Raw genomic sequence first — 113021 nt, 5'->3', positions numbered from 1 at the left:
TAACGTAGCTGATTTGGAAGGGTATTATGCCTTGTCCAACTCCATTACCGTAAACCGTAATGCTTTGAATGCCGGTACGCTTTCTGGAGGACCATTTACGTTTACTGTTGATGGAACACCTGATATGGTAAGTGGAATTACTTTGGATGAAACAGAACTCACAGGTGCCAATCAGACTTATGTAATTACTGATGATGCTAACAAAATACTTGGCTTACCACCAACCTTGGAGGCTGTTGAAGGCGTTGATTTTGATGGAGCAGGTACTGGAATTTGCTATATATGGCATCTAACTTATGAAGATGGAATTGTGAATCTGGAAATGGGTAAAAATGTTGCAGACCTTGAAGGGTTCTATGGACTATCCAATGGTATTAGAGTAACAAGAAACTAAATTGAAAAAGAAGATTAGAACGTTGGTTTAATTGTTTGTTATTCTGCACCCGGGTGAAAGCCCGGGTGTTTTTATAAAGTATAGAGTTAAATAGGTGGTCTAACTATTTCTTATGTATCCTATACTCATCAATCTGTAATTTTTTGGTATTTCCCATAAGGTAATGGTCACAGAGTTTAAGCCTCATATCTTCGATTAATTTAAGACTTTTGGTGTTACGTTTGTCCACAGGATATTTTATGTATTCTACATCCAGATTATTAATGCCCCAGTGCAGACCATAGCCCACCACTTTTTTGCCAATGCCCTTACCTTGCATTTCTTTTTTGACCCATAACCCAAAATGCGGTTGCTTACTGGGAATGGAATGAATGCCACAACAACCTGCAAAAACGTTGTCGTATAAAATGACCCAAACCAAATCATTGCCTCGTTGCATTTGTGTTACGGAATGCTCCACAAAAGCTTTGGTTTCCTCTATACGTGATGGAGGATTGTCTAAGGGTAAAAATTTAATGATATCTTCATTAAAACTGGCAAACATATCTTTTGCATAGTCCATGCTTATAGGAACTAAGGTGATATGTTCGTCAATGTAATGTTCCACCTCAAAGCTTGAATTTGAATGTTTTTATACCGCCACAACTCCTTTGATATGTGGGTGAGGGTCATAGTTTAAAAGCTCAAAATCTTCAAAGGTAAAATCAAAGATGTCTTTTACTTCGGGATTCAATCTCATGGTGGGCAACGGTCGGGGTTCCCGACTCAATTGCAGTTCCACCTGCTCCATATGATTGTTATAAATATGTGCATCACCAAAAGTGTGTACAAATTCCCCGGGCTGGTAACCGCAAACTTGGGCAATCATCATCGTAAACAACGCATAAGAAGCAATGTTAAAAGGTACGCCCAAAAAGATGTCGGCGCTACGCTGGTAGAGTTGGCAGGAAAGTTTGCCATCGGCCACATAAAATTGAAAGAAAGCATGGCAAGGGGGTAAGGCCGCTTTTCCGTTGGCCACATTTTCTGAAAAGGATACAGAAGTGTCTGGTAACACACTGGGGTTCCAAGCGGAGACTAAAAGTCTACGACTGTTGGGATTGTTTTTCAGGCTTTCTATCACTTCCTTGATTTGGTCAATACCTTCACTGTCCCAATTGCGCCATTGGTGTCCATATACCGGTCCTAAGTCTCCATTTTCATTGGCCCACTCGTTCCAGATACGCACCCCATTTTCCTGCAAATATTTTATATTGGTGTCTCCTTTTAAGAACCAAAGCAGTTCATAAATAATGGATTTGAGATGCAACTTTTTGGTGGTCACCATCGGAAAGCCCTCGGATAGGTCGAAGCGCATTTGGTAACCAAACACACTGAGTGTTCCTGTTCCCGTGCGATCACCTTTTTGGTTTCCTTGTTCCAGTACGTGTTTTAGTAAGTCGTGGTATTGTTTCATTCCTTTTTCAAATATCACTTGTCATTTCGAACGGGCTTAGTGAGGAGAAATCGTAAAGGACATCTCGACTGCGCTCGATGTGACAGAAAAATAATCCTTCTAAGATACTTCAAGCAGCAAAGTTTATGAAAATAGTATGGAGTGACTTATAAAGATTTTATCAACCAGACTATCCTAAAATCATCCCAGCAATAGTGGCGGAAAGCAGGGAAGCCAATGAACCGCCCAAAACGGCACGCATACCAAATTCTGAAAGTGTTTTGCGCTGTCCAGGAGCCAAGGAGCCAATACCCCCAATTTGGATACCAATGGAAGCGAAATTGGCAAATCCGCAAAGCATATAAGTGGCCATGATAACGGATTTGTTATAGGTGAAATGGAGATTACTTGTCATGGTTTTCAAATCGGCCAGTTGAATATATCCCACAAATTCACTAGCGGCCAATTTGATGCCTAAAAGCTGTCCCATGAGCATAACATCTTCACTATTGACCCCAATCAGCCACATTAATGGAGCAAAAACAGTTCCTAGAATGGCTTCCAAAGAAAAGGTTTCATACGGAGAATTTGCGGCAATCCAGTTGTTGAAGGTTGTCAAATCGCCAATCCAGCCCAAAATACCATTGATCATGGCAATAAAAGCCACAAAAACCAAGAGCATAGCTCCAACATTCATGGCTAATTTTAGTCCTTCTGTTGTACCGTTGGAAATAGCATCTAGAATATTGGCACCAATTTTTTCTGCTGAAACGTTAACGTCTGTATTGACCGCTTCGGTTTGTGGATACAGAATTTTAGAAACTACAATAGCGCCTGGAGCTGCCATCACAGATGCGGCGAGCAAGTGTTTGGCAAAAACAAGTCGAAGTGCAGGGTCATCGCCTCCCAAAAATCCAATGTATGCCGCCAGAACAGCACCAGCTACAGTAGCCATTCCGCCGATCATCACCAAAAGGATTTCGGATTTGTTCATTTTCTCCAGATATGCTTTGATCAATAGGGGGGCTTCGGTCTGACCCAAAAAAATGTTTCCTGCAACGGATAGGCTTTCCGCTCCTGATATTCCCAAGGTTTTGGACAATAGCCAAGCCATGGCCCGGACAACTCTTTGGATGATTCCCAAATAAAAAAGTACCGAGGTCAATGCAGAAAAGAAGATAATGGTAGGTAACACCTGAAAGGCGAAGATGAATCCAAAGGTATCCATGTCTACCACTAAACCTTCAAATAGAAATTTACTTCCAACCCGGGTAAAGTCCAATATGCTTACGAAAACTTGCCCAATTTTTTCAAAAATTAGTTGAACCAAGGGCACTTTTAAAACACCAATGGCAATCAATAATTGAAGGGTGAGTCCTATTCCTACGGTTTTCCAGTTGATGGCTTTTCTATTGGCACTGAACAAAAACGATATCAATATTAAAACAGCCATTCCCAAGGCCCCTCTCCAAAGTGTATTGAAGGAGAATCCTTGGTTGGGAATTAGTTGAGGTGTGTTTTCTTGAAGAGAAATATCATCGACAATGGTAGTGTCCACAATAGTGTTCACGGAATCTGTGATCAAACTATCTTGACCAAAAGTGGCGACACAAACAAATAATAATAGTGCAAGGAAACTTTTGGTTTTCTTCGGCATGTAGTTGGTTATTTACGCTTGGAAATTTCGTCCCGTAATTTGGCCGCCTTTTCGTAATCTTCATTGGCCACGGCCTTGTTCAATTCTTTATGAAGTTCTTCCAATGACATTTCACGGTAGCCATGGGCAGAAGCGCCAGATTCTATTTCAACAGCTTCCCCTTCTTGAAGAATTTCATCTACCACTATACTGTCATCTTCTTCATTTTCATCACTTTCTTTAGAAGAAAATTTAAGAAAAATCCCTGCTTTGTCCAAAATGGTCTTATAAGTGAAGATCGGTGCATCAAAACGCAAAGCCAGGGCAATGGCATCACTGGTACGTGCATCTATGATTTCTTCTACATTATCCCGTTCGCAAATGATACTGGAGTAAAAAACCCCATCTACCAGTTTATGTATAATGACCTGTTTGACCACGATTTGAAACCGATCTGCAAAATTCTTGAAAAGATCGTGGGTAAGCGGTCTTGGTGGTTTTATTTCTTTTTCAAGTGCAATGGCAATGGACTGGGCCTCAAAGGCTCCAATAACAATGGGAAGTTTTCGGTCCCCTTCAACCTCATTCAAAATAAGGGCGTATGCACCATTTTGGGTTTGGCTGTATGATATTCCCTTTATTTTTAATCGTACTAAGCTCATATTCTCCTCCTAAACCAAAAAAGGCTGTTCAAATAAGTGGCAACCAGTTATCTGAACAGCCCCCTTGCAAAGGGCAAATTAACAAAATTTAAGCGTTCTGGGCTTTAAATTCCTTTAATTTTTCGATGAGTTTGGGCACTACCTCAAAGGCATCACCAACAATTCCATAGTCCGCGGCCTTAAAGAAAGGAGCTTCAGGGTCGTTATTAATGACAACTTTGGTTTTGGATGCGCTTACTCCGGCCAAATGTTGAATGGCACCAGAAATACCAATGGCAATATATAGATTGCTGGCCACGGGTTTTCCAGTTTGACCTACGTGTTCTCCATGTGGTCTCCATCCTAGGTCGGAAACAGGCTTGGAGCAGGCTGTGGCTGCACCCAAGATGTCTGCCAACTCTTCGATCATGCCCCAATTTTCTGGACCTTTGAGACCACGACCGCCAGAAACCACAATATCAGCATCTGCGATAGTGGCTTTACCCACCACTTTATCAACCTCAATGGATTTTGTGGTAAAATCAGCATCCCCAAAAGAAGGTGAAAAATCTTCCACAGCAGCGCTTACATTATTTTCTACAATTCCATAGGCGTTATTGGAAACTCCAATGACTTTAACATCAGCGTTAATTTCAGTATGTGCAAAACCTTTATTACTGAAAGTTGTTCTTTTTACGATAAAAGGAGATGTGCTGTCAGGGGCAGCAACCACATTGGGGACATATCCTCCATTTAATTTTGTGGTAAGAATGGGTGCCAAAAACTTAGTGTCAGCGCTAGAGCTAACGATAATGGTTTTGGCTCCTTCGGCCTCTGCAGCTTGGGTCAAAGCATTGGCATAGGCCTTTGCAGTGAAATTGTCCAATTGCTCATTACTGATTTTTAAAACCTTGGATACCCCATATGCGCCCAAAGCCGCATCGTCTTCAGCATTAATGGTGACCGCAGTAACGGTTTCACCTAAGTCTTGAGCAACTTTGTAGGCGTATGAGGCCACTTCAAAGGCATTCTTTTTAAATTTTCCTTTATCAGATTCGGTATATACTAAAACTGGCATATTTTTTTCGATTCTAGTTTTTAAATCACTTTAGCTTCATTGTGCAATAAGTCGACCAATTCGCCAACATTCCCTGCATCAACCAATTTAATAGGGCCTTTAGCCGCTGGTTTTTCAAATTTTTGGTCTTGGGTAGGCTGTGGTGCATCAATTGGTTCCACAACGTTAAGGGCTTTTTTGCGAGCCATCATAATTCCTCGCATATTGGGAATGCGAAGGTCGCTTTCTTCAACCAATCCTTTTTGTCCTCCAATGACCAGGGGCAATGAAGTGCTGATGGTTTCTTTTCCTCCATCAATTTCTCGAGTAGCTGTGGCACTGTTTCCGTCAACTTCAAGACCAATGCAGGTGTTCACAAAATTCATATCTAAGAGGGTGGCCAGAATTCCAGGAACCATTCCGCCATTATAATCAATGGACTCTCTTCCAGCAATGATAAGGTCATAACCTCCATTTTTGATTACTTCTGCCAATTGCCTTGCCACATAAAAACCGTCCGTAGGTTCTGCATTGATTCTAATAGCTTCATCGGCACCAATGGCCAAAGCTTTTCTTATGGTAGGTTCGGTTTGTGGACCACCTACAGTAGCTACATGAACAGCAGCGCCCTGCTTTTCTTTGAACCACATTGCGCGGGTGAGACCGAACTCATCATTGGGATTTATCACAAATTGCACCCCATTTGTATCAAACTTGGTGTCCCCTTCCGTAAAATTGATTTTGGAAGTGGTATCCGGTACATTGCTAATGCAAACTAAAATTTTCATAGGTATATTTACATATTGTCGCATCAAATATAGCTATAAAATCCCAAATTTATTATGCATGCATAATAAATTTTGTTCTTTTTTTAGATTTGGATGAAGTATTGTTCTTTCAGTTTTTGCTATTTTTGCGTGCGTTTTTTAACACATAGAACACCAAAACTAAATCAGTTAGATTCAATGAAAACACTACAGTTTAGGGAAGCCATTGCAGAGGCCATGTCTGAAGAGATGAGAAGGGACGATACCATTTATTTAATGGGAGAAGAAGTTGCGGAGTACAATGGGGCCTATAAAGCTTCTAAAGGAATGTTGGATGAATTTGGCCCAGAGCGTGTTTTGGATACCCCCATTTCCGAACTTGGTTTTGCTGGAATCGGTGTTGGTTCTACCATGACAGGGAATCGTCCTATCATTGAGTTTATGACCTTTAACTTTTCTTTGGTCGGTATTGATCAGATTATAAATAATGCTGCTAAAATCAGACAAATGTCAGCAGGGCAGTTTAATTGTCCTATAGTTTTTAGAGGGCCAACAGCTTCTGCCGGTCAGTTGGCGGCAACACATTCCCAAGCTTTTGAAAGCTGGTATGCCAATTGTCCTGGACTTAAAGTGGTGGTTCCATCCAATCCTGCTGATGCCAAAGGATTGCTAAAATCAGCTATTCGCGATGATGACCCGGTTATTTTCATGGAATCTGAGCAGATGTATGGTGATAAAGGAGAAGTCCCAGAGGGAGAATACACCATCCCATTAGGAGTTGCCGATATCAAGCGAGAAGGAACAGATGTAACCATTGTTTCCTTCGGAAAAATCATTAAAGAAGCTTATAAGGCAGCTGATGAATTGGAAAAAGAAGGCATTAGCTGTGAAATCATAGATTTGCGTACTGTGCGCCCAATGGATCATGATGCTATTTTGAATTCTGTGAAGAAAACCAATCGCATGGTAATCTTGGAAGAAGCTTGGCCTTTTGGAAATGTGGCTACAGAAATCATTTATCATGTTCAGGACAAGGCATTCGATTATTTGGATGCTCCAATTGTAAAAATCAACACGGCAGACACTCCGGCACCTTATTCTCCAGTATTATTAGCAGAGTGGTTGCCCAATCACAAGGATGTTATTAAGGCTGTTAAGAAAGTGTTATATAAGTGACCAACTGGGATTTGTAAAGTATATTAGCCCCTTCAACTTAAAGCTGAAGGGGCTTTTTTTAAGGAACGATTTTTGATAAGAAAATACTTTTGAACCAAATTTTGACCCAATACCACAGAATAATCCACGTAAGATTGTTCTCGGTGTCCATATTTGAAAACATGAAGAGATTTCTTATTGTTTTTTACCTACTAGCATTTTCTACTGTTTTATCACAGACCAAGGTCGGGGGCATTATTTTAGATGACTCCGGGGAACCTATCGCTTTTGCTAATGTAATTTTTGAGGATTCCAGTGAAGGTACCATTACCAATGATAATGGTCGTTTTTATTTGGAATCTGATGAAACCTACGAAACCGTCATTTTCTCTTTTATAGGCTACGAAACCAAAGAAATTCAGTTGACCCAAAGAGTGAATTATGATTTGGAGATTGTTTTAAACGAGTCTGCAGAACAACTTAAAGAAGTGGTGGTATACACCGGAAAACAGTCCAAAAAGAACAACCCCGCTATAGAAATTCTCAAAAAAATATGGGAAAAGAAGCGTGAAAATGGTGTTCGCAAATTTAAACAGTACCAATACGATAAATACGAAAAAGTAGAGTTTGATCTCAATACCATTGATAGTTCGCTTATTAAAAGTAAGCTGTTCAAGGGGTTGGAGTTTATGTTTGACAATCTCGATACTTCACGTGTTACCGGTAAGACTTATTTGCCTTTCTTTTTGAATGAAAGTTTTTCCAGGGTGTACGGTGATAATCAATTGGAAAGGGAAAAAGAGGATGTTCTAGGTAATAAAAACTCAGGTTTTGAAGGTAATCAGGCCATTACTGCTTTTGTTGAGGATTTATATTCAGATTACGATATCTATGACAACTACCTTAAATTTTTCGACAAGAGTTTTACCAGCCCATTGTCCAAAACAGGGGTTGATACATATAATTATGTGCTTTCGGACAGCACCTATATAGATGATAAATGGTGCTATAACATCATCTATTATCCAAGAAGAAAAAACGAACTTACTTTTAAAGGAGATTTTTGGGTGAATGATAGCACCTATGCCATCAAGAAAATCAATATGCAGGTCACCAAAAGTGCCAATATCAATTGGGTAAAGGAGATTTATATTGAGCAAGATTTTGATGTGGTCAATGATTCCATCTTTTTGTTGAAGCGTGATTATATGTTGAGCGATTTCAGTTTTTCCAAAAAGGAAAAATCTCGAGGGGTTTATGGAAAACGTACAACAGTTTACGACAATTATGCCTTTGATATCAGCCGACCCGAGGAATTCTACAAAATTGAATCTGACCCCTATGACCCAAGAATATTTACTAGGGACACTACTTTCTGGAAAAATGCCCGACTGGAAAACTTGAATGATGATGAGTCAGGAATTTTTAAAATGTTGGATACGTTGAAAACGGTTCCCAAATTCCGCTCATATTACAATATCATTAGTGTTCTAAGCTCTGGTTATGTTGAAATTGATAAATGGAACATAGACATTGGAGATATTTATAGCACTTTTGGGTATAATGATGCGGAAGGAATACGATTAAGAGGCGGTGCACGAACCTACTTTGGACAAAATGATACCTGGCGTTTGGAAGGCTATATGGCCTACGGTTTTTCCGATAGAAAGTTTAAGCACGGTTTTTCAGGGAAGTTTTTGCTGGACCGTAAGACTAGATTGATTCTTTCCGGTGGTAACCGAAGGGATATAGAACAACTGGGATTGAGTTTGACCAGTACTACAGATGTTCTGGGTAGAAGTATTGCTTCTTCATCACTGGTAACAGTAGGGTCCAATGATAGATTAACGAACATCAACCTATCTACCCTTGGTCTTGAGATGGAACCTGTGAAGAACTTTAGAATTCGTTTTGGAAGTTCTTTCAGGACATTGAGTTCTGCATTGCCAGAAGCTTTTAGTTTGGATTATATAGACCCAGAATCCCCAGATGGAATTGCATCAGAAGTAAAACAGTTTGATTTAAATACTACTCTTATCTATACCCCAGGCAAAAGAACTATTGGGTATGGAGTGGAAAGACGGAATATTAATGACAATCATAGTACCATAGTCCTCAATTATACCAAAGGTGTAAGTGGTTTTTTAGAAAGTGATTTTGACTATGAACGCTTGCAGTTTTCATACCGCCAACCATGGCAAATAGGTGGTTTTGGTAGATTGACAAGCAGCTTGGAATTGGGAAAAACCTTTGGGGAGGTTCCTTTGGGGCTGTTGAGTGTGGTCCCAGGAAACCAAACTTTGTTTTCCTTATATAATGCGTTCCCCAATTTAGATTTTTATGAATTTGTGACCGATACCTATGCCACCCTTCATTTGGAACATAACTTTAATGGTAGGTTGTTTTCCAGGATTCCATTTTTAAGGAAATTCAATCTCCGGGAAATTGTTGGTCTAAGAGGAGCATGGGGAGACCTTTCCGATGAAAATATTGCACTTAGTGCACCAACTAATATTCCATTGATAGCTCCAAATGATAAAATCTATTGGGAGTATTCCTTTGGAGTGGGCAACATCTTTAAGATTTTACGAATTGATTTTAATTTTAGGGGTAATTATCTGGAAAATCCTGATGCTCGGGCATTTGGTATAACAGGAACCTTCGGATTTAATTTTTAATTAATGGAAAAGAAGCAATTTCTTTAAGCCAATCCACCTGTACTCCCTATTTTTGCAAAAATAAAACCCTACTAATGTCCAAAAAACAACAGGTTACCTTTGATGTATTGATTGAAATTCCAAAAGGCAGTAGAAACAAGTACGAATACGATTTTGCCCTTCATAAAATTAGATTTGATAGAACCCTATTCTCTTCCATGATGTATCCTGGGGACTATGGCTTTGTCCCTGAGACCCTAGCGTTGGATAAAGACCCGTTGGATGTACTGGTTTTGGGTACAGAGCCCACATATCCAATGGTTGTAATGGAGGTTAAGCCTATCGGGGTGTTTCATATGACAGATGAAAAGGGACCAGATGAAAAGATTATTTGTGTTCCTGTGAATGATCCAGTTTGGAACAAAAAAAATGATATAGGAGATATCAATCCGCACCGCCAAAAAGAAATTGAGCATTTCTTTAAGGTCTATAAGGATTTAGAAGAAAAGAAAGTTGATACCGGTGGTTGGGGAGATGCGAACGAAGCTGTGGAAATTTATCATCAGTGTATAAAACGGTATGATGAAAGTGAACATAAAAAGAAACGAACCTTTACCATATAGATGATATAAGTAAAGAATTAATGCGCTTTTCACATACAAAAGCGCATTTTTTTTATTACTTCGTATTTTACTACTTTTGCTGGCACTAAAAAATTCTTAAATAACTACAAACTATGGATTTAATCGTAAAATTTTTGCCCGTATTTGGTATCCTGGGCCTGTTGTACGTTTTCATTAAAAATGTATGGGTCACCAAGCAAGAGGTCGGGGATGAAAAGATGGCGAGAATTGCCAAAAATATTGCCGATGGTGCAATGTCCTTTCTAAAGGCGGAATACAAAATACTTAGCATTTTTGTCGTAGCAGTTGCTATTTTGTTGTTCTTCAAGGGAAATAATGAAGAAGGATCAAACGGAATGGTGGCCCTTTCCTTTATTGTTGGGGCTATCTGTTCTGCTTTGGCAGGTTTCATCGGAATGAAAGTTGCAACAAAAGCCAACGTAAGAACTACAAACGCAGCAAGAACATCTCTAGGTAAAGCTTTAGAAGTTGCTTTTGCTGGCGGTGCCGTTATGGGACTTGGAGTTGTTGGTCTTGGTGTTTTAGGGCTAAGTGGACTTTTCATGTTGTACAGTGGTCAAGGTTGGGCCATTGGTGAAGTGTTAAATGTACTTTCAGGATTCTCTTTGGGAGCGTCTTCCATTGCACTTTTTGCGCGTGTAGGAGGTGGAATCTATACTAAAGCTGCTGATGTTGGTGCTGACTTGGTAGGAAAGGTTGAAGCTGGTATTCCCGAAGATCACCCGTTGAACCCTGCTACAATTGCGGATAATGTTGGGGATAATGTAGGAGATGTTGCCGGTATGGGAGCTGACCTTTTCGAATCTTACGTAGGATCTATTATAGGAACCATGGTATTGGGTGCTGTCTTCGCTGGATTGCCAGAATTTCAAGCTGCATTTGATGGTCTTGGTGCAGTTTATTTACCTATGGCTTTGGCCGCAGTGGGAATCATAATGTCAATAATAGGAACTTTCTTTGTTCGAGTAAAAGATGGAGGGAACCCACAAACAGCTTTGAATATTGGTGAATTTGGTTCAGCTGGGTTAATGTTGATTGCATCTTACTTTTTAATCAATGGAATGCTACCTGAATCTTGGGTTGAAGGTGGAAAAGAATATTCGGCCATGGGAGTTTTTTGGGCAACCATTGCTGGACTTGTTGCAGGATTGGCCGTAGGGAAGGTTACGGAATATTATACTGGTACAGGAACTAAACCTGTAAACTCCATTGTACGTCAATCTGAAACTGGATCTGCTACAAATATCATTGCCGGTTTGGGTGTGGGAATGATGTCCACTGCCATTCCAATTATTTTGATTGCAGCTGCTATTTTGGTATCTCACCATTTTGCTGGATTGTATGGAATTGCTATCGCTGCTGTAGGAATGTTGGCCAATACAGGTATTCAGTTGGCTGTTGATGCCTACGGACCTATTTCAGATAATGCAGGTGGTATTGCAGAGATGGCTGAGTTGCCAAGCGAGGTTCGTGAGCGTACCGATAAATTGGATGCTGTTGGAAACACCACAGCTGCCATTGGTAAAGGATTTGCAATTGCTTCTGCTGCATTGACAGCCTTGGCTTTGTTTGCTGCTTTCATGAAAACAGCAGGCGTTAAATCCATTGATGTTTCCCAACCAGATATTATGGCTGGTCTTCTAATAGGGGGTATGCTTCCTTTTGTATTTTCCGCACTTTCCATGAATGCAGTGGGTAGAGCCGCAATGGCCATGATTGAAGAAGTACGTCGTCAATTTAGAGATATTCCAGCCTTGAAAGCCGCTTTAGAGGTCATGGTAAAATACGATTCGGATATTTCAAAAGCTTCCGCAGAAGACAGAAAAATATTTGACGCCGCCGATGGTGTGGCAGAGTACGATAAATGTGTTGCTATTTCAACCAAGGCATCCATCAAAGAAATGGTATTACCAGGATTATTGGCGATTGCTGTTCCTGTTGCAGTAGGTTTCATCGGTGGAGCCGAAATGTTAGGAGGATTATTGGCAGGTGTTACCACAGCTGGGGTACTTATGGCGATTTTCCAATCCAACGCTGGTGGGGCATGGGATAATGCTAAAAAGACCATCGAAAGTGAAGGTCGTAAGGGTAGCGATGCTCACAAGGCGGCTGTTGTAGGTGATACTGTAGGTGATCCTTTCAAGGATACTTCAGGTCCTTCGCTAAATATTTTATTAAAATTGATGTCCGTTGTGGCCTTGGTCATTGCACCTAGTTTGGTAAGCTTAACTCCTGCTGATGAAGTAAGCATGATGAAAGAAGACGGAACAAAAATTTCAATTACTACAGAAGGAATGAAAGAATCCACTCCGGTTGAAAAGAAGTTTCGTGTTGAAATGAGCAATACAACTGAAGGAGCATATAAAGCTGTTGTAACTTCTGTTATTGAAGCCAATGGAGAAAAATTGGAAGAAGTAAAAGAATTTGTGGGTGATACCAAAGAAGAGGTAGAGCAAATGGTAGAGGTTTATAAAAACGCCACCGCCATTGAGTAATGATAATTGTTTCTTGAAAAAGAAAACTAACTCAAGTAAAACCACGCCTTTGGCGTGGTTTTTTATTGCGCTAAAGCAAAGGCAATAATTTGATTTCCTTTGGGGGTATTCAATTTTTCGCCACCACAGGCCAAAGCAATGTATTGTTTCCCATTAATTTCATACATGGCTGGAGTGGCAAAAGCTGCTGCGGGGAGTTTATATTTCCAAAGAAGCTCTCCCGTTTTTTTGTCATAAGCTCTGAAATAACCGTCTTTGGTGGCTGCAATAAAAAGCAATCCGTTTTCAGTAATGATGGGACCGCCATAGTTTTCGGAACCTGTGACAGGTTGTCCCTCTTTTCTTAGTTCAGGAGTATCGCCAAAAGTGATGGACCAAATAAAATCACCCGTGTTTAAATCGATGGCATGCATGGTTCCCCATGGAGGAGAAATGGCTGGATATCCATTACTGTCCAAGAACCTTGCGTAGCCTGTAAACTTGTATGGAAGCGGATAACTGTCTGATGCAGTATTGGTAACAAGTTCAGTTTCCTCATCAAAAAGGAATTTCAGTAAAGCTTCTTTTTCATCCGCAGGAATATTCGGAAAACCGGTCATCATTCCTTTTCCAGTTTTGACCAATTGTGCCACCTCTTCTTTGGTCTTACTGTCCTTGATGTTCAATAAGGAAGGATAACCGCTAGCGGCGACACCTTTTTTATCTTTTCGATGGCATATAACACAATATTGGCTGTATACTTTTTCTCCCAAAGGAATTGTCTCAGTTACGTCTTCATTTTCTGCCATTTTGATCAACCATCCCATTTCATTGGAATTGACGTAAATAATACCCTCATCGGGGTCAGCACCTGTGCCTCCCCATTCGGCTGCGCCGTCCAATCCAGGAAGAATGAGCATTTGCTTCAGTCCGGGTGGTGCATATTCCCGCTTGTCCGATGTTTTTAGAATTTCTTTGAGTTCATCCTTGTTTTCGGCATACGGACTTATATCTTCCTCGGTAAGATTTTTACTCAAACGAGCAAATGGTTTTGGTTTTACGGGAATAGGTTGAGTAGGCCAAGTTTTTTCTCCTTCTAAAGTAGTGGCCGGAACAGGAACTTCCTCAATATCAAAAAGAGGCTTTCCTGTGGCTCTGTCAAAAACATAAACATAGCCTTGTTTGGTCACCTGGGCCACAGCTTTTATTTTCTTTCCGTTTCGCTCTACCGTGATGAGATTTGGAGGAGCTGGAATATCCCTGTCCCATAAATCGTGGTGAACAAACTGAAAATGCCAAATGCGTTCCCCGGTTGCCGCATCCAAAGCCAAAAGGCAGTTGGAAAACAAATTGGTGCCATTCCGTATTCCACCATAAAAATCAGGTGAAGCGGATCCCGTTGGGATATAGATAATTCCGGTTTCCTCATCAAGAGACATTCCAGACCAACTATTGGCGGCACCAACAATATCACTTTTGTAGGCATGTTTATTTTCCCAAGTGTCATAACCTTCTTCGCCAGGGTGTGGTATGGTGTGAAAAACCCATTCAACAGCTCCAGTGACCACGTTAAAAGCCATAATATTCCCTGGAGCCGAACCAATATCCTCTCCGAGCCTTATGGGCATCACAATAATATCTTTATAGATGGTGCCAGGTGTATTGGAAATCACAAATTTTTTCTGGGCAGAAGGCGGCATGCCAGACCGCAGGTCTATTTTTCCATTATTGCCAAAGGTGGGCACTGGTTTACCGGTTAAAGCATTAAGAGCGAATAAATTGGCCCCGGAAGTGTATAGGATTCTTTTGTCATTTCCTTTGGACCAGTAGGAAACTCCCCGACTAGTGGAGGTAAATTGTTTTATGGAATCTCCAAACCGCCATAATTCCCTTCCTGTTGCTGCATGTAAGGCCACCGCTCGAAGCGCTGCGGTCACTCCATAAAGTATGGTGTCTACTACAATGGGATTCATTTGCATTTGACCACTATCCGGTGCGGAGTAGGACCAAGCAATTTTCAGATTTTTTACATTTTCCTTGGTGATTTGGGACAAGGTTGAGTAATGATTTCGGTCTGGGCCACCTAAATAAGATGACCAAGTGGTATAATCTTTTGCAGACTCTTTTTCTGAAGATTCACAAGCAGCGAATACGATTAGAATTAAAAATAGAACAACAGGGGATAGTTTTTTACTGCTCATTTTTGGCGCAAGGTTGGTTTTTCCAAAAGGTAGGAAAAAATCCTCGTTTTTCACCGTGTTGTCTAGAAATCAAAAGAATAAGTGGATAAGCTGTATATTTTATAACAGGTAAAATTTGGGCATGAGTGGTACTGTTCATGCCCAAGATGTAATTTTTAATTTAGTTTGAAAGTAATTGGAATGGAAAAAGGAACCTTTACGGGGGTGCCTCTTTGTTTTCCTGGAGTCATTTTAGGAAGTTTGGAGATGATGCGTTCGGCCTCTTTTTCCAAAACTTCATGTGGACCTCGCATACGTACATCAGCTATGCTTCCATCTTTTTGAATGGTGAATACAATATGTACCCTTCCTTGTAAACCCATTTCTTGTGCCATTTCAGGATACTTAAAATGCCTTTGGATATGCTTCTGCATCATTTCCTGAAAACATGCCTTTTTTTCTTTTTCTTCAGCTAGAGTCTCGCAACCTGGAAAAGTCGGAGCGTTTTCTATTACCGAAAATGGAATAATTTCAGGTTCATCCACAGTAGCAACTTCAATATCGCTGATATCTGCCACTTCGGTATCCTGATTGGGTTCTGTGGATTCAATCAAGGTCTCAACGATTTTTTCATCATCAGGAGCGATTTCAATCACAGGCGGGGTCTGTATTGGCTTGGGTTTTGGAGGTTCAAATTTTGTCACAGGGACCATTTCATCTGGAAGTGTGTCAGGTTTATCCAAATTTGCACTCCATTCAGGTGTTTTTTCAAAAGTTTTCCATTCCAGTGCAACATAGGCCAATAATAAAACGGCAACAAGTCCTACGGAAAAGTAGAGGGCACTGTTTTTTTTCAATTCAAATTTTTGATGCTTTTTTGTTTCCATGATTTTTCAAGTTTTGTCCTTTGCCAATGAAAGGGTAGTTAATACCGGGGATTATCCCCAGTCTAAACTAGATTGAAAATCATGTTAAAAAAACCAAGAATGAGGGAATGGGTCTTTTGGTTGAGGGAACGCTATTTGTTTATTGAAATGTCTATCTAGAACAAACCGTGAATCTCAGCATCAATGCGGTTGATCACTTCACCCAAGTCTTCAGGGTCGGCAACGAAATCTAGGTTGTCCACATCAAAAATGAGCAATTTCCCCTTTTCATAAGTGTTGGCCCAAGCTTCGTAACGTTCATTCAATCGGCTTAGATAATCAATGGAAATTGAATTTTCATAATCCCGACCTCTTTTATGAATCTGATTGACCAAATTTGGAATGGAACTACGTAGGTAAATCAATAAATCTGGTGGCTGTACCAAGGTTTCCATCAATTCAAAAAGACTTCTATAGTTCTCAAAATCCCTATTGGTCATCAGGCCCATGGCATGTAAGTTCGGAGCAAAAATATGGGCATCTTCATAGATGGTCCGGTCTTGTATGACGTTCTTTCCACTTTCCCGAATCTTTAGAATTTGTCGGTATCTGCTGTTCAAGAAGTAAATCTGCAGGTTAAAGCTCCACCGTTCCATTTGTGTGTAGAAATCATCTAAATACGGATTGTCAACTACGTCTTCAAAATGGGCCTCCCACTTATAGTGTTTGGCCAAAAGGTTGGTTAGTGTGGTCTTTCCGGCGCCAATGTTGCCTGCTACCGCAATATGCATAGGGTGTTAGTGTTTTTAAGATTGGTGTTTGTTGAATCTGGGGAAACCCTTGGCGCAATATACAAAGTATATCCAGTTAACTGAAAAATTTATAAAAATAGTACCGATGTGATCAGCAGACCAACTTGTATCCGTAGCCTCTTACATTAATGATTTTAACAGACGGGTCTTTGGCCAATTTTTTTCGAAGTTTTGAAATAAATACATCCATGCTTCGGGCATTGAAAAAATCATCGTCTCCCCACAATTTTTTCAATATTTGGGAACGATCTAATATTTCATTGCGTTTTTGGGAGAGATGGTAGAGCAGTTCTGCTTCGCGATGGGTAAGATTTTGTTTTTCTTCCTCAAAAGTTAAAATCTGTTTGGTGTAATTGAAGGAATATTCCCCAATCATAATATTTTGGTTGGATTGTCTTGTTTTGGCTCGATCTAGCAAAGCATGAATCCTCACAATGAGTTCTTCCATGCTAAAGGGCTTTTTTAAGTAATCATTGCCACCCAATTGAAAACCGTTTACCACGTCTTGGGTCTGTGACTTTGCCGTTAAGAAGATAATGGGAATGTCTTTGTTCTCTTCCCTAATTTCTTGAGCAAGTGTAAAGCCATCTTTTTTGGGCATCATGACGTCTATAACCAACAGTTCTGGTTTCTCTTGCTGATAGCTTTTCATAGCTTGTATACCATCAGCACATAGAATCACTTCAAAATTTCTGGTCTCAAGGCTTTCCTTTACAATTTGCCCTAACGCAGGCTCATCTTCTGCCAATACTATTTTAATGGGTCTGCTCAAAGTCGAATTTTAAATATGGTATTTTGGGTATCTGGAACCAAAACCAAACTACCCGAATGTTTTTCCACAATTTTTTGGGCATAAAATAGGCCGATGCCAAACCCTTTCACATCATGTTGGTTACCTGAAGGAATCCGATAAAACTTGTCGAATATTTTTTCTCGTTGCGATTTTGCAATGCCGCCGCCATTATCCTCGATCGTAATTTCCAAACCTTTGGTTAAGCTTTTGAGAGTCACTTTTATCTGATGTCCTCCATATTTTATGGCATTGTCCAAAATATTGGAAATTACATTTTCAAAATGGAACACATCCACATCATGATGGAGCTCCTCAATGTTTGTGCTAAAAGTTAAGTTTTTATCAGTGACCATTTTAAATTGCTCTATTTGATTTTTCAAAAGAGCTATAATATCTGTGGACTCTGTGGTCAAAATCAATTTTTGACTGTCCAAAGTGGCAGTTTCCAAAAGTTTTTCAACCATAAGATGCAGTTTTTGCAATTGTTCTGTGGAAATGTCGAGGTATTTTTCCGTCTTTTCAACATCCTTTTGGTCATTGAAATTTTTAATACCCTCCAACGCCGTGGAAACTGTGGCAATGGGCGTCTTAAATTCATGGGTAATATTGCTGATGAGATCATTTTTAATTTCAGCAAGCTGTTTTTGTTTTTTGATGATGCTCAGCAAATAGAACAAACAGAGAATTACCCCCAATGAAAGCATGAATGACAGTAGTATTCCAGAAAGCCCTCTTTTGAGGATGGACAATGTAGGATTGGAAAATGAAAGTTTGATGTCTTGGAATCCGGTGAGGTAGGTGGATTTTGAGGTAGTGCTCAAAGGAAAACCAAGTCTTTCTTGGGCATTGAAGGAATTTATCAATGAATCATTCCTGTAATAGCTTAAGGAATGTTCCAATTCAATGTTTTTTCTGGCCAATTCATGATTCAGTAAGCCATCCATTGCAATTAGATTAATAGAATCGGTGGTTGCTGAAATGATCAGCCTATTGGCCAATTTTTTTAAAGACCCTTGTTGGTCCAACATTCTTTTGCGAAACAATGTCATCACCGGGGATCTTCGAGGTCTTTTTCTTAAGCTATCGGCTTCAGAAGAAACCGCAATAAATTCAATGGGTTGTTTTAAGGAATCTAACTTAATTTCCATTACAGTGTCCTGTCGTACTATCTTGAATCTATGATTGGGTCTTGGTGGAGGTGGTATACTATCATCAAGAAAGGCGTAAAAATCAGATTTTGCAAGATTGGCGTAGTACAGCTCAACACTATTGTCCAAACTTATCTGTACTTCATTGACCAAGCGCTGTTTGTTTATCTTATAATTTTGAACATTCCAGTACACCTGTATTGCTATGGTAGCCACAATGGTGAATACAATGATGTAAAGGAGCGCTTTGTATTTTCTGGTTTCCACAATCCAAAACTATTAAGAATTACCTATGAAATCGATATAAGTTAACACTGGTTAACACTGCTTAACCATAACCTTGCTCAAGTTGCTACAAATTTGTGAACGAGTAACATAAAAATCATCTCAATGAAAGCAGTACAATATATTATAGGGTTACTTGTGTTGACATGCGGAATACAATTTGTGGCGGCACAAGATTTTCAAGGAAAAGCCATTTACGAATCTAAAACAAGTATTCAGGCAGATTTTGGGCCTCGCGATATGCCTGAAGCCAGAAAACAAGAAATTAGGGAGCGGATGAAGAAGGCTATGGAACGTACTTATGAGCTGACTTTTGATAGAACATCAAGCACCTATCAACAAGAAGAAAAATTGGAAGCACCAAGCTCTGGCGGCGGTAGATTTCGAATGGCCATGTTTGGGGGAGGTGCAGGAGAATATTATAAGAATGTAAAAGATGTACAATATGCCAATCAAACTGAAGTGTTTGGGAAAGTATTCCTAATTCAGGATAGTCTGCCCAAATGGGATTGGCAATTAGGTTCTGAAACCAAAAAAATTGGCAGCTATACCTGCTATAAGGCAACAGCGACCCAACCTGCAGAGGCAGACCTTTTTAGAAGAATGATGCCACCACCACCGGGTAGAGAGGATAGACCTGAAAGGGATGAGATAGAAAAGGACAGTACCGATCAAAACTCATTATTTGCTCAAATTGATGAACCAGAAGAGCAGATCATCACAGTTTGGTACACTCCTGAAATTCCCGTGAGCCAAGGTCCTGGGCAATATTGGGGACTACCTGGACTTATTTTGGAGGTGAACGATGGCAGAACAGCTATTCTATGTTCAAAATTGATACTGAATCCAGAAGAAAAGATCTCTATTGAAGCTCCATCCAAAGGAAAAAAAGTAACACAGGAAGAGTTTGATGAGATTGTGGCCCAGAAAATGGAGGAAATGAGAAAGCGTTTTGAAGGTGAGCGAAGAAGAGGTGGTAACAGAATCATGGTAAGGGGCTAATGCGCAGTTTTTATCGAATTTTAGTGGTGGTCATTTTCATGGCCTGGTCATCTATTGCCCTTGGTCAGAAGTTGACCATTAGTGGAACGGTAAGGGATAGTCTTCAGAATCCTTTGGAGATGGCGAATGTTGTTGCCGTAAATCAGGCTGATCAGGCATTGGATGGATTTGGAATTACAAGTTCCAAGGGGCTGTACAGAATCAATGTCAAGGCCAATTCGGAATATGTGCTCAAAGTGAGCTATCTGGGATTTCAGACCAAAGAAATTCCTTTGACCACCCAAGAGGGGGATGTAGAGTTAGAAATTGTTTTGTACGAACAACCTGAGAGTTTGGATGAAGTTGAGGTGGTTTACGAAATTCCGGTGAGCATAAAAGGGGACACGATCGTTTACAATACGGATTCCTTTGTGACCGGAACAGAAAAGAAATTGGCAGATGTGCTTGAAAAATTACCTGGAATTGAAGTAAGCGATGACGGGGAGATTCAAGTTGAAGGAAAAACTGTGAACAAAGTGATGGTGGAGGGGGAAGATTTTTTTGATGGAGACTCTAAACTGGCATCAAAAAATATACCTGCCAATGCCTTGGACAAGGTTGAGGTACTTCGCAACTATTCTGAAGTTTCGCAGTTGGGCGGCGTGACCAACAATCAAGATAATGTGGCGCTCAACATCAAACTAAAAGAAGGAAAGAAAAAGTTTTGGTTTGGAGAGATTACTGGAGGATTGGGGCCGGATGAGCGTTATGTGGCGCATCCAAAACTGTTCTATTATTCGCCTAATTTTAGCGTTAATGTCTTAACGGATATGAACAATATTGGGGACGTCCCTTTTTCTTCAAGAGATTATTGGAATTTTACAGGTGGTTTCCAAAGTGCGATCCGGAACAATACGGGCAGTTCATTTACCACAAGTTCCAGCAGCCAGGGGTTGAACCTTATGCAGAACAATAGGGCAAAATCCATTAACACCAAATTTGGAGCTCTTAACTTTAGTTACAAACCTTCAGATGTTTGGAAATTGAGTGGTTATGGTATTTATTCCTATACAAACACTTTAATGCAGACCGATGCAAGTCGTACTTACATTTCAAGTGGTGAGGTAGAAACTACGGCAACGGATACCGATCAAACCTCAAAATTGGGGTTGTTAAAGTTTACTTCTTCGTATCAACCTACGGATAGATTGCAATGGGATTATGAAGTTATGGCACGGCTTTCAGATGAGGACCAACTGGAGCATACATTATCCGTTTCCGATGTGACCGATCAGATAGAGCAGAACAATACCCAAAAACCAACTACAGTTACGCAAAACACTAATTTGTACTATACTTTAAATGATAAAAACATATTTGCCTTTGAGGGGCAATATGAATATGCTGATGAGAATCCGTTTTATAATGCGATTAGGGAGCAGCAACCTTTTTCGGGGTTGGTTCCTTTGGATACGAATCAAGAAGCGTATAATATCAATCAAAATCAGTACACTCAAACCAATAGGCTAGATGCCAAGCTGGACTACTTTTGGGTTACAGGGGCAAAAAGTAATCTTAACCTAACGCTGGGTACTACGCAATCCAGTCAGCGGTTTAATTCGTCCATTTTTCAAATTTTAGACGATGGAAATTCATTGTCTTTTGATGAAGATGAATTGAACAATGAGGTGAAATTCACGTATTCTGATGTCTTCTTTGGAGTACATTACAAACTATTGTTGGGCAAATTGACGGTTAATCCAGGGTTTCATGTGCATAATTATGTGGCTACTAACGAGCAGTTGAATATCGAAGTGCAGGATAAATTGTTCAATATTGTGCCAGATGTATTTCTTAACTATCAGTTTAAACAATCAGAAAGTCTACGGTTAAACTACAATGTGACCCGTAATTTTACGGACATCAACAATTTGGCCCAAGGTTATATTTTCAATAATTATAACTCGGTGTATCAGGGCAATCGTGATTTGGAAAGTGCATTGTACCATAACCTGTCGCTTAATTTTTTCAGTTTCAATATGTTCAGTCAGCAGAATATCTTCGCTCGGCTTAATTATAGCAAACGAATAGACGCTTTTAAAGGCAATACTTCAATTGTGGGAATCAATCAGGTGCAGACCACGATCAATTCCAATTTAGAGGATGAAACGTTTAGCGGTTCTGGGAATTTTCAACGCACTTTTGGGAATATTAGGGTGAGGACGAATGCTTCGTTGTCATGGTCCAACACCTTTAACATCATAAATGATGCGCCGCAAAATTCAAAATCCTTTACGCAAGACTACACAGCTTCGTTGGGCAGTAGTTTTACGAATGCTCCCAACTTGGAATTGGGTTATCGTTATTCAGTAAATCAATATGATAATGGCAACACTACGTCCACTTTTTTTACGGACAGACCTTTCGCCAAATTTGATGCATCCTTCTTAAAGAGCTTTGTGTTCTTGGTTGATTACGATTACTATTTTTATCGGGATAAGGAAAACACCGTGAACAATAAATACGGTTTTTTAGAAGCCAGTCTCTCCTATCAAAAGCCAGACAGTAAGTGGGAATATAGTGTGGAAGCCACCAACATCACCAATAATAGATCATTGGACCAGAATTCTACAAACGATTTGTTTTTTACCACTTCAAACTATATGGTGCAGCCTAGATATGTAGTTTTTAAAATAAAATATGATTTATAAAACGTGATTTTGTGAAGTTGACCATTTGCCATACTTTTGCCTTCCATTATTGAGGATAGATTTGACTGATTGCAACCTCATAAAAATGCTAAAGCAGTTTATTCCAAGATAGGTTTTGGAATCTCTTTCGAGAGAATGTAAACTTCTTGGTTGCTTTCCGTCAAATTTTTCCAGTTTAAAATGATAGAATGGCATATTTGTTCACTTCAGAGTCCGTTAGTGAAGGACACCCAGATAAAGTTGCAGATCAAATAAGTGATGCGCTACTAGACCATTTTTTGGCTTTTGACCCCAACAGCAAGGTAGCGTGTGAAACTTTGGTGACCACCGGACAGGTGGTTTTGGCAGGCGAGGTGAAGAGTGATACTTACTTGGATGTTCAGCATATTGCCCGGGAAGTGATCAATAAAATTGGCTATACCAAAGGCGAATATCAATTTAGTGGTGATTCTTGCGGGGTCATTTCATTGATTCATGAACAATCCCAAGAAATCAATCAAGGAGTTGACCGTGGGAGCAAAGAAGAGCAAGGTGCTGGTGATCAAGGAATGATGTTCGGGTATGCTACCAAGGAAACCGAGAATTACATGCCATTGGCTTTGGATATTTCCCATAAAATCCTGCAGGTGTTGGCCCAATTGAGACGTGAGGAAAGCCAGATTCCTTATTTACGACCAGATGCCAAGGCTCAGGTTACCATTGAATATTCAGATGACAACGTACCACAGCGTATCGATACCATTGTGGTTTCAACCCAACATGATGAATTTGCTGAAGACGAGCAAATGTTGGCAAAAATCAAGGAAGATGTTATCCATATTTTAATTCCTGAAGTAAAAAAACTCCTTCCGGAGAACATTCAAGTGCTTTTTAATGATGATATCAAGTACCATATAAACCCGACCGGAAAATTTGTGATTGGTGGACCGCACGGAGATACCGGGTTAACAGGGCGAAAAATTATTGTGGACACTTATGGCGGTAAAGGGGCCCATGGAGGTGGAGCCTTTAGTGGAAAAGATCCAAGTAAAGTAGACCGAAGCGCTGCTTATGCAGCACGACATATTGCAAAGAATTTGGTGGCAGCAGGAGTTGCTGATGAGATTTTGGTACAGGTAAGCTATGCCATTGGAGTAGTGGAGCCTACATCCATTTTTGTAGATACCTATGGTACGGCCAATGTGGATTTAACCGATGGGGAAATTGCCCAAAAAGCTTCAGAACTATTTGATATGCGACCTTTTGCCATTGAAGAACGCTTGAAATTGAGAAACCCTATTTATTTGGAAACCGCAGCTTATGGTCATATGGGGAAACAGCCAGAGACAATAACCAAGGTTTTTGAATCACCTTACAATGGAAGAATAGAAAAAGAGGTGGAACTTTTCACTTGGGAAAAGCTGGATAAGGTGGATGAAGTGAAAAAAGCCTTCAATTTATAATTCAAGAATTCAAATTAGCTTTCTCGGTAACATCGATTTTGCCAACATCAATAATCAAACCACCATCTTCGCGTTTTACTGCGTAAACAAATTTTTCGCCCCATTTAATTTCATTGGCCTTATAAGATGATCGGGAATAGACGGTTTGGGAAGACGATTCGTCAAAAGCTTTAATGGCTATGATGAATTCAGCATCTTTTTGTAAAATTTCATCTTTACTCATGCCATACAACGGACTTTTATCAGAAATGGGGTGCACAATGGTCCACATATAAGGCATAAAAGCAACTGAGCTACGTTCCAGTTCTAGGGAGAAAAAATCCCGTAATTCAGAATTTTTACGCTGCATGGCCAAGTTGATTTGTACATCCATCTCCAACAACTGATTGCTTTGAGGATTGGTGATGCGGAACATAAAACCGTTAATATCCTGATAGGGTGCAATTACCGCTTGTTCACTATAGCGAATCTTAGAAGAAGGACGAGAGAATCGCCCGTATAACAATCCTGTTGCCAAGGCGAAACCCAGTAGGCCCAACATGGACTCTACGGCTGCCACAATATTCGCGGGATATCCCATGGGTGCCACTCGCCCATATCCCAAGGTGGTGATGGTTTGGGCGCTAAAAAAGAAACCTTCCATGAATTTATCAAAAGGAGTGTCAGCCTCTATTCCAGTGAGGTTTTCTACGCCAATCAATGTGTAGATTGATGCAAAAAGTGTGTTTATTATAAAGTAGCCCGCAAGAATAAATGCAAAAAATCGAGGCCAGGACATGGTGATCAGCGAATGGAAAAAATTCAAGCGCTCAAAAAATGGCACATTGATTTTTTTAACGTTGAACGAACCATCCTTGTTTAGGGCCCTGTAGCCACCAGTGTCATTTTTTGTGCCTAAACCAAAATCATTGAATTTTCTCTTTTGTTTTGCCATGCTCAAGAATTACCCTTTTTCTTATGGAAACGAAGTTAACCGAATTCAGGATAGTAAAAAAGAGGAGGGTATAGGCGATATTTTGTAGTTTTAGGTTTCAATCAAGAATAAATTTATGAGAATGCTCCTTCGCGTTTCAGTCCTGCTAATACTTTTATGGACAGTACAATCCTGTAAGAAAACCATCAAAAAAGAAATTGTAGCGGAAAATTATGTGGCCGAAAACTATACCAAACAAGAAGTGGCCATTGCAATGCGGGATGGGGTAAAATTGTATACCACTATTTATTCGCCAAAAGATACTTCCCAAGAGTATCCTATTTTAATGCAAAGAACCCCTTATAGTTCCAGACCCTACGGAGAGGACAATTTTAGAAAAAAAATAGGACCCAATGAACACTTGATGAAAGATGGGTACATTGTTGTTTATCAAGATGTACGTGGACGTTGGTTGAGTGAGGGACATTACGAAAATATGAGAGCTTATATTCCCAATAAAACATCTAACGATCAGGTTGATGAAAGTTCAGATACTTACGATACTATTGAATGGTTGGTGAATAATGTGGAAAACAACAATGGCAAAGTAGGGGTATGGGGAATCTCCTATCCAGGGTTTTACGCTACTTATGCCACTGTGGATGCACATCCGGCCTTAAAAGCTGCGTCCCCGCAAGCGTGTATTGGGGATTTCTTTTTTGATGATTTTCATCACAATGGGGCATATTTGTTGAGCTATTTTAGGGCTACTTCACTGTTTGGTACACCGCGGCCCAATAACGATCAACCCATTGACACCGCATGGTATGTTTTACCAGACATTCAAACAGAGGACCAATATCAATTCTTTTTGGATAATGGCCCTTTAAAAAACTTGAATTCCTTTTTCGAATATGAAACAGCGGACACTCCAACAATGAGACCTGAGGGTGTAACGGATGATTATTTTTGGAATGAACTTAAAGATCATCCCAATTATGATGAGCTTTGGCAGAGTAGGGGCATTATTCAACATTTAAAAAATGTGAAATCTCATGTAGCCACCATGATTGTAGGAGGGTGGTTTGATGCTGAGGATTTGTACGGCCCTTTGGAAACCTACAAAAACATTGAAAAATACAACAAGGACAATTACAATACCATGGTTTTTGGGCCATGGGATCATGGAGGTTGGGCCAGAAAAAAAGTTCGTAATGTTGTGGGCAACTATTACTTTGGAGATTCCATTTCCCTGTTTTACCAGAAAAATATAGAGACCAAGTTTTTTGACCACTTTTTAAAGGGTGATGGCGATAAAAACAGTGGCTTGCCAGAAGCTTATGTGTTTGATTCAGGGAAAAAAGAGTGGAGCATGTTGAATAGTTGGCCGCCCGATGGAGCCCAAAAGCAAACCATGTTTCTTTCTTCTGATCAAGAATTGACTTTAGATCAAAAAGAAGTGAAAGCACTGAAATTTATCAGTGATGTGAAAAAGCCAGTGCCTTATTCGGAGGATGTCAAATCGGTTTTTACACCCAGAAAATATATGACGGATGACCAACGGTTTGCTGCCCGCAGGTCTGATGTATTGGTTTTTGAAACTGAGGTAATGCAAGAAGACATGACCTTGGCAGGAGATATTTTGGCTAAATTGAAAGTAGCTACAACGGGTACAGCAGCTGACTGGGTCGTGAAGATAATTGATGTTCACCCTAATGAAAGCGAAACCAATGAGGAGATGCAGGATCATTTAAGAATGGCGAATTACCATTTAATGGTAAGAAGTGAGGTAATGAGAGGAAGGTTCAGAAATAGTTTTTCCAATCCAGAACCCTTTGTACCCAACCAAAAAACTGATGTGACCATAAAGTTACAGGATGTATTTCATACGATCAAGAAAGGGCATAAGCTTCAAGTGCAGGTACAAAGTACTTGGTTTCCATTGATTGACTTGAATCCGCAGACCTACGTGGAAAATATTTTTAAATCGGATGAATCCGATTTCAAGACCCAAACACATACTGTTTTTACAGATTCCAGTGTGGAGTTTTCGGTGATGAAATAGATTTTAAAATGTAGATTTCTCAATCATCTACCTTTGGTAGACTCATTTCGAAATGACAAGACGAGCTCAACTGTCATTTCGAACGGATGTGAGAAATCTAAAAGTGAGGAGTCAATCAGGAAATAATTTAAGTTCAAAATAGGGGTGCATCAATAATGAAAAATCTGGCCTCAAAAGCTAAAAAACCGTGGCCTACCAAAGCCGCTATGTCTCAAATTTATGAGCAAGGGCTTTGGGGTAAAAACACCTCACTTTTTTATTCCGGAAGCGGGTCTCATAATTCGGAGTTGGTTGAACCATACGTAAAAGCTGTACAATCTTTTTTGAAATCTTTTGAAAGCCCAATTTCCGTTGCAGATCTAGGCTGCGGTGATTTTAATGTTGGCAGGCAACTAATGACTTATGCTGAAAAGTACATTGCGGTTGATATTGTTAAGGAACTTATCGACTTTAATCAAAATAGTTTCCAATTACCAAATTTAGAATTTCAATGTTTGGATATTGCAACGGACCCATTGCCCAATGCTGATTGTGCTATCTTACGACAGGTGCTGCAGCATCTGTCCAATACCGAAGTAAAAAAAATCGTAGATAAACTTTATAAATATCAATATGTGATTTTGACGGAACATTTGCCTTTGGGTGATTTTGTTCCCAATAGGGATATTGTTTCCGGCCAAGGAACCCGTTTAAAAAAGAAAAGTGGTGTTGATGTGCATGCTGCCCCTTTTAATTTTAAAATTGAAAGAGAGCAGCAATTGTTGAGTCTTGCTGATGCAAAACATGGTGGGCTATTGGAGACAACTTTATATAAGGTGTTTTGATGTTGGCAAGACAAGTGGATAGGATTTTTTTTCAAAATCATTAGGATATTAGAATTTTCTAACCGTATCTTTGTGCCGCAAGTTCAAACACGTATTGAATAGTTATCAAGAAAGGTGGAGGGAATAGACCCTGTGAAGCCTTAGCAACCCTTGGATTCTTCCAATGCCTATTGGAACCAAGAAGGTGCTAAATTCTACCCGGCAAAATTCAAAAGTTGGGAAGGATAACAATGAAACAATCGATTCACTTCGACATTTCACTTTCTTATAACTTTTTGATTATGCTTTCCCTTTGGGGAGGGTTTCGTGTTTTTAAATCAATTTTTAATAAAAATTTAAAACCATGAGCGATCAAAATTTTTCAAAAGCAACAAATGCCTTACACGCAGGGCATGATGTAAGTCAAACTAGTGGAACCAGGGCCGTGCCCATCTTTCAGTCCACTTCCTATGTTTTTAACAACACAGACCATGCAGCCAATCTTTTTTCTTTGGCTGAACTGGGTTTTATTTACACCCGGTTGAACAATCCGACCAACCAAATTTTGCAAGAGCGTTTGGCGGCAATAGAAGGTGGGGTCGGGGCCGTTGTATTTGCTTCGGGCACTTCTGCTATTTCTACAGGTTTACTGACCTTGTTGAAGGCTGGCGACCATATCGTGGCGTCAAACAGCCTTTATGGAGGTACGTACAATCTATTGAATGTAACCTTGCCGCGTTTGGGCATTACCACAACTTTTGTTGACCCGTCAGACCCTGAAAACTTTGGAAAGGCAGTACAGGAAAACACCCGTGCTATTTTTGTGGAGTCTTTGGGGAATCCAAAATTGGACGTTTTGGATTTAAAAGGCATTTCAGAACAGGCAAAAGCTGCTAAAGTTCCTTTTATTGTTGATAATACCGTTGCCACACCTGGACTATTGAATCCAATAGAACATGGGGCCAATATTGTAATCCATTCTTTAACAAAATATATCAATGGAAATGGAACTGCGTTGGGGGGAGCCATTATCGATGCAGGAACTTTTGATTGGGCAAATGGAAAGTTCCCTGAGTTTACGGAACCATCTGCAGGGTATCACGGATTGGTGTATCACGAAGCTTTGGGAGCAGCAGCTTTTACTTTTAAGTTGATTTTGGAAGGGTTACGTGATTTAGGAGGAGCGCTGAGCCCCTTCAATGCCTTTCAAATTATTCAAGGACTCGAAACGTTGGATGTTAGAATCAAAAAGCATAGCGAAAACGCCTTGGCCTTGGCACAATGGTTGGAAGATAGGGATGAGGTGGCATGGGTGAATTACCCGGGATTGAAATCCAGCAAGTACAAAGCTTTGGCCGATGAATACCTTCCCAAGGGACAAAGCGGTTTGGTTACTTTCGGTGTAAAAGGGGGTTTTGAAGCGGCCAAACAATTAACAGATGCGACCAAAGTATTTTCTTTATTGGCGAACATTGGCGATACCAAATCGTTGATTATCCATCCGGCCAGTACCACACATCAACAACTGTCTGAAGAAGAACAACTGAGTACCGGGGTATCTCAAGACTTGATTCGCCTATCGGTGGGATTGGAGGACCTTTCCGATTTAAAAGCGGATTTAGAAGCTGCCTTTGCCTCCATAGATAAAATATAAGTAGTATTACATTGAGCGCAGTCGAAATGTCAACAAAAAGTTCTCGACTGCGCTTGAGCTGACATCATAAAATAATATATAGTGCTCCATAAAATTGAAATAGAAGAGTTTGCCACTTTGAGTGGACATCAGCAAAAACTTGAATTATCCTATCAGCTCTTTGGTAGGTCATTGCATTCAGCTCCTATTGTTTTAGTTAACCATGCACTCACAGGAAATTCCAACGTTTCTGGAGAACAAGGATGGTGGTCTGATTTGATTGGTGACGGAAAGTGTATCGATACGCAAAAGTATACTGTACTTTCCTTCAATATTCCAGGAAACGGATACGATGGATTTGTTATTGATGAATATAAAGATTTTGTGGCTGGGGATGTTGCCAAAATTTTTCTTTTGGGACTGCAGCAGTTAAAAGTTGAGCAATTGTTTGCCATAATCGGGGGTTCTCTTGGTGGAGGGGTGGCATGGGAGATGGCAGCCCAAAACCCAAAAATCACCCAACACTTAATTCCTGTGGCTTCAGATTGGAAGTCTACGGATTGGTTGATTGCCAATTGTCAAATTCAAGAGCAGTTTTTGGTGAACTCCAAACAGCCAGTTCATGATGCGCGGATGCATGCCATGTTGTGCTACAGAACTCCAGAATCCTTCAAGGAGCGATTTAAGAGAAGTACTAACGAGGAGCTTCAGGTTTTTAATGTGGAAAGCTGGTTGATGCATCATGGGAAGAAGCTTCAGGAACGTTTCCAGCTTTCAGCCTATAAGTTGATGAACCAATTGCTGAAGACCATCGATATTACCCGTGATGGAGAAGGGGCTTTTAAAACATTGCAGGATAGTGATACCCAAATACATATTATTGGTGTCAATTCCGATTTGTTCTTTACTGCTGAGGAGAATAAAGAGACCTTTAGAAGGTTGGCACAGGCCAATACCAATGTTACCTATGGTGAAGTACAATCGCTGCACGGTCACGATGCTTTTTTGATAGAATTTGAACAGTTGGAAAAACTATTGAAGCCGGTTTTTCACAAGAATGGAAAGCTGGACCGAATCAAAATTTTAAAATTCGGAGGAAAATCGTTGGCGAACGGAGAGGGAGTAGAAAGGGTTCAAGATATTATTGCTCAAAGAGTGGCAGAGAACGAACATTTTGCCGTTGTGGTTTCTGCTAGGGGCAAGGCTACTGACCAATTGGAAAGTATGCTGGAAAAAGCTTCAAAAGAACAAGATTTTGAAGAAGATTTACAAGGATTCTCCAAGTACCAAAAAAATGATTTTGAGAATGTGGATATTGAAGCTGATCTAAAAGCTATTCACAAAATCTTAAAAGGTGTTTCACTCACCGGAGATTATAGCTTAAAAACCAAGGATGAGCTTTTGTCCTATGGCGAATTGATTTCGGGTAAAGTGCTGACCACTTTATTAAATGCATCTGGTATAAATGCCCAATTGATAGATTCCAGAGAACTTATTAAAACCGATGATGCCCATAGTAATGCGGAAGTTGACCAAAGACTTTCCAAAGAGAATGTAATTCGATGTTTTCGTGAACTGGACTCACAGACGATTCCGGTAGTTACTGGTTTTATTGCTTCAACCAAACAAGGGGCAACAACTACTTTGGGAAGAAATGGGACCAATTACTCCGCGGCCTTATTGGCCAACTTTTTGGACGCATCGGAGTTGATCAATTATACCCATGTGGATGGAATTTTTACGGCAAATCCAGATTTGGTTCCAGATGCCAAACTCATTGATGTAATTTCCTATGACGAGGCCAATGAGTTGGCCAATTTTGGGGCCAATATTCTGCATGCCAAAACTATAATTCCACTTATTGAAAAAAATATTCCTTTACGGATTTGTAATACTTTCAATATTGATAATGAAGGTACTTTGATCGGCCCGAAGACAGAAAATGGTGGGATTAAGTCACTTTCTGTTTTGGATAATATGGCCTTGGTGAATTTAGAAGGACGTGGACTTTTGGGAAAAGTGGGGATTGATGCAAGAATCTTCAGGGCGATGAGTCTTAATGATATCAGTGTGGGAATTATTTCCCAAGGTTCATCTGAAAGAGGAATTGGATTGGTAGTTGATTCATCCAAAGCGGACAAGGCTAAAAAAGTACTAGATCAAGAATTTGAAACCGATTACTCGTCACAAGACGTGAACCAAATCACTTTGGAAAAAGATGTTTCGGTTATCTCAATAGTGGGGATGGATTTAAGCAGTTTTCACAAACCTTTCAATGCGTTGGTGAAAAATCAAGTGGTTCCGTTGCTGTTCAATAACACCGTTACAGGAAAAAATGTAAGCATGGTGGTGAAAAAAGAAGATTTGCATAAAGCCATCAATGTGGTGCACGGGCAAATTTTTGGAATTGCCAAAAAGGTGAACCTTGCATTTTTCGGTCATGGCAATGTGGGAGGAACTTTAATTGAGCAAATACTCGATTCGCATAAAAACATTGAGGAGCGAAAAGGTATTGATTTGAGAATATTTGCCGTTGCCAACTCTAAAAAAGTCTTGTTCAATCCCAAAGGGATTGATAAAAAGTGGAAAGAGAAACTGAAAAATGAGGGGAGAGCATATGGGATTGATGATATTGTTGCCTTTGCAAAAAATAATCATTTGGAAAACCTAATTGCTGTGGACAATACTGCAAACAAGGATTTTGTTGAAGATTATGGGGTGTTGATAAAAAATGGATTTGATTTGGTTTCTTCCAATAAAATTGCAAATACCCTAAGTTTTGAAAAGTACAAGTCCATTCGAAGAGACTTGGCAGAAAATCAAAAGCAATATTTATATGAAACCAATGTGGGTGCGGGTTTGCCATTAATCGACACCATAAAATTGCTTCATCTTTCAGGAGAGAACATTACCCGTATCAAAGGGGTGTTCTCAGGTTCATTGAGTTATATTTTCAATACCTTTTCAGAAAAGGACACCAAATTTTCGGACATAGTTAAAGAAGCTGTTGCCAACGGATATACAGAACCAGACCCTCGGGAAGATTTATCAGGAAATGATGTGGGAAGAAAGTTGTTGATTTTGGCAAGGGAACTGGACCTTAAAAATGAATTTTCTGATATTACTGTGGAAAATCTTATTCCTTCGGAATTACAGTCGGTAGGTTTTGATGAATTTATGGATAACCTTGGTTCTTTGGACATTAAGTTTGATGACATCAAGAAAAATCAAAAAGAAGGCTACGTCTTACGATACATTGGCGATTTACATGGAGATTTGCAAAAGGATAAAGGTATTTTGGATGTGAAATTAGTGAGTGTTCCCAAACAAAGTGCTTTGGGGCAAGTGAGTGGTTCAGACTCCATTATTGAAATTTATACCAAGTCCTATGGTGAAAACCCATTGGTGATACAAGGTGCAGGAGCAGGTGCCAAAGTAACGGCAAGGGGTGTATTTGGTGATATATTAAGAATAGCGGAAAAAATATGAGAGAGCATAAAAAACAGTTTGAAACAGAAGCAATTCGAACTCAAGTTGAGCGTTCCCAATTTTTGGAGCACTCCAGTCCTATGTATTTGACTTCTAGTTTTGTTTTTGAAGACGCTGAGGATATGAGAGCTTCTTTTGCAGAGGAAAAGGAAAGAAATATCTATTCCAGATACTCCAATCCAAATTCTTCAGAGCTTATTGATAAAGTATGCAAGATGGAAGGAGCAGAGGACGGATTTGCTTTTGCTTCTGGAATGGCTGCGGTATTTTCAACCTTTGCCTCCTTATTGGAGAGTGGAGATCATATTCTTTCTTCAAAAAGTATTTTTGGCTCAACTCATACATTATTTACCCAATTTTTACCAAAATGGGGCATTGAAACCAGTTATTTTGATGCAAATAACTTAGAAACCATTGAAGGGTTGATTACACCCAAAACCAAGATTTTGTATGCTGAATCGCCTACGAATCCAGGGGTAGATGTATTGGATTTGGAAGCCTTGGGCAATATTGCAAAAAAACATCAACTTATTTTTATAATCGATAATTGTTTTGCTTCTCCTTATTTGCAACAGCCCATTAAGTTTGGTGCTGACCTTGTTATCCATTCAGGAACCAAATTGATGGATGGTCAAGGAAGAGTTTTGTCGGGTATTACTGTTGGTAGCCGTGATTTAGTGGATAAAGTATATCGATTTTCACGGATAACGGGTCCGGCATTATCACCATTCAATGCGTGGGTACTGTCAAAAAGTTTGGAAACTTTGGCCATACGGGTTGACAGGCATTGTTCAAATGCTTTGGAATTGGCAACATATTTGGAAAACCATGAAAAAGTAGCATGGGTTAAGTATCCCTTTCTTAAATCGCATCCCAATTATGAGATAGCTAAAAAGCAAATGAAAGCAGGAGGATGCGTAGTGGCTTTTGAAGTAAAGGGAGGTCTTGAGGCAGGGCGTAAGTTTTTCGATAATATTCAATTGCTTTCACTTTCAGCTAATTTGGGAGATTCAAGAAGTATTGTAACCCACCCTGCATCCACAACACATAGTAAGCTTTCTGTTGAGGAGAGACAAGCGGTAGGTATTACAAATGGAATGGTTAGGGTATCCGTGGGATTGGAACATATTCAGGATATCATTGCAGATATAGAACAGGCTTTGGGATAAACCATATTAAAAGAATTCCAGTTTCTGGATAGCATTGGCAAATTTCCCTATATTCGTGAGATGCTCTCCAAGAAAACAAAATATGGTCTTAAAGCATTAACGTACCTTGCTTCCGTATCGAGCAGGGAGCCGGTTCAAATTGCAGAGATTGCAAAGCATGAAAATATCTCCCAAAAGTTTTTGGAGAGTATTTTGTTGACACTTAGGCGAAATGGTCTCTTAGGTTCCAAGAAAGGAAAAGGAGGAGGCTACTACCTTATTAAAGAGCCTAATGAAATTTTGATGACTTCTGTAATGCGTGTCCTAGAGGGGCCTATTGCCATGGTACCTTGTGTAAGCCTTAATTTTTATGAAAAATGTGATGACTGTCCGGATGAAAACAAATGCGCAGTCAACAAATTAATGCTTCAGGTAAGAGACAGTGCTTTAGAAGTTTATCGGAATAATACACTGGCCGACTTAATATAGGGGTACTAAATTTTCACTTCAGACAAAAATATAGTAAGAATTTTTTAAAAGGATTGATGAAACCCTATTAATCTATTAAAACTATAGGGTAAAAGTAATTTTATCTTGTTTTTAACGATTTGGTTCTAATATTAGTTCTATTTTTGAATTATCCTATTAAAGTTATAGAGAATATATTATGAGGTTAGATATAGATTTAGAATATTACAATAAACAGTTAAGGGGTATACCTCCAGAGGAAATTATAACTTGGGCACTGCAATTATCCAATAAAAGAATTATCACAACAAGTTTTGGAAAATATTCAGCGGTTTTATTAAATACATTTCAAGGCATAAATCCAGGTATTGATGTTGTTTGGTGTGATACAGGTTATAACCTGCCGGAAACTTATGAGCATGCCTCATATTTGACCAAAAGACTCAACCTTAAATTGAACACTTTTGTGCCTAAGGAAACTAAAGCTTATACGGAACATCGTTTGGGTTTCCCTTCTGTTGACCAACCTGAGCACGCAGAATTTTCTGATATTGTAAAGTTGGAGCCTTTTCGTAGAGCTTTGGCCGAACATCAACCAGACGTTTGGTTTACCAATATTAGAGTACGTCAAACGGCATTGAGAAGTTCTAAAGATATTTTAAGTTTCAGTAAGGATGGTATTTTAAAGGTAAGCCCTTTTTATTATTGGACCGATGATGACTTGGATGCCTATTTAGAGGAACATGACTTGCCAAAGAACAGCACCTATTTTGATCCAGTTAAGGCATTGGAAACTAGAGAGTGCGGAATTCATTTGCAATAGAATTTTATAGGAAAGTATAATCGCTTTAATTCTTTTAAGAGCAGTAGGAATAAATATTTTATAAATCTATTTAAAACATAGGATAAATAGGATATGAAAAGCTTCAGAACAGAAATAGAAAACCCTATAGTAGAGAAGGATATCATTGAACTCGAGAAAAAGATTCGTCTTTTTAAAGAAGGAAATATAGATGAGGAGAGATTCCGTAGTTTACGTTTGGCACGTGGAGTTTATGGACAGCGACAGCCTGGGGTTCAAATGGTGAGAATCAAATTGCCCTACGGAAAAGTGACCTCTAATCAGTTGTTGCGTATTTGTGATGTTTCTGATGAATATTCTAGAGGAAGACTCCATATAACCACTCGTCAAGACATTCAAATCCATTACGTGGATTTGGAAAGGACTCCTGAGTTGTGGGCGCAATTGGAAAAAGATGAGGTTACGCTCCGAGAAGCCTGCGGAAATACAGTCAGAAATGTAACTGCAAGTGAAACGGCCGGTATTGATATCAACGAGCCTTTTGATGTTTCTCCCTTTGCCCAAGCTGTGTTTGAATATTTTTTGAGGAATCCCATAGGTCAGGAAATGGGTAGAAAGTTTAAAGTTTCATTTTCATCCAGTGATGAGGACACAGGTTTGTCTTATATGCATGATTTGGGCTTTATCGCAAAAGTAAAGAATGGGGAAAGAGGTTTTAAGGTAATGCTTGGAGGCGGATTGGGTTCACAGCCCAGACATGCTGATGAATTGTATAATTTCTTGGCTACTGACCAAATCATACCTTTAATGGAAGGCGTTATCCGTGTTTTTGATAGACATGGTGAACGTAAGAGCAGGGCAAAAGCCAGAATGAAATTTCTGCTGAAAGATATTGGTTTGGACGGATTCAAAAAACTTTTGGAAGAAGAGCAGTTGGCAATTCCACATCAGACATATCCCATTGATTTTTTGAGCTATCCAGAGCCCAAAGTGGCAAATGTTGAAGTGCCTAACGTGGAGCTTGAAAACGTATCCGAATTTGAACAATGGAAATCCACAAATTTGGTGCCCCAAAAACAAGAAGGATTCGTTGCAATAGGAATCAAGGTGTTGCTTGGGGATTTTTATACGGATAAAGCCAGAAAATTGGCAAAATTGGTACAAGATTATGCGGCCGGAGAGATTCGTTTGTCGCTAAGGCAGAACATACTTATTCCATTTGTAAAAGAAGAATTGATTCCGTTTTTCTATTCAGAACTCAAGAAACTGGGATTTGCAGAGGCCGGATATAACAAAGCATTGGATATAACAGCATGTCCCGGCACGGATACATGTAATTTGGGAATTGCCAGTAGTACAGGAATTGCCGAAGAATTGGAACGTGTTATTAAATCTGATTACCCGCAGTACATCAATAACCCAGATGTGGTCATTAAAATAAGTGGTTGCATGAACGCTTGTGGCCAACACAATATGGCCAATATAGGATTTCAAGGAATGTCCATTCGTACTAAGGATAAATTGGTGGCTCCTGCCCTACAAGTGTTGTTGGGAGGAGGTAATTTTGGTGATGGTAAAGGGCAATTTGCTGATAAAGTGGTGAAAATTCCAAGTAAAAGGGGACCACAGGCGCTTAAGCTCATTTTGGATGATTACGACACCAATGGCAATGGAACATCTTATGCTGAATACTATCAGGAAAAAGGAGAACAATATTTCTACGAATTTTTGAAGCCATTAACGGATATCGATAACCTTACCCAAGATGATTTTATCGATTGGGGAAATGAAGAAAAATATAAAAAGGAAATAGGAATAGGAGAATGCGCTGGTGTAATTGTGGATTTGGTAGCTACACTTTTCTACGAAAGCCAAGAGAAAATTGAAAATGCTGAAGAAGCACTCAAAAATCAAAAATGGCCGGCAAGTATCTATTACTCCTACCAATCAATTGTCAACTCAGCCAAGGCGTTATTAACTGCCGAAAAAGTAAAGACCAATACCCACTCCAGTATAATAAGAGATTTCAATGAGTTATATGTGGAATCTGGAAAAATAGCATTTCCAGGAGGTTTTGAAAACTTGACGTTGCAGTTGAACAAAAATGAGCCTTCAAAAGAATTTGCCCAAAACTATTTGGAAGATGCAAAACAAGTTTTGGAACGCTTGGAAAACTACAGAAAACTAGAATTGGAACATGCTTAGAGGAAAGTTGACAGTAGTTGGAGCTGGTCCGGGAGATGTGGACTTGATTACCCTAAAAGGAATCAAGACTTTACATAAAGCTGATGTGGTGCTGTACGATGCTCTGGTAGATGCAGAGCTATTGAATTATGCTCCAGATGCGGAAAAAATATTTGTCGGTAAACGGAAAGGTTGTTATGCATACCAACAGCATCAAATCAATGATTTAATTGTTCAAAGAGCAGAACAGGGTTTGCATGTGGTTCGATTGAAAGGAGGAGATCCGTTTGTGTTTGGTAGGGGGTCAGAAGAAATGGAATTTGCGGCATCGCACGGATTGGATGCAGCTGTTGTTCCCGGGATTTCTTCATCAATTGCGGTACCAGCATCACAGCACATTCCTGTTACCAAAAGAGGTTCAGCCGAAAGTTTTTGGGTGATTACCGGAACAACCAAAGAACACAAATTATCCTCAGATGTTGCCCTTGCTGCCAAATCAAATGCTACTGTAATCATTTTAATGGGAATGTCAAAGTTGCCAGAGATAATGGAATTGTTCAAATCCGAAGGGAAAATGAACATTCCAGTGGCTATTATACAAAATGGAACAAAAGAAAACGAAAAAATAGGAATTGGTACTGTTGCTTCAATTGAGAACAAGGCAAAGGAGCAGCAGTTATCCAATCCTGCAATTATCATCATAGGAGATGTGGTCAATCATCGTCAGCATCTTTTAAAGATTCAAAGAGAGTTCAAAAACAAGGAAAAGGAATTATTGGATAGCAAGTAAAATATGGGCTCAACGTTTGGCCTAAAAAGAAGAGTTATGATAAAAACAGATATATTGATAGTTGGTGCAGGTCCAACGGGATTGTTCACAGTTTTTGAGGCAGGTTTGTTGAAGCTTAAATGTCATTTGATTGATGCTTTACCACAACCAGGTGGGCAATGTTCTGAAATCTACCCCAAAAAACCCATCTACGATATCCCGGCATATCCAGAGATTCTTGCAGGTGACTTGGTAGACAGGCTTATGGAACAGATAAAACCCTTTGAGCCGGGATTTACTTTAGGGGAGCGTGCCGACTCATTGGAAAAGCTGGAAGATGGTTCTTTTATCGTAACAACTAATAAAGGAACCCAACACCATGCACCTGTGGTGGTGATTGCGGGTGGACTTGGCTCTTTTGAACCCAGAAAACCACTCATTTCCAATTTGGGGGATTTTGAAGATAAGGGAGTCGCCTATATCATCAAGGATCCAGAGGTGTATCGCAATAAAAAAGTGGTCATTGCAGGAGGTGGTGACTCAGCCTTGGATTGGGCTATTTATTTGGCCGATGTAGCTTCGGAGGTTTCTTTGGTACATAGAAGAAATGAGTTTAGGGGAGCTTTGGATTCTGTGGAAAAAGCATCTGAATTGGCCAAGCTCGGCAAGATTCAGTTGTATACCGAAGCAGAGGTGAAAGAACTACATGGTGATGATGAATTGAAAGCGGTAGTGATAAAGCACAACGATGATGCTAAAGAGCCTACTTATTTAGAAACGGATCATTTCATTCCTCTATTTGGACTTTCTCCAAAATTGGGACCTATTGGAAACTGGGGTCTTGAAATAGAAAAGAACGCCATCAAGGTAAACAATGCCAAGGATTACCAGACCAATATTCCAGGAGTTTTCGCTATTGGAGATGTAAATACTTACCCCGGAAAACTTAAGTTGATATTGTCAGGTTTTCATGAAGCTGCAGTGATGTGCCAGTTTGCCTACCAGATTATCAATCCAGATAAACGCTTTGTAATGAAGTATACTACGGTAGGAGGAATCCAAGGTTTTGACGGCTCCAAAAAAGAAGCCAAAAAAGAAGTGGTACAAAGTATAGTCTAGTTTTATAGACAAATTCAATATATGAGACCTTCCTTTGTTTTTCACTTGGGAAGGTCTTAATGTTATAAAAAGGGAATTTAAGTTGCTTTTAAGGTCAAAGAGTGGTTATTTTGCACCTTAGTTCATTTATAAATTGAAAAGTTATCAAGAAAGGTGGAGGGATTGGACCCGATGAAACCTTAGCAACCCTCGACTTCGAGAAGGTGCTACATTCTACCCTATCCCAGATTTAATTTGGGATTTCATGGAGGATATTACCATCCGTGACTAGGGAAGGATAACAAGGACAACTACAGTTTGGCTGTATATCTTCTACTTTTCTTGATTACGATATTGCCCTTATAAAATGAGGGAGCTATGTTATGAAGATTAAAGATATTTTACAACAACGGATTTTAGTTTTGGACGGTGCCATGGGAACCATGTTGCAACGTTACAAATTTGAAGAAGAAGATTTTAGAGGAGAACGATTTAAGGATTGGGGACATCCGCTCAAAGGGAACAATGATTTATTATCCTTGACCCAACCTGAAGCCATTGCCGAAGTCCATCGAAAATATTTTGAAGCAGGTGCTGATATTGTAGAAACCAATACCTTTTCTGGAACCACTATTGCCATGGCTGATTACCACATGGAAGATCTGGTATATGAGCTCAATTATGAATCTGCCAAGATTGCCAAAAAAGTAGCAGAAGAGTTTACGGCAAAAGAACCAAATAAACCAAGATTTGTGGCGGGGAGTATTGGCCCAACCAATAAAACTGCAAGTATGTCCCCAGATGTGAATGACCCTGGATTTAGAGCAGTATCTTTTGATGAGTTACGAGTGGCGTACAAACAACAGGTAGAAGCCTTGTTGGATGGGGGCTCAGATTTGCTATTGGTAGAAACCATTTTTGATACGTTAAATGCCAAAGCCGCCCTGTTTGCCATTGAAGAAGTAAAAGAAGAAAGAAATATTGAGATTCCTGTCATGGTAAGTGGAACTATTACGGATGCTTCAGGCAGGACTTTGTCTGGTCAAACCGCGGAGGCGTTTTTAATTTCCATTTCTCATATTCCCATACTTTCCGTAGGCTTCAATTGTGCTTTAGGAGCAAAACAATTGGTGCCCCATTTGGAGGTTGTTTCTGCTAAAACTGGTTATGCAGTATCAGCTCACCCTAACGCGGGCTTACCAAATGCCTTTGGGGAATATGACGAAACCCCAGAACAGATGGCTTCCCAAATCAAGGAATATGTAGAAAAAGGCTTGGTAAATATTGTAGGCGGATGTTGCGGTACAACACCGGAACATATCAAAGAAATAGCCGATCTAGTAAAGAAATACCAACCTAGAAAAATGACCATCCTAGTATAATCAATGGCTAAAGAAGAAAGATATTTAAAGCTGAGTGGTCTAGAGCCCTTGGTCATTACCCCAGAAAGCAATTTTGTGAATGTCGGGGAACGGACCAACGTGGCCGGTTCCAAAAGATTTCTTCGTTTGATTAAAGAAGAGAAATACGAGGAGGCTTTGGAAGTTGCGAGGCATCAGGTTGAAGGTGGGGCCCAAATCATTGATATTAACATGGATGATGGGCTCATTGATGGAAAGCAGGCTATGGTCAGGTTTTTAAACCTTATCGTGGCCGAACCAGATATTGCCCGGGTGCCCATTATGGTTGATAGTTCCAAATGGGAAATCATTGAAGCTGCGCTTCAGGTAGTGCAGGGAAAATGTGTGGTAAACTCTATCAGCCTAAAAGAAGGGGAGGAGGAATTTATCCGTCAGGCCAAATTGATCAAACGTTATGGAGCAGCCGTAATTGTAATGGCTTTTGATGAGGTTGGACAAGCTGATAACTACCAAAGAAGGATTGAAATTGCGGAACGATCATACAATGTTTTGGTCAACAAAGTAAAGTTTGCCCCAGAAGATATCATTTTCGACCTGAATATTTTTCCAGTTGCCACGGGCATGGAGGAGCACCGAAAAAATGCCCTGGATTTTATAGAAGGTACCAGATGGGTTAGGGAGAACCTGCCGCATTGCAGCGTTAGTGGTGGGGTAAGTAATGTTTCTTTTTCTTTTAGGGGCAATAATCCAGTACGTGAAGCAATGCATTCCGTATTTCTTTACTATGCCATTAAGGCGGGGATGAATATGGGGATTGTAAACCCAGCTTTGCTGGAAGTTTATGATGATATTCCAAAGGATTTGTTGGAGCATGTGGAGGATGTTATTTTGGACAGACGGGATGATGCCACGGAGCGACTGTTGGAATTTGCAGAAACGGTCGTGGGCAAAGCCAAGGAAAGCAAAGTGGATTTGTCATGGCGAGAAGAACCACTTCAAAATCGCATAACAAGGGCACTAGTAAAAGGAATAGACCAGTATATTGTTGAGGATGTAGAAGAAGCACGTCAGCAGGCTTCCAAACCTTTGGAGGTTATTGAAGGCAATTTGATGACGGGGATGAATGTAGTAGGGGACTTGTTCGGTAGCGGGAAAATGTTTCTGCCACAGGTGGTAAAATCTGCCCGTGTTATGAAGAAAGCAGTAGCCTATCTTACCCCATATATTGAGGAATCTAAGGATACCAATACCTCAGCAGCGGGCAAAATATTAATGGCTACAGTAAAAGGAGATGTCCACGATATTGGAAAGAATATTGTAAGCGTGGTCTTGGCCTGTAATAATTACGAAATTGTGGATTTAGGTGTAATGGTCCCTCCGGAAATCATTATACAAAAAGCCAAGGAAGAACAAGTGGACATTATTGGCTTGAGTGGTTTGATAACACCTTCTTTAGATGAAATGGTCTTTTTGGCAAAAGAAATGGAACGCCAAAAATTTGATGTGCCCTTGTTAATAGGTGGCGCAACTACAAGTAAGGCCCATACCGCCGTAAAAATAGATCCCCAATACAGTCAATCTGTGGTTCATGTGAATGATGCTTCACGAGCTGTTACAGTTGTGGGCGATTTATTACAGAAAGAAACGTCTGGTGCATATAAAAAATCCATCAAATTGGATTACGAAAGCTTCAGGGACAAGTTTTTGAATAGAACCAAGCAAAAAGAATATTTGAGTTTGGAAGAGGCAAGGAGCAACAAGTTGAAAATTGAATGGGATGCTTCTGATATCAAAAAGCCAAATAGCTTGGGAATTCAGGTTTGTGATGATTTTGATTTGAAAAAACTGGTTGATTTCATTGATTGGACACCTTTCTTTAGAAGTTGGGACCTGCATGGTAAATACCCTAATATTTTGCAGGATGAAGTAGTGGGTGTTCAGGCCACCGAACTTTTTGAAGACGCCCAAGTGATGCTTCAAAAAATATTGAATGGAAAATTATTGAAAGCCAAGGGCATTTTTGGATTGTTTCCTGCCAATCAAGTGAATGATGATGATATTGAATTGTCAGTAAGACCTTTCGAATCGAATCTAGATGAGAATTCAAGTAAATCATTTGTCAGTTCGAGTGCAGTCGAGAACAATACGGATAAAGTTGTTTTCAGAACACTTCGGCAGCAACTAAAGAAGCGTGATGGTGTTCCAAATATTGCCCTTGCCGACTTTATTGCTCCAAAAGATTCAGGTATTCAAGATTATGTGGGGTGTTTTTGTGTAACAACTGGTTTTGGAACCCAAGAATTGGCTCAAAAGTATGAAGAGGAACATGACGATTACAACTCTATTATGGTGAAAGCATTGGCAGATCGTTTGGCAGAGGCCTTTGCAGAACATTTGCATAGAGAAGTTAGAACCATACACTGGGGATATGCCAAAAACGAGAATCTGGAAAACAACGACCTGATTGATGAAAAGTACAGAGGCATTAGACCTGCACCTGGTTACCCGGCATGTCCAGACCATTTGGAGAAATTGGCCATTTGGGAACTATTGCAAGTTGAAGAAAAAATAGGGGTAAAATTGACCGAAAGTTTGGCCATGTGGCCAGCCGCTAGTGTCAGCGGGTACTATTTTGCGCACCCCAAAGCAAAATATTTTGGATTGGGAAAAATACAGCAGGACCAAGTGAAGGATTTTGCCAAAAGAAAAGAAATTAAAGAGGAAGAAGCACAAAAGTGGTTGACTCCTGTATTGGTTCATAGTTGATGGTTTAGTGTTAATAGCATTAAGATGGGATACACAGATTTGGATGTTTGGAAAGAATCAAGAAGATTGGTTAAAATCACTTATGATTTGACCACTACTTTTCCAAAAGATGAAGTTTATGGTTTGACCAACCAGATGAGAAGAAGAGGCATTTCTATTCCTTCCAATATAGCCAAAGGTTGTGGACGAAGAACTTCAGTTGATACTATTAAATTTTCGCATATAACAAGAGGTTCTCTATATGAGTTGGAGACTCAGATTTTTTTGGCATTGGATCAATCTTATGTTTCTGACTCAGAATTTCAATTGATTATCGAACAGATTAAAAATTGTAAAAGGTTGCTGAATGGTTTTATCAAGTACGGTAGTTTGAAATAATTTGAGCTATCAACTAAAAACCATCAACAAACCTACTTAATTTAAAGAATGAAAGTTACCGAGCACATCAAAAAAGCAAAAGGAGAAACGCTATTCAGTTTTGAAATTATTCCCCCGGTAAAGGGAAAAAATATACAGGAACTCTATAATAATATTGACCCTTTAATGGAGTTCAACCCTCCATTTATTGATGTTACCACTTCTAGGGAAGAGTATGTGTATATTGATCGAGATGGTCTTTTGGACAAGAAATTAACCCGAATGCGTCCCGGTACTTTGGGAATTTGTGCCTCTATAAAACACAAATATGATGTAGATACCGTACCTCATGTACTGTGTGGTGGTTTTACCAAAGAGGAAACAGAGTACTTATTAGTGGACTGTCATTATCTGGGTATCAACAATGTGATGGCTTTACGTGGTGATGCCATGAAGGAGGAAAAATATTTTGCTCCAACAAAAGGAGGACACCAATATGCTTCGGATCTCGTGGCCCAGATAGAAGATTTGAACAAAGGTAATTATCTGCATGAGGTCATTGAAACAAATAATTGCCCCAATTTTTGTGTTGGAGTGGCCGGTTATCCAGAAAAGCACATGGAAGCTCCATCTCTTAAGTCAGATTTAAAACGATTAAAGCATAAGGTGGATTTGGGAGCTGATTATGTGGTGACCCAAATGTTCTTCAATAATCAAAAATTCTTTGAATTTGTAGATGAGGCACGTAAAATGGGTATTGATGTTCCTATTATACCAGGAATTAAACCTATAGCCGTAAAAAGGCATTTACAATTGTTACCTCAAGTTTTTAGAGTGGATATTCCCGAAGATTTGATAGATGCAGTGGAAGCTTGCAAGACCAACAAAGAGGTAAGGCAAGTGGGTGTAGAATGGTGCATTGAGCAATCCAAGGAACTTAAGGAAGCGGGAGTGCCCGTATTGCATTATTATTCTATGGGAAAATCAGATAATATTAAGGCCATAGTCCAAGAGGTTTTTTAATTTTCCTACTTTAGCGCCTCATGAAGCGCCTACTTTATTTGATGCTGCTAACCTATGGTGTTTTAGGATATTCCCAACAAAAGGATATTCCTAAAAAATATGTTCTGGATGCCAGTCAATTTTATGGTTCCATTCTTTTGCACAATACAGACATTTCCCATTTAATCAAAGGGCATCCGGGAGGGATTATTCTAGGATTTAACAGGAAACGTTTTGGCCATGAAGACTGGGAAGCGGATTTTGGATATCCAGATACTGGTCTTTCTTTTGTGTATCAGGATATGAAGAACCCTACCCTAGGAGAGCATTTTAGTCTTTATGCCCATTACAATTTCTATTTTTTCAAAAGAAACCTTCAATTTCGGTTGGGGCAAGGTGTTGCATACAATACAAACCCGTATGATAAAAACGAAAACTTCCGTAACAATGCCTACGGTAGCCATTTGTTGAGTTCTACGATGGTAATGTTGAACTATCAAAAGGAGAATTTGGTGGAGGGATTAGGCATAAAGGCCGGAATTTCACTGATACATTACTCCAACGCCAACTTTAAGGCTCCCAATACATCCACAAATACTATGGCTTTGAACGTGGGACTGACCTATGATTTGGATGGTGGAGAGACCTATGAATTCATAAAACCTGAAAAAGGTGAGAAAATCATTGAACCAATCCGAATCAATTTAGCACTTAGGGGAGGAATCAATGAAAGTGATATTATCAATTCAGGTCGCTATGGCTTTTGGATTGTTTCTGCGTATGCAGATAAACGTCTGGGAAGAAAAAGTGCGATTCAGTTGGGAACGGATATGTTCTTTTCCAACTTTTTAAAAGAATTGATTCGTTATCAGTCGACCTCCTTCCCTGAATTGAATGTAGATCCAGCTGCTGATTATAAGCGTGTCGGATTATTTGTTGGTCACGAACTTTTCATCAACAAAATGAGTATTGAGACCCAATTGGGCTATTATGTATATTATCCTTTTGATTTTGAAGGGCAGACGTATAATCGGATTGGTTTAAAACGCTATTTTGGTAACAAGCTCTTTGGAGCAGTTACCTTAAAATCACATGCTGCCAAGGCAGAGGCTGTTGAATTTGGAATAGGAATGCGCTTATGAAAAAGTGGACTACAATAGTATCAATGTTGCTTTTGGTTGCCTGTAATGGTGATAGTGTACCCGATTGTTTTCAGAATGCTGGAGATTTGGTTCGGGATGTTGTTACAGTTCCTGAGTTTACTACAATTACAGTTTTTGAAAATAGCAATCTAGTGGTGAAGCAGGGGGATGAGCAAATGGTAGAAGTGGAAACTGGAGAATTCCTCAGAAATGATGTGTCTGCTGAAGTTGAAGATGGTAGGCTGGTTCTTAGAAATGAAAACGGATGCAATTTTGTAAGGGATTATGGTTTGACCACTTTTTATGTGACTTCGCCCAATATTACCGAAATACGTAGCAGTACAGGCTTGTTGATTTCTAGCGATGGCGTACTGAGTTACCCAAGTTTGGCATTGATTTCTGAAAGTTTCAATAATCCAGAAACCGAAACTACAGATGGATCTTTTGATTTACAGGTTGATACCCAGTCTTTACGGATCGTGGTCAACGGAATTGCTTTTTTCAAGCTAAGAGGGAGTACAGAAGATTTTGTTGTAAGTGTTGCTTCAGGAGATTCTAGGATAGAGTCAGAAGAATTGTTAGCTGATAATGTGACCATCAATCATAGGGGTTCCAATGATGTTTTTGTAAATCCGCAGTTGCGCATCAGTGGTGTCATTCGAGGAACAGGGGATGTGGTCAGCAGCAACAGACCACCAGAGGTGGAAGTAGAGGAAATCTTTAATGGACGTTTGATTTTTAAGGACTAAATTTCAATCCGATAAGCCCTATTTCTTAGTACATTCGGAACTATAAACTTTTGCTGTTGAACTCCTTTTTTTTCTATATCAAGAATTTATTTGCTGCTCACCAAGAAGTGAAATCGATTGAAGGCTTAAAAGGTTTGGAAAGGGCAGAAGTTCAATTTCATAATCTGATTGCCTCAAAAAAAGTGCCTGGTATGGCAGTGACCATTTTGAAAAAAGGCAAAGTTGTGCTTCAAAAGGGTTATGGTTATGCGGATTTGGAAAAGAGATATAGAGTGCATCCAAGAAAAACTGTATTTAGGATTGCCAGCATTTCAAAATGTATTACTGGAATGGCCTTGGGTAAAATGGTAGATGAAGGTTTAGTGGATTTAGATACTTCTTTATACGACTACGTACCATACTTCCCCACAAAAAAACATGACTTTACTTTACGGCAACTCGCAAGTCATACTGCTGGAGTTCGTGGCTACCGTGGAAAGGAATTTGCGCTTAATCTACCCTATTCGATCAGGGATGGAATAAAAGTATTTCAAGAAGATCCTCTTCTTTTTGAGCCAGGAAAAGGCTATCTGTACAATAGTTTTGATTTTGTGTTGCTTTCCTTGGCCATGCAAGAGGCAAGTGGGGTGCCTTTTGGAGTTTATGTCAGAGAAAATATCCTTAATCCCTTGAATATGAACGGAACATTTGCTCCATCTAAAGATGAAAATAGCTTCAAAGGGTATTTGGCAAATTTTTATACAAGAATAAGAACGGGATTTAAAACAGCTATTGAGGTTGATAATTATTACAAGTTAGCTGGAGGGGGTTATTTGTCCACAAGCAATGATATTGCCAAGCTGGGGCAGGCTATTTTAGAGCGGAAATTGCTCAAAAAAGAGACCTATGATAAATTATTTACTTCACAACGCATCAATGGAAAGTCTACCTACTATGGTTTGGGATTTCAAGTAAGTCAGGATAAAGCAGCAAGACCTTTTGTGGGCCATGTGGGGAATAGTGTTGGTGCGTACACCAATTTTTTTGTCTACCCCGAAGAAGAAACAGTCGTTTCCATATTGATCAATTGCACAAAACCGAGAGTGCAGGAAATTCTGGATGAGATTTTAAATGCTATTTTGGATTTGTCTTCTTCCTGATTTTTATTGAAATTTATTCAAAACTAGAATTGTCTTGAGGTTACTTTACATCCACTTACTGTTGATTGCATTGTTTTTTACTGATAGTGCTGCCGCCAAGGAGAATGTCAGTTGGAAAAACTCCATAGTCCAAGATAGCCTTGCAGATGCATTAACCACTAAAGAGTGGAAAAAGTTCAAATATTTTGAAGCCCAATTACAGTCTTCCGAACTTTCCAAAACAGAAAAGGAATATCAGCTAAGAGGTTATGCTAGGGATTCACTTCAAATTTTAAAAGTGAAATTGGTAGCCATTAAGGTTTTGCAAGAACAAAATTTACTAAATCGTGATATTCAAGAAAACACAGAATATTACAATACACTCTTGGTAAAACTTCAGCAGAGTGATATTCCCTCTTTGGAATATCGATTCTTAGAAGAAAAATTGGCTTATTTAAGTCAGCAAACTATTGATCAGGAATTGGTGCGAAGCAGATGGTTGAATATTGGTCTAATTAGCGTTGTTGTGATTTTAGCTTATTGGGTTTTGAAGTTAAGTCGCAAAAAAAGAAAACACTCAATTCCTGAATTGAGCAAACAGGAAACCATGGTGCGCAATCTTATTTTACAAGGAAAAAGTAACAAAGAGATTGCAAGCGAACTTTTTATAAGCCTAAGTACCGTAAAGAGCCATATCACCAATATTTATGGCAAGCTTAATGTTTCCAATAGACAGGAGTTACTCAGAATTAGTACGGGTGCTAGTACCTAATTCAGACCCTTAAAACTTTTTGTAACCCCATTTCCCGACTTCTTTTGTTTCAAAAATAAATTTTGAAATATACACTATGGTTATTGCAGGTATGTTGTGTCTTTGTTTATGGACAGGAACAAATTAGGGTAGAAGGAAGAGTTCTTAACTCAAACGGTGAATCAGTTCCTATTGGTGATATACTTCTTTTAAATGAAGAAAAGAGCAATCTAATAGAGTACACCACTTTGGCGGATGGACACTTTGAGTTGGATGAAATTTCTAAAGGAAAGTATTGGTTAGAAGTATCGGCCTTGGGCTATGAAAGATATGTTCAAGAAGTAGATTTCCAAAAAGACGTTAAAATCTTGATTGAATTGCAAGAACAAGTTGCCCAACTGGAAAATGTTGAAGTAGTTGCTTTGCAAAATCCCATTACTACTACCAATGGAAATCTGAAAATCAATGTGAAGAACCCTATTTTTTCTTCTATGGCTGATCCAATGGAGGTGCTTTCAAAATTACCCAACATCCAAATTAGTCCAGATGGAGAGTCCATGTCGGTCATCAACAAAGGCAATCCTTTAATCTATTTGGGAAATCAAAGAATCACTTTAGAAGAATTTACGGGACTTTCGGTAGATGCCATTGAAAGTATAGAACTGATCAATAATCCATCATCAAAATATGAAGCAGAAGGGCGGGCGGTTATTTTGATCAAACTTGCAAAAAACACAAAGAAGGGAGCTTATTTAAGCATTAATGAAACCTTGTCTTTTAGACAGAACACGAATAATTATATCAGTTCCAATGGAAGTTTTTCTAATGAGAAATGGAATCTTCGGGCAAATCTCAATTATAATAACATCGGGCAATGGGAGAGTCATACGTTTAAGTTTGGTATGCCATCCCAAGATATATTTTCGGACTATTTGGTGATAGTGCTCAATAACATAAGAACTCAAATTCAGGGTGGACTGGGCGTATACGTTCCTTTAAATGATGAAGATTATGTGTCTTTCAACACAACATTAAAACTCCAAACCGATGATGCACCTATAGTAACGGATACTTTTCTTCAAAATGGGACTGAAACAGACCAAATTTTTACAGATACCAATAACGATAATAGCAAAGATTATTTTAGCGGCAATTTTAATTTCAACAAAAGACTTTCACCTAAGTTGATTTTTTTTACCGGGTTACAGTTTTCTTCTTTCATACAAAAACTCGATTCAGAAATTATGAATAACTACAACAATGAGGGATTTGTATTGGATCAGATCAGAAAACAAGAATATGAGATAGGTTCGTTGGCCATGCGTACTGATTTTGAATACGATTTGTCTGCTGCTTTAAAAAGTGAGTTTGGCGCAAGTTGGAATGAGGCCAATGCCACGGCCTACACCCGAATTGAAGAGCCAGCTTCTTTAAATGAAGCCATAACAGAGTTTGACTATAAAGAAAGTCTTTACGCGACTTATGTTGATTTCAAATCAAATATGGATGGATGGTTCAACTTTACTATTGGAGCAAGGGCTGAATACAATACTGTTGCGGGGACACTTAAAAATGATGGTTCAACTTTGGTGGATAGGCAGCATATGCGTTTTTTCCCTAAAACGGGATTAAATTTCGAACTTGATTCTACCAAAACAGTATCTTTTAATTATGCAAGATCGATCAGTAGGCCAAATTTTTCAAGGACGAGTACAATAACTGTGTTCATCAATCCTTTTTTGGAAGGTTCCAATAATAGAAACTTGCTGCCTACGGTAAACAATGAGGTTTCTACTAACATCAGCTTAAAGGATAAGAATATTACGATGGGCTTTTACCGAAACGAAAACCCTATTTACTACACGATCAGTTATACCCCACCAGATACCGTGGCTATCTTTTCTCCAACCAATTTTGAAAAAGAAACGGGTTTTTATTTAGGGATGACCTTGCCATTTTCACATAAAATATGGACATCCACAAATACGATAAATCTCAATTATAATAAAATAACGGACCCTTCAACTGCAATTGCCAAAGCTAAACCGTATCTGTATGCCTATTCAAACCATCAATTGAAGGTGGCCAAGGATACCATAGTTGCTGCTGGGGGTTGGTTGTTGACCAAAAGGCAGGAAGGTATTTATAAAAGAAATGCAATGGTGGTCTTGAATGCTTCCGTGACCAAAACTTTTTTTGAAAAACTACAATGCTCCTTAAGATTTAATGATATTACCAAGGCCATGAATTATGAAGAAAGTTACACGGTTAACGGAGTTGAGGCCAATGGTGTTTACTTTGCGGATGCCAGGGAGGTGGCCCTGTCCGTAAAATATAAATTTGGGGGAGACCGATCCATGAAGTTTAAGAACAAGGTCATTGATGAAAATCTGGATAGAATAAAATAGCGTTGTCCAATTTCAGTGCACTTGCAATTGCCGTTCCCATTCCAAAGCAAAGCTTTTGCAAAGTTTCAAAGTGTCGGTAACATCATCCATGGTTGTTCTTGGGTTGATGAGGCACATGCGCAGGACCACTTGGCCGTTCAAGACCGTAGTGACCAATAGGGCTTTTCGGGACGCCACCACTTTTTCAGAGATGTACTGGTTGATCTCATCCAGTTCCTTGTCACTGTATTTTTTCTGAATGGGGTGGTATCTAAAGTTGATGACCGCCAAAGTCGCCGGAAATATGACCTCCCAATTCTTGCTTTTTCGTAGAAGGGATTCCGCTTCCTCGGCAAGGTCGATTCCATGGGAAATGGCACTTCTAAATTCGCCGAGCCCAAAAGTCTTTATCGACATATAGAATTTAAGTGCCCTGAACCTTCGGGTCAACTGAATTCCGTGATCGTAAAAGTTGATTTCTGAGGGATTTCCTTCCACATCCCTTAAATATTCCGGTTTTTCGGTAAAGGTCTGGCTTAAATATTTGTGGTTCCTTACCAATAGGCAGCCCATTTCATAAGGTTGAAAGAGCCATTTGTGGGGATCCACCGTTAACGAGTCTGCCTTTTCAATGCCCTTCATCAATTTTTTTCCCTTGGGGGACAAAATGCCCGCCGCACCATAAGCACCGTCAATATGGAACCAGATATCTTCCTTTTTACAGATTTTTGCCAGTTCTGTCAACGGATCCACTGTGCCTGTATTGGTGGTGCCAGAGGTGGCAATGAGACAAAAAGGGAAACACCCCTCCAATCGGTCTTTGGCAATACAGTTTTTAAGCTTGTTGATGGAGAATTTAAATTCACTGTCCGTAGGGATAATACGAATCTGTTCTTTTTTGAAACCAAGGACCCTTATGGCCTTTATGTTGGATGAATGGGCTTGGTCTGAAAGATAGATGACCGCTTTTGAATAATCCTGCCCACATTTGATTCTTCTGGCCGTGGTAAGTGCGGTCAAATTGGCCATAGATCCACCACTGGTGAAGATTCCCCCACCTTTTTTTGCCGGAAACCCAAATATTTTGAGCAACCATTGAACAGTTATTATTTCCAGTTCGGCCGCTGCCGGGGAGACTGCCCATCCCCCAGAAAAAATATTATAGCCCGTTGCCAATGAATCTGCCATAACGCTAATATAGTTGCTGGGCCCTGGGACAAATGAAAAGGATTTGGGGTGGGAAAGATTGGCACTCTTGGTCATCACATTTTCAAGTACAAAATCCAAAACTTCAGAGGGTTCTGTTCCAAGCTCCGGGGCTTCTTCCAAAAAAATGGAATCCATTTCTGCCCTAGAGGCCAATGCTACCGGCAACTTCTCATTTTGGGTATGGTGATGTTCCACGATGGCATCCACAATTTGATAACCATAGGTTTTCATGGCTTCTTTTGATAATTCCAAGCGAGCGTGTCTTTTTTTCATTCGGTTGATTTAATCTGGACACAAAAATACCATATTTGAAACGGTCAGAAACTGACTTTTGATCAAACCGAAATAAAAGGTGGGGAAGATTTCAGCTTATGAAGTGAGCTCGGTGAACAGACTCTCCAGATTTTTGTTCTTTCTGCTCAATTGCAGGGTCTTCAGCTTATTGTCATGGGCAAAATCAAAAACTGCCGGCCTCATGTCTTTGGAAGTGTTAAAGGTGATTTCATAAACAAATCCGCCAGTATTTTTCACCTGTGAAGCATGGGAAAGTTTCTGTAATAATACCTCTTCCACACGATAATCAAACTCCACCTCAATGATTTGCTCTTCCGCTTCGCGCAAGTCTTCCAGTTTTTTATCAGCGACCAATTCCCCTTTGTTGATGATGATGACACGGTCGCAAACGGCTTCGACTTCTTTCATAATGTGGGTTGATAAAAGAATGGTTTTCTCTTTACCAATGTTCCGAATCAATTTTCTGATTTCCACCAATTGATTGGGATCCAAACCTGTAGTGGGTTCATCCAAAATTAGAACTTCTGGATTGTGCAACAAGGCAGCTGCAAGGCCCACTCGTTGTCTATACCCTTTGGAGAGTTGACCAATTTTTTTATGCATCTCTGGGGTAAGCCCAGTTTGTTCAATAATTTCAGGAATACGATTTTTGTTGACGTTGTATACTTCGGCATTAAAATTCAAATACTCCTTTACGTACATTTCCAAATAAAGGGGATTGTGTTCAGGAAGATACCCAATGCTAAGTTGTACTTCTCGTTCAGAATTTTTTACATCATGACCATTGACCGAAGCCTCACCCGAATCTGCTTTATAATAGGTGGTCAAAATGCGCATCATAGTCGATTTTCCAGCACCGTTCGGTCCTAAAAAGCCAACGATTTCTCCTTTTTCAATGGAAAAAGAAACATTATTGAGGGCTTTTTGTGTTCCAAAGGTCTTGGAGATATTTTGAACGGTAATGGACATTAGGTCAAATTTGAAATCAAAAATACAGTTTTAGACTTTCAAAGCACATCAACATAAAATTAATAACGAAAAAAGATTCTTAAAAAAAGTTCGTTTCCTTGAAATATTGTGTAACGAATCTAACTTTTTTGTCGAAAATCAAAAAAAAATATAAGATATGTTCCTGTTTTAATACGAATAACTATATTAGCCCTGATTTTATAGTGAAATGACAAAAACGTATTTCTTTAACAACTTCTTTTTTTACTTCTTTTACCAAGGAAGTAAGGGGCTGTTGTGAATACGATAAAAGTATATAAACATATAAAGTCCCGATAAAATCGGGGCTTTTTTTTTGCAATGGACTTAAAAGTAGCAATACAGGGAATCAAAGGATCTAACCATCACCAAGTTGCCAACGAATATTTTGGTGATGATATAGCTTTGGTGGAATGTCTTTCGTTTGATGAAATCATGGATAATCTGTGCAATGGCTCTGCGGATAAAGGGATCATGGCCATAGAAAATTCAATAGCAGGTTCCATTATTCCCAACTATAACTTAGTGTATCATAATAATATCCACATTATTGGAGAACACTATTTGAGTATTCATCACAATTTAATGGTACTTAAAGGAAGCACAATTGAAGATGTTAGAGAGGTGCATTCACACCCCATGGCCTTATTGCAGTGTAAAGAGTTTTTAAAGAAGCATCCACACATCAAATTAGTGGAAAGTGTGGATACTGCAGAAACGGCAAAACGTATTGAAGAAGGTCAGTTGACCAATATTGCTGCAATTGCTCCAAAAATGGCTGCAAATCTCTACAATTTAGATATCATTGCTGCTGAAATTCAGACGATAAAGAACAATGCGACCCGTTTTATAATTCTAAAGAAAAAGAACAAGGTTTTGCCTTTGAAAGAAATCAATAAAGCGTCTTTACGATTTATCACCGATCATAAACGAGGAAGCTTGGCCGCAGTCTTGAACGTTATGAGCGACTGTAACATGAACTTGACCAAGATACAATCGCTACCGGTTATTGAAACTCCTTGGAAATATGCCTTTTTTGTGGATGTCACTTTTGAAGCCTATGAAAATTTTGCCAAGGCAAAGTCACTATTGGAAATTATGTCTGAAGACTTTAGGGTCTTGGGCGAATATAAAAATGCATTGCTGAGATGATTACGGCAGATAGATTACAGAGCGTTCAAGAATATTATTTCTCTAAAAAGTTAAGAGAGGTAAGGGGACTTATTGATGAAGGTCGTCCCATTATCAATATGGGTATAGGAAGTCCTGATCTTGCGCCATCCCCAAAAGTTCTCAAAACGTTGCGGGATGCAATAATGGATTCTGGAGCACATCAATATCAAAGTTATCAAGGACTTCCACAGTTGCGCGATGCTATTGCTGCATTCTACCTGAACAAATTTAGGGTTAGTGTGGATCCCTTAAACGAGATTTTACCACTTATGGGATCTAAAGAAGGCATCATGCACATCAGTATGGCCTTTTTAAATGAAGGAGACAAAGTTTTGTTGCCCAATCCGGGTTATCCAACCTATACTTCCGTCACCAGATTGGTTGGTGGGGTGCCCCTATATTATGACCTCAAAGCTGAAAATGGATGGTTTCCAGATTTGGATGCCCTTTCCCAACTGGATTTGTCCAAGGTCAAGTTGATGTGGGTGAGCTACCCCCATATGCCTACAGGAGCTACGGCAACAGAAGAGCAACTTAAATCCTTGGTGAAGTTTGCCAAAGAAAATAACATTTTATTGGTCAATGATAATCCTTACAGTTTTGTGCTTTCCAATAATCCAACCAGCATTCTATCTATAGAAGGAGCAAAAGAATCTACGCTGGAACTCAATAGCCTTAGCAAAACATTTAATATGGCCGGATGGCGTGTTGGTATGTTGTTGGGAAACAAGGAATATATCAATGCTGTGCTCAAGGTAAAGAGTAACATGGACTCAGGAATGTTTTATGGTATTCAAAAAGGTGCCGTTGCTGCTTTACAAAGTGGACCAGAATGGTTTGAGGCTTTGGATGAGGTTTACAACACAAGAAGAGAACTTATGTTTCAATTGGTGGAAAAGCTGGGGTGTAGCTATGATAAAAATGCGGTTGGAATGTTTGTCTGGAGTAAACTTCCATTAAATTCTGCTCCATCAGAAGAATTTATTGATGAAGTACTTTATGATAAAAATATCTTTATTGCACCAGGGACCATTTTTGGGAGCAATGGAGAAGGGTATATCAGATTTTCACTTTGTGTGAAAGAAGAAAAAATAATAGAAGCCATTGAAAGATTTTAAGCAATGAATGTAGTTGTTGTTGGAATTGGATTGATAGGAGGTTCTTTTGCCAAGGATGTAAAACAATTATATCCAGACACCCATATTGTTGGGGTTGATAAAAATGAAGCTCACTTGGATGAGGCCTTGGAACTACATATTATTGACGAAAAGGGAAGCTATGAATCTTTGGCCAAGGCAGATGTAGTGTTTGTGAGTATTCCCGTGAATGCGCTTTTGATGGAATTGCCTAAAATTCTTGATGCTGTTGCGGATGAAACTGTTGTAATGGATGCTGGTTCTACAAAAAGTTTGATTTGTAAATCGGTCAGTGATCATCCCAAGCGCAGAAACTTTATGGCTTGTCATCCCATTGCGGGAACCGAATTTTCAGGACCATCAGCAGCTTTGGAGGGTTTGTACGCAGGCAAGACCAATATTATCTGTGAAGTGGAAAAAACCGCATTCAAACTTCAGCAAAGAGCTTTGGAAATATTTCAAAAAATGAAAATGAACATGCGTTATATGAATCCTGATGCGCATGACAAACATATAGCCTACGTATCCCATTTATCACATATCAGTTCATTTATGTTGGGAAAAACGGTAATTGAAAAAGAAAAAAATGAACGTGATATTTTTGACCTTGCGGGCAGTGGTTTTGAAAGTACGGTTCGTTTGGCAAAAAGCTCTCCTGAGATGTGGACTCCCATTTTTGAGCAAAATAGGGACAATGTTGTGGAGACTTTAGAGGAGTATATCCAAAACCTCGAAACATTTAAAAAATTACTAGTAGAAAAGGATTTTGAGAATGTGTATAAAGAAATGAACAATACCAATAGAATAAAACAAATATTAAAAGGAATACCACTTACAAAAAAGTAGAAGAGAACTATGGAAAACAATAAGGAAATGAGGAAATGGTTGGATGACATGAACCTAGCGCATCCATTGGTAATTGCAGGCCCTTGCAGTGCCGAAACCGAAGAACAGGTACTTAAAATTGCCCACGATTTAAAGGATACCGATGTAAATTACTACCGTGCAGGTATATGGAAACCCAGAACACGACCAGGTAATTTTGAAGGTGTAGGTGCTTTGGGACTTAAGTGGTTGCAAAAGGTGAAAGAGGAGACAGGTCTTAAGACAACCACCGAAGTAGCCAATGCCAATCACGTAAAACTAGCTTTGGAGCATGATGTGGATCTTCTATGGATTGGAGCTAGATCAACCGTAAGCCCGTTCATTATGCAAGAAATTGCAGATGCATTGGAAGGAACGGACAAAATTGTTTTGGTGAAGAACCCAGTCAACCCAGACCTTTCACTATGGTTGGGTGGAATAGAAAGGCTTTACAAAGCTGGAATCACAAAACTTGGAGCAATCCACAGGGGGTTTTCAACCTATAAGAAAACAAAATACCGTAACATTCCAGAATGGCAGTTGGCGATTGAATTTCAGAACAGATTTCCAGATATGCCATTGATTTGCGATCCTTCCCATATTTCAGGTAAGAGAGATTTGGTTTTTGATATTTCGCAAACAGCTTTGGATTTGAACTATGATGGTTTAATGATTGAAACCCATCACGATCCAGATAACGCATGGAGTGATGCTGCACAACAAGTAACCCCAGCGAGTTTGGTACAAATGATGAAAGATTTGAAGATTAGAAAGGAAACTGATGAGGCTAGTGAATACAACAAGAAAATAAGTGGTCTTCGTACTCAAATAGATGAGTTGGATAATGAACTTATTGATTTATTGGGCAACAGAATGCAAGTGTCCGATGCTATTGGCCAACTTAAAAAACAACGTAATGTGGCTGTATTGCAAAGCAATCGTTGGAATGAGATTTTGGGACGAATGATTCTGGAAGGAGAATCCAAAGGATTGAGTGAGGAATTTGTCTTGAGAATGTTTAAAGCCATTCACCAAGAATCTATAAACCACCAAGAGAAGATAATCAAGGCTTAAGCTATTTTCTAATACAAAAAGAAACCATTCTTGGATTCTGGAATTAAATTTCAGGTTTTTGAATGGTTTTTTTATGCCCGACTGTAACATTTTGGTAGAAGTATCCTCTTTATGTGCAAAGGCACACAATTATGAAAAAAATATACACACTAGGCATCCTTTTACTTCCACTTTTCATTTTTTCCCAAAGAATAATTGATACGGAGGTAGGAGATTTTGATAAAATCAAGGTTTTTGATTTGATAGAAGTAAACCTCATTCAATCTGATGAAAATAGAATTATGATCAAGGGTTGGAATGTTGATGATATTCAATGGACCAATAGAAATGGCATATTGAAATTACGGATGCAGCTGGATAAAAAATTTCAAGGGGAGAATACTTTAATTGAAGTTTATTATACCAATTTAAACGTAATAGATGCCAATGAGGGCGCGCAGGTTACCTGTAATGAAATGGTCCAGAAAAGCAAAATTGAGCTACGCGCACAAGAAGGAGCAAAAATCCATATAGGAATGGATGTGGATTATGCGGAATTTCGAGCAGTTACAGGAGGTATCATAGAAGCTTCTGGTTTGGCAAAAAATCAGTCCATTACCCTTAATACCGGTGGAATTTTTGCTGGCCGTGACCTAAGAACCGCCATTACAGATGTTAAGATTTCGGCAGGAGGAGAAGCTGATGTTTTTGCATCCGAACAGGTGGATATTAACCTAAGAGCTGGCGGAGATGTAACCGTTTATGGTAGGCCTAAACACATGAATAAAAGAACCTTTATTGGGGGACGTGTCCATATAGTGGACTAATATATTTGACAAGAAAAAGCCCTTTGACCGAGCAAAGGGCTTTTCAACCTGACACAACTTTACCTGCTACTTTTTAAAAATATAGCGGGTAATAAAAATTCCCTGACCATCACCCTTGCCACCTTCACTTTCAACGGCACTGCTCACAAAAACAAGTTCCCAGCCTTGGGATGACATGTCATTGAGCATGGATGTGATCAAAGCATCGTTGGCAGCAATGTTCTGAAAGCGGATACCACCCAAATTAAAGAAGTTCAATAATTTGGTTTCCTCGAAATTCTTCACTCTGATATCACCTCTTTTGGATTTATTCCTTGTGTTGTCTTCTTCGGTTTGAACGCTTGTATACTCTCTGTAGTCTTTGTCCTCTAGGGCATTTACAATTCTTGACCTACCCAGACCATTAGGAACAATGGACTCAACACTGGTGACCACTTTGTATTCTTGGGCGCTTAGGCCAAAACTTGCAAACAATGCAACTATTAAAATTTTCTTCATGATATTTCTTCTTTTATACCACAAAGACAATCTCAGCCAAGAAAGGGTTGCATAGAAATAAAAAAAAGGACTTTGATAACTCAAAGCCCCCTTTATTATTATAAAATCGTTAGATTTTATTTTTTGAATATGTATCGGGTAATAAAAATTCCTTGTCCATCACCTTTTCCACCTTCACTTTCTACAGCACTGCTTACGAAGACCAATTCCCAACCTTGGGAAGACATGTCGTTAAGCATGGATGTGATTAATGCATCATTGGCAGCAATATTCTGAAAACGGATTCCTCCCAAGTTGAAGAAGTTCAATAATTTGGTTTCTTCAAAATTCTTTACACGGATGTCAGCTCTTTTGGATTTGTTTCTTGTGTTGTCCTCCTCTGTTTGTACGCTTGTGTACTCTCTATAATCTTTGTCTTCCAAAGCATTTATAATTCGAGATCTACCCAAACCATTAGGAACAATGGACTCCACACTGGTTACAACTTTAAACTCTTGGGCATTGGTGGTAAGTGTTGCGGTTAATGCTAATACCGCAATGAAAATAATTTTTTTCATAATTGTTGATGTAATTGAATAATTAATACTATAACAAAGATAGACGCTCAAAAAGCAGGATTATTGTTTCTTTGCAGTGAAAATATGAACAATTAGTGCTAGGGACTGTTTATAAATCCACGGGGAGTTGGTATACCGTTAAATCGGATGAAGGAGACTTTTATGAATGTCGCATAAAAGGTAAATTTCGTATAAAGGGAATTAAAAGCACTAATCCCGTTGCTGTTGGAGATAGGGTTGTATTTGATTTGGAACAGAATGGAGATGAGTCTGTTGGGGTAATCAAGGAAATAGAGGAAAGAAAGAACTATATTATTAGAAAGTCGGTGAAACTTTCCAAGCAGACCCACATCATTGCTGCTAATTTGGATCAGGTATTTTTATTGATCACCCTAAACAATCCAACAACTTTCACAAGTTTTATTGATCGATTTTTGGTCACCGCTGAAGCCTATGATATTCCCGTGGTGCTTTTGTTCAATAAAATGGATATCTATGATGAGGATGAAATGGTGGAGGTCGACTATTTGGTGCATCTTTATAAAGAAATAGGCTACCATTGTATTGAAATTGCTGCCAAAGAAGGAAAAAATGTGGATTTGGTGAAAGAAATAATGGTAGGAAAGACCAGCATGTTTTCTGGGCATTCCGGTGTTGGAAAATCTACCTTGGTGAATGCATTGGAACCAGGTATGGCTCTAAAAACAGCAAAAATTTCTGAACAGCACCTACAGGGACAACATACCACTACATTTGCCGAAATGTACGACCTTTCTTTTGGGGCACAGATCATAGACACGCCCGGTATAAAAGGCTTTGGTATAGTGGATATGGAAAAAGATGAGATAGGAGACTATTTTCCAGAGTTTTTTGAATTAAAATCAGAATGTAAGTTCAACAACTGTTTGCATTTGGATGAACCCAAATGTGCCGTAAAAGAAGCTTTGGAGGAAAATAAGATAGCTTGGAGCAGGTATCGTAGTTATGTGCAAATGGTGACCGGCGATGAAGAAAATACTTATCGGGAAAGATAATGAAAGCAGTTATTCAAAGAGTATCTAGGGCAAGTGTAGCAGTAGAAGGCAAGATAGTATCAGCTATTGATCAAGGACTGTTGATTTTGTTGGGAATTGAAGATGCCGATGGTAAGGAAGATATGGAATGGCTTTCTAAAAAAGTTGTCAATCTTCGCATATTTAATGATGAAACTGGAGTTATGAACCGTTCCGTATTGGATGTGAAGGGGGATATCATTGTGGTAAGTCAGTTTACTTTACATGCGCTCACCAAAAAAGGGAATCGACCTTCTTATATTAAAGCTTCAAAACCAGAAATTGCTATTCCCATTTATGAAGAATTTGTACAAACCCTTGAAGATAGTCTTGGAAAGAAAGTGGGTACAGGAATCTTTGGAGCAGATATGAAGGTTGATTTATTGAATGACGGTCCAGTGACCATTCTAATTGATACCAAAAAAAGGGAATAAGCGCTTTTTGTCGAATTTGTTTTCTTCGTTTGTAAGAATTTGATCATTTTTAGCGTAACCTAACAAACCAACTTCCTTTAATGCGATTTTTTACAGTGCTCTTTTTTTTTCTGAGCTTACATTTTGCTTTTTCTCAGAATTACAGTTACAATACAATCCCTGAAGAACTTCTTAAAAATGCAGATGCTGTAGTAAGATTAGACCAGATGAATGTATTGGTTTCTGCTCAAAACCTTATGGTTGTATCTTCAAAAAGAGTGGTTACAGTTATGAATGAAAAGGGGGATAAATATGTCCATGCATATGCATTCTATGATAAGAAAAATAAAATAAACACCCTAGAGGCTAAGATTTTTGATAAACAAGGAAAGGAAATAAAAAAAATTAAAAAGAAGGGATTTTTCGACCAAAGTGCTGTCAGCGGTGGAACTTTATATTCAGATTCCCGTGTAATGTACATGAGATACACACCAACCGAGTATCCTTATACAGTAGAGTTTGTTAAAGAATACAGTACGCCAAACACAGCTTTTTCACCACCTTGGAATTTTTTTGATGGTTATAGGGTAAGTGTTGAAAAAAGTGAATATTCATTTACTGTTAAATGTGGAATTCCGTTCAGGCACAAAGAGTCTAATTTTGAGTCTTTTCCTATTGAAATGCAATTATCTTCTACAAAGGTCCAATACATAGGGACTCATCTTTTGGCCTTCAAAAATGAACCTCTATCGCCAAGCTTATCTGAATTTGCACCCAATGTTAAAATAGCTTTGGATAAATTTCATTTAGAGGGCATAGATGGTGCTGCAAAAAATTGGGAAGAATTTGGAAGATGGATATATGACAAACTAATAGTTGGTAGGGATCGACTAAATCCTGCAACGGTAGAAGAGGTAGGTGCTTTGGTAAAGGATGTCTCTGACCCTCTTGAAAAGATAAGGAAGGTTTATGAATATGTACAGGATAACACGCGCTATATAAGCGTGCAATTGGGGATTGGAGGGTGGATGCCGATAAGTGCCGATGAAGTGGATCGGGTTAAATATGGTGATTGCAAAGGATTGACAAACTATACTATGGCTTTGTTAAAATCTGTGGGAATACCTTCTTATTATACTGTTCTTTATGCTGGACGACAAAGAAGAGATATGGATGCAGATTTTACATCCATGCAGGGGAACCATGCTTTTTTGAATATTCCGATGGAAAGTGGGGATATATGGTTAGAATGTACCAGTCAGATAACCCCCGTAAACCATTTAGGAACATTTACAGATAATCGCAATGTGTTAAAAATCACACCGGATGGAGGAGAGTTAGTGAGAACCAAAAAGTATTCAGATCAAGAAAATTACCAACAGACTAAAGCAGATTTTTTTGTAGATGTTGATGGAAGTGCCAAGGGTAAGATTGTCATTTTATCCAAAGGCACCCAATACAATCAAAAATTCAGAATGCCTTCCAAGTCTACATTGGAGCAAGAGGAATTTTACAAGAACTACTGGGATTATGTCAATAATTTGTCTATAGGAGAGATTCAGTTCAAAAACGACAAAAGAAAAATAGAGTTTATTGAAGAAATTGAAGTTTCTGTAGAAAATTATTTGTCAATAACAGACGAAAAGTTGTTGTTTTCTCCAAACATTGCCAATAGAAATCTTGCAGTTCCAGATAGAAGTAGGAATAGACAGAGAGATTTGGAAATATCAAGAGGATATTTAGATGAGGATGAATTTATAATTCATCTACCACAAGACTACCAACCGGAAGCGTTGATTCAACCAATTCATATAGAAACAAAGTTTGGCAGTTATGATGTTGTATTGGAGCAACTGGAGCCAGGCATTCTTGTTTACAAAAGAAGTCTATTGGTTAAATCAGGAAGATACCCAAAAGAAGATTATGTTTCCTATAGGGATTTTAAGAGAAAAGTTGCAAAATATGACAATTCACGAATTATTCTAACCAAAATATAAATATGAAAATCAGTGTATTACTTTTTCTGTTCATTAGCATGCAAATGTGGTGCTATTCAAATCAAGTAAAATTTGGCAAGGTTTCTAAAGAGGAGATTGCCCAAACCCAACATCCTTTGGAAAACGATGCTGATGCAGCTATACTATACAAAAAGGAAAGAGTGTTTTATGATTTTAACTATGATAAGGGTTGGTTCATGACCAAAGAGGTTCATTATAGGGTTAAAATCTATAACAAGGAAGGGCTCAACTGGGCCACCATACAGGTTCCTTTGTATATATCAAATGGTGAGGAAGAAAAAATATCTGGGGTTAAGGGCATTACATTTAATTTGGAAAATGAAAAAATTACAGAGGAAAAACTGAAAAAGGATGGAATTTTTATAGAAAGCGTCAATAAATATAGAAACAAGGCATCTATTGCTATGCCAGGAGCTAAAGAAGGAAGCGTGCTTGATATTGAGTATAAGATTACGTCTCCACTTTATTGGCACATGGACGATTTTTGGTTCCAGTATAAAATTCCCGTGAACAATGTTGATATTCGCTTGGACATTCCTCAGTATTTTGTTTTTAAAAAATATAGTAGAGGTTTTTACCCAATTCAGATTAATGAGTATAAGGAGAATAGAAATATAAGCGTGTCATATAGAACAGAAGATCAAAGTGGTCAACTGGGAAGAACATCTCGTAGAAATGGTTCTATAGAGTTTTTTGAAAATGTATATGAAGTAAATGCAACAAATCTTCCATCTTTACAGGAGGAAGCTTTTACCAATAACATAGATAATTATCGAACCGCAATTAAGTTTGAGCTGGCTTCTACGCAGTTTCCCAACAGTGCTTATAAAAATTATAGCTTAACATGGGAGGGGGTTGCTAAGTCTATTTATGATTTTAGTGGTTTTGGCACTGAACTAAAAAAGACCAAGTATTTTGAAGAAGATATAGATAATTTGATTGCTGGAACTTCAGATAAAATGGAAAAAGCCATGTTGATTTTTGACCATGTAAAATCAAAAATGACATGGGATGATTTTTATGGTGTAACCTGTAGTGCGGATGGGGTTAAAAAGGCTTATAAAGAAGGAAGTGGAAACGTTGCAGAAATAAACCTGATGCTTACATCAATGTTCAGACATGCGGGATTAAATGCAAATCCAATACTGGTAAGTACAAGATCTCATGGCATACCTTTATTTCCTACTACGGATGGTTTCAACTACGTAATCTCAGGAATTGAAGTCCAAGACGATGTTATACTTTTTGATGCCACAGAGAAAAATAGCTATCCTGATGTTTTACCTAACAGGGCACTCAATTGGATGGGCAGATTGGTTCGTAAAGATGGCAGTTCTTCCCAAGTAAACCTTATCCCAAGCAAATTATCCAAGGAAATACATCATGTTACGGCAAAAATTAACCCTGACGGTTCCGTAAATGGTAAATCAAGGACGCAGTACTTTGACCAATTTGCACTTATGGTTAGAGATAGGTTGGACAATAAGGATGAAGAATCTTATTTAGATGATATTGAAAGTCAATATGGAGATATGGAAATTATCTCATATGATTTTAAGAATAAAAAGAAATTCTCAAAACCCTTAATAGAGACGTGCGAATTTAATAAGGATGACCAATGCGAAATAATTGGTGAAAAAATTTACTTTGAGCCCATGCTTTTTTTGGCCCAAGAACAAAATCCATTTAAGATGGATAACCGTGAGTATCCTGTAGACTTTACTTTTCCAAGACAGAAAAAATATATGATTGGTGTAACAATTCCAGAAGGATATCAAGTTGAAGTGTTGCCAGAAAGTGCTGTTGTACAAATGCCGGAAGGTATGGGGGGCTTTACATATAAGATTGCCGCTCAAGGCAATCAGATAAGCATAATGGTTTCTTCCATGTTAAAATCTGCAATATTCCCTTCAGAATATTATGGAATGCTAAAAGAATATTATAAGAATTTGGTGTCCAAAGAATCCGAAAAAGTGGTTTTATCCAAAATTTAAAAGAATACCATCCTAATGCAGAAGACTATTTTATTCCCTTTGCTTTTGTTTGGGCTGTTGTTGTCCGCGCAGCAAAAGGTGGAATTCGGGGTGCTGAATCATCAAGAAAAAGAATTTACTGCCTATTCAAAAGATACTACAGCCCATGCTGTATACTTGTATGAAAAGGGAGAAAACTATTTTGAAGTACGAAAGGATTATATATGGTTGATTACTAAATATCATGCCAAAAAGAAAATATTGGATAAACAAGGTTTTGACCATGCACAAATAGAAATTCCGTATTATCATTCTGATAAAAATAGAGAGAGGGTAAATAAAATAAAGGCTGTTACACATAATGGAAACATAAAGACCTATGTGAACAAGGAAAACATTTATAATGTTGATGTAAATGACAGGTGGTCTCAAAAGAAGTTTACCTTTCCTAATGTGCAGGAAGGGTCAATTTTGGAATACACTTATGAAATTCAATCTCCTTTTTTCTACAACCTTACAGGTTGGGAGTTTCAGGAAGATATACCAAAGTTATACTCGGAGTATCATGCTATGATTCCTGGGAACTATCGTTACAACCGTTCTTTAATAGGGGAGTTAAGTTTGGATGTAGATGAAGCTACCGTAAAAAGTAATTGTTTTCACATACCAGGCATCGTTAAAAGTGCAGATTGTGAAGTCTTGACTTATATTATGAAAGATATTCCCGCATTTGAGGAGGATGAAGACTTTATGTTGGCACCAAAGAATTATAGATCTAGACTGCAATTTGAACTTTCAGAGTATATGAGGTTGAATGGGTACTGGGATAAATTCACTAAAACATGGAAAGATGTTGACAAGGAATTTAGAACAGACAAGGATATTGGAGGACAGCTTCGAAAGAAGAATTTTTTTGAGAAGAATGTTTCATTGAATTTGCTCACAGCAGGTGATGATGATTTGTCCAAAGCAAAAAACATATTTCAATTTGTTAAAGGGCATTACACTTGGAACGGGAAATTTGGAATTTTCAGAAACAATAGAGTGAAAGAGGCCTTCGATGAGAAAAAAGGTAACGTTGCGGAAATCAATATTACGCTGATCAACCTTTTAAATGCTGCGGGACTAAAAACAGATTTGATGTTACTTTCCACAAGACAGCATGGACTTCCCAAGCGCAACCATCCAGTAATGTCTGATTTTAACTATGTTGTGGCCAAAACCAATATAGATGGGGTGGATTATCTTTTGGATGCCACGGAAAAAGAAATTCCTTTCGGGATACTACCATATCGCTGTCTTAATTACTATGGTAGGGTGATGGATTTGGACGGGGAAAGTTATTGGTACAAGATAACCCCCGAAAAGCAAAATAGTGTCACTGTTCGTCTTAGTCTTGATTTGAAAAATGAGACTGCCATTGGAAATTTTGATGAAGTTTCAATAGGTTATGATGGGTTGTTCAAAAAAAACGAAATTTCATCTGCCACTGAGGAAGAGTATCTTACAGCGATTGAAAACGAGATTGATGATGATTTTTTAATTGTCTCTTATAAGTTGGATAAAGAATTATCGGACGAAAAAAAAGTGGTGGAGCATTTTGGCTTTAAATTGGAAGATTTTGACTTTGACCAAACTGTTTACCTCAACCCTTTTTTGGTTCGGTTTTTCAAGAGCAATCCATTTAAGGTGGAAAAAAGATACTATCCCATTGATTTTGGTTACCTAAGGAGTTACAGGTACATGGCCAGTATAAAAATTCCTGAAAATTACAAGGTGAAGGAACTACCTAAGCCCATGCACATGGCCTTACCAGAAAAAAGTGGAATGCTAAGGTTTGAGTGTAAGGAGTTGGAGGGACAAGGTGTGATTACTGTTTTTTTTGATTTAAGATTATTGGCAACTCAGTATACCAGTGAGGGATATGGTTATGTTAAGGAATTTTTTGAAAATGTAGTGACGATTCAAAATAAAAATTACTTAGTGTTGGAGAAGATATAGGAATTGAACCAATGGTTCTTAAATTTGTATATAAAACTAGGTTTGACTCCTGAATAATTTATTAAAGTGGATATACAAAATGCCCAAGAAGCAGTTGACCAATGGATTAAAAACCATGGGGTCAGATATTTTAATGAACTTACCAATATGGCCCAGCTTACTGAAGAAGTGGGTGAAGTGGCAAGAATCATAGCCCGAAGGTATGGTGAACAAAGTGAAAAGGAATCGGATAAAAATAAGGACTTGGGAGAGGAACTTGCAGATGTGCTCTTTGTGGTGCTTTGTTTGGCCAATCAGACAGGAATTGATTTGCAAGAGGCCTTTGATAAAAAACTGGATTTAAAGGCAAAACGGGACCACGACCGCCATCAAAATAACAAAAAGCTGCAATAAAGTTGTCCTCTTAAGGGGACATTCGAGGTGTTTTTTCTAGTTTTGAACTTTCAAACAAACAAGGCACCATTTGATACTTCAACTTTCCGCTCCGCAAGAGAAAATTTTACAGAATTCGATTAAAATTACGGGCTCCAAAAGCGAAACGAACCGTTCGTTGTTGCTTCAGGCTCTTTTCCCTAATATTCAAATTCAAAATCTTTCCAATTCAGATGATGGTGAGGTAATGCAAAAAGGATTGGCAAAATTCTCTGGAGAGGTGGATATCCACCACGCTGGAACAGCCATGCGGTTTCTAACAGCCTTTTTTGCCTCCCAAGAAGGGAGGGAAGTTGTTCTAACAGGTTCCCAACGTATGCAAGAACGCCCTATCAAAGTTTTGGTTGATGCCCTGTGTGAACTTGGTGCTGAAATTCAATATGAGAAAAATGAAGGTTACCCACCTATAAAAATTAAGGGTGGTAAATTGACCAAAAGTGAAGTTTCCTTGCCTGCAAACATCAGTAGTCAGTACATTTCTGCCTTACTTTTAATTGCCCCTAGTTTGGTTAATGGAATTGAACTGGAACTTATTGGCAAAATCACCTCTGTTCCATACATTAAAATGACATTGGCACTGTTGGAGCAAATTGGAGTGGAAACTTCATTTGAAGGAAATCAAATTAAGGTGGAACCAAAGGAAAAAGTGCAGGAAACCATGCTGGTAGTGGAGTCTGACTGGAGTTCGGCCAGCTATTTTTATAGTATCGCAGCCCTTTGTGGAGTTGGAACCGAAATACAGTTGTCCTCCTACAAAGCAAATTCATTGCAGGGTGATAGTGTCTTGGCAGAAATTTATAAGGATTTTGGCGTTGAGACCATTTTCCAAGACAACCAGATAACATTGCAAAAAACAAGCGAAAATAAATCCCAATTTTTTGAATACGATTTATCCAATGCACCAGATACTGCCCAGACCATAGCTGTTACATGCATGGGATTGGGAATAGGCTGTCATCTTACAGGACTGCATACGCTTCCAATCAAGGAGACCGATCGTTTGGCTGCACTACAAACCGAGCTTGGTAAATTGGGAGCAGAAGTTGCTATTGATGCAGAGAGTCTCACGTTGCAGTCCGCTCCCGCAATTATTGAGAATGTGGCTGTTGATACCTATAATGACCACAGAATGGCAATGGCATTTGCGCCACTGGCATTAAAAACCGCAATTATCATTAATGATGCTGGGGTGGTTTCCAAGTCTTATCCAGATTTTTGGAACGATCTTAAAACCCTTGGTTTTAAGATTGCCAAAATGTAATTCGCATTTAATCACCAAATTACTTGACATCCCCTATACCGAGGTTGTATATTTGCCCACTTTCAAAAAAATGCAAAAAAAATCTACATGAAACTATCTAACTTCAACTTTGAATTACCAAAAGAGTTATTGGCAGAATATCCTGCAGAAAATCGGGATGAATCCAAACTTATGGTCATTCACAGGGAAACTGGAAAAATTGAACATAAAATGTTCAAAGACCTAATTGATTATTTTGATGAAGGAGATGTGATGGTTTTGAACAATACCAAAGTTTTTCCTGCAAGACTATACGGTAACAAGGAAAAAACCGGAGCAAGGATTGAGGTCTTTTTGTTGAGGGAATTGAACCAAGAGCAACGCCTTTGGGATGTTTTAGTAGACCCAGCCAGAAAAATCAGAATTGGAAACAAACTTTACTTTGGTGATGATGAAAGCTTGGTGGCAGAAGTAATAGACAATACTACATCAAGAGGTAGAACGCTTCGTTTTTTGTATGATGGTTCTTATACGGATTTTAGAAGGAAGCTGCGTGAATTGGGGGAGACTCCATTGCCAAAATATATAAAAAGAGGAGTTGAGCCAGAGGATGAAGAGCGTTACCAGACCATTTATGCCAAGCACGAGGGAGCTGTTGCTGCTCCAACAGCAGGGTTACATTTCTCCAAACACTTGTTGAAGCGCTTGGAAATTAAAGGAATTGACTTTGCTGAAGTAACGCTGCATGTTGGTTTGGGAACTTTTAACCCAGTTGAGGTGGAAGATCTTTCCAAGCACAAAATGGACAGTGAGGAGTTGGTGATAGATGAAAAAGCCACGGAAATTGTGAACAACGCCAAGCAACAAAAAAGAAAAGTGTGTGCAGTGGGTACAACTGTTATGCGAGGTTTGGAAAGTGCCGTCTCTTCCGGGCATACGTTAAATACTTTTGAAGGGTGGACCAATAAATTTATCTTTCCTCCCTATGATTTTAGTATTGCCAATTGTATGGTAACCAATTTTCACTTGCCAAAATCTACTCTTTTGATGATGATTTCGGCATTTGTGGGCCATGATTTGATGAAAAAAGCATATAAACAGGCCATTTTGGAAGGATACAGATTTTATTCCTATGGTGATGCTATGCTGATTCTATAAGAACAAAATTTTAAATGATAATAATCCCGTTGATTCATGAATTGACGGGATTTTTTCTTGATTATCTTTACCTCCAGTGGAAATCAAAAAGAAAGACATACGTGCATTGACCAAAGAACAGCTTCGTAGCTTCTTTGTGAACCAAGGCGATAAAGCCTTTCGTGGTAATCAAGTCTACGAATGGCTTTGGCAAAAGTCTGCCCATAGCTTTGAGGCCATGACCAATATTTCCAAGGAAACCCGAAAAATGCTGGAAGACAACTTTGTCATCAATCACATAAAGGTCGACCAAATGCAGCGCAGCAATGACGGAACCATAAAAAATGCTGTTAGGTTATATGATGATTTGGTGGTAGAATCTGTTTTGATTCCTACCGAAACCAGAACAACGGCTTGCGTGTCCAGTCAAGTGGGATGCAGTTTAGATTGCAGGTTTTGCGCCACAGCACGGATGAAGCGCATGCGAAACCTGAACGCGGATGAAATCTACGATCAGGTGGTGGTCATAGATAATGAGAGCCGATTGTATTATGGTCGGCCCTTGAGCAACATTGTATTTATGGGCATGGGCGAACCCCTGATGAACTACAATAATGTGCTAAAGGCCATAGACAAGATTACCTCCCCAGAAGGATTGGGAATGTCCCCAAAAAGAATTACGGTATCTACCTCTGGGGTCCCAAAAATGATTAAAAAGATGGCAGATGAGGAGGTAAAGTTTGGACTAGCAGTATCATTGCATTCTGCTATTGATGAAGTACGGACTTCTATTATGCCTTTCAATGCCACTTTTCCTCTAAAAGATTTGAGAGAAGCCTTGGAGTATTGGTACAAAAAGACCAAAAATAGAATTACCTACGAATATGTGGTATGGAAAGGCATCAATGATTCCAAGGAGGCAGTAGATGCCTTGGTCAAATTCTGCAGGTTTGCTCCTTCAAAGGTAAATTTGATTGAATACAATCCTATTGATGATGGAGAATTCCAACAGGCCTCGGATGAAGCTGTTGAGTTGTACAAAAGTGTTTTGGAGAAAAATGGGATAACGGTAACTGTACGTCGCTCCAGAGGCAAGGACATTGATGCTGCTTGCGGGCAATTGGCCAATAAAAGTTAATGGTCCAGATTGAATTTGTTCGTTATTTACCGAAGCTTTTCGCCATCAAACTTAAAACTGTGCTCATCGCATTACCAACTCTTCCATTTTCCCTACTTTTAGGCTTTAAATCAAAATAGCTATAACCCGTTTTGAAAATAGTTTCTCAGATTAGGGAGCCCATTGAAAAGGAAATGGAACTTTTTGAAGAGAAGTTCCACAAATCCATGTCTTCCAAAGTGGCCCTTTTCAATAGAATAACCTATTATATTGTCAATAGAAAGGGCAAGCAGATGCGGCCCATGTTCGTGTTTCTCACTGCCAAGCTGCTGAATGTGGAAGTAAACGAAAGAACGTATACTGGTGCGTCCATTATTGAATTGATACATACGGCCAGTTTGGTGCATGATGATGTAGTGGATGACAGCCATAAGCGCAGGGGCTTTTTTTCCATCAATGCGCTATGGAAGAACAAGATTGCGGTATTGGTAGGTGATTTTCTTTTCTCAAAAGGGGTTTTGGTGGCTCTGGAAAACAAGGATTATGACCTTTTGCACATTATTTCCAATGCGGTAAAGGACATGAGCGAGGGCGAACTCCTGCAAATTGAAAAAGCCCGTCTTTTAGATATAACAGAAGATGTGTATTACGATATCATCCGACAAAAAACGGCCACTTTAATTGCTGCCTGTTGCAGTATGGGAGCCTGCTCAGTAAAACCGGACTCCAAAGAAGTGGAAGCTTTCAGAAGGTTTGGCGAACTTTGTGGAATGGCCTTTCAGATTAAGGACGACCTTTTTGATTATGGAGCCGAGAAAATTGGTAAACCTACAGGAATTGATATCAAAGAGCAGAAAATGACGTTGCCATTGATCTATGCGCTAAATCAAAGTGACAAAGAGAAAAAACGCTGGTTGATCAATTCCATCAAAAACCACAATAAGAATAAGAAAAGGGTCAAGGAGGTTATCGCTTACGTAAAAGAAAAAGGGGGACTGGAATACGCCGTGACCAAAATGCTCGAATTTAAGGACGAGGCACTGGCCATTTTAGATGATTACCCAAATTCTGCATACAAAAACTCACTTATCCTGATGGTCAACTATGTGGTTGATCGGAAAAAGTAGACAGTTTTTTGGTAAATTTTCTTCATAAAAATGTTTCTAGGCAACGTTTCTCTCTCTGGAAGCGTCTATACTAATAGAAACATACCAAAGCACTTTTGAAAATTATACCGGTATACTATAACGAAAATGATTTGATCAAGAAGTCTGTTAGAGGCAATCAACAGGCGCAGAAAATGTTGTACGATAGGTTTTCGCCCAAGATGTTGAGCATTTGCAGACAGTATATCAGGGACGTTCAATTTGCAGAAGATGTTATGGTGAGTGCATTTGTCAAGGCTTTCAATAAATTGAATTCATTCAATCATAAAGGAAGTTTTGAGGGATGGTTAAGAACGATCATGGTACGGGAATGCATTTCATTTTTACGGAAAAAACAATTTGTGGTCTATGATGATGAGGTGTATGAATCTCAGCACAAGGAACAAAATGACCGGGAAAGTTTGTTGGATATGGAATATGCCCAATACTTGATAGATTCACTTCCTGAAGGATATAAAATGGTGTTTTTGCTCTATGCCATTGAAGGGTACAAGCACCATGAAATAGCCGACATGTTGAAAATATCAGAAGGTACATCAAAATCCCAGTTGTTCAAGGCCCGTAAAATGCTTAAGGAAAACCTAGAACTTAAAGGTATGTCTCCCAGGGTAAAATCAAGGGATTAAAATGTAGTAGTATGGAAAAGTTGGAAAAGCACATCAAAGAAAATTTGGAGAAAAGAGAGATCAAGCCTTCTGCTGACTCATGGGAAAAAGTGGCCGCTCAGCTAAATGTCAAAGACAACAACCCAAGAAAGAATAGGTATTTGTATGCGGTGGCTGCAGTTTTTGTTGGAGTGGTATTGGTTTCAGCCTTGTTTTTTAAAGAGGATAATCCTACAGAGGAAACTATTGAAGTTGTAAAAACCGAAGAACAACTGGAACAAACAGATACATTGAAAAAAGAGATTAAAAATGCTGAAATAAAGCTTTCTGAAAAAAATGCCGTAGCACAATCAAAAGAAGAATCGGATAAGAAAATAATTGAAGATGTAGGACTGGATGACAGTTTTGAAGACGTGCAAGTGGTCCAAGTTGAAACTGACCAAGACCACAATGAGCTTTTGCTTGAGGAATCAGATGACTTGATTGCCCAAAAAGTACAAGAGGTGGTGGCACAAGTACAGCTTTTGGAAAGCATAAACCCAGAAGTAAGTGATGCTGAGGTGGATTCTTTGCTTCGGGCTGCAGAACAACAGATTCTTTCAGAAAGGGTATTTGTCCAAAGTGGAAGTGTGGACGCCATGGCGTTGTTGACCGAAGTAGAGGATGAACTGGACGGGTCTTTTAGGAATCAGATTTTTGATGCGCTTAAAGAAGGCTACTTCAAACTGCGCACTGCGGTGGCTGACAGGAACAATTAAATTATTCATCAATCAAGAAACCCTTTTTAGCTTCTCCTCACCTTAATAGGTGAAGGAGAGGTTGGGAAGGTATAAAATCAAAACAATCATGAAAATAATTACAGTTTATCTTGCGGTATTAGTGGTTTTGCTTGTTTGTCAAAACAGTAATGCCCAAGAAGATTATGAAGGTCGGATAGCGGCGCTCCGCGTTCAAAAAGAAAGAATCATTGAACAGGAAAAAGAAGCTCTAAAACAAGAAATCAAAGATATCAATGAACGTTTACGAAAAGGTAACCTTTCTGCGAATGAAGCTCAGTTGTTGAAAGAGGAAGTGGCCAGAAAAAGGGCTTTGAACATTGAAAATAGGGTGGCCATTATAGATAATCAAATTGCCCTTTTGGAGAGAAATGAAGGCAATACCCTTTCACTTTCGGAAATGGACACTATTCCTGATGACCGAGTACGATTTGGAATTGATATAGATGGTAAACGAGCTTTTTCTTTCAATACAAGACGTTGGGATAGACCTATTGTTTATGATAGAAGGACGTATTCGGATATTGTTTTTGCAATAGGATTGAACAATGCCCTAATTGAAGGGCAGTCTTTAAGTGATTCTCCTTACAAAATAGGTGGAAGTAGATTTTTTGAAATGGGCTGGCAATGGAGAACCCGCGTTTTTAGAAATTCCAACTGGTTGCGTTTTCATTATGGCTTCTCATTTCAATTTAATGGGTTAAAACCGGAAAATAACCAATACTTCGTCCAAAATGGTAATCAGACCCAACTGGAGGAGTTTGAATTTGAACTGGATAAATCAAAATTGCGTATGGATAACTTAGTGTTTCCGATTTATTTTGAGTTTGGACCATCGCGCTATTGGGAAAATGAGAGAAGCATTCGGTATTCCATACGCAATCAATTTAGGTTAGGAATTGGAGGCTATGGGGGAGTCAATTTAGGTGCTAGACAGAAGTTGAAGTATTCGCGCAATGGTGAAAACATAAAGGATAAGCTCAAAAGAGATTATAATACTAGTGAACTTATTTATGGGTTAAGTGCCTATATGGGTTTTGACGAGATAGCGTTGTACATAAAATATGACCTTAATCCCATCTTTAAAGATGCAGCAATAGAACAAAACAATATTTCCGTGGGTCTTCGGTTCGATTTATAACGCGCGCTCCATTTCTGGGGTAAATTCCTCTTTATAATAAACCCGTTTGCAGTAAGAACATTCCGCATAGCTCACATTTTTAAGGGTGAAAACAGGAATCCAGAACACATGGGCATAATTGGGCTGGGAAACTGCTGTCATGGTATCTTTTTGATGACAATGTGGGCATGTTGCTCCAAGCAGTTTCTTGGTTTCCTTTTTACCGGGCCTTGTTCCAAAGAATAGAATCATAAAAATCAACTATAGTATAAAAATACTGGTTTGCATCATTTTTTCAGTAGAGTTTCCAATATATGTTTTTTTGAGGTGTCTCTCCAGCCTGCCATGTATTCTCGGTCTACAAAATATACTTTTAGGTCAGCTTGGTAGTCTCGATTCACAAAAAATACTTTAACTTCTGCCCTATATTCCTTATCAGTAAAATACCAAAGTCCAGTATTCCCATCCGCTCTATAATTTCTATTGACCATATACACCAAAAGATCAGCTTGGTAATCTCGATCTACCTTAAAGATTTTGATGTCAGCCCTGTACTCTGCATCAACAGGGAATATTTGTTGCGACATTATGGATTGCATAAACGCCAGTAGAATAAAAGTGAGGAGTAATTTTTTCATGATGTTTGAATTTACAACTGGCGAGGGTTTGTTGTTATTTTTCTTTTGAATTACAATAAAGATGCCAAATCTTAATGGTACTTATATTCGTTTCTTGACAAAATTTTGTTTTTATTTACCTTTAAAGGCTTAATGTTTTCTTGCATTGATTTCAAAAACTACCATAGACCAAGTATATGAAACCGCTCGTGTAGAGGAGGTTATTGGTGATTTTGTCCAGTTAAAAAAGTCGGGTTCCAATTTTAAAGGATTAAGCCCATTCAGTGATGAGCGTACCCCTAGCTTTATGGTATCTCCTGTAAAACAAATTTGGAAAGATTTTAGCAGCGGAAAAGGAGGTAATATTGTGGCTTTTTTGATGGAACATGAGCATTTTACATATCCCGAAGCCATAAGATATCTGGCAAAAAAATATAACATAGAAATAGAAGAAACCGAGCAGACCGATGAAGAGAAGGAGCAGGCCAATGAGCGGGAAAGTATGTATTTGGTTTCAGAGTATGCGCAAAAACATTTCTCAAATACGCTTTGGGAAACGGAACCGGGAAAAGCCATTGGTCTCACCTATTTTAAGGAACGTGGTTTTACCGATGATACCATTAAAAAGTTTGGACTCGGATATAGTTTAGATGAATGGGAAGCTTTTACCAAAGCTGCTCTGGACAATGGATATCAACTTGAGTTTCTGGAAAAAACGGGATTGACCATAGTAAAAGAACAAGCTGGAGGCGAGACCAGAAAGTTTGACCGATTTAAGGGACGTGTCATGTTCCCTATCCAATCTATGAGTGGACGTTTACTGGGTTTCGGAGGACGGATATTGACCAATGATAAAAAGGCGGCCAAATATCTAAATTCTCCAGAAAGTGACATTTACCACAAGAGCAAAGTGCTCTATGGAATCTATTTTGCCAAGCAGTCCATTGCCAAAGAAGATAACTGTTATCTGGTGGAAGGCTATACCGATGTCATCCAGATGTATCAGCGGGGAGTGGAAAATGTGGTTTCTTCTAGTGGTACGGCCCTAACACCAGAACAAATACGATTGATCAATAGGCTCACCAAAAACATTACCGTACTTTTTGATGGAGATGCAGCTGGTTTGCGGGCATCGCTTCGCGGAATCGACTTGATTCTGGAGCAAGGCATGAATGTCAAGGTTTGCACCTTTCCAGAAGGTGAGGATCCAGACAGTTTTGCCAAAAGCAACACCTATGAAGATCTGGTGCTTTATTTAGAGGAAAATGCAAAGGATTTCATTCAATTTAAAACTTCATTATTGGCTGAAGAGGCAGCCAATGACCCCATAAAACGGGCCGATACTATTCGGGATATAGTCAACAGCATCAGTAAAATTCCGGATCGGATCAAAAAGGAAGTGTACATTCAGGAATGTGCCAAGATCATGCAGATTTCAGAAGAGGTACTTTACAATACCTTAGCTCAAATCGATAAAAAACTGCTTACTGAAACTCAAAAAAAGCAAAAGCAAGAGCAGAAAGCTTTTGAAGTAGTAAAAAATGTACCGGTAGAGAAAATAGATGTTCAATATGTACTGGAAAGGAAAATCATTGAAATGTTGTTGTTATATGGTGACCAGAAACAAGAATTTGAAGATTTGGTCTTAAAAGAGAATGAAGAAGGGGAGTTGGTGCTGGAACCTGAAGTTGTAGAAGCCAAGGTTTATGAAAAAATATTTTTGGATCTACAAGAAGATGAGATTGAGCTTTCCAATGAGCAGTTTAGGACTATTTACTATAAACTTATTGAAGATTTAAATGAAAATGAGGAGTTTACGGTAAATACTTTTTTATCGGGTTTAGATCAAGAAATGGTGCCTGAAGTATCTTCCATTTTAATGGAAGATGAACAATACGAACTCCATGATTGGGAGCGAAAAGATATTTATCCAAAAGAAAAAGAGATTACCATAGCCCAATTGGTAGGCGAGACTATCTTGACGCTTCGTTGCAATTTGATTAAAAATCGAATTAAAAAATTACAAGAGGGAACCCAGGACAACAATGGGGACAACTCTGAAGTTCTTGAGGAAATTGTCAATTATCTTCAATTGAATAAACTGTTGAACGCCAAATTGAACAGGGTACTTTCCTAAAATAAAAAATCCCGGGAAACAGCCCAGGACTTTTTATAATGTGTAAGATATCTTAGTACAGTTCTAAAGCTTTTGCCTGTTGCAAAAGGTCTACCAAATTGTCAACGTTCAATTTTTTCATCAAACGAGCTTTGTAGGTGCTGACGGTTTTCTCATTAAGGTTTAGGCCTTCGGCAACCTCTTTATTTCTTTTTCCGCTGGCCAGAAGTTTCAATACTTCCACCTCTCGTGAGGAAAGCTTTCTAAAGAACCTTCTAGGTTTTTGAGTGCCTTCATCAAAGGCAAGTCGCTGAGCAAGTTCATTGGTGATGAACATGTTGCCTTCGCTAACCTTTTTTACAGCATTGACTACATAATCCAAATCGGCACTTTTGGACAAATATCCATATGCACCTGCACGTATTGTACTTAATGCATAGACATCTTCAGATTGTCCACTGTACATCAATGTTTTAACATTAGGGAATTCTTGTTTCAATTTTCTCAAAGTGGCTATCCCATTGATTTCTGGAATGTCCATTTCAAGAATTACCACGTCTGGTGAAACTTTTTCCAGAGCCTCAAATAGTTCAGAAGTAGTTGAGACATCTGCAATGATTTCAAGATTCGAACTGGATTCGAGCACATTTTTGATGCCAAGGCGAACTATGGGATGGTTGTCGGCTATTAATACTTTAATCATTAGGATTGAGTTTTGTTTAGTACTTAATTACTTACACAAGTAGCTGGCAAGATAACAAATTGATGACGTAAAACTCGATTTTTTTTCTTAAAACCACAGTTTTTTTGGGGTTTTTTTCGTTTTACACTGGGGTTTTTCGGTCAAAAGGTCATTTTAGGTGTGCGGGAATATCACAAATTGGTATAGGAATCATCTTATGCTTGTTGGCAGTATTAAACTTTTTATAGATATCAAAAACCTCTTTTTCCCTTCTTGAAAAGTCATCTGATGTCTTTCCTAGATTATCCATTTCCATGGCCCATTCCAATTCTGGATAGGATGCTCCTATTTGATCTTCATCTGTACGGCTATCTCCCCAAAGTCCATCTGTTGGAGCAGCATCCATAATATCTTGGTTCACTCCCAAAGCAGCACCAATTTCGTAAACCTCGGTTTTTAGCAAATCTGCAATGGGACTTAAATCAACGCCACCATCACCATATTTAGTATAAAAACCGATCCCGAAATCTTCAACTTTATTTCCAGTGCCAGCTACCAAATAGCCTTTAAGGGCAGCAAAGTAATAAAGTGTGGTCATCCGCAATCTGGCTCGGGTATTGGCAAGGGACATAAATCTATCCTCTTCATTGTCAACTTTTGGGAATGAAGCTACCAAGCTATCAAAAACAGATGTAAGGTTTACAGGTTGCCGGTTTACATTGGGAAAATTATCCATTAACCAATTAATATGCTTATCGGCGCGTGTTACCTGATTGTCTCCTTGGTGAATGGGCATTTCAACACATAATAAATCAAGACCAGTTTTGGCACAAAGGGTAGAGGTGACAGCAGAATCTATTCCACCAGAAACTCCAATTACAAAACCCTTGCATTTTGCATTGGTAGCATAATCTTTTAACCACTCAACAATATGTACTATTACCTTTTCTGTTTGCATACGTATCTTTTTAGATTCAATAAATTACCTTTGTGGTTTGTAAATTTAAATGCTGTTGCCTAAAAAATGAAGAGGTTGATAAAATACTTTCCTGTTCAAGTACTGGCTTTCCTAACTTTTTTGATGATGTTCATACACTCTGGATGCAAAAAGAGTGATAAAACAGCTGAACAAATCTCGAAAATACCTATTGATATGACCGTGGCTCGGTTTGATCGTGAATTCGCTGAGGCTGAACCTTACGATATCCCGAAATTAAAATCGGAATACCCTTATTTGTTTCCCGAGCAATTTGCAGATAGTATTTGGATAGCCAAGCTTACTGATACCATCCAATTGGAACTTTCAGAGGAGGTTGATAAGACTTTTGGGGATTTTGGTGAAGAATCGGAAGAGTTGAAATCCCTTTTTCAACATATCAAATATTATTTTCCAGGGATTACTGTGCCCAAAGTGGTTACCCTTACATCAGATGTCAGATATCAAGATAGGGTAATCCTTACCGATTCTTTGTTGCTATTGGGATTGGATAATTATTTAGGGAAAAATCATCATTTTTATCAAAGTATCCAGAGGTATATCGCGTTGGGATTAGATGAAAAGTATTTGACCTCAGATGTGGCCAGTGCATTTGCCAAGAAAGTACTTCGATATCCGAGGAACCGTACATTTTTGTCCCGAATGGTATTTTATGGCAAGGAACTTTACCTGAAGGATAAATTGCTTCCCAACATTTCCGATGCACAAAAAATTGGATATTCAGAAGGACAAATGGATTGGGCGATTGCCAGCGAGGAGCAGATATGGAGGTATTTTGTAGAACGGGAGCTTTTGTACAGTACAGATGCTCAACTCGATAGAAGATTTTTGGATCCCGCTCCTTTTTCCAAGTTTCAATTGGAGCTGGACAATGAATCTCCTGGAAGGCTGGGGAGGTATATGGGGTGGCAGATTGTAAGGGCATTTATGGAAAAGAACAAAGTTTCGTTGCATGAACTGTTAGATGTACCTGCTGATGAAATACTTAAAAAATCAAATTATAAACCAAAAAAATAGATGGCTGTAGCACATACTTCAGAGATAAAGTTAACAGTTGGACTTGATGAAAACAGAGTGCCCGAAGAATTGACATGGACGGCGCAGGATGGCGGAATTGAAAGTGAGGAGGCCAAGGCGATGATGCTATCAGTTTGGGATAGTAAGCATAAAGAATCTTTGAAAATTGACCTTTGGACCAAGGATATGCCCGTTGATGAAATGAAAATTTTCTTTCATCAGACTTTAGTGACGATGTCCGATACTTTTATGAAAGCCACTCAGGACGAAAAAATGACCGCTACCATGAAGGATTTCTGCGATTACTTCGCTGAAAAGCTGGAACTAAAATAGTTCTAACTATTCCAAAGGTTGGTTTAACCTATTGAATTGAGCTTTTTCTGCTCCTTGAAGATTCAAATTTCGTTCAATTCTATCCTTGGTGGGATATTGTAGTGCCAAATAGAGTATCAAAACAGATGCAATCAATAAATAGGCAAGGTTTTGGGTGCTATAAAATGCCACTGCCCCAAAAATTGCTGGGCCTTCCAATAATCCATACCTTATGATTGATGCAGACTGATAATGGAACAATTTTCGCCGTAGACTTTCCCTGCTCGGAATTTTTTTAACGAACTGCCTGAATATGAAATCACTCAAAAAGAGTCCTCCAATTGCTAAAACGGGCACCACCATTAAAAAAATATCTTCGGTATCATTAAAACTTAAACGAGTTTCCTCAACCAGAAAGTAAAATATACTTCCAATGATAATTGGACTTGATAAAAGTACCATGTGCAACATAGATAGTGTTTTGATAAATGCAGAAGGCGTGGTCTTTTTTGATTGTTCCATAAAATTTGATTAATGTACGCTGTATAAAGAAAAAGAAAAATTCGACAAATTGAATATTTAATTCAGCAAAGAAGTTCGTTCTTGCTTAAAATTTAAATGAAAGGAATGCGTACGGAGCCCATACAAAAACTAGTATTTGTTTACAATGCCGATTCTGGTACCCGAAATGCCATTCTGGACAGTGTGCACAAGATATTTAGTCCAAATACGTATCAATGCAATTTATGTGATATTACATACGGTCTGGTTTCAGAAAATAGAAAGTGGAAAAAGTTCAGAAAGGAAAGCAACCTTGCAATGGTATTTTTGCATAAGGATGAATTTCAAAAAGAATATGCCAGCAAGTTTGGTCATAAATTTACCTTTCCTATTGTCCTTTCAGAAAATATGTATGGGTTGGAGGTTTTGATTACAGCAGAAGAATTAAATTCAATGCAAACAACGAAGGAATTGATTAAGTTAATTAAGACGAGGATTTAAAAACTTCTTGGTTAATGCCATCAATATAATTTAAAAGCTCTTCACGACCTGTTCTATTTGAGGATGAAGTGACAAAATGGAGAGGGGCTTCTTCCCAAGCGTCATCCATTAATTTTTGAAGATAGTTTTGGGTATTTTTCTTAATAGCTTCTGGTTTTAGCTTATCAGATTTAGTGAAGATAATCGCAAAAGGAATTTGGTTCATGCCCAACCATTCCATAAACTCAAGATCAATGGGTTGGGGATCGTGGCGGATATCAACCAATACAAAACCGCAGACCAATTGTTTGCGTTTTTGAAAATACTCCTTGATGTATTTTTGAAAAGTTCTTTTTTCTTTTTTGGAAACCCTCGCATAACCATATCCGGGCAAATCCACCAAAAACCAGTTGTTATTAATTTTAAAGTGATTGATCAACTGTGTTTTTCCTGGTCGCCCCGAAGTTTTGGCCAAACCTTTGCGATCCACTAACATATTGATCAAAGAAGACTTTCCAACATTGGAACGTCCAATAAAAGCATATTCGGGCAGTGGCTCTTTTGGGCATTGGGCCACATTGGAATTGCTCATTACAAATTCCGCCGAAGTAATTTTCATAATTAGAAATTACGTTGCGCCAACCAAGCTTCCAAAATAACATTGAATTCCTCTGGGTGCTCCATCATTGGTGCATGCCCACATTTTGGAATCCAGAACAGATCAGCATCGGGCAACAATTCATGAAATTCTTTAGCAACATTGGGTGGGGTTACCGTATCATTTTCACCCCAGATTATGCATGTTGGAGTATTCATGTGGGGTAGGTCCTTGGACATATTATGTCTGATGGCGCTTTTGGCAATGGCGAGGGTCTTTACCAGTTTCATCCGGTCATTTACTGTGGCAAAAACCTCATCCACAATCTCTTTGGTGGCCACTTCAGGATCGTAGAATACATCTTGGGCTTTCTTTTTGATGAATTCATAGTCGCCTCGCTTAGGGTAGCCGTCTCCCATTGCACTTTCATAGAGCCCAGAACTTCCTGTTATGACCAAAGCTTTTACCTTTTCAGGATACATTTTGGTGTGTAGAAGGCCAATATGTCCGCCAAGCGAATTCCCTAAAAGAATGACATTTTCAAGTTCCTTGAATTCGATAAACTCTTCCAAGAATTTGGCAAAGTTTTTTACGGTGGTCTTGAGCATGGGCATATCATAAATTGGCAACTCTGGAATCAATACTCTATAGCCCTTGGATGGAAAGTATTCGGAAACTCCTTGGAAGTTGCTCAATCCTCCCATGAGACCATGTAAGATAATCATAGGTGTGCCTTCTCCTACCTCAATATAGCGGTATTTGCCTTCCTCAATAATATGCTCTTCCATCTAACAGTTAGTTGGTCTTGAGAGCGCAAATATAGGCAATTCAAATCACACGGATTTGGAGTTGTTTAACAGGAAAACCAAAGAATTTACAATGGAATGAATCTGTCCGATTGTCAGAGAACGGTGGAGGGGTGATGTTTTTATCTACTAAAAAGCCTTTTTCATCCAAAAAGTGGATTATTTATTAACAAAAGTGGAGTTAAGTGGATAAATGTGGAAATAAAATCTATATATTTGAGTTGTTATAAGTAACTAATTGATTTCTAGTGACCCATATCATAGGACAACATGATTGCAAAGCTGATACCAAAGGAAGGGTGATTTTGCCTATTTCCTTGAAGAATCAGTTGTTGCCTGTTTTGCAGGATGGGTTTGTGATTAAGAGATCGGTTTTTCAGCAATGTTTAGAGTTGTATCCCAAACAAGAGTTTGATGTGCTTATGCAGAAAGTCTTGAAGAAGAGCAGGATGAACCGAAAGTATGATGCTTTTGTGAGAAACTTTGTGGCGGGAATGAAGGAAGTGGCCATTGATGGGGATACTGGGAGATTGCAAATCCCAAAGAATTTAGTGGATTACGCAGGAATTGAAAAGGAGGTTGTGCTCAATGCCGTTTTTGATAAAATAGAGATTTGGAACAAGGACAAATATGAGAAAGTCCTATCTGAGAGTGAAAAAGATTATGCCGATTTAGCGGAAGAGATTTTTGCTGACGATGACTAGGCAGTATCATGATCCAGTACTGCTGAAAGAGTCGGTGGATGGGTTGGACATAAAGGAAAATGGTGTTTATGTGGATGTCACCTTTGGTGGGGGCGGACACTCCAAGGAAATATTAAGAAGGCTGGGTGGTGACGGAAAGTTATTTGCATTTGATCAAGATGAAGATGCTTTGGTCAATGCAATTGAGGATGATAGGTTTCAATTGATCAATCAGAACTTTCGGTACCTCAAACAATATTTAAAGTTCTATGGCATTCGGAAAGTTGATGGAATCTTGGCGGATTTTGGGGTTTCTTCCCATCAGTTTGATGAAGCGGAGCGTGGTTTTTCCATTCGTTTTGATGCGGATTTAGACATGCGGATGAACAGAAAGAGTGAATTGTCGGCCTATGAGGTGGTCAATTCATATTCCCAAGAAGACTTAGCGACAGTTTTGTTTCAATATGGCGAGTTGCGCAATGCAAGGGCCATGGCTAAAAAAATTGTGGAATCCCGATTAAATGCTCCTGTGAAAACTACCGAGGAGCTCAAAAAGGTGTTAGGTTCCTTTTTGCCCAAGATGAAGGAGAACAAAATTTTGGCGCAGATTTATCAAGCAATTAGAATTGAGGTCAATCAAGAAATTGAAGTGCTCAAAGAATTTTTGCAGCAAGTGCCAGAAGTTTTGAAAGAAGGAGGTCGATTAAGTCTGATCAGTTATCATTCGCTCGAGGACAGATTGGTAAAACGATTTATAAGGGCGGGAAAATTTGAAGGAGAGCCTGAAAAGGATTTTTACGGGAACATAAATGTTCCATTAAAGAGAGTAGGAGGTCTAATTGTGCCGTCAGCTGAGGAAATAGTCAAAAATAACAGAGCACGCAGTGCAAAACTCCGGATAGCGGAACGCATATAGAGAAAAAATGAAAAAAGGATTATTGGACATATTAAAAGGAAAGTTTTTGGTGAGTGGGGATGCTCCCAAAAACTGGATGTTTCTGCTTTTTGCTTCCTTTTTGGCCGCACTTATGATTTCAAGCAGCCACAATGCTGATAAAAAGGTGTTGGAGATTGCCGCTTTGAATGAAGAGGTGAGAAAGTTGCGCAGTGAATTTGTGGAAGGTCGTTCAACGGTTCAGCAAATGAAATTGGAATCTTCATTGCGACAATCCATAGCATCCCGTGGCCTAAGACCATCAGAGAATCCTCCTCAAAAAATTAAAGTTAAATCAAGTAAGTAGTGGCAATCACAGAAAAAAATATCATGAATAGACTATACCTCGTTGCAGGTGGTCTTTTTGTTTTTGCCGTTGCCGTGGTTGTCAAGTTGGTGAATATCCAAATGATAGAAGGAGAGGATTACAAGGCGCTTGCGCTGAACAAAACAGAAAAAATGTTCACCATTGAGCCCAATCGGGGTAATCTCTATTCTGATGATGGAAGCCTTTTGGCAGCTTCTGTACCTAAATATGAGATTCGATTTGATGCCAAAACCGTTTCCGAAGGAAACTTTCAAAATAATGTCGCTGCACTTTCAGATTCTTTAGGGGTTCTTTTCAATAAACCTTCAAGTTATTATAGAAAATTGTTTCGTATGGCCAGGGCCAACGGAAATCGATATAAACTGGTGGCCCGTGATGTGGATTATTTGGATTATGTGCGAATCAAACAGTTTCCCTTGTTTGAGTTGGGGCCATATAAAGGCGGTTTTATTGAAACCCATCGTGTGGTTCGTGAATATCCTTTAGGAAAAATGGCTGCGCGTAGTATTGGTTACGAACGTGTGGATGAAAATGGATACTACACTCGCGTGGGATTGGACGGTGCCTTCGGAGAGCCTTACTTAAGGGGTAAAGAAGGTAAGCGTTTGAAGCAAAAAATAGCCAAAGGTCAGTGGAAGCCTGTAGGATTGGACAATATTGTGGAGCCTCAAGATGGATTGGATGTGGTTTCTACTATTGATATCAACATTCAAGATATTGCCCACCATGAATTATTGGCTCAATTGGAGAAATATAAAGCTGATCATGGTTGTGTGGTTGTTATGGAGACCAAGACAGGAGAAATCAAGGCTATTTCCAATTTAGGAAGAACATCAGAAGGAAAATATTACGAAAAGCTGAACTATGCCGTTGGGGAGTCCCACGAGCCAGGTTCCACCTTTAAGTTGATGTCTTTGGTGGCAGCTTTAGAAGATAAAGTCATTGATACGAGTACCGTTGTGGATACAGGAAAGGGCAGGTATGGAATTTATGACAGGGTGGTAAAGGATTCCAAATGGGGTGGTTATGGCAAAATTTCTGTTACCGAAGCATTTGCTGTCTCTTCCAACACAGCTTTTGCTAAGATTATCCATGAAAACTACAAGGACAAACCTGAAAAGTATATCAATCGATTGATGAATATGGGGCTTCACAAAAAGTTGGATTTACCCATTATCGGTGAGGGAAAACCAGTTATTCGTTATCCAGGGGATGAAGGTTGGTCTGGTATTTCATTGGGATGGATGTCTCATGGATACGAAGTTTCCCTAACCCCGATGCAGACTTTGGCGTTTTATAATGCCATTGCCAATGACGGCGAGTTTTTAAAACCAAGATTGATCAAAGAAGTAAGGGAAGGCAGTAAAATCATCAAGAAGTTTGATAAGCAGGTATTGAACCCTTCTATCTGTTCCCAAGAAACCGTAAAGAAGGTGAGGCAACTCATGAAAGATGTGGTCGAGAAAAAATATGGAACAGGTCATGCCCTTTATTCCAAAAATTTCTCCATGGCTGGTAAAACTGGGACTTGCCAGAAAAACTATGTCCACAAAGACCCTGATAAATTAGCTTATATCTCCTCATTTGCTGGGTATTTCCCTGCAGATGATCCAAAATACTCTTGTATAGTGATCATTCATGAACCAGATAAAAGCGTAGGATATTATGGGGCTGATGTATCGGGGCCGGTTTTTAAATCCATGGCTCAGAAAATACATGCCATTTCACCTATGGTGGACGAGGTGGAAGAAAAAGATATAGATGAGGATACCTTGGAAAAAGATTTTCAAAAATATTATGCCCAAGTGCAGCAGAAATATGATACTGTCCCCAATGTAAAGGGAATGAGTGGTATGGATGCAGTTTCTCTTCTCGAAAATTTAGGGTTGCAAGTAGAAGTAAAGGGTAATGGAAAGGTGAAAAAACAATCCATCAAACAAGGAACGGATATCAATCAAGTTGAAAAAATAGTGTTGGAACTTTCATGAAACTGTTGAAGGATATTTTATATGGAGTTGGTTTGTCTGCTGTTAGCGGTGATACAAACGTTATGGTCAATCAAGTACATTTTGATTCTAGAAAAGTGCAGATGGATGATGTTTTTGTGGCTGTTCGGGGAACAATTACCGATGGGCATGAATATATTCAAAAAGCAGTTGAATCAGGAGCAAAGGCAATTGTTTGTGAAGAACTTCCGGAATTAATTGTAAATGGTGTGACCTATTTGAAGGTGGAGAACAGTAATTCCGCTTTGTCAATTATAGCTTCCAATTTTTATGACAATCCTTCCAAGAACTTAAAACTGATTGGAATAACTGGAACCAATGGGAAGACCACTGTAAGTACGTTGCTCTATAACCTGTTCAAGAAAGCTGGCTATAAGGTTGGATTGATTTCTACCATAAAAGTGATGGTAAATGATGCGGAATATAAAACTACGCATACCACCCCAGATGCAATGACGATAAACGGCCATCTTTCTCAAATGAATGATGATGGAGTGGAGTTCTGCTTTATGGAGGTGAGTTCGCATGGCATACATCAAAAAAGGTCTGAAGGATTGCACTTTACAGGAGCTATTTTCACCAATCTGTCGCATGATCATTTGGACTATCACAAAACATTTGCAGCCTATAGGGATACCAAGAAAAAGTTGTTTGATGATTTGCCCAAAACAGCCTTTGCATTGGTGAATATTGATGACAAAAATGGCTTGGTGATGTTGCAGAACACCAAAGCAAAAAAATATTCTTATGCACTTAAATCTTATGCGGATTATAGGGCGCAAATATTGGAAAAGCAGTTTAATGGACAACTTTTAAAGATTGAGGACAATGAAGTTTGGTCCAAACTCATAGGAGATTTTAACGCATACAACATGCTGGCCATTTATGCCACCGCTGACATTTTGGGATTGGAGAAAATGGAAATCCTTCGATTGATCAGCGAGTTGGAAACAGTGGATGGCAGATTTCAATATTTTATTTCGAAAGAGAAAATTACTGCTATTGTTGATTATGCCCATACGCCGGATGCACTTAAAAATGTATTGATTACGATCAATGCATTGAGGACTGGAAATGAAAACGTCATCACCGTTGTGGGGTGTGGTGGTGATCGTGACAAGTCGAAGCGTCCGGTTATGGGTCATATCGCATCAGAGATGAGCAATCAGGCCATTTTCACTTCGGATAACCCAAGAACGGAATCACCTGAGGCCATTATTGAGGAAATGGAAGCTGGGGTAGAGCCGCAAAACACCAAAAAAGTATTGTCCATAGAAAATAGGAAGCAAGCCATTAAGACGGCATGCAAACTGGCTTTGGCCAATGATATTATACTAGTGGCCGGAAAAGGGCACGAGACTTATCAGGAGACCAACGGGAAACGTGTGGATTTTGATGATTTTAAAGAAGTAAAGGAGGCTTTGTCCAACCTAAATAAATAGAAAGTAGACCAATGTTGTATTACTTATTTGAATTTTTAGAGAAACAATATCAACTGCCAGGGGCGTCACTGTTCCAATACCAGACTTTTAGGGCTGGAATGGCCGTATTGCTTTCTCTTTTGATTGCCATGGTCTACGGAAAGCGTATCATTCTTTTTCTCCAAAAGAAGCAAATAGGAGAAACCATTAGGGATTTGGGACTAGAAGGGCAGCAACAAAAAGCAGGAACGCCTACCATGGGAGGTTTGATCATTATTATGTCCACATTGCTCCCGGTAATTTTGTTTGCGGATATCAAGAACATTTATATCATCCTTTTGATCGTGACCATGATTTGGATGGGGATTATAGGTTTTGTGGATGACTACATCAAAATCTTCAAAAAAGATAAAAAGGGGCTTAAAGGAAGGTTTAAAATAATGGGCCAGGTCGTTTTAGGTTTGATTGTAGGGGCTGTTATCTATTTCCATCCAGAAGTAACCATCAAAGAAAAGGACTCGACTCGCATAAACGAAAACTTTAAGGTAGAAAAAGTCTTTGGACAGGAATCCAAAGCTGTGACCACCAATGTTCCCTTTTTTAAAGGAAATGAATTGGATTATTCGGATTTGATTGCATGGACGGGTGAAGGAATGCGTGATTATGCATGGATAATTTTTATACCTATTGTAATCCTCATTGTCACCGCGGTATCCAATGGTGCCAATCTTACCGATGGTATTGATGGTCTTGCGGCAGGTTCGTCAGCAATTATAGCCTTGACACTAGGGATTTTTGCCTTGGTGTCTGGAAATATTGAGTTTTCTGCCTATCTGGATATTTTTTACATCCCAAGGGTAGGAGAGTTGTTGGTTTTCATAGCAGCTTTTGTTGGGGCCTTGGTCGGATTCTTATGGTACAATGCTTACCCGGCCCAAGTTTTTATGGGAGATACCGGTAGTTTGACCATTGGCGGTGTAATCGCTGTAATTGCCATAATCGTAAGGAAAGAACTTTTGATTCCCTTTTTATGTGGAATCTTCTTTGCCGAAACGGTTTCCGTTATGCTGCAAGTGAGCTATTTCAAAAGGACCAAAAAGAAATATGGTGAAGGCAAAAGGTTGTTTTTAATGGCGCCTTTGCACCACCACTATCAAAAAAAATTATACCACGAAAGCAAAATAGTCACTCGGTTTTGGATCATTGGAATTTTACTGGCAATTATCAGTATTGTCACCCTAAAAATTCGATAGATGGGTCGGTTGGTCGTGCTTGGAGGAGGAGAAAGTGGTGTAGGAACAGCTGTTTTGGGACAGCAAAAGGGATTTGAAGTTTTTGTCTCGGACAAAGGAGAGATTAAAGAAGCATATAGAAAAGTTCTTGAACATTTTGAGATTGAATGGGAGTCTGGTGAACATTCAGAATCTAAGATTCTAAATGCAGATGTGGTCATGAAAAGCCCTGGTATTCCAGATAAGGTGCCGTTAGTTCAGAAATTAGTGGCAGAAGGAATTCCAGTGATTTCAGAGATTGAGTTTGCATCAAGATATACCGATGCAAAGCTAATTGGAATTACAGGTAGCAATGGTAAGACGACTACCACAATGCTTACCCACCATCTTTTTAAAGAAGGTGGATTGCACGTGGGAATGGCAGGGAATATAGGTGATAGTTATGCCAAAATGGTGGCTGAAAAGGATTATGATCAGTATGTTTTGGAAATCAGCAGTTTTCAGTTGGATGGCATAGTGGATTTTAAACCCAAAGTTGCAATCATCACCAACATAACACCAGATCATTTGGACCGATATGATTACAAGTTTGAAAATTATATCGCTTCAAAATTTCGCATAGCGATGAATCAAGATGAAAATGATTATCTGATTTATGATGCAGATGATAAAGTGATTCAGGATGGCTTAAAAAAACACCCAGTTCAATCCAAATTGATCCCCTTCTCTTTAAAAGAGAAGTTGAAAGAAGGAGCTTGGTTGGAAAATGGAACAATTAAAATGAATGTAGAACATAAAATCTTGGAAATGAGTACAGATATTTTGGCCTTGGAAGGTCAGCACAACGTAAAAAACACCATGGCAGCTGGTTTGGCGGCCTTATTGGTCAATGTTAGAAAAGAAGCTATCCGTCAGAGTATCCAGACCTTTCAAGGTGTTCCTCACAGATTGGAAAAAGTTTTGAAAATAAACCACGTGGAGTATATCAACGATTCTAAGGCAACCAATGTAAACGCTACGTATTATGCCTTGGATGGAGTTAAAAAACCCATAGTTTGGATAGCTGGTGGCGTGGACAAGGGCAATGATTATTCAGAATTGATGCCTTTGGTACGGGAAAAAGTCAAAGCCATTATTTGTTTGGGCATGGATAATTCCAAACTCAAGGATGCATTTGGCAACGTCATAGATCTTATGGTGGAAACCTATTCCATGGATGAAGCCATTAAAGTGGCCTATAAAATTTCAGAAAGGGGAGATTCGGTATTGCTTTCGCCAGCTTGTGCCAGTTTCGACCTTTTTGAAAACTATGAAGACAGGGGGAATCAATTCAAAGAAGCCATAAAAAGATTGTAGATCATGCGTGCGGTATTCAAAAATTTGAAAGGTGATAAAGCTATTTGGGGTGTAGTGGCCCTATTGGCACTTTTCTCATTTTTACCAGTATATAGTGCCAGTACCAATTTGGTGTACGTGAATGATGATGGTACTGCCTTAGGGCACTTGGTAAAGCATGCCGTGCTGTTATTTCTGGGTTTTGGAATCATCTATGCGGTACATCGCATTCCTACCCACTATTTTAAAGGGCTTTCCATTATTGCAATGCCCATTGTGTTGATTCTTTTGGCGTATACGCTTACGGTTGAAACAGAAATTGGAGGGGTAACGGCAAACAGATGGATAAAAATACCGTTTGTGGGAGTTAATTTTCAGACTTCAACATTGGCTTCTGTGGTTTTGATGATTTGGATTGCAAGGTATCTGACCAAAATAAAGGATGTAAAAATCACATTTAAGGAAAGTATTTTGCCATTATGGTTGCCATCGGCCTTGGTTGTTTTGCTGATATTGCCTGAGAACTTTTCCACAGCGGCTATTGTATCCTTTTTGGTCTTGGTAGTTTGCTTTTTGGGAGGGTATCCCTTAAAATATTTGTTTGCAATAGTGGCAACGGGTTTGGTACTGGCAAGTATGTTCCTTTTTGTGCTCTTTAAGGCCCCGGAGGTGTTGCCCCAACGCGCAGGTACATGGAAATCCAGAATCGAGACGTTTTGGAGTCCTGAAAAGGCGGACAAGGATGACTTGCATCAATTGACACTGGCGAAAATTGCGATTGCTGAAGGAGGAATTGTTGGAAAAGGAGCTGGAAAGAGTGTCATAAAGAATATGCTTTCGCAGAGTACGTCAGATTTTATTTTTGCAATCATTATTGAGGAATACGGTCTATTGGGAGGAGGGGCTTTACTGTTCTTTTATCTCCTGTTGTTGTTCCGGATTGTGGTGGTGGCCAACTCTGCCAAAACGATTTTTTCAAAATTATTGGTAATCGGGGTGGGATTGCCTATTGTTTTTCAGGCATTTATCAATATGGCTGTTGTGGTGCAGTTGTTTCCGGTAACCGGCCAGCCATTGCCATTGATAAGCATGGGGGGAACTTCCATTTGGATGACCTGTATGGCTATTGGAATTGTACTGAGCGCAAGCAATAAAAAAGAAAATTTGGAGGAGGAATCCTATGACATAGATGAAACCAATCCTTTAGAAGTATTAAGTGGGCAGATATAGGTTTATACTTTCTGGAGGAGGTACTGGGGGACATATTTATCCGGCCATTGCCATTGCCAACGAACTTAAAAGAAGGCATCCTGAAGCGGAGTTTTTGTTTGTTGGGGCAAAGGACAAAATGGAAATGGAAAAAGTACCGCAAGCTGGGTATCAAATAAAAGGTTTGTGGATAAGTGGTATACAACGGAAACTGACATTGAAAAATCTCATGTTTCCATTTAAACTAATAAGTAGTTTGTTCGAAGCACGTAAAATAGTAAAGCAATTTAAACCAGATGTGGCCATTGGTACAGGTGGTTTTGCTAGTGGCCCATTATTAAAAGTGGCTTCAAGGTCAGGAATCCCATGTGTTTTACAGGAGCAGAATTCTTTTGCGGGCATAACCAACAAATTACTAGCGGGCAAAGCCAAAAAAATATGTGTTGCCTATGACGGTATGGAACGGTTTTTTCCGAAAGATAAAATTGTAAAGACCGGTAATCCCATTCGGATGGATTTGGTGGATTTGAAGATTGATAAAAATGAAGCTATTGATTTTTTTGAACTGAATGCCCAGAAAAAAACGGTACTAGTTCTGGGAGGCAGTTTAGGAGCAAGAAGAGTCAATCAATTGATTGAAAAAGAACTTGGGTTCTTCGAAAAAATGAATTTACAAGTGTTGTGGCAATGTGGTAAGCTCTACCATGAAGAATACAAAAAGTACAATTCCGATTCGGTAAAGGTTTTGGCTTTTGTGAACAGGATGGATTTGGCCTATATCGCTGCCGATATGATTATTTCAAGAGCTGGAGCAGGTTCAGTTTCTGAATTGTGCTTGGTGGGCAAACCAGTACTTTTTATCCCATCGCCGAATGTTGCTGAGGATCATCAGACCCAGAATGCGAAGGCACTAACGGAAAAAGAAGCGGCATTGATGCTCAAGGAAAGCGAATTGGAAACAGCGTTTGAATCAACTTTCTCTGGATTGATGGCTTCAGAGGAAACTCAGAAAAAACTTGGGGAGAATATAAAGAAGTTGGCCATGCCAAAGGCCACAGTACATATAGTAAATGAAATTGAAAAGTTGTTAAAGTGAATTTGAAGGACATCCATAGGGTCTATTTTGTTGGAATCGGAGGTATTGGTATGTCTGCCTTGGCGCATTATTTTAAATATTTGGACAAGGAGGTTGCTGGGTACGATAGAACGGCAACTCCCATAACCAAAGGTTTGCAGGAAAAAGGTATTTCAATTCATTTTGAAGATGATGTGGAAAAAATCCCGACTTCTTTCTTGGCAAGGCAAGGAACTTTGGTGGTGTACACTCCCGCGGTGCCAGATTCGCATTCCGAGTTACAGTACTTTATAAATGATGCATATCCCATCAAAAAACGCTCAGAAGTTTTGGGAATCATCACTAGGGATACCTTTTGCTTTGCAGTAGCTGGGACGCATGGAAAAACAACTACTTCTTGCATTTTGGCACATTTGCTTAAAGAATGTAATGTCCCATTCACTGCGTTTTTAGGTGGGATTTCAGAAGATTTCAACAGTAATTTTGTGTTGGCAGGTACAAAGTATGCCGTGGTGGAGGCCGATGAGTTTGATCGTTCCTTTTTACAACTTTCACCAGACGTAGCTTGCATTACCTCAATGGATGCCGATCATCTGGATATCTACGGAACCAGCGATGAGTTGCAACGATCATTCAAAGATTTTACGAAAAAAATTAAGCCTAATGGGAAACTCTTTGTTAGAAAAGGATTGCCATTGGAGGGAGTGACCTTCGGAATAGAGGATGACTCTGATTATAGCATAGAAAATATTAAAATTGAACAAGGTACCTACATATTTGATCTCGTAACGCCTACGGAGGTGTTGAGGCAAGTTCGTTTCAACAAACCTGGAAGGCACAATTTGCTCAATGGATTAGCTGCTTTTGCGATGGCGGTGCAAACTGGTTCCCCACCACACCGCCTTGCCAAAGCTTTGGAAACCTTCAAAGGAGTGCAGCGAAGATTTTCATACCAGATCAAAGAAAAAGACTTTGTTTTTATAGATGATTATGCCCATCATCCAACAGAAATCAACGCTGTTTTTCAGGCTATAAAAGAAATGCATCCAAACGAAAAGATAACGGCAATTTTTCAGCCGCATTTGTTTTCGAGAACCAAGGATTTTGCAGATGATTTTGCTGCAAGTTTGTCTCAATTTGATATGATTTTATTGTTGGAAATCTATCCGGCAAGGGAAGAGCCCATAGAAGGAATCACATCAGCATGGTTGTTGGATAAAATTGAAAATAAAGAAAAGAAATTAATTTCTAAATCTGAACTTTTAAAAGAGTTAAGTAATTGTAATACAGGAGTTTTGGTAGCTATGGGGGCCGGAGATATAGGAATGGAGGTGCCAAAAATCAAAAAAGAATTGGCTTATGCGAGTTAACTGGGAGTATATAAAATTAACTTTTTTGTGCTTGGCCGTAATTGCTTTGTATGGTTTTGCGGATTATAGGAGCAAAAAGAAAATGGTGGGTGATTTTACTGTTAAGTTTATGGGAGACAATAACTTGTATTTGACTGAGGATGCAGTTAATAAATTGTTAATACAAAATTATGGCAGCGTAAAAAACACGCCCAAAGAACAATTAGTTTTGAATACCATAGAGGAGGTAATTCTGTCTGACGATATGGTAAAGAACGCCCAGGTCTATGTTACTGTAAACGGGGAACTTATCTCTAAGATTGTTCAGCGTAAACCAATTGGAAGAGTAGAGGGAGTCTCTAAATTTTATTTGGATGATTTAGGACAGCGCATGCCATTGTCCCAATATCATTCTGCAAGGGTGCCCATTATTACCGGTGAAATAACGGGAAAAACCTTGGAGGATGCTTATGTGATTTTGGATTATATCAACCAAGACGATTTTCTAAGGAAAAATGTCATTGGTATACATATTGAAGAAGAAGGTAAGTACCAGTTAAAGTTTCGAATGGAAAACTTTGTGGTGAATTTGGGAGGGGTTGATAACCTAAATGCCAAATTCAAAAATTTTATGGCCTTCTATATCAAAGCCGCCAAGGATAATTCTTTGGAGGATTATGGAATAGTAAGTTTAGAATTCAATAATCAAGTGGTTTGCACTAAAATATAAAGTATGGAACAGGGTAATTATTCAGTTGGTTTGGATATTGGAACTACCAAGATAGTGGCAATCATTGGTAGGGAAAATGAATATGGAAAAATAGAGATACTGGGCACTGGAAAATCCAAAAGTCTGGGTGTACATCGAGGAGTGGTCAACAACATAACGCAGACCATTTCATCCATCCAGCAAGCTGTAGAACAGGCAGAGGTCAATTCAGGTCTCAAAATAGGTTCTGTTGTAGTTGGTATAGCGGGGCAACATATTAGAAGTCTTCAGCATAGCGATTACATTACCAGAGCAAATTCTGAAGAGGTTATCAATGATGATGATTTGGATAAATTGTGCAACCAAGTGTACAAATTGGTCATGCTTCCGGGCGAAGAGATTATCCATGTATTACCACAAGAATACAAAGTTGACGGCCAATCTGAAATAAAAGAGCCAAAAGGTATGTATGGAGGCCGTTTGGAAGCCAATTTTCATGTAGTAGTAGGGCAGGTTTCATCCATCAAAAACATTGGTCGATGCATCAAAAGTGCCGGATTGGATTTAGGAAACATCACATTGGAGCCCTTGGCATCAGCAGAAGCTGTTTTAAGTCAAGAGGAAAAAGAAGCAGGGGTGGCATTGATTGATATAGGTGGTGGAACAACTGATTTGGCCATTTTTAAGGATGGAATCATCCGTCATACCTCCGTAATTCCTTTTGGAGGCAATGTTATTACAGATGATATCAAAGAAGGCTGCTCAATTATTGAAAAGCAGGCAGAATTGTTAAAGATAAAATTTGGCTCCGCATGGCCAGGGGAGAACAAGGACAATGAAATAGTGTCCATTCCTGGATTACGTGGGAGAGAACCTAAGGAAATCACTTTGAAAAACCTTTCCAAAATCATCCATGCAAGGGTGGTAGAGATAGTGGAACAGGTGTATGTGGAAATCAAGAATTACGGTCATGAAGAGCAAAAGAAAAAATTGATTGCTGGAATCGTCTTGACCGGTGGAGGAAGTCAACTCAAACATTTGAAACAATTGGTGGAATACATCACAGGTATGGATACCAGAATTGGCTACCCCAACGAACACTTAGCTGGAGATTCTGATGAGGAAATTGCAAGTCCATTATATGCCACTGCGGTTGGACTGTTGATGAATGCTTTGGAATCTGAAAGAAAGTATATGAATGTTGAGGAAGAAAAGATACTTGAAGAAGAGGTATTGGTAGGTCAAGAACAGATTGCCGGTTCTTCCCAAATGGTACAAAAAGAAAGAAAATCCATTTTTGATAAATGGTCCGAAAAGTTGAAGGACTTCTTGGACAATGCAGAGTAATACGATAACCCCTATAAAAACGAAACACGACTGTCATGAGTAAAAACGGAGAATTTGATAACATAGCTTTTGATTTGCCCAAGAACAAAAGCAACGTAATAAAAGTAATCGGTGTTGGCGGTGGTGGCGGAAACGCCATAAACCACATGTTCCAAGCAGGAATCAATGGAGTGGACTTTGTCATCTGCAATACAGATTCACAAGCATTGCAGAATAGTCCAGTTCCGAATAAAATTCAATTAGGGGTTTCGCTCACAGAAGGATTAGGGGCCGGAGCTAACCCAGAAATTGGAGAACAGGCAGCATTGGAAAGTATGGAGGATGTAAAGGGGATGTTGGAACATACTACAAAAATGGCCTTTATTACAGCAGGAATGGGTGGAGGTACCGGAACAGGAGCAGCTCCGGTTATTGCCAAGGTAGCTAGAGAAATGGATGTGCTTACCGTGGGTATTGTAACCATACCTTTTCAGTTTGAAGGAGCTATGCGAAACAAACAAGCGCAGGCGGGAATAGAAAAGCTACGTGCCAATGTGGATTCGTTGATTGTTATCAATAATAATAAGCTTAGGGAAGTTTATGGTAATCTTGGGTTTAAGGCCGGTTTTTCTAAGGCAGATGAAGTATTGGCCACTGCCGCTAGGGGTATTGCAGAGGTAATAACCCACCACTATACTCAGAATATTGACCTTAGGGATGCCAAGACAGTATTGTCCAATAGTGGAACGGCAATTATGGGGTCGGCTACAGCTTCAGGATCCTCCAGAGCCAATGAGGCCATTATGAAAGCTTTGGATTCACCATTATTGAACGACAATAAGATCAATGGGGCTAAAAACGTACTGTTGCTCATCGTTTCAGGTACGCAGGAAATCACAATTGATGAAATTGGGGAAATCAATGATTACATCCAAATTGAAGCAGGTCACGGAGCCAACATCATTATGGGTGTTGGTGAGGATAATGATTTAGGAGAAGCCATTGCCGTAACGGTTATTGCAACAGGATTCAATGTGGACCAACAGGACCATATTGTAAATACAGAAAGCAAAAAAGTGTTCTATACCTTGGAAGATGAACAAACCGCAGAGCAAGACTTGACCCCAGAGGCCACTTCGGTTCAAGAAGTTAAGATTGAAAAAGTGCCGGTTAAGTCAGAGCCAACAATGGTAAAGCACACTTTAGAAATGGAAGAAGAAGTGGAACAAGCTCCGCAAAAAGATTTGGATTTGATTCCAACTACCAGCTATATCAGAAACTTTAATGTTTTTTACGAAGAGGTAGTGCCAGAAAATGTAGAAGATGACTTTATCATTATCGAGGCTAAGAATATTCTAAATGATATAGAAGTGATTGATGCAGAAGTGGTTTCGCCAAAAGCTAAGGAAGAAGATCAATTTACATTGAGTTTTGATATGCCACTCAATCAAATTGAAGAAGATGAAGATGAAAGAGAGCACACCATTACCTTTAATCTAGATGAAGGTGTAAAAGATATTGATGTTAATGAATATGTAGAAGTAAAACCTGTCTTGGAATACAAAAAAGAAGGAGAGACCCGTTACAATTTGGAAGAATACATGGAGTTGGAAACCAAATTAACTGGTGCTCGTTCAGTGGCGGAGACCCATGAGCCAAAATTGGTAGAAGATGAATTGGTATTTGAGAAAAAGACATTGGAGACCAAAGCCGCTACAGGTGATGAAAAGTCATCAGGAGGCAATGATCCTTTCAATAGTTCCATCAGTGATTTGTTAAAAGAGCGTGCTGATGAGCGTAGAAAAAAGTTGAAAAACTTCAACTATAAGTTCCAGAACAATAGAAATAGTATTGACGAGATAGAAAAACAACCCGCCTACAAAAGGCAAGGAGTTGATTTGAACGATGTTCCAAAAGAGCAAAAGGTCTCTAGAACCACTTTAAGCGAAGACAGTAATGATGATCTTCAACTGCGTTCCAACAACTCTTTTTTACACGATAATGTTGATTAGTAGTGTTTAGATTGTGTTCCATTCTAAATGGAAAGCTTCAAACCCGAAAGTTAAGAGACTTTCGGGTTTATTTTTTATCTTCGCTGCCCAAAATACAGAGTAAATGAGTCTGCAGGAAAAGGTTATGACAGAAATGAAAGCTGCAATGAAAGCCAAGGATTCAGTTGCCTTGGAATCGTTGAGGGCAATTAAGTCGGCAATTTTATTGGCAAAAACAGATAAAGGGGCTGGCGGAGAACTTTCTGAAGAAGATGAGGTGAAACTTGTTCAAAAATTAGTTAAGCAACGTAAGGATAGTGCGGCTATTTTTAAAGAACAAGGGAGGGATGATTTAGCTGCTCCCGAATTAGCCCAGGTGGCAGTTATTGAGAAGTTTTTACCAGAACAGCTCACAGAAGAAGAAATAGAAAAAGTGGTGGTGCTTACCATTGAAGAAATTGGAGCAACAGGTATGCAAGATATGGGGAAAGTGATGGGGATGGTCACCAAAGAATTGGCAGGACAAGCAGATGGAAAGACGATTTCTGCAATTGTAAAAGCCAAATTAAGCTCATAAAATTAAGGCCGCGTAGTTCAACTGGATAGAATATCAGATTTCGGCTCTGAGGGTTGAGGGTTCGAATCCTTCCGCGGTCACCATATACATTGAAAAGCCTGAAAATAATACATTTTCAGGCTTTTTTCGTTTACTTAGCTCGATGCCAAAAAGGTTAGTAATTCTAGTGAATGGATTGTAAATGGAATGATTTATTTATCTAAAACCCTTATTCAGAAAGCTGAACTTTTGTTAAAGTAAGTTGCCTTTGAATTTCTTCGGAATTCAGAGCTTCGGAAAAAACACGTATTTGATCAATGTTGCCTTTGAAGATACGTTCTCCTGGGAATTCCGAATTTCGTCCAATAGACCAAGGTGCGGCTACCATAAGATTTTTGGAATCATCTAGATTCGTTTTGGCGACAAGCTTCCCATCAATGTACAATTTTAGACCTGAACCATCACATACACCGGCTATATGGTGCCAGTGATTTTTCCAAGTACTTGGTAAAGGAACAGTGCATTCCCCACGACCCCAACCTCCAGCAAAGAAATTGAGCTTTTTGTCAAGAGTTACTTGAAGTACATGATGATCACCTTTGGCCAGAATATCCGCTGCCGAATTTTCATTGGGTTTGACCCAGGCCATCATGGTCAAGGATTTTTCCAAATTATCCAATGAGGGAGATTTGGGAATTTTGATTTGCGTATTATCTCCATATTCAATTAGATTGTTAATTGTTGGGCCAGTAGTCTGTAATTTGGCATGGTTTTCAAAACCAGAAGCATCCAAAATCGTATCGTTTTTCCTATTTCGTAAAGAGAGATTCAGTAAAATAGTTTGATCAGCTTCATCGAAAACTTTAAATGTGGATTCCACTGCCTTTATTTTTAGGTTATGAAAACCTCGGCTTCCAGCATATAATTTTAACGAGCGAATGGATTGAGAACCAGGTTCAAGACTAACTTCGTCTTTGTAGACTTCTTTTCCGTCTACGGTAATAGGAATATTAAATGAAGTCTTTTCCCAACCAATATTTTGTATCGAATAGCTTACTAATAGGGAATCGCCCAAATGAACCATGGGATTTGCCAATAATTTGGAAATCTTATATTGATCTTTTGGATTTCCTTTTCTCTTTGAGACCGTAATACTTTGTGGCACTGATTCATTGATTTGAACAGCTACCTTGCCTGTTTTGTAAAGTCGGCATGGAATTGAATCAATAAGGACTTTACCTTTTGATACAACTCTATTTTGAGTGGAATAAGGTTTTCCATCGACAAAAAGAGTAGCTATATGCGTACCTAAACTACCTTTATTTTTTAGAATATAGTATATGTAAAATAATTCATCAGTAACTGTTTGTGAAGCGGATACTCCATTCGTTTCCAAGCTGAAATCAGGGGTCTCAAAATCTTCTGAAGCCTTATGTGGACGATTTTTCCCCATGCAAAGGGAAGCATCTTGGGTTGTATGGAAACGCAAAACACCTCCTTTGGCAATTTTCTCATGTGAAATCCAAAGCTGTTCCAAGGGTTTGTTATTCCATTCTATTGATTTGATATATGGATAATCTGGATGCTCGTTCTCTATAATCAAAGTCTTGCCCTCAGGTAAATCAAAATGTATCTTTTTGAACAAAGGAGCAGCTAAATCGTAAACTGGATTGCCCGGTGCTGTAGGGAAAAAGCCAGAAGCACTGAACAGATACCAACTCGACATAGAGCCTAAATCGTCATTACCAGGAATACCGCCTGGACTATCAGAAAATCGATTATTTAGAATAGAACGGACCCATTCTTGAGTTTTTTCGGGTGCTTGGGCATAGTTGAACAGCCATGGGATGTGAAAAATTGTTTCATTATCGAACAGTATCTCACCAGAACGTAACAAAGTATCCAATCTTTGAACAAATAAATCTTTACCTCCCATAAGGTTGATCAAATCATAGGGGCGTTGGGCAACCGCATAGGAATAGATTTGTGCGTTACCTTCCTTGTAACCGAAGTTGCCGGGGTCTGTCCAAAATTTAGACCTGTCTCTTGGTAAAAGCTGCATTTTTTCAGAATGAAATAGGTTTTGGTAAGCATTGCTTCGTTGCAGGAACCGTTCATAATCTTCTTGATGATTTGTAACTTTAGAAAATTGAGCTAAACTCCAATCATCATAGGCATATTCTACCGTTTTAGTGACAGATTCTGATATGGAGGCAGGCACATAACCTATTTCATGATAGCGTTCCAAATCTTCATGACGAAAGGGAGGACGGTCAATATTGTTCAAAAGGGCGTTGTAAGCAGTTTTAGTATCCATTGGGATACCTTTTAAATAGCTGTCCACAATTACGGGAACACTATGGTTTCCTGTCATTGCTTGTGCTGGAAAAAGTCCAGTTTGCTCTGAGGTCCTCAAAAGGGAAGCTACCATTTGCGTTTGACGTTTGCTGTCCAACAAAATCAACAAGGGATGAAGAGTTCTGTAGGTATCCCAAGTGGAAAAACCACCATATTGAACCCCTCCTTTCAATGGTGTTATGCGACCATCTGATTCGCGATAACTACCATCAACATCGGATATCACCCATGGTAATAAAGAGGCATGGTACAATGCTGAATAAAATGTTCTTTTGTGTGATTCGTTGTTGTCTTCAATTGTAATCTTCTGGAGTTGAGCCTTCCAACTATCTTCTGTTTTTTCAACTATACTTGAAAAGGTAGAGTCCCCTAATTCAGTTTTTACATTTAATTCTGCGTTTTCATGACTTACCGTAGAGCTCGAAAGACGAATTTCAACAATGGTTGATCCTTGTTTCTCTGGAGCAAAATTTAGGATTACTCCTTTTTTCTTGCGAAGCAAATTAACTATTGGCCTATTGGTTTGAAACCAACTATTTCTATAATTGCCTTTTATGGTAATGGAGTCTATCTGTTCAATCTCTCCAACATCTCCCAAGTAAATATGTGGAGTGGTGTTTTCGGGAAAATGAATCCTGAAAATACCACTTCTGGTAGTTGCTGTAGTTTCAATCCATGTGCCATTATCTGTTAATTCTACTTTGTAATAACCCGGATGTGCAGTCTCTTTGTCATGTGAAAAGGGGCGCGTAGTACTATTGGGTTGGAAATTTTCAGGAGATATAACGGGCATTAACTGTACTTTTCCGGTGGAACCCATTGGATACCCACTGTAGTGTTCCATACAACTGAAAAAATAAATATGTTCCTTGTCTGAATAATAGTATCCTTTAAGTGGAGCAACAGAAGTTTCAGGGGAGATTTGTATATAGCCAAAAGGGGCGACCGCACCAGGATACGTCCCACCTTCTTTTCCCCATTTGGTTGGAACTTTGCTTATAGCTGTTCCAACAAAGAGGTTTACTTGATCTAAAAAAGAGGGGTTTTGAGCAAATGTGTTTGAATTATATCCAAAAAGAAAGACAAGTGTCAAAAATGAACTCAAAACAAAGGAAATGCCAGAAATATACATTTTAATGATTTTACGCATTGGAAAACCAGGTATTTGATTAGTAAAAATTAGGAGGGATTCCAAAATATTTTGAGATATTTCTTTTTGGAATCAATTTGCTGGCACATCACAAATATATAATGCAAATGACAAATAATTAAGTTGTCAACCCAAAGAGTTTTAGTTTAAAGAGCGCATGTTCTTAACGCTGCAGGTTGTATTTTCCAGATTTATTGAATTTCATAGTTGCTTTGACCAAAAACTAGAAACATGACCATTTCAAATTTGTCTTTCAGCTGTTTTCTCAGAATAGAGTAGGCCTTGGTGATTTGATTTTCAACAGTTTTAACAGAAATATTCAAATGTTCAGCTATTTCCATATTGGTGAGGCCTTCACTCTTACTTAAATTAAATATTTGTTGACATCTGGCTGGCAGTTTGGCGATTTCTTTTGTGACCAATGCCACCAATGTTGCCATTTCCTCCTTATCGGTTTTTTCAACAACATTGTTGAGGGATTCAATGTATTTGCGTTGCAATAATAGTGTAGATTGATTTTTTTGGTAGGTATTTACGAACTCATTGTATACCAATTTGTACAGAAATCCTTGGATTGAAAATCGTGCGTCCAGTTTTTGTCGAAATTGCCATGTCTTTAAAAAAACAGTTTGAACAATATCCTGTGCCATTGAAAAATCATTGATAAGACCCAATGCATATGCATGTAATTTAGAATGGTATTCGTCCAGTAAAAACATATATGCCTTTTCATCTCCGTTTTTTAATGCGGAAATCAAAATTTTGTTATCCTGGAACTTTTTATCAAGATTCATGAATACAAGTTAAAAAAAATGTGATGGTTAAAAAAAAACTTGAAAATTTTATAGGGGTGTCAAAAATTTGCTTGGTATTTAAATAAGATAAAAGGAATATGGTGTCCCCCGAAATTGAGAAATGTCTAGTAAATTTTGTCAATAAATCTGCTAATGTAGAGGAATTGAGGGTTTTGGAAGTTTGGATTAAAGACCTAAAAAACCATTCCGTTTTTGAGGAGTATGTAAAGACACATTTCATTGTTACACTGGCCAATAGCAACCCGGATTCCAGCGCTATTCGATTTAGTTTATTAGAAGAAATACGCAAAGAAAAACGAAAAAGAAGGATACTTTCCACCAATTTTTTTCTTAAATATGCCGCTATCCTCTTATTTATGGTTGGGGCTGGATATTTTATCAATAATGAATTTGGCCAAAACGATTCAGACCAACAACTTATAGTCCCAAAAGAAGAGGTCATAACCTTACAATTGGAAGATGGCACCACAAGGGTAATTGAGGAAAATGGTTCAGTACAAGTAAAGGATCGGAGAGGTAATATTCTTGGGAAACAACAAGGTTCTAAACTTGTTTATGATACAGCTCCAGCAACATACGAACTAGTATACAATACACTGACAGTTCCATATGGTAAACGTTTTGATGTTGTCCTTTCTGATGGAACCCATGTCTTCTTGAATGCAGGTACGTCTCTAAAATTTCCTGTACAGTTTATTCCTGGTCAAAATAGGGAGGTATTCTTGAATGGAGAAGCATTCTTTGATGTTGTAAAGGATACCGAAAACCCCTTTTTAGTGAATGTTGACGAGTTGAGCGTACAAGTATTGGGTACAAAATTTAATGTGGCCAATTACACTGAGGACACGTTCACCGATGTTGTACTTGTAGAAGGGTCTGTAGACCTTGACCCTGGTGACAATGGGACTGTTGAAAATGTGATTTTAAAACCCGGCGCAAAAGGATCATTCAACAAAGTTGAAAAGACTATTTCTACGAAAAAAGTAAATACCTCAATATATACGGCTTGGGTGGAAGGTGATGTTGTGTTTAGAAACGCCCGTTTTCAAAATATTGCCAAGCGGTTGGAACGTCTCTATAATGTGAGAATAATTAACAATAATAGGGAACTTGACAATGAGGTTTTCAATGCCAGTTTTGAGGTTGAAAACGAAAACATAAATGACATTTTACGATATTTTAACAAGGTGTATCAAATAGAATATAAAATTGCAAATGATACAATAATAATTAACTAACTAAAAAATCATCCTAGTATCAATGAAGTAAAAATCAAATAAAACCAAATTAATACTTAAAGTTCAACGGGGAAATTAGTTGAACAAAAAATCGGGAAATGCTGGCACATTCCCCGATATGTTAAGTGATCAAAAAAACGAGTAACCACTATTAAACATTCAAAATTATGAAAAAACCAATAAACTCATGGTTCCTTGGACCTTGGGAGTTTAAGCTAGACCTAAAAATGAAGCTTTCGTTTCTTTTTCTTTTCACTACGGTGTTCATGATAAGAGCCAATTCTTCATATTCCCAGAACGTGCGGGTCTCGCTTGATATTCAGAACGCTACTGTAGCTGAAGTGATTGATGAAATTGAAGCAACTACAGAATTTAAGTTTCTTTTTAATATTAAAGAGGTAAATCTTAATCGAAAAATTTCCCTCACTGTAAGAAAACAAAGAATCAATAGGGTTTTAGATAAACTTTTTTCCAGGACCCAAACTTCTTATGAAGTGGACAATAGGAAGATTTTACTCTTTCAGAAAAGAGATGAAAAATCTTGGGATATTATCAATAAGCCAGAAAAATTACAATACTCAGTAACTGGTAGTGTCTTGGACTCCAATGGAATTCCCTTGGCTGGCGCCAATATTTTAGAAAAAGGAACCACCAATGGTACGTTAACAGATTTTGATGGAAATTTTTCCATAGATGTGGCTGGCGAAAATGCTGTCCTGGTTATTTCTTATCTAGGATTTAGAACAATGGAAGTGCCTGTTGACGTACAAACTGCGATGTCGATTACTATGGCTGAGGATGCTGCTGGTCTAGATGAAGTTGTTGTTGTAGGTTATGGAACCCAAGAAAAGACCAAAGTAACGGGTTCTGTGGCGTCCGTAGGCGGTGAAGCTATTGAAAATGTTCCCGTTCCCGGAGCTTCTCAAGCCTTGCAAGGCCGTGCGGCTGGGGTAAATGTGGTGCGCAACGGTGGTGCACCAGGTCAAGCAGGACAGATTAGGGTGCGGGGTACAGGTACGGTGAACAATGCTTCACCTTTAGTTGTTATTGATGGTGTTCCCTCTGGAAGCATCGACGATATCAACCCCAATGATATTCAATCCATCGAAGTATTGAAAGATGCTTCTACTTCAGCTATTTACGGGCTTCGGGCCGCTAACGGGGTAGTGCTCGTGACCACCAAAAAAGGCCGTCGCAACCAAAAATTATCGGTTACCATAAATGGCTATGCCGGATTTTCCAATGCCATTAAAACGATCGATGTGTTGGAGGCTCCTGATTTGGTAACGTTAAAAAAAGAACGGTACACTAATGACGGTATAGAAGGAAATGCCATTTGGGACGATCCCTATTATGCCGTGCAGCGTACCAACTGGCAAGACGAATTGCTGGGTACGGGTTCCACCAATAACATTGATTTTACCATTACGGGAGGTTCTGAAAAATCAGCCTATTCTATTTCAGGAGGGTATTTTAAAGAGGACGGGATGATAAAAAATTCTTTCTATAAGAGAATTAATTTTAGAATAAATTCCGATCATAAATTGACTAAATGGCTGACTTTTGGTGAGAATATGCAGTTGACCCGTCAAAGCGGCAATTTTTTGAATACCAATTCTGCCCAAAGTGGTTACTTATGGAGTGCCATTCGTTTCAATCCTGCGCTTCCGGTAAGAAATGAAGATGGCTCCTACAGTTCTACACAGGTCAGTACGGAATTTGGGGATATCAATAACCCCGTTTATATGGTGGATATCACTGATCAGGAAGAAACCCGAAACCGTTTGTTGGGCAATATCTACACCGAATTTAACCTTATGGAAGGATTGAAGTTCAGGGCCAATTTTGCGGTGGATGCCACCTTAAAGGATTGGGATGAGTATTCACCCCAGATTACCGATCAAACACGGCAAAATGATATTGCCGATTTGTATCGTAGGTATGAGGAACAATATTCCTTGCTCAACGAATATTATTTGACCTATCAAAAGGTCGTTGCCGATGCCCATAATGTGAAATTTGTGGGAGGGTATACCACTCAGGCATTTGAGACGGATTGGTTTTCTGCGGAAATCGATGGTTTTTCCAATGAAGACCCTACACAACGCGTACCTGAATCGGGTGAAACCTTGGATGATATTAGCGGAAATAAGGAAAAAATTCGCTTGGCCTCTTATTTTGGTCGATTGAACTATGACTATAAGGGCAAATACCTATTCTCGGCCGTATTCAGAAGGGATGGTACATCCCGTTTTGCAGAGGACAACCGTTGGGGCAACTTTCCTGCTTTTTCTGCGGGTTGGCGAGTTTCTGAAGAAGACTGGTTCAAAAGCAATACCATCGATAATATAAAACTAAGCGGTAGTTGGGGACGTTTGGGCAATCAAAATGTAGACCCCTTCCAATATTTGGCGTTGATCAATGCCAGTAGAAGGTATTCCTTTGGAGGTGAACAGATTACTGGAGCAAGTCTTTCAAGGATACCGAATGTCAACATAGGCTGGGAAATTGCCGAATTGACTGATTTTGGGGTGGAATTCGATTTGTTTGACTACAAGTTAAACGGTAAGGTTGGCTATTTCATTAAGGAAACCGAAGATATGCTATTGGCCCCTGCATCCTTGAGTTCATTGGGGCGTGCTGACATTCCCGACCAAAATGTAGGTTCGTTGCGAAACAAAGGACTAGAAATTGAACTTAGCTACAATGGTACTTTTGGAGATGATCTGTCCTTCAGTATTGCTGCCAATGCCTCATTCATCGACAATGAAATACTCGATTTAGGGGAGAATGAATTTTTACAGAGTCAATTTTATGGAAGGCCTAATCAAGAGATTACCAGAACATTTGTTGGTCAACCCATTGGCACATTTTATGGATGGCGTACCGATGGTTTGTACCAAAATGCTTCGGAAGTTGCCAATGATCCCAATATTACCAATGATCCACGAAGAGCGGCAGGGTCTATACAGCCAGGGGATGTACGTTTTGTGGATATGACCGGCGATGGCATTATTGATGATCAGGATAGGGTTGTTATTGGCGATCCCAACCCAGACGTTACCTATGGTCTTAATCTTGGGTTGAACTACAAGAATTTTGATATTAACGCCTTTTTCTTGGGTGAGGCCGGTGTGGATATCTATAATGCCGACCGTATGCAGGGCTTGGATCCCACCTATCCCTTTAATATGTATGCAGAGGCCATCAACCGTTGGAATGGCGAAGGGACGAGTAATAGCATTCCCAGGATGACCACCAATAGAGACAACCTCAACCACCGGACCTCTGATCTTTTTGTGGAAAATGGAGGCTTCTTTAGGTTGAAGAACTTATCGATAGGGTATAACCTTCCTTCAGAAATTCTCAATCCTATAGGTATTGAAAAAATCAGGATTTATGTTACTGGTCAAAACGTGTTTACCATTACCGATTATTCTGGAATGGATCCTGAATTGGGATACATCAACCAGAATACATATGGAAATCTACAAAAGAATGTGGATTACGCCCAATACCCACAGGCGCGCACCTTTACCTTAGGAACCACCATTAAATTTTAATCAAAAAAAGCTATAAAGATGAAAAATAGTAAATATATCTTGATTGTGTCCTTGGTATTTGCAATGGCATGTTCAGAAGATTATTTAGATACTGAACCTTTTGGTCAGTCCACATCCGATCAATTTTGGAGAAATGCCGATGATGCCGTGGCTGCGGCCAACGCGCTCTATGAACCCTTGGACGATGAGGATTTTTACGGCCATAGTGAACAGACCTTTGAAATTGTCAGCGATGATTTTTGGAGGGCTGGTGACCACGGTGAAGACCAAGCCATTGAAGATTTAACGTTTGATGCTGCCAATTCGCAATTGCGATCAAGCTATAGCCGCAAATACGAGATTGTCAACCGTGCCCATGCCGTGTTGATCAACGTCCCTGATATTGAAATGGATCAGACCCTTAAAAATAGGGTTTTGGGTGAAGCCTATTTTATGCGGGGTTTTGCCAGATGGAGACAGCATGTTATTTATGGGGCCTTACCCATTGTAACCGAAGAGAACTACATCAATAATGAGTTCAACCAGCCTAAACCAACCGTGGCCGAGTTTCAAGCGGCCATTGAAGCCGATTGGTTGAAAGCCGTTGACCTATTGCCCGCCAGTTATTCAGGGGATGATATAGGGCGTCCAACCAGCGGTACGGTCAATGGTTTTTTGGCCAAGCTCTATTTGTATATGGATGACTTAAATGGTGCCATTACAGCAGGGGAGAAGGTTATTAATGGACCTTATGCCTTGGCAGGGGATTTTGCTGATAGCTTTGCCATAGCAACGGAGAACAATCCTGAAGTATTGTTTGCCGTACAATGTTTGGACAACTGGAACTCCCAGGATTATCGGATCTATACGACGCCAAGACCTTGGGGTGGGTGGGACTTTCACGAACCCATCCAAGATTTGGTGGACGAGTTTGAAACCGGCGACCCCCGTTTGGAAGCTACCGTGTTCAAATTGGGCGATATGGTTGATTTAGGAGGTGATGCAGGTGTGACCGAATATGTGGAAGGCTTGTCACAGACCAACTACCACTTCAGAAAATTTGCCTCATGGAGATCGAGTGGAGGTTTGGACGGAGGTCAGAATATTCCTATTCTTCGCTCTTCTGATATCTACTTGGTTGTGGCCGAAGCCAAAATCAGGAGAGATGGTGCTGGTGCAGGTGATGCTGAATTGAATGCAGTGCGTACACGTTCTTTGGGAGCTGGAGCTGCAATTTCTGGAGCAGGTATGACTGAATTGATCCATGAACGCCGTGTTGAGCTAGCAGGTGAAAATCAGCGTTTTGCCGATTTAAAAAGATGGGACAAAGCCGGAATCATTGATTTGGTACAACATTTTCAAATTGACCGAGGACAGTTTAAACCTGCTCGGACTTTTACGAAACCAAAGCATTATTATTTTGCTATTCCTCAGAGAGAAATTGATCTTTCAAATGGAGTTATAGAGCAAAATGACGGGTATTGAGTTAGTTTTGTATAATTAGTTAATTGAGCAATGGGGCAGCTTTTTTAGTTGTCCCTTGCTATTACATACCATATAATGTTCTTGTGGAAAGAATAAATAGTTTTCTTATTTTCAGTTTTAGGTCATGAAAACCAATATCAAAAAATCAGATTTAAGATTATGGGCTATAGCTATGCTGTGCTGTGCTGTCCTAACAAAATGTAATAAGAAAAATCTAAAACAAGACCATTTATTAGGTGCATGGAAAGTTGATTCCACATTTACGTACTACAACGGATTTTCATCCACAAAAACTAAAGAAGGTGGTGATTGGGGAATTTGCGTGTATAGCAAGGATAGTATAATGCGTGAATCCAAATACGGAACCTACCGTAGTTTTTATTATAGTTTTAGCGACACTGATAGCCTTTTTCTTTCCTCGACCAACAATGCAAAAGATACAGTTAGGCTACAAATTTTAGCGTTGGACAAAAAGCAATTGGTTCTTAAAATTCCCAAAAAGCCAATTTTTGAATCAGATGGGTTCCAAGAAAGATACGAAATACGTTACCACTCCCGTACAGATACCCCATCAGGTAAGTTAAGCGTATTAAGAGGGTACAAAGAATAATCAAAATATTAGAACATGGCCATTAAAGTAAAGCTATTGGTTCTATTCGGTCTAACACTGATTTTTTTTAGTTGCGATCGTAAGCAAGACAATAGTGAAAATGAACATGATATTGAAGAAAAGGCACGCTACAGTTTTCTTCCGGTTGAGAAGTCTGGACTTGATTTTATAAATCGAATCAATGAAAGCCCAAGTGTTAATGGAGTGGTCTATGAATACTTGTATAATGGCGGAGGCATTGCAGTTGGGGATTTTAATAATGATGGTTTGGCCGATCTGTATTTTACAGCGAATCTTTCTGATAATGCCCTTTACTTGAACCAGGGAGGATTGAAATTTCAACGGGTAACCGCACAGGCGCATGCTCAAGGTAAAAAAGGATTTTCAACTGGGGTTACAACGGTAGACATTAATTCAGATGGCCTTTTAGATATCTATATTTCCAAATCGGGTAAATATCCCAATCCTGAATCAAGACGGAACGAATTGTACATCAATACTGGTACTAATGCAGATGGCGTTCCGGTATTTGATGAACAAGCTTCTAAATATGGTTTGGATATTCCTGACCATTCCACACAAGCTACTTTTTTTGACTACGATAGAGATGGAGATTTAGATATGTTTCTGCTCAACCATAACACTGACCCCGGCGAAACAGAAGCAAACCTTGATGCTTTATTGGATGCTGAGTCGGGCTACAGCAATAACAAGCTATTTAGAAATGACAACAATCACTTCACCGATGTCTCAAAAGAAAGTGGTATTGTCAACAACGGTATTGGTTATGGCCTTGGGGTGTCCATTAGTGATATCAATAATGATAAGTGGCCCGATATAATTGTTGGAATGGATTATTCGGAGCGGGATCATATGTATTTAAATCTAGGGGATGGCACTTTTAAAGAAGTCATGAATGAAGCAACCAACCATATATCTAACTTTTCCATGGGCAATGATGTGGCTGATATCAATAATGATGGCCTCATGGATTTCATTACTGTTGATATGGTCTCCAATAACAACTACGATTTAAAGACCAATATGAGCGGTATGAACCCGAAACGCTTTTATAATTTGGTGGATAAAGGTCTACACCATCAATATATGTTCAATACGGTTCAGCTTAACCAAGGAAATATGCTGGGAAAAGGTTTGATTCCTGCATTTTCTGACATTGCACAATTCTCTGGTCTTGCTGCTACAAATTGGAGTTGGGCGCCGCTTTTTTTTGATATGGACAATGATGGTTGGCAAGATTTATTTGTCTCCAATGGAGTAGTGAGGTCCTTCAGAAACAACGACTTTATTTTGTACAAACGTCAAAGAGTGTCCAAACTCTATGACGATATGAAGAAATATGCCAATAGAGATTCCCTCATAGCCGACTATTATGATGACCTTTTAAAGAGGATGCCAGAGAAAAAGGAAGTCAATCTATTATATCTGAACAATTCAGATTTCACTTTCAAAGAGATGAGCAAAAAGTGGAATTTACATATGCCCTCAGTAACCAATGGTGCCGTTTATGTGGATTTGGACAATGATGGTGATTTGGATATTGTGGGAAACAATATTAATGAGCCTGCCACTATTTATCAGAATAATACCGTTGAATCATCAAAAGGAGGCAATTATCTAAAGATAAAGTTTAAAGGACCACAGGGAAATACTTTTGGAATAGGTTGTAAGGTTGAGGTTGAAGAAAATGACGTGAAACAGACCAAAGAGCTCTATGTTTCGAGAGGATTTCAATCTTCGGTGGGTAACACCCTTCATTTTGGAGTGGGAGAAGAGGATAGTATTTCTTCAATACGGGTACAATGGCCGGATGGAAAACAACAAATAATGTACGGAGTTGATGCTAATCAGACCTTGCTTGTTGATTATGTCAATGTAGTGCATGAAGAGAAAAATCACAATAAAGAACTTAATAAACCTATTTTTAAAAGTGCCGAAGAATTCGAGGATTTGTTTGTGCACAGGGAAAACGAATATGATGATTTTGAGAAAGAGATTCTTTTGCCTCACAGATATTCCAAAAATGGCCCTGCGTTGGCTGTTGGGGATGTAAATAATGATGGACTTGATGATTTTTTTGTTGGAGGAGCATTGGGACAAGCAGCCTCTCTCTTTTTGCAAGGAAGAGATGGGGATTTTAGGGAAACCAATGTAACCATCTGGGAAAAGGATAGGAATAAAGAAGATAGTGCAGCCGAATTATTTGATGCTGATAATGATGGCGATCTAGACCTTTATGTCGTTTCTGGTGGAAATGAGAAAGAAGCATCAAGCACTTATTACCAAGATCGTTTCTATGAAAATAAAGGGGAAGGCATATTTGTTAAGACTTCCAAAGTATTACCTAACATAACTACAAGTGGCGCTTGTGTAACTGCGGCCGATTATGACAATGACGGGGATATGGATTTGTTTGTAGGCGGAAAAACTGTACCAGGTAAATATCCCTTTTCTCCATCAAGCACAATACTAAGAAATGAAACTCAAAGCGGTAAAATTGGTTTTGTGAATGCTTCGGATGAAGTCGCTCCCTTTTTAAAGGAATTGGGCATGGTGTCAGATGCCCAATGGGCAGATATCGATAATGATAACGATTTAGATCTCATTGTTTCAGGAGAATGGATGCCCATTAAAGTCATTGAGAACAGAAATGGTCATTTTTTTGATAATACTGGGAAGACCATACTAAACAATTATGTAGGGTGGTGGTATAGTATTGTTTTGGCAGATTTTGACAATGACGGTGATCTTGATATAATGGCTGGGAATCTGGGTGAAAATTATAAATACA

General features: G+C 39.1%; 92 protein-coding genes, 1 tRNA gene, 1 pseudogene and 2 riboswitches (1 of these 96 cut by a window edge). Of the genes and pseudogenes, 69 read left to right on the top strand and 25 right to left on the bottom strand.

What is annotated here, in order from left to right:
* Window positions 1-394: pseudogene (locus HJC33_RS02490) on the top strand (hypothetical protein); the annotation flags it as partial.
* A 103-nt stretch (window positions 395-497) separates the two neighbouring features.
* Here HJC33_RS02490 and HJC33_RS02485 read toward each other — a convergent pair.
* The 6 genes from HJC33_RS02485 to HJC33_RS02460 all read right to left on the bottom strand — a co-directional run bounded on the left by HJC33_RS02485 (window position 498) and on the right by HJC33_RS02460 (window position 5951).
* Window positions 498-1001, bottom strand: a complete 504-nt coding sequence (locus HJC33_RS02485; RefSeq protein ID WP_171657203.1) for a GNAT family N-acetyltransferase — start codon at window positions 999-1001, stop codon at window positions 498-500.
* A 24-nt stretch (window positions 1002-1025) separates the two neighbouring features.
* A complete protein-coding gene (locus tag HJC33_RS02480; RefSeq protein WP_171657202.1) occupies window positions 1026-1850 on the bottom strand; it encodes a thymidylate synthase in 825 nt (274 codons plus the stop codon).
* Window positions 1851-2019: 169 nt separating this feature from the next.
* Window positions 2020-3486, bottom strand: a complete 1467-nt coding sequence (locus HJC33_RS02475; protein WP_171657201.1) for a NupC/NupG family nucleoside CNT transporter — start codon at window positions 3484-3486, stop codon at window positions 2020-2022.
* An 8-nt stretch (window positions 3487-3494) separates the two neighbouring features.
* Window positions 3495-4127: a bifunctional nuclease family protein gene (locus HJC33_RS02470; RefSeq protein WP_171657200.1), complete on the bottom strand. Its 633-nt coding sequence runs from the start codon at window positions 4125-4127 to the stop codon at window positions 3495-3497.
* A gap of 88 nt (window positions 4128-4215) precedes the next feature.
* Window positions 4216-5184, bottom strand: coding sequence for an electron transfer flavoprotein subunit alpha/FixB family protein (locus HJC33_RS02465; RefSeq protein WP_171657199.1), 969 nt, complete (start codon window positions 5182-5184; stop codon window positions 4216-4218).
* Between the two features lie 20 nt (window positions 5185-5204).
* The gene (locus HJC33_RS02460) at window positions 5205-5951 is read right to left on the bottom strand and encodes an electron transfer flavoprotein subunit beta/FixA family protein (RefSeq protein ID WP_171657198.1); all 747 of its coding nucleotides are present in this window, start codon (window positions 5949-5951) and stop codon (window positions 5205-5207) included.
* Window positions 5952-6044: 93 nt separating this feature from the next.
* Between HJC33_RS02460 and HJC33_RS02455 the strand changes: the two genes are divergently transcribed.
* The 4 genes from HJC33_RS02455 (at window position 6045) to HJC33_RS02440 (ending at window position 12881) form a co-directional block, all read left to right on the top strand.
* A complete protein-coding gene (locus HJC33_RS02455; RefSeq protein ID WP_262888090.1) occupies window positions 6045-7106 on the top strand; it encodes a pyruvate dehydrogenase complex E1 component subunit beta in 1062 nt (353 codons plus the stop codon).
* Between the two features lie 161 nt (window positions 7107-7267).
* The gene (locus HJC33_RS02450) at window positions 7268-9763 is read left to right on the top strand and encodes a DUF5686 and carboxypeptidase-like regulatory domain-containing protein (protein WP_171657196.1); all 2496 of its coding nucleotides are present in this window, start codon (window positions 7268-7270) and stop codon (window positions 9761-9763) included.
* A 74-nt stretch (window positions 9764-9837) separates the two neighbouring features.
* Window positions 9838-10365, top strand: coding sequence for an inorganic diphosphatase (locus HJC33_RS02445; protein ID WP_171657195.1), 528 nt, complete (start codon window positions 9838-9840; stop codon window positions 10363-10365).
* A gap of 113 nt (window positions 10366-10478) precedes the next feature.
* Window positions 10479-12881 (top strand): sodium-translocating pyrophosphatase, encoded by a 2403-nt coding sequence (locus HJC33_RS02440; protein WP_171657194.1) that lies wholly within the window; start codon window positions 10479-10481, stop codon window positions 12879-12881.
* A gap of 62 nt (window positions 12882-12943) precedes the next feature.
* Here the strand turns inward: HJC33_RS02440 and HJC33_RS02435 are convergent, their stop codons facing one another.
* The 5 genes from HJC33_RS02435 to HJC33_RS17465 form a co-directional block, all read right to left on the bottom strand.
* A complete protein-coding gene (locus HJC33_RS02435; RefSeq protein WP_171657193.1) occupies window positions 12944-15061 on the bottom strand; it encodes a pyrroloquinoline quinone-dependent dehydrogenase in 2118 nt (705 codons plus the stop codon).
* 155 nt (window positions 15062-15216) lie between these two features.
* Complete coding sequence (locus HJC33_RS02430) at window positions 15217-15927, bottom strand: energy transducer TonB (protein WP_171657192.1); 711 nt, start codon at window positions 15925-15927, stop codon at window positions 15217-15219.
* A 155-nt stretch (window positions 15928-16082) separates the two neighbouring features.
* A complete protein-coding gene (locus HJC33_RS02425) occupies window positions 16083-16697 on the bottom strand; it encodes a deoxynucleoside kinase (RefSeq protein WP_171657191.1) in 615 nt (204 codons plus the stop codon).
* A gap of 112 nt (window positions 16698-16809) precedes the next feature.
* Window positions 16810-17490, bottom strand: a complete 681-nt coding sequence (locus HJC33_RS02420) for a response regulator transcription factor (protein ID WP_171657190.1) — start codon at window positions 17488-17490, stop codon at window positions 16810-16812.
* Complete coding sequence (locus HJC33_RS17465; protein WP_171657189.1) at window positions 17487-18926, bottom strand: sensor histidine kinase; 1440 nt, start codon at window positions 18924-18926, stop codon at window positions 17487-17489. The genes HJC33_RS02420 and HJC33_RS17465 overlap by 4 nt, the downstream gene beginning before the upstream one ends.
* Window positions 18927-19049: 123 nt before the next feature.
* On the opposite strand from HJC33_RS17465, the gene HJC33_RS02410 reads away from it, so the two are divergent.
* From HJC33_RS02410 to metK, 3 genes are all read left to right on the top strand, one after another.
* Entirely contained in the window at window positions 19050-19946 is an 897-nt protein-coding gene (locus HJC33_RS02410) for a GLPGLI family protein (RefSeq protein ID WP_171657188.1), read from the top strand.
* Window positions 19946-22636, top strand: a complete 2691-nt coding sequence (locus HJC33_RS02405) for an outer membrane beta-barrel protein (protein ID WP_171657187.1) — start codon at window positions 19946-19948, stop codon at window positions 22634-22636. Before HJC33_RS02410 ends, HJC33_RS02405 begins: the two co-directional genes overlap by 1 nt.
* A 188-nt stretch (window positions 22637-22824) precedes the next feature.
* Entirely contained in the window at window positions 22825-24078 is a 1254-nt protein-coding gene (gene metK / locus HJC33_RS02400; protein ID WP_171657186.1) for a methionine adenosyltransferase, read from the top strand.
* 1 nt (window position 24079) lies between these two features.
* Here the strand turns inward: metK and HJC33_RS02395 are convergent, their stop codons facing one another.
* Window positions 24080-25012: an ion channel gene (locus HJC33_RS02395; protein WP_171657185.1), complete on the bottom strand. Its 933-nt coding sequence runs from the start codon at window positions 25010-25012 to the stop codon at window positions 24080-24082.
* A 115-nt stretch (window positions 25013-25127) separates the two neighbouring features.
* Here HJC33_RS02395 and HJC33_RS02390 point away from each other — a divergent pair, with 115 nt between their 5' ends.
* The 19 genes from HJC33_RS02390 (at window position 25128) to HJC33_RS02300 (ending at window position 51104) form a co-directional block, all read left to right on the top strand.
* Window positions 25128-27056 carry a CocE/NonD family hydrolase gene (locus HJC33_RS02390; RefSeq protein WP_171657184.1) on the top strand — a complete coding sequence of 643 codons (1929 nt, stop codon included), beginning with the start codon at window positions 25128-25130 and terminating at the stop codon, window positions 27054-27056.
* Window positions 27057-27211: 155 nt separating this feature from the next.
* Complete coding sequence (locus HJC33_RS02385) at window positions 27212-27880, top strand: class I SAM-dependent methyltransferase (protein WP_171657183.1); 669 nt, start codon at window positions 27212-27214, stop codon at window positions 27878-27880.
* A 99-nt stretch (window positions 27881-27979) separates the two neighbouring features.
* A riboswitch (SAM riboswitch) is annotated at window positions 27980-28111 on the top strand.
* 112 nt (window positions 28112-28223) lie between these two features.
* Entirely contained in the window at window positions 28224-29513 is a 1290-nt protein-coding gene (locus tag HJC33_RS02380) for an O-acetylhomoserine aminocarboxypropyltransferase/cysteine synthase family protein (protein WP_171657182.1), read from the top strand.
* Between the two features lie 81 nt (window positions 29514-29594).
* Window positions 29595-32981 carry a bifunctional aspartate kinase/homoserine dehydrogenase I gene (gene thrA / locus HJC33_RS02375; protein ID WP_171657181.1) on the top strand — a complete coding sequence of 1129 codons (3387 nt, stop codon included), beginning with the start codon at window positions 29595-29597 and terminating at the stop codon, window positions 32979-32981.
* Entirely contained in the window at window positions 32978-34150 is a 1173-nt protein-coding gene (locus tag HJC33_RS02370) for a trans-sulfuration enzyme family protein (RefSeq protein ID WP_171657180.1), read from the top strand. The genes thrA and HJC33_RS02370 overlap by 4 nt, the downstream gene beginning before the upstream one ends.
* Window positions 34151-34210: 60 nt before the next feature.
* The gene (locus HJC33_RS02365) at window positions 34211-34618 is read left to right on the top strand and encodes an RrF2 family transcriptional regulator (RefSeq protein ID WP_171657179.1); all 408 of its coding nucleotides are present in this window, start codon (window positions 34211-34213) and stop codon (window positions 34616-34618) included.
* Window positions 34619-34796: 178 nt separating this feature from the next.
* Window positions 34797-35420 carry a phosphoadenosine phosphosulfate reductase domain-containing protein gene (locus HJC33_RS02360; RefSeq protein ID WP_171657178.1) on the top strand — a complete coding sequence of 208 codons (624 nt, stop codon included), beginning with the start codon at window positions 34797-34799 and terminating at the stop codon, window positions 35418-35420.
* Between the two features lie 93 nt (window positions 35421-35513).
* The gene (locus HJC33_RS02355) at window positions 35514-37604 is read left to right on the top strand and encodes a HEPN domain-containing protein (protein WP_171657177.1); all 2091 of its coding nucleotides are present in this window, start codon (window positions 35514-35516) and stop codon (window positions 37602-37604) included.
* On the top strand, window positions 37597-38373 hold the full coding sequence (gene cobA, locus HJC33_RS02350; protein ID WP_171657176.1) for a uroporphyrinogen-III C-methyltransferase: 777 nt from the start codon (window positions 37597-37599) through the stop codon (window positions 38371-38373). Before HJC33_RS02355 ends, cobA begins: the two co-directional genes overlap by 8 nt.
* Before the next feature lie 36 nt (window positions 38374-38409).
* Window positions 38410-39471: an NAD(P)/FAD-dependent oxidoreductase gene (locus tag HJC33_RS02345; RefSeq protein ID WP_171657175.1), complete on the top strand. Its 1062-nt coding sequence runs from the start codon at window positions 38410-38412 to the stop codon at window positions 39469-39471.
* Between the two features lie 138 nt (window positions 39472-39609).
* Window positions 39610-39707: riboswitch (SAM riboswitch) on the top strand.
* A gap of 126 nt (window positions 39708-39833) precedes the next feature.
* Window positions 39834-40832 carry a homocysteine S-methyltransferase family protein gene (locus HJC33_RS02340; RefSeq protein WP_171657174.1) on the top strand — a complete coding sequence of 333 codons (999 nt, stop codon included), beginning with the start codon at window positions 39834-39836 and terminating at the stop codon, window positions 40830-40832.
* Between the two features lie 3 nt (window positions 40833-40835).
* Window positions 40836-43577, top strand: coding sequence for a methionine synthase (metH, locus tag HJC33_RS02335; protein WP_171657173.1), 2742 nt, complete (start codon window positions 40836-40838; stop codon window positions 43575-43577).
* Between the two features lie 24 nt (window positions 43578-43601).
* Entirely contained in the window at window positions 43602-43955 is a 354-nt protein-coding gene (locus tag HJC33_RS02330) for a four helix bundle protein (protein ID WP_171657172.1), read from the top strand.
* 48 nt (window positions 43956-44003) lie between these two features.
* Window positions 44004-44957 (top strand): methylenetetrahydrofolate reductase [NAD(P)H], encoded by a 954-nt coding sequence (metF, locus tag HJC33_RS02325; RefSeq protein ID WP_171657171.1) that lies wholly within the window; start codon window positions 44004-44006, stop codon window positions 44955-44957.
* 20 nt (window positions 44958-44977) lie between these two features.
* Window positions 44978-46078: an acyloxyacyl hydrolase gene (locus HJC33_RS02320; protein WP_171657170.1), complete on the top strand. Its 1101-nt coding sequence runs from the start codon at window positions 44978-44980 to the stop codon at window positions 46076-46078.
* Window positions 46075-46827: a head GIN domain-containing protein gene (locus HJC33_RS02315; RefSeq protein ID WP_171657169.1), complete on the top strand. Its 753-nt coding sequence runs from the start codon at window positions 46075-46077 to the stop codon at window positions 46825-46827. The genes HJC33_RS02320 and HJC33_RS02315 overlap by 4 nt, the downstream gene beginning before the upstream one ends.
* Window positions 46828-46883: 56 nt before the next feature.
* The gene (locus tag HJC33_RS02310; protein ID WP_171657168.1) at window positions 46884-47966 is read left to right on the top strand and encodes a serine hydrolase domain-containing protein; all 1083 of its coding nucleotides are present in this window, start codon (window positions 46884-46886) and stop codon (window positions 47964-47966) included.
* A 34-nt stretch (window positions 47967-48000) separates the two neighbouring features.
* Complete coding sequence (locus tag HJC33_RS17265; protein ID WP_246245463.1) at window positions 48001-48717, top strand: response regulator transcription factor; 717 nt, start codon at window positions 48001-48003, stop codon at window positions 48715-48717.
* 62 nt (window positions 48718-48779) lie between these two features.
* Window positions 48780-51104 (top strand): TonB-dependent receptor, encoded by a 2325-nt coding sequence (locus HJC33_RS02300; protein ID WP_171657167.1) that lies wholly within the window; start codon window positions 48780-48782, stop codon window positions 51102-51104.
* A 12-nt stretch (window positions 51105-51116) separates the two neighbouring features.
* Here the strand turns inward: HJC33_RS02300 and HJC33_RS02295 are convergent, their stop codons facing one another.
* A complete protein-coding gene (locus HJC33_RS02295) occupies window positions 51117-52565 on the bottom strand; it encodes a pyridoxal phosphate-dependent decarboxylase family protein (protein ID WP_171657166.1) in 1449 nt (482 codons plus the stop codon).
* Between the two features lie 96 nt (window positions 52566-52661).
* Window positions 52662-53555 carry a gliding motility-associated ABC transporter ATP-binding subunit GldA gene (gene gldA, locus HJC33_RS02290; RefSeq protein WP_171657165.1) on the bottom strand — a complete coding sequence of 298 codons (894 nt, stop codon included), beginning with the start codon at window positions 53553-53555 and terminating at the stop codon, window positions 52662-52664.
* 339 nt (window positions 53556-53894) lie between these two features.
* On the opposite strand from gldA, the gene HJC33_RS02285 reads away from it, so the two are divergent.
* The 5 genes from HJC33_RS02285 to HJC33_RS02265 all read left to right on the top strand — a co-directional run bounded on the left by HJC33_RS02285 (window position 53895) and on the right by HJC33_RS02265 (window position 58626).
* Window positions 53895-54725, top strand: a complete 831-nt coding sequence (locus tag HJC33_RS02285) for a prephenate dehydratase (protein ID WP_171657164.1) — start codon at window positions 53895-53897, stop codon at window positions 54723-54725.
* The gene (locus HJC33_RS02280) at window positions 54722-55864 is read left to right on the top strand and encodes a pyridoxal phosphate-dependent aminotransferase (RefSeq protein ID WP_171657163.1); all 1143 of its coding nucleotides are present in this window, start codon (window positions 54722-54724) and stop codon (window positions 55862-55864) included. Before HJC33_RS02285 ends, HJC33_RS02280 begins: the two co-directional genes overlap by 4 nt.
* Before the next feature lie 3 nt (window positions 55865-55867).
* On the top strand, window positions 55868-56728 hold the full coding sequence (locus HJC33_RS02275; RefSeq protein WP_171657162.1) for a prephenate dehydrogenase: 861 nt from the start codon (window positions 55868-55870) through the stop codon (window positions 56726-56728).
* Between the two features lie 9 nt (window positions 56729-56737).
* On the top strand, window positions 56738-57820 hold the full coding sequence (locus tag HJC33_RS02270; protein ID WP_171657161.1) for a bifunctional 3-deoxy-7-phosphoheptulonate synthase/chorismate mutase type II: 1083 nt from the start codon (window positions 56738-56740) through the stop codon (window positions 57818-57820).
* A 131-nt stretch (window positions 57821-57951) separates the two neighbouring features.
* Window positions 57952-58626 carry a head GIN domain-containing protein gene (locus HJC33_RS02265; protein WP_171657160.1) on the top strand — a complete coding sequence of 225 codons (675 nt, stop codon included), beginning with the start codon at window positions 57952-57954 and terminating at the stop codon, window positions 58624-58626.
* 66 nt (window positions 58627-58692) lie between these two features.
* On the opposite strand, the gene HJC33_RS02260 is transcribed toward HJC33_RS02265, so the two are convergent.
* Both HJC33_RS02260 and HJC33_RS02255 read right to left on the bottom strand, forming a co-directional pair.
* On the bottom strand, window positions 58693-59124 hold the full coding sequence (locus HJC33_RS02260) for a hypothetical protein (protein WP_171657159.1): 432 nt from the start codon (window positions 59122-59124) through the stop codon (window positions 58693-58695).
* A gap of 116 nt (window positions 59125-59240) precedes the next feature.
* Window positions 59241-59681, bottom strand: a complete 441-nt coding sequence (locus tag HJC33_RS02255) for a hypothetical protein (protein ID WP_171657158.1) — start codon at window positions 59679-59681, stop codon at window positions 59241-59243.
* 95 nt (window positions 59682-59776) lie between these two features.
* Here HJC33_RS02255 and rsgA point away from each other — a divergent pair, with 95 nt between their 5' ends.
* The 13 genes from rsgA (at window position 59777) to HJC33_RS02190 (ending at window position 74752) form a co-directional block, all read left to right on the top strand.
* Window positions 59777-60715 carry a ribosome small subunit-dependent GTPase A gene (gene rsgA, locus HJC33_RS02250; protein WP_171657157.1) on the top strand — a complete coding sequence of 313 codons (939 nt, stop codon included), beginning with the start codon at window positions 59777-59779 and terminating at the stop codon, window positions 60713-60715.
* Window positions 60715-61167: a D-aminoacyl-tRNA deacylase gene (dtd, locus tag HJC33_RS02245; RefSeq protein ID WP_171657156.1), complete on the top strand. Its 453-nt coding sequence runs from the start codon at window positions 60715-60717 to the stop codon at window positions 61165-61167. Before rsgA ends, dtd begins: the two co-directional genes overlap by 1 nt.
* An 80-nt stretch (window positions 61168-61247) precedes the next feature.
* Window positions 61248-63143, top strand: coding sequence for a DUF3857 domain-containing protein (locus tag HJC33_RS02240; protein WP_171657155.1), 1896 nt, complete (start codon window positions 61248-61250; stop codon window positions 63141-63143).
* A 2-nt stretch (window positions 63144-63145) separates the two neighbouring features.
* Entirely contained in the window at window positions 63146-65158 is a 2013-nt protein-coding gene (locus tag HJC33_RS02235; protein ID WP_171657154.1) for a transglutaminase domain-containing protein, read from the top strand.
* A 15-nt stretch (window positions 65159-65173) separates the two neighbouring features.
* Window positions 65174-67138 carry a DUF3857 domain-containing protein gene (locus HJC33_RS02230; RefSeq protein WP_171657153.1) on the top strand — a complete coding sequence of 655 codons (1965 nt, stop codon included), beginning with the start codon at window positions 65174-65176 and terminating at the stop codon, window positions 67136-67138.
* A 66-nt stretch (window positions 67139-67204) separates the two neighbouring features.
* A complete protein-coding gene (locus HJC33_RS02225) occupies window positions 67205-67531 on the top strand; it encodes a nucleotide pyrophosphohydrolase (RefSeq protein WP_171657152.1) in 327 nt (108 codons plus the stop codon).
* Between the two features lie 70 nt (window positions 67532-67601).
* Complete coding sequence (locus HJC33_RS02220) at window positions 67602-68831, top strand: 3-phosphoshikimate 1-carboxyvinyltransferase (protein WP_171657151.1); 1230 nt, start codon at window positions 67602-67604, stop codon at window positions 68829-68831.
* Window positions 68832-68918: 87 nt separating this feature from the next.
* Window positions 68919-69968: a tRNA preQ1(34) S-adenosylmethionine ribosyltransferase-isomerase QueA gene (gene queA / locus HJC33_RS02215; protein ID WP_171657150.1), complete on the top strand. Its 1050-nt coding sequence runs from the start codon at window positions 68919-68921 to the stop codon at window positions 69966-69968.
* A gap of 76 nt (window positions 69969-70044) precedes the next feature.
* Window positions 70045-71085 (top strand): dual-specificity RNA methyltransferase RlmN, encoded by a 1041-nt coding sequence (rlmN, locus tag HJC33_RS02210; RefSeq protein WP_171657149.1) that lies wholly within the window; start codon window positions 70045-70047, stop codon window positions 71083-71085.
* Window positions 71086-71216: 131 nt separating this feature from the next.
* The gene (locus HJC33_RS02205) at window positions 71217-72191 is read left to right on the top strand and encodes a polyprenyl synthetase family protein (RefSeq protein WP_171657148.1); all 975 of its coding nucleotides are present in this window, start codon (window positions 71217-71219) and stop codon (window positions 72189-72191) included.
* Between the two features lie 95 nt (window positions 72192-72286).
* Complete coding sequence (locus HJC33_RS02200; protein ID WP_171657147.1) at window positions 72287-72856, top strand: RNA polymerase sigma factor; 570 nt, start codon at window positions 72287-72289, stop codon at window positions 72854-72856.
* A gap of 11 nt (window positions 72857-72867) precedes the next feature.
* The gene (locus HJC33_RS02195) at window positions 72868-73593 is read left to right on the top strand and encodes a hypothetical protein (protein ID WP_171657146.1); all 726 of its coding nucleotides are present in this window, start codon (window positions 72868-72870) and stop codon (window positions 73591-73593) included.
* Window positions 73594-73681: 88 nt separating this feature from the next.
* Window positions 73682-74752 (top strand): porin family protein, encoded by a 1071-nt coding sequence (locus HJC33_RS02190; protein ID WP_171657145.1) that lies wholly within the window; start codon window positions 73682-73684, stop codon window positions 74750-74752.
* Here HJC33_RS02190 and HJC33_RS02185 read toward each other — a convergent pair.
* Window positions 74747-74983: a zinc-ribbon domain-containing protein gene (locus HJC33_RS02185; RefSeq protein WP_171657144.1), complete on the bottom strand. Its 237-nt coding sequence runs from the start codon at window positions 74981-74983 to the stop codon at window positions 74747-74749. The two genes, HJC33_RS02190 and HJC33_RS02185, sit on opposite strands and share 6 nt — an antisense overlap.
* A 35-nt stretch (window positions 74984-75018) precedes the next feature.
* Window positions 75019-75369 (bottom strand): 7(1) septoil knot domain-containing protein, encoded by a 351-nt coding sequence (locus HJC33_RS02180; RefSeq protein WP_216366632.1) that lies wholly within the window; start codon window positions 75367-75369, stop codon window positions 75019-75021.
* 145 nt (window positions 75370-75514) lie between these two features.
* Between HJC33_RS02180 and dnaG the strand changes: the two genes are divergently transcribed.
* Window positions 75515-77485 carry a DNA primase gene (gene dnaG / locus HJC33_RS02175; RefSeq protein ID WP_171657143.1) on the top strand — a complete coding sequence of 657 codons (1971 nt, stop codon included), beginning with the start codon at window positions 75515-75517 and terminating at the stop codon, window positions 77483-77485.
* A gap of 52 nt (window positions 77486-77537) precedes the next feature.
* Here dnaG and HJC33_RS02170 read toward each other — a convergent pair whose 3' ends face one another.
* Both HJC33_RS02170 and nadE read right to left on the bottom strand, forming a co-directional pair.
* Entirely contained in the window at window positions 77538-78167 is a 630-nt protein-coding gene (locus tag HJC33_RS02170) for a response regulator (RefSeq protein WP_171657142.1), read from the bottom strand.
* 148 nt (window positions 78168-78315) lie between these two features.
* The gene (nadE, locus tag HJC33_RS02165; RefSeq protein WP_171657141.1) at window positions 78316-79104 is read right to left on the bottom strand and encodes an NAD(+) synthase; all 789 of its coding nucleotides are present in this window, start codon (window positions 79102-79104) and stop codon (window positions 78316-78318) included.
* 66 nt (window positions 79105-79170) lie between these two features.
* Here nadE and gldB point away from each other — a divergent pair, with 66 nt between their 5' ends.
* Complete coding sequence (gene gldB, locus HJC33_RS02160) at window positions 79171-80160, top strand: gliding motility lipoprotein GldB (protein WP_171657140.1); 990 nt, start codon at window positions 79171-79173, stop codon at window positions 80158-80160.
* On the top strand, window positions 80161-80493 hold the full coding sequence (gene gldC, locus HJC33_RS02155) for a gliding motility protein GldC (RefSeq protein ID WP_171657139.1): 333 nt from the start codon (window positions 80161-80163) through the stop codon (window positions 80491-80493). It abuts the gene before it with no gap.
* Window positions 80494-80499: 6 nt separating this feature from the next.
* Here gldC and HJC33_RS02150 read toward each other — a convergent pair whose 3' ends face one another.
* Complete coding sequence (locus tag HJC33_RS02150) at window positions 80500-80994, bottom strand: hypothetical protein (RefSeq protein ID WP_171657138.1); 495 nt, start codon at window positions 80992-80994, stop codon at window positions 80500-80502.
* 105 nt (window positions 80995-81099) lie between these two features.
* Here HJC33_RS02150 and HJC33_RS02145 point away from each other — a divergent pair, with 105 nt between their 5' ends.
* Window positions 81100-81474: a GTPase gene (locus tag HJC33_RS02145; RefSeq protein WP_171657137.1), complete on the top strand. Its 375-nt coding sequence runs from the start codon at window positions 81100-81102 to the stop codon at window positions 81472-81474.
* Here the strand turns inward: HJC33_RS02145 and yihA are convergent.
* Window positions 81458-82072 (bottom strand): ribosome biogenesis GTP-binding protein YihA/YsxC, encoded by a 615-nt coding sequence (yihA, locus tag HJC33_RS02140; RefSeq protein ID WP_171657136.1) that lies wholly within the window; start codon window positions 82070-82072, stop codon window positions 81458-81460. The genes HJC33_RS02145 and yihA overlap by 17 nt on opposite strands.
* 2 nt (window positions 82073-82074) lie before the next feature.
* Window positions 82075-82839 (bottom strand): alpha/beta fold hydrolase, encoded by a 765-nt coding sequence (locus tag HJC33_RS02135; protein WP_171657135.1) that lies wholly within the window; start codon window positions 82837-82839, stop codon window positions 82075-82077.
* Window positions 82840-83105: 266 nt separating this feature from the next.
* On the opposite strand from HJC33_RS02135, the gene mraZ reads away from it, so the two are divergent.
* The 15 genes from mraZ (at window position 83106) to HJC33_RS02060 (ending at window position 99115) form a co-directional block, all read left to right on the top strand.
* Window positions 83106-83561, top strand: a complete 456-nt coding sequence (gene mraZ / locus HJC33_RS02130) for a division/cell wall cluster transcriptional repressor MraZ (protein WP_171657134.1) — start codon at window positions 83106-83108, stop codon at window positions 83559-83561.
* The gene (gene rsmH / locus HJC33_RS02125) at window positions 83554-84456 is read left to right on the top strand and encodes a 16S rRNA (cytosine(1402)-N(4))-methyltransferase RsmH (RefSeq protein ID WP_171657133.1); all 903 of its coding nucleotides are present in this window, start codon (window positions 83554-83556) and stop codon (window positions 84454-84456) included. Before mraZ ends, rsmH begins: the two co-directional genes overlap by 8 nt.
* Before the next feature lie 7 nt (window positions 84457-84463).
* Complete coding sequence (locus HJC33_RS02120; protein WP_171657132.1) at window positions 84464-84781, top strand: FtsL-like putative cell division protein; 318 nt, start codon at window positions 84464-84466, stop codon at window positions 84779-84781.
* A complete protein-coding gene (locus tag HJC33_RS02115; protein WP_171657131.1) occupies window positions 84781-86790 on the top strand; it encodes a penicillin-binding protein in 2010 nt (669 codons plus the stop codon). Before HJC33_RS02120 ends, HJC33_RS02115 begins: the two co-directional genes overlap by 1 nt.
* Window positions 86787-88250, top strand: a complete 1464-nt coding sequence (locus tag HJC33_RS02110; RefSeq protein WP_171657130.1) for a UDP-N-acetylmuramoyl-L-alanyl-D-glutamate--2,6-diaminopimelate ligase — start codon at window positions 86787-86789, stop codon at window positions 88248-88250. The genes HJC33_RS02115 and HJC33_RS02110 overlap by 4 nt, the downstream gene beginning before the upstream one ends.
* Before the next feature lie 11 nt (window positions 88251-88261).
* Window positions 88262-89482, top strand: coding sequence for a phospho-N-acetylmuramoyl-pentapeptide-transferase (mraY, locus tag HJC33_RS02105; protein ID WP_171657129.1), 1221 nt, complete (start codon window positions 88262-88264; stop codon window positions 89480-89482).
* A complete protein-coding gene (murD, locus tag HJC33_RS02100; protein ID WP_171657128.1) occupies window positions 89483-90817 on the top strand; it encodes a UDP-N-acetylmuramoyl-L-alanine--D-glutamate ligase in 1335 nt (444 codons plus the stop codon).
* Between the two features lie 3 nt (window positions 90818-90820).
* Window positions 90821-92026: an FtsW/RodA/SpoVE family cell cycle protein gene (locus tag HJC33_RS02095; protein WP_171657127.1), complete on the top strand. Its 1206-nt coding sequence runs from the start codon at window positions 90821-90823 to the stop codon at window positions 92024-92026.
* On the top strand, window positions 92013-93101 hold the full coding sequence (gene murG / locus HJC33_RS02090) for an undecaprenyldiphospho-muramoylpentapeptide beta-N-acetylglucosaminyltransferase (protein WP_171657126.1): 1089 nt from the start codon (window positions 92013-92015) through the stop codon (window positions 93099-93101). The genes HJC33_RS02095 and murG overlap by 14 nt, the downstream gene beginning before the upstream one ends.
* Window positions 93098-94450 carry a UDP-N-acetylmuramate--L-alanine ligase gene (gene murC, locus HJC33_RS02085; protein WP_171657125.1) on the top strand — a complete coding sequence of 451 codons (1353 nt, stop codon included), beginning with the start codon at window positions 93098-93100 and terminating at the stop codon, window positions 94448-94450. Before murG ends, murC begins: the two co-directional genes overlap by 4 nt.
* Window positions 94440-95159, top strand: a complete 720-nt coding sequence (locus HJC33_RS02080) for a cell division protein FtsQ/DivIB (protein ID WP_171657124.1) — start codon at window positions 94440-94442, stop codon at window positions 95157-95159. The genes murC and HJC33_RS02080 overlap by 11 nt, the downstream gene beginning before the upstream one ends.
* A gap of 3 nt (window positions 95160-95162) precedes the next feature.
* Entirely contained in the window at window positions 95163-96485 is a 1323-nt protein-coding gene (gene ftsA / locus HJC33_RS02075) for a cell division protein FtsA (RefSeq protein ID WP_171657123.1), read from the top strand.
* A 35-nt stretch (window positions 96486-96520) separates the two neighbouring features.
* Window positions 96521-98476, top strand: coding sequence for a cell division protein FtsZ (gene ftsZ, locus HJC33_RS02070; RefSeq protein WP_171657122.1), 1956 nt, complete (start codon window positions 96521-96523; stop codon window positions 98474-98476).
* A 103-nt stretch (window positions 98477-98579) separates the two neighbouring features.
* Window positions 98580-99032 (top strand): GatB/YqeY domain-containing protein, encoded by a 453-nt coding sequence (locus HJC33_RS02065; RefSeq protein WP_171657121.1) that lies wholly within the window; start codon window positions 98580-98582, stop codon window positions 99030-99032.
* Between the two features lie 6 nt (window positions 99033-99038).
* Window positions 99039-99115, top strand: a tRNA-Arg gene (locus HJC33_RS02060).
* Between the two features lie 125 nt (window positions 99116-99240).
* Here HJC33_RS02060 and HJC33_RS02055 read toward each other — a convergent pair.
* A complete protein-coding gene (locus HJC33_RS02055; protein ID WP_171657120.1) occupies window positions 99241-102519 on the bottom strand; it encodes a GH92 family glycosyl hydrolase in 3279 nt (1092 codons plus the stop codon).
* 191 nt (window positions 102520-102710) lie between these two features.
* Window positions 102711-103313: an RNA polymerase sigma factor gene (locus HJC33_RS02050; protein WP_171657119.1), complete on the bottom strand. Its 603-nt coding sequence runs from the start codon at window positions 103311-103313 to the stop codon at window positions 102711-102713.
* A 98-nt stretch (window positions 103314-103411) separates the two neighbouring features.
* On the opposite strand from HJC33_RS02050, the gene HJC33_RS02045 reads away from it, so the two are divergent.
* From HJC33_RS02045 to HJC33_RS02025, 5 genes are all read left to right on the top strand, one after another.
* Window positions 103412-104572 carry a FecR family protein gene (locus HJC33_RS02045; protein WP_171657118.1) on the top strand — a complete coding sequence of 387 codons (1161 nt, stop codon included), beginning with the start codon at window positions 103412-103414 and terminating at the stop codon, window positions 104570-104572.
* Window positions 104573-104739: 167 nt separating this feature from the next.
* Window positions 104740-108135 carry a TonB-dependent receptor gene (locus HJC33_RS02040; protein WP_171657117.1) on the top strand — a complete coding sequence of 1132 codons (3396 nt, stop codon included), beginning with the start codon at window positions 104740-104742 and terminating at the stop codon, window positions 108133-108135.
* An 18-nt stretch (window positions 108136-108153) separates the two neighbouring features.
* A complete protein-coding gene (locus HJC33_RS02035; RefSeq protein ID WP_171657116.1) occupies window positions 108154-109599 on the top strand; it encodes a RagB/SusD family nutrient uptake outer membrane protein in 1446 nt (481 codons plus the stop codon).
* Between the two features lie 124 nt (window positions 109600-109723).
* Window positions 109724-110209 carry a hypothetical protein gene (locus HJC33_RS02030; RefSeq protein ID WP_171657115.1) on the top strand — a complete coding sequence of 162 codons (486 nt, stop codon included), beginning with the start codon at window positions 109724-109726 and terminating at the stop codon, window positions 110207-110209.
* A gap of 15 nt (window positions 110210-110224) precedes the next feature.
* Window positions 110225-113021, top strand: partial view of a VCBS repeat-containing protein gene (locus tag HJC33_RS02025; protein ID WP_171657114.1) — the 5' portion only. 620 nt of this gene lie beyond the right edge of the window; the window shows 2797 of its 3417 coding nt (coding positions 1-2797); it begins with the start codon at window positions 110225-110227; the stop codon falls past the right edge of the window.

Source organism: Flagellimonas amphidinii (assembly GCF_013090115.1).
Taxonomy (GTDB): Bacteria; Bacteroidota; Bacteroidia; order Flavobacteriales; family Flavobacteriaceae; genus Flagellimonas; species Flagellimonas amphidinii.
This window is presented reverse-complemented; position numbering and strand designations above follow the sequence as displayed.

Excerpts from the sequence above, each read along its gene's own strand:
- HJC33_RS02480 (WP_171657202.1), bottom strand. The coding sequence starts at position 1,850 with ATGAAACAATACCACGACTTACTAAAACACGTACTGGAACAAGGAAAC.
- HJC33_RS02475 (WP_171657201.1), bottom strand. The coding sequence starts at position 3,486 with ATGCCGAAGAAAACCAAAAGTTTCCTTGCACTATTATTATTTGTTTGT.
- HJC33_RS02470 (WP_171657200.1), bottom strand. The coding sequence starts at position 4,127 with ATGAGCTTAGTACGATTAAAAATAAAGGGAATATCATACAGCCAAACC.
- HJC33_RS02465 (WP_171657199.1), bottom strand. The coding sequence starts at position 5,184 with ATGCCAGTTTTAGTATATACCGAATCTGATAAAGGAAAATTTAAAAAG.
- HJC33_RS02460 (WP_171657198.1), bottom strand. The coding sequence starts at position 5,951 with ATGAAAATTTTAGTTTGCATTAGCAATGTACCGGATACCACTTCCAAA.
- HJC33_RS02455 (WP_262888090.1), top strand. The coding sequence starts at position 6,045 with ATGAAGTATTGTTCTTTCAGTTTTTGCTATTTTTGCGTGCGTTTTTTA.
- HJC33_RS02450 (WP_171657196.1), top strand. The coding sequence starts at position 7,268 with ATGAAGAGATTTCTTATTGTTTTTTACCTACTAGCATTTTCTACTGTT.
- HJC33_RS02445 (WP_171657195.1), top strand. The coding sequence starts at position 9,838 with ATGTCCAAAAAACAACAGGTTACCTTTGATGTATTGATTGAAATTCCA.
- HJC33_RS02440 (WP_171657194.1), top strand. The coding sequence starts at position 10,479 with ATGGATTTAATCGTAAAATTTTTGCCCGTATTTGGTATCCTGGGCCTG.
- HJC33_RS02435 (WP_171657193.1), bottom strand. The coding sequence starts at position 15,061 with ATGAGCAGTAAAAAACTATCCCCTGTTGTTCTATTTTTAATTCTAATC.
- HJC33_RS02430 (WP_171657192.1), bottom strand. The coding sequence starts at position 15,927 with ATGGAAACAAAAAAGCATCAAAAATTTGAATTGAAAAAAAACAGTGCC.
- HJC33_RS02425 (WP_171657191.1), bottom strand. The coding sequence starts at position 16,697 with ATGCATATTGCGGTAGCAGGCAACATTGGCGCCGGAAAGACCACACTA.
- HJC33_RS02410 (WP_171657188.1), top strand. The coding sequence starts at position 19,050 with ATGAAAGCAGTACAATATATTATAGGGTTACTTGTGTTGACATGCGGA.
- HJC33_RS02405 (WP_171657187.1), top strand. The coding sequence starts at position 19,946 with ATGCGCAGTTTTTATCGAATTTTAGTGGTGGTCATTTTCATGGCCTGG.
- metK (WP_171657186.1), top strand. The coding sequence starts at position 22,825 with ATGGCATATTTGTTCACTTCAGAGTCCGTTAGTGAAGGACACCCAGAT.
- HJC33_RS02395 (WP_171657185.1), bottom strand. The coding sequence starts at position 25,012 with ATGGCAAAACAAAAGAGAAAATTCAATGATTTTGGTTTAGGCACAAAA.
- HJC33_RS02390 (WP_171657184.1), top strand. The coding sequence starts at position 25,128 with ATGAGAATGCTCCTTCGCGTTTCAGTCCTGCTAATACTTTTATGGACA.
- HJC33_RS02385 (WP_171657183.1), top strand. The coding sequence starts at position 27,212 with ATGAAAAATCTGGCCTCAAAAGCTAAAAAACCGTGGCCTACCAAAGCC.
- HJC33_RS02380 (WP_171657182.1), top strand. The coding sequence starts at position 28,224 with ATGAGCGATCAAAATTTTTCAAAAGCAACAAATGCCTTACACGCAGGG.
- HJC33_RS02370 (WP_171657180.1), top strand. The coding sequence starts at position 32,978 with ATGAGAGAGCATAAAAAACAGTTTGAAACAGAAGCAATTCGAACTCAA.
- HJC33_RS02365 (WP_171657179.1), top strand. The coding sequence starts at position 34,211 with ATGCTCTCCAAGAAAACAAAATATGGTCTTAAAGCATTAACGTACCTT.
- HJC33_RS02360 (WP_171657178.1), top strand. The coding sequence starts at position 34,797 with ATGAGGTTAGATATAGATTTAGAATATTACAATAAACAGTTAAGGGGT.
- HJC33_RS02355 (WP_171657177.1), top strand. The coding sequence starts at position 35,514 with ATGAAAAGCTTCAGAACAGAAATAGAAAACCCTATAGTAGAGAAGGAT.
- cobA (WP_171657176.1), top strand. The coding sequence starts at position 37,597 with ATGCTTAGAGGAAAGTTGACAGTAGTTGGAGCTGGTCCGGGAGATGTG.
- HJC33_RS02345 (WP_171657175.1), top strand. The coding sequence starts at position 38,410 with ATGATAAAAACAGATATATTGATAGTTGGTGCAGGTCCAACGGGATTG.
- HJC33_RS02340 (WP_171657174.1), top strand. The coding sequence starts at position 39,834 with ATGAAGATTAAAGATATTTTACAACAACGGATTTTAGTTTTGGACGGT.
- metH (WP_171657173.1), top strand. The coding sequence starts at position 40,836 with ATGGCTAAAGAAGAAAGATATTTAAAGCTGAGTGGTCTAGAGCCCTTG.
- HJC33_RS02330 (WP_171657172.1), top strand. The coding sequence starts at position 43,602 with ATGGGATACACAGATTTGGATGTTTGGAAAGAATCAAGAAGATTGGTT.
- metF (WP_171657171.1), top strand. The coding sequence starts at position 44,004 with ATGAAAGTTACCGAGCACATCAAAAAAGCAAAAGGAGAAACGCTATTC.
- HJC33_RS02320 (WP_171657170.1), top strand. The coding sequence starts at position 44,978 with ATGAAGCGCCTACTTTATTTGATGCTGCTAACCTATGGTGTTTTAGGA.
- HJC33_RS02315 (WP_171657169.1), top strand. The coding sequence starts at position 46,075 with ATGAAAAAGTGGACTACAATAGTATCAATGTTGCTTTTGGTTGCCTGT.
- HJC33_RS02295 (WP_171657166.1), bottom strand. The coding sequence starts at position 52,565 with ATGAAAAAAAGACACGCTCGCTTGGAATTATCAAAAGAAGCCATGAAA.
- gldA (WP_171657165.1), bottom strand. The coding sequence starts at position 53,555 with ATGTCCATTACCGTTCAAAATATCTCCAAGACCTTTGGAACACAAAAA.
- HJC33_RS02285 (WP_171657164.1), top strand. The coding sequence starts at position 53,895 with ATGGACTTAAAAGTAGCAATACAGGGAATCAAAGGATCTAACCATCAC.
- HJC33_RS02280 (WP_171657163.1), top strand. The coding sequence starts at position 54,722 with ATGATTACGGCAGATAGATTACAGAGCGTTCAAGAATATTATTTCTCT.
- HJC33_RS02275 (WP_171657162.1), top strand. The coding sequence starts at position 55,868 with ATGAATGTAGTTGTTGTTGGAATTGGATTGATAGGAGGTTCTTTTGCC.
- HJC33_RS02270 (WP_171657161.1), top strand. The coding sequence starts at position 56,738 with ATGGAAAACAATAAGGAAATGAGGAAATGGTTGGATGACATGAACCTA.
- HJC33_RS02265 (WP_171657160.1), top strand. The coding sequence starts at position 57,952 with ATGAAAAAAATATACACACTAGGCATCCTTTTACTTCCACTTTTCATT.
- HJC33_RS02260 (WP_171657159.1), bottom strand. The coding sequence starts at position 59,124 with ATGAAGAAAATTTTAATAGTTGCATTGTTTGCAAGTTTTGGCCTAAGC.
- HJC33_RS02255 (WP_171657158.1), bottom strand. The coding sequence starts at position 59,681 with ATGAAAAAAATTATTTTCATTGCGGTATTAGCATTAACCGCAACACTT.
- dtd (WP_171657156.1), top strand. The coding sequence starts at position 60,715 with ATGAAAGCAGTTATTCAAAGAGTATCTAGGGCAAGTGTAGCAGTAGAA.
- HJC33_RS02240 (WP_171657155.1), top strand. The coding sequence starts at position 61,248 with ATGCGATTTTTTACAGTGCTCTTTTTTTTTCTGAGCTTACATTTTGCT.
- HJC33_RS02235 (WP_171657154.1), top strand. The coding sequence starts at position 63,146 with ATGAAAATCAGTGTATTACTTTTTCTGTTCATTAGCATGCAAATGTGG.
- HJC33_RS02230 (WP_171657153.1), top strand. The coding sequence starts at position 65,174 with ATGCAGAAGACTATTTTATTCCCTTTGCTTTTGTTTGGGCTGTTGTTG.
- queA (WP_171657150.1), top strand. The coding sequence starts at position 68,919 with ATGAAACTATCTAACTTCAACTTTGAATTACCAAAAGAGTTATTGGCA.
- HJC33_RS02195 (WP_171657146.1), top strand. The coding sequence starts at position 72,868 with ATGGAAAAGTTGGAAAAGCACATCAAAGAAAATTTGGAGAAAAGAGAG.
- HJC33_RS02190 (WP_171657145.1), top strand. The coding sequence starts at position 73,682 with ATGAAAATAATTACAGTTTATCTTGCGGTATTAGTGGTTTTGCTTGTT.
- HJC33_RS02185 (WP_171657144.1), bottom strand. The coding sequence starts at position 74,983 with ATGATTCTATTCTTTGGAACAAGGCCCGGTAAAAAGGAAACCAAGAAA.
- HJC33_RS02180 (WP_216366632.1), bottom strand. The coding sequence starts at position 75,369 with ATGAAAAAATTACTCCTCACTTTTATTCTACTGGCGTTTATGCAATCC.
- HJC33_RS02170 (WP_171657142.1), bottom strand. The coding sequence starts at position 78,167 with ATGATTAAAGTATTAATAGCCGACAACCATCCCATAGTTCGCCTTGGC.
- nadE (WP_171657141.1), bottom strand. The coding sequence starts at position 79,104 with ATGCAAACAGAAAAGGTAATAGTACATATTGTTGAGTGGTTAAAAGAT.
- gldB (WP_171657140.1), top strand. The coding sequence starts at position 79,171 with ATGAAGAGGTTGATAAAATACTTTCCTGTTCAAGTACTGGCTTTCCTA.
- gldC (WP_171657139.1), top strand. The coding sequence starts at position 80,161 with ATGGCTGTAGCACATACTTCAGAGATAAAGTTAACAGTTGGACTTGAT.
- HJC33_RS02150 (WP_171657138.1), bottom strand. The coding sequence starts at position 80,994 with ATGGAACAATCAAAAAAGACCACGCCTTCTGCATTTATCAAAACACTA.
- HJC33_RS02145 (WP_171657137.1), top strand. The coding sequence starts at position 81,100 with ATGCGTACGGAGCCCATACAAAAACTAGTATTTGTTTACAATGCCGAT.
- yihA (WP_171657136.1), bottom strand. The coding sequence starts at position 82,072 with ATGAAAATTACTTCGGCGGAATTTGTAATGAGCAATTCCAATGTGGCC.
- HJC33_RS02135 (WP_171657135.1), bottom strand. The coding sequence starts at position 82,839 with ATGGAAGAGCATATTATTGAGGAAGGCAAATACCGCTATATTGAGGTA.
- rsmH (WP_171657133.1), top strand. The coding sequence starts at position 83,554 with ATGACTAGGCAGTATCATGATCCAGTACTGCTGAAAGAGTCGGTGGAT.
- HJC33_RS02120 (WP_171657132.1), top strand. The coding sequence starts at position 84,464 with ATGAAAAAAGGATTATTGGACATATTAAAAGGAAAGTTTTTGGTGAGT.
- HJC33_RS02110 (WP_171657130.1), top strand. The coding sequence starts at position 86,787 with ATGAAACTGTTGAAGGATATTTTATATGGAGTTGGTTTGTCTGCTGTT.
- mraY (WP_171657129.1), top strand. The coding sequence starts at position 88,262 with ATGTTGTATTACTTATTTGAATTTTTAGAGAAACAATATCAACTGCCA.
- murD (WP_171657128.1), top strand. The coding sequence starts at position 89,483 with ATGGGTCGGTTGGTCGTGCTTGGAGGAGGAGAAAGTGGTGTAGGAACA.
- HJC33_RS02095 (WP_171657127.1), top strand. The coding sequence starts at position 90,821 with ATGCGTGCGGTATTCAAAAATTTGAAAGGTGATAAAGCTATTTGGGGT.
- HJC33_RS02080 (WP_171657124.1), top strand. The coding sequence starts at position 94,440 with ATGCGAGTTAACTGGGAGTATATAAAATTAACTTTTTTGTGCTTGGCC.
- ftsA (WP_171657123.1), top strand. The coding sequence starts at position 95,163 with ATGGAACAGGGTAATTATTCAGTTGGTTTGGATATTGGAACTACCAAG.
- ftsZ (WP_171657122.1), top strand. The coding sequence starts at position 96,521 with ATGAGTAAAAACGGAGAATTTGATAACATAGCTTTTGATTTGCCCAAG.
- HJC33_RS02065 (WP_171657121.1), top strand. The coding sequence starts at position 98,580 with ATGAGTCTGCAGGAAAAGGTTATGACAGAAATGAAAGCTGCAATGAAA.
- HJC33_RS02055 (WP_171657120.1), bottom strand. The coding sequence starts at position 102,519 with ATGCGTAAAATCATTAAAATGTATATTTCTGGCATTTCCTTTGTTTTG.
- HJC33_RS02050 (WP_171657119.1), bottom strand. The coding sequence starts at position 103,313 with ATGAATCTTGATAAAAAGTTCCAGGATAACAAAATTTTGATTTCCGCA.
- HJC33_RS02045 (WP_171657118.1), top strand. The coding sequence starts at position 103,412 with ATGGTGTCCCCCGAAATTGAGAAATGTCTAGTAAATTTTGTCAATAAA.
- HJC33_RS02040 (WP_171657117.1), top strand. The coding sequence starts at position 104,740 with ATGAAAAAACCAATAAACTCATGGTTCCTTGGACCTTGGGAGTTTAAG.
- HJC33_RS02035 (WP_171657116.1), top strand. The coding sequence starts at position 108,154 with ATGAAAAATAGTAAATATATCTTGATTGTGTCCTTGGTATTTGCAATG.
- HJC33_RS02030 (WP_171657115.1), top strand. The coding sequence starts at position 109,724 with ATGAAAACCAATATCAAAAAATCAGATTTAAGATTATGGGCTATAGCT.